General features: G+C 74.3%; 110 protein-coding genes, 1 pseudogene and 1 riboswitch (2 of these 112 running past the window's edge). Of the genes and pseudogenes, 55 read left to right on the top strand and 56 right to left on the bottom strand.

Going from position 1 to position 111,454, the window contains the following annotated elements:
• From ACQP26_RS17830 to ACQP26_RS17745, 18 genes are all read left to right on the top strand, one after another.
• Positions 1-368 carry the 3' portion of a TcmI family type II polyketide cyclase gene (locus ACQP26_RS17830; RefSeq protein ID WP_281577573.1) on the top strand. The gene continues 298 nt to the left of window position 1, outside the view, so only the last 368 of its 666 coding nucleotides appear in the window; its start codon lies beyond the left edge, outside the window; its stop codon occupies positions 366-368.
• Between the two features lie 85 nt (positions 369-453).
• Positions 454-837, top strand: coding sequence for a DUF1622 domain-containing protein (locus ACQP26_RS17825; RefSeq protein WP_128138377.1), 384 nt, complete (start codon positions 454-456; stop codon positions 835-837).
• A gap of 68 nt (positions 838-905) precedes the next feature.
• Positions 906-2,963, top strand: coding sequence for a heavy metal translocating P-type ATPase (locus ACQP26_RS17820; protein ID WP_433493442.1), 2,058 nt, complete (start codon positions 906-908; stop codon positions 2,961-2,963).
• Positions 2,964-3,057: 94 nt separating this feature from the next.
• Complete coding sequence (locus tag ACQP26_RS17815; protein ID WP_433493441.1) at positions 3,058-3,459, top strand: TOBE domain-containing protein; 402 nt, start codon at positions 3,058-3,060, stop codon at positions 3,457-3,459.
• A complete protein-coding gene (gene modA / locus ACQP26_RS17810) occupies positions 3,456-4,238 on the top strand; it encodes a molybdate ABC transporter substrate-binding protein (RefSeq protein ID WP_433493440.1) in 783 nt (260 codons plus the stop codon). Before ACQP26_RS17815 ends, modA begins: the two co-directional genes overlap by 4 nt.
• On the top strand, positions 4,235-5,032 hold the full coding sequence (locus tag ACQP26_RS17805) for an ABC transporter permease (protein ID WP_433493439.1): 798 nt from the start codon (positions 4,235-4,237) through the stop codon (positions 5,030-5,032). The genes modA and ACQP26_RS17805 overlap by 4 nt, the downstream gene beginning before the upstream one ends.
• Positions 5,014-6,084, top strand: a complete 1,071-nt coding sequence (locus ACQP26_RS17800; protein ID WP_433493438.1) for an ABC transporter ATP-binding protein — start codon at positions 5,014-5,016, stop codon at positions 6,082-6,084. The genes ACQP26_RS17805 and ACQP26_RS17800 overlap by 19 nt, the downstream gene beginning before the upstream one ends.
• A 95-nt stretch (positions 6,085-6,179) precedes the next feature.
• Positions 6,180-6,452 carry a hypothetical protein gene (locus ACQP26_RS17795; protein ID WP_269705595.1) on the top strand — a complete coding sequence of 91 codons (273 nt, stop codon included), beginning with the start codon at positions 6,180-6,182 and terminating at the stop codon, positions 6,450-6,452.
• 49 nt (positions 6,453-6,501) lie between these two features.
• Positions 6,502-7,521, top strand: a complete 1,020-nt coding sequence (locus ACQP26_RS17790; RefSeq protein ID WP_433493437.1) for a zinc-dependent alcohol dehydrogenase — start codon at positions 6,502-6,504, stop codon at positions 7,519-7,521.
• Positions 7,522-7,523: 2 nt separating this feature from the next.
• Positions 7,524-7,922, top strand: coding sequence for a 6-pyruvoyl trahydropterin synthase family protein (locus ACQP26_RS17785; RefSeq protein WP_433493436.1), 399 nt, complete (start codon positions 7,524-7,526; stop codon positions 7,920-7,922).
• A gap of 4 nt (positions 7,923-7,926) precedes the next feature.
• The gene (locus ACQP26_RS17780; protein WP_433493435.1) at positions 7,927-8,964 is read left to right on the top strand and encodes a glycosyltransferase family 4 protein; all 1,038 of its coding nucleotides are present in this window, start codon (positions 7,927-7,929) and stop codon (positions 8,962-8,964) included.
• The gene (locus tag ACQP26_RS17775) at positions 8,961-9,770 is read left to right on the top strand and encodes an SAM-dependent methyltransferase (RefSeq protein WP_433493434.1); all 810 of its coding nucleotides are present in this window, start codon (positions 8,961-8,963) and stop codon (positions 9,768-9,770) included. Before ACQP26_RS17780 ends, ACQP26_RS17775 begins: the two co-directional genes overlap by 4 nt.
• 51 nt (positions 9,771-9,821) lie before the next feature.
• Complete coding sequence (locus tag ACQP26_RS17770) at positions 9,822-10,808, top strand: lysylphosphatidylglycerol synthase transmembrane domain-containing protein (RefSeq protein WP_433493433.1); 987 nt, start codon at positions 9,822-9,824, stop codon at positions 10,806-10,808.
• Positions 10,809-10,877: 69 nt separating this feature from the next.
• Positions 10,878-11,507: a GTP cyclohydrolase II gene (locus tag ACQP26_RS17765; protein WP_433493432.1), complete on the top strand. Its 630-nt coding sequence runs from the start codon at positions 10,878-10,880 to the stop codon at positions 11,505-11,507.
• Positions 11,504-12,193, top strand: coding sequence for a RibD family protein (locus ACQP26_RS17760; RefSeq protein WP_433493431.1), 690 nt, complete (start codon positions 11,504-11,506; stop codon positions 12,191-12,193). The genes ACQP26_RS17765 and ACQP26_RS17760 overlap by 4 nt, the downstream gene beginning before the upstream one ends.
• Positions 12,194-12,297: 104 nt before the next feature.
• A complete protein-coding gene (locus ACQP26_RS17755) occupies positions 12,298-13,977 on the top strand; it encodes an extracellular solute-binding protein (protein ID WP_433493430.1) in 1,680 nt (559 codons plus the stop codon).
• Positions 13,974-14,999, top strand: a complete 1,026-nt coding sequence (locus ACQP26_RS17750; RefSeq protein WP_269705603.1) for an ABC transporter permease — start codon at positions 13,974-13,976, stop codon at positions 14,997-14,999. Before ACQP26_RS17755 ends, ACQP26_RS17750 begins: the two co-directional genes overlap by 4 nt.
• A complete protein-coding gene (locus ACQP26_RS17745) occupies positions 14,996-15,916 on the top strand; it encodes a carbohydrate ABC transporter permease (RefSeq protein WP_433493429.1) in 921 nt (306 codons plus the stop codon). The genes ACQP26_RS17750 and ACQP26_RS17745 overlap by 4 nt, the downstream gene beginning before the upstream one ends.
• A gap of 13 nt (positions 15,917-15,929) precedes the next feature.
• Here ACQP26_RS17745 and ACQP26_RS17740 read toward each other — a convergent pair whose 3' ends face one another.
• The 5 genes from ACQP26_RS17740 to ACQP26_RS17720 all read right to left on the bottom strand — a co-directional run bounded on the left by ACQP26_RS17740 (position 15,930) and on the right by ACQP26_RS17720 (position 20,259).
• Positions 15,930-16,670, bottom strand: coding sequence for an amino acid ABC transporter ATP-binding protein (locus ACQP26_RS17740; RefSeq protein ID WP_194799146.1), 741 nt, complete (start codon positions 16,668-16,670; stop codon positions 15,930-15,932).
• A complete protein-coding gene (locus ACQP26_RS17735) occupies positions 16,667-17,443 on the bottom strand; it encodes an amino acid ABC transporter permease (protein ID WP_433493428.1) in 777 nt (258 codons plus the stop codon). Before ACQP26_RS17735 ends, ACQP26_RS17740 begins: the two co-directional genes overlap by 4 nt.
• Positions 17,444-17,481: 38 nt before the next feature.
• A complete protein-coding gene (locus ACQP26_RS17730; RefSeq protein WP_433493427.1) occupies positions 17,482-18,336 on the bottom strand; it encodes an ABC transporter substrate-binding protein in 855 nt (284 codons plus the stop codon).
• 108 nt (positions 18,337-18,444) lie between these two features.
• The gene (locus ACQP26_RS17725; protein WP_262420631.1) at positions 18,445-18,570 is read right to left on the bottom strand and encodes a hypothetical protein; all 126 of its coding nucleotides are present in this window, start codon (positions 18,568-18,570) and stop codon (positions 18,445-18,447) included.
• A 33-nt stretch (positions 18,571-18,603) separates the two neighbouring features.
• A riboswitch (SAM riboswitch) is annotated at positions 18,604-18,714 on the bottom strand.
• A gap of 69 nt (positions 18,715-18,783) precedes the next feature.
• Positions 18,784-20,259, bottom strand: coding sequence for an NAD(P)/FAD-dependent oxidoreductase (locus tag ACQP26_RS17720; protein WP_433496159.1), 1,476 nt, complete (start codon positions 20,257-20,259; stop codon positions 18,784-18,786).
• Between the two features lie 352 nt (positions 20,260-20,611).
• Between ACQP26_RS17720 and ACQP26_RS17715 the strand changes: the two genes are divergently transcribed.
• The 3 genes from ACQP26_RS17715 to ACQP26_RS17705 all read left to right on the top strand — a co-directional run bounded on the left by ACQP26_RS17715 (position 20,612) and on the right by ACQP26_RS17705 (position 23,076).
• On the top strand, positions 20,612-21,982 hold the full coding sequence (locus ACQP26_RS17715; RefSeq protein ID WP_433493426.1) for a hypothetical protein: 1,371 nt from the start codon (positions 20,612-20,614) through the stop codon (positions 21,980-21,982).
• A 108-nt stretch (positions 21,983-22,090) separates the two neighbouring features.
• Entirely contained in the window at positions 22,091-22,543 is a 453-nt protein-coding gene (locus ACQP26_RS17710) for a hypothetical protein (RefSeq protein ID WP_433493425.1), read from the top strand.
• 80 nt (positions 22,544-22,623) lie between these two features.
• On the top strand, positions 22,624-23,076 hold the full coding sequence (locus ACQP26_RS17705; RefSeq protein WP_269705612.1) for a DUF4383 domain-containing protein: 453 nt from the start codon (positions 22,624-22,626) through the stop codon (positions 23,074-23,076).
• Between the two features lie 116 nt (positions 23,077-23,192).
• Here ACQP26_RS17705 and ACQP26_RS17700 read toward each other — a convergent pair whose 3' ends face one another.
• Together ACQP26_RS17700 and ACQP26_RS17695 are read right to left on the bottom strand one after the other, a co-directional pair.
• A complete protein-coding gene (locus tag ACQP26_RS17700; RefSeq protein ID WP_433493424.1) occupies positions 23,193-25,718 on the bottom strand; it encodes a hypothetical protein in 2,526 nt (841 codons plus the stop codon).
• Entirely contained in the window at positions 25,715-27,049 is a 1,335-nt protein-coding gene (locus ACQP26_RS17695) for an SWIM zinc finger family protein (RefSeq protein WP_433493423.1), read from the bottom strand. Before ACQP26_RS17695 ends, ACQP26_RS17700 begins: the two co-directional genes overlap by 4 nt.
• A gap of 59 nt (positions 27,050-27,108) precedes the next feature.
• Between ACQP26_RS17695 and ACQP26_RS17690 the strand changes: the two genes are divergently transcribed.
• Both ACQP26_RS17690 and ACQP26_RS17685 read left to right on the top strand, forming a co-directional pair.
• Positions 27,109-27,651 (top strand): GNAT family N-acetyltransferase, encoded by a 543-nt coding sequence (locus ACQP26_RS17690; RefSeq protein ID WP_269705615.1) that lies wholly within the window; start codon positions 27,109-27,111, stop codon positions 27,649-27,651.
• A gap of 38 nt (positions 27,652-27,689) precedes the next feature.
• On the top strand, positions 27,690-28,100 hold the full coding sequence (locus tag ACQP26_RS17685) for a type II toxin-antitoxin system Phd/YefM family antitoxin (protein ID WP_269705616.1): 411 nt from the start codon (positions 27,690-27,692) through the stop codon (positions 28,098-28,100).
• Positions 28,101-28,146: 46 nt separating this feature from the next.
• On the opposite strand, the gene pgi is transcribed toward ACQP26_RS17685, so the two are convergent.
• Positions 28,147-29,781 carry a glucose-6-phosphate isomerase gene (pgi, locus tag ACQP26_RS17680; protein WP_433493422.1) on the bottom strand — a complete coding sequence of 545 codons (1,635 nt, stop codon included), beginning with the start codon at positions 29,779-29,781 and terminating at the stop codon, positions 28,147-28,149.
• A 244-nt stretch (positions 29,782-30,025) separates the two neighbouring features.
• On the opposite strand from pgi, the gene ACQP26_RS17675 reads away from it, so the two are divergent.
• From ACQP26_RS17675 to ACQP26_RS17665, 3 genes are all read left to right on the top strand, one after another.
• Positions 30,026-31,993, top strand: coding sequence for an ABC transporter ATP-binding protein (locus ACQP26_RS17675; RefSeq protein ID WP_433493421.1), 1,968 nt, complete (start codon positions 30,026-30,028; stop codon positions 31,991-31,993).
• A 77-nt stretch (positions 31,994-32,070) separates the two neighbouring features.
• The gene (locus tag ACQP26_RS17670; RefSeq protein ID WP_433493420.1) at positions 32,071-33,120 is read left to right on the top strand and encodes an aldo/keto reductase; all 1,050 of its coding nucleotides are present in this window, start codon (positions 32,071-32,073) and stop codon (positions 33,118-33,120) included.
• Positions 33,121-33,347: 227 nt separating this feature from the next.
• Positions 33,348-33,890: an RNA 2'-phosphotransferase gene (locus tag ACQP26_RS17665; RefSeq protein ID WP_433493419.1), complete on the top strand. Its 543-nt coding sequence runs from the start codon at positions 33,348-33,350 to the stop codon at positions 33,888-33,890.
• A gap of 7 nt (positions 33,891-33,897) precedes the next feature.
• Here ACQP26_RS17665 and ACQP26_RS17660 read toward each other — a convergent pair whose 3' ends face one another.
• The 6 genes from ACQP26_RS17660 to ACQP26_RS17635 form a co-directional block, all read right to left on the bottom strand.
• Positions 33,898-35,181: a sulfite oxidase gene (locus ACQP26_RS17660; RefSeq protein WP_433493418.1), complete on the bottom strand. Its 1,284-nt coding sequence runs from the start codon at positions 35,179-35,181 to the stop codon at positions 33,898-33,900.
• An 84-nt stretch (positions 35,182-35,265) separates the two neighbouring features.
• On the bottom strand, positions 35,266-35,904 hold the full coding sequence (locus tag ACQP26_RS17655; RefSeq protein ID WP_433493417.1) for a hypothetical protein: 639 nt from the start codon (positions 35,902-35,904) through the stop codon (positions 35,266-35,268).
• Positions 35,901-37,307, bottom strand: coding sequence for a selenium-binding protein SBP56-related protein (locus ACQP26_RS17650; RefSeq protein ID WP_269705624.1), 1,407 nt, complete (start codon positions 37,305-37,307; stop codon positions 35,901-35,903). Before ACQP26_RS17650 ends, ACQP26_RS17655 begins: the two co-directional genes overlap by 4 nt.
• Positions 37,308-37,323: 16 nt before the next feature.
• Complete coding sequence (locus tag ACQP26_RS17645) at positions 37,324-38,049, bottom strand: ABC transporter ATP-binding protein (RefSeq protein WP_433493416.1); 726 nt, start codon at positions 38,047-38,049, stop codon at positions 37,324-37,326.
• Positions 38,022-38,858, bottom strand: coding sequence for an ABC transporter permease (locus ACQP26_RS17640; RefSeq protein WP_433493415.1), 837 nt, complete (start codon positions 38,856-38,858; stop codon positions 38,022-38,024). The genes ACQP26_RS17645 and ACQP26_RS17640 overlap by 28 nt, the downstream gene beginning before the upstream one ends.
• Positions 38,855-39,826, bottom strand: coding sequence for a sulfonate ABC transporter substrate-binding protein (locus ACQP26_RS17635; protein WP_433493414.1), 972 nt, complete (start codon positions 39,824-39,826; stop codon positions 38,855-38,857). Before ACQP26_RS17635 ends, ACQP26_RS17640 begins: the two co-directional genes overlap by 4 nt.
• Before the next feature lie 143 nt (positions 39,827-39,969).
• Between ACQP26_RS17635 and ACQP26_RS17630 the strand changes: the two genes are divergently transcribed.
• The gene (locus ACQP26_RS17630; RefSeq protein WP_433493413.1) at positions 39,970-41,136 is read left to right on the top strand and encodes an LLM class flavin-dependent oxidoreductase; all 1,167 of its coding nucleotides are present in this window, start codon (positions 39,970-39,972) and stop codon (positions 41,134-41,136) included.
• 126 nt (positions 41,137-41,262) lie between these two features.
• Here ACQP26_RS17630 and ACQP26_RS17625 read toward each other — a convergent pair whose 3' ends face one another.
• From ACQP26_RS17625 to ACQP26_RS17595, 7 genes are all read right to left on the bottom strand, one after another.
• Positions 41,263-41,772, bottom strand: coding sequence for an NUDIX domain-containing protein (locus ACQP26_RS17625; RefSeq protein WP_433493412.1), 510 nt, complete (start codon positions 41,770-41,772; stop codon positions 41,263-41,265).
• Between the two features lie 109 nt (positions 41,773-41,881).
• Positions 41,882-42,373: an NADAR family protein gene (locus ACQP26_RS17620; protein WP_433493411.1), complete on the bottom strand. Its 492-nt coding sequence runs from the start codon at positions 42,371-42,373 to the stop codon at positions 41,882-41,884.
• Positions 42,374-42,785: 412 nt separating this feature from the next.
• Positions 42,786-43,427, bottom strand: a complete 642-nt coding sequence (locus tag ACQP26_RS17615; RefSeq protein ID WP_433493410.1) for an SRPBCC family protein — start codon at positions 43,425-43,427, stop codon at positions 42,786-42,788.
• The gene (locus ACQP26_RS17610; RefSeq protein ID WP_433493409.1) at positions 43,424-43,789 is read right to left on the bottom strand and encodes an ArsR/SmtB family transcription factor; all 366 of its coding nucleotides are present in this window, start codon (positions 43,787-43,789) and stop codon (positions 43,424-43,426) included. The genes ACQP26_RS17615 and ACQP26_RS17610 overlap by 4 nt, the downstream gene beginning before the upstream one ends.
• Before the next feature lie 99 nt (positions 43,790-43,888).
• Positions 43,889-44,563 carry a peptidoglycan recognition protein family protein gene (locus ACQP26_RS17605; protein WP_269705633.1) on the bottom strand — a complete coding sequence of 225 codons (675 nt, stop codon included), beginning with the start codon at positions 44,561-44,563 and terminating at the stop codon, positions 43,889-43,891.
• 69 nt (positions 44,564-44,632) lie between these two features.
• On the bottom strand, positions 44,633-45,379 hold the full coding sequence (locus tag ACQP26_RS17600) for a lysozyme (RefSeq protein ID WP_269705634.1): 747 nt from the start codon (positions 45,377-45,379) through the stop codon (positions 44,633-44,635).
• Positions 45,380-45,505: 126 nt separating this feature from the next.
• Positions 45,506-46,963: a flavin monoamine oxidase family protein gene (locus tag ACQP26_RS17595; protein ID WP_433496158.1), complete on the bottom strand. Its 1,458-nt coding sequence runs from the start codon at positions 46,961-46,963 to the stop codon at positions 45,506-45,508.
• Here ACQP26_RS17595 and ACQP26_RS17590 point away from each other — a divergent pair.
• The 8 genes from ACQP26_RS17590 to ACQP26_RS17555 all read left to right on the top strand — a co-directional run bounded on the left by ACQP26_RS17590 (position 46,955) and on the right by ACQP26_RS17555 (position 54,271).
• Entirely contained in the window at positions 46,955-47,305 is a 351-nt protein-coding gene (locus ACQP26_RS17590) for a YciI family protein (protein ID WP_013286726.1), read from the top strand. The two genes, ACQP26_RS17595 and ACQP26_RS17590, sit on opposite strands and share 9 nt — an antisense overlap.
• Positions 47,302-48,507, top strand: a complete 1,206-nt coding sequence (locus tag ACQP26_RS17585; RefSeq protein ID WP_433493408.1) for an RNA polymerase sigma factor — start codon at positions 47,302-47,304, stop codon at positions 48,505-48,507. The genes ACQP26_RS17590 and ACQP26_RS17585 overlap by 4 nt, the downstream gene beginning before the upstream one ends.
• 142 nt (positions 48,508-48,649) lie before the next feature.
• Positions 48,650-49,477, top strand: coding sequence for an ABC transporter ATP-binding protein (locus ACQP26_RS17580; RefSeq protein ID WP_269705637.1), 828 nt, complete (start codon positions 48,650-48,652; stop codon positions 49,475-49,477).
• Positions 49,474-50,190, top strand: a complete 717-nt coding sequence (locus ACQP26_RS17575) for an ABC transporter ATP-binding protein (protein ID WP_269705638.1) — start codon at positions 49,474-49,476, stop codon at positions 50,188-50,190. The genes ACQP26_RS17580 and ACQP26_RS17575 overlap by 4 nt, the downstream gene beginning before the upstream one ends.
• A 14-nt stretch (positions 50,191-50,204) precedes the next feature.
• Positions 50,205-51,083, top strand: coding sequence for a branched-chain amino acid ABC transporter permease (locus ACQP26_RS17570; protein ID WP_269705639.1), 879 nt, complete (start codon positions 50,205-50,207; stop codon positions 51,081-51,083).
• Positions 51,080-52,225, top strand: a complete 1,146-nt coding sequence (locus ACQP26_RS17565) for a branched-chain amino acid ABC transporter permease (RefSeq protein ID WP_281577603.1) — start codon at positions 51,080-51,082, stop codon at positions 52,223-52,225. The genes ACQP26_RS17570 and ACQP26_RS17565 overlap by 4 nt, the downstream gene beginning before the upstream one ends.
• A gap of 52 nt (positions 52,226-52,277) precedes the next feature.
• Positions 52,278-53,549 (top strand): ABC transporter substrate-binding protein, encoded by a 1,272-nt coding sequence (locus tag ACQP26_RS17560; RefSeq protein ID WP_281577604.1) that lies wholly within the window; start codon positions 52,278-52,280, stop codon positions 53,547-53,549.
• A 95-nt stretch (positions 53,550-53,644) separates the two neighbouring features.
• Positions 53,645-54,271: a TetR/AcrR family transcriptional regulator gene (locus ACQP26_RS17555; protein WP_281577605.1), complete on the top strand. Its 627-nt coding sequence runs from the start codon at positions 53,645-53,647 to the stop codon at positions 54,269-54,271.
• Positions 54,272-54,309: 38 nt separating this feature from the next.
• On the opposite strand, the gene ACQP26_RS17550 is transcribed toward ACQP26_RS17555, so the two are convergent.
• The 4 genes from ACQP26_RS17550 to ACQP26_RS17535 all read right to left on the bottom strand — a co-directional run bounded on the left by ACQP26_RS17550 (position 54,310) and on the right by ACQP26_RS17535 (position 57,862).
• On the bottom strand, positions 54,310-54,897 hold the full coding sequence (locus tag ACQP26_RS17550) for a cysteine hydrolase family protein (protein WP_269705644.1): 588 nt from the start codon (positions 54,895-54,897) through the stop codon (positions 54,310-54,312).
• 10 nt (positions 54,898-54,907) lie between these two features.
• A complete protein-coding gene (locus ACQP26_RS17545) occupies positions 54,908-56,995 on the bottom strand; it encodes an amylo-alpha-1,6-glucosidase (RefSeq protein WP_433493407.1) in 2,088 nt (695 codons plus the stop codon).
• On the bottom strand, positions 56,988-57,356 hold the full coding sequence (locus tag ACQP26_RS17540) for an SCP2 sterol-binding domain-containing protein (RefSeq protein ID WP_269705645.1): 369 nt from the start codon (positions 57,354-57,356) through the stop codon (positions 56,988-56,990). The genes ACQP26_RS17545 and ACQP26_RS17540 overlap by 8 nt, the downstream gene beginning before the upstream one ends.
• Positions 57,357-57,445: 89 nt before the next feature.
• Positions 57,446-57,862, bottom strand: a complete 417-nt coding sequence (locus ACQP26_RS17535; protein WP_269705646.1) for a MarR family winged helix-turn-helix transcriptional regulator — start codon at positions 57,860-57,862, stop codon at positions 57,446-57,448.
• Between the two features lie 87 nt (positions 57,863-57,949).
• Here ACQP26_RS17535 and ACQP26_RS17530 point away from each other — a divergent pair, with 87 nt between their 5' ends.
• Positions 57,950-59,740 (top strand): ABC transporter ATP-binding protein, encoded by a 1,791-nt coding sequence (locus ACQP26_RS17530; protein WP_433493406.1) that lies wholly within the window; start codon positions 57,950-57,952, stop codon positions 59,738-59,740.
• Here the strand turns inward: ACQP26_RS17530 and ACQP26_RS17525 are convergent.
• A complete protein-coding gene (locus ACQP26_RS17525; RefSeq protein WP_433493405.1) occupies positions 59,719-62,592 on the bottom strand; it encodes an AAA domain-containing protein in 2,874 nt (957 codons plus the stop codon). The genes ACQP26_RS17530 and ACQP26_RS17525 overlap by 22 nt on opposite strands.
• A gap of 170 nt (positions 62,593-62,762) precedes the next feature.
• Here ACQP26_RS17525 and ACQP26_RS17520 point away from each other — a divergent pair, with 170 nt between their 5' ends.
• Positions 62,763-63,320, top strand: coding sequence for a M23 family metallopeptidase (locus ACQP26_RS17520; protein WP_433493404.1), 558 nt, complete (start codon positions 62,763-62,765; stop codon positions 63,318-63,320).
• 9 nt (positions 63,321-63,329) lie between these two features.
• Here ACQP26_RS17520 and ACQP26_RS17515 read toward each other — a convergent pair whose 3' ends face one another.
• The gene (locus tag ACQP26_RS17515; RefSeq protein WP_433493403.1) at positions 63,330-64,928 is read right to left on the bottom strand and encodes a hypothetical protein; all 1,599 of its coding nucleotides are present in this window, start codon (positions 64,926-64,928) and stop codon (positions 63,330-63,332) included.
• A gap of 332 nt (positions 64,929-65,260) precedes the next feature.
• On the opposite strand from ACQP26_RS17515, the gene ACQP26_RS17510 reads away from it, so the two are divergent.
• The 4 genes from ACQP26_RS17510 (at position 65,261) to ACQP26_RS17495 (ending at position 70,310) form a co-directional block, all read left to right on the top strand.
• Positions 65,261-65,806 carry a hypothetical protein gene (locus ACQP26_RS17510; protein ID WP_269705650.1) on the top strand — a complete coding sequence of 182 codons (546 nt, stop codon included), beginning with the start codon at positions 65,261-65,263 and terminating at the stop codon, positions 65,804-65,806.
• A 416-nt stretch (positions 65,807-66,222) separates the two neighbouring features.
• Positions 66,223-69,132 (top strand): M36 family metallopeptidase, encoded by a 2,910-nt coding sequence (locus ACQP26_RS17505; RefSeq protein ID WP_433493402.1) that lies wholly within the window; start codon positions 66,223-66,225, stop codon positions 69,130-69,132.
• Between the two features lie 188 nt (positions 69,133-69,320).
• On the top strand, positions 69,321-69,761 hold the full coding sequence (locus ACQP26_RS17500) for a ribonuclease domain-containing protein (RefSeq protein ID WP_433493401.1): 441 nt from the start codon (positions 69,321-69,323) through the stop codon (positions 69,759-69,761).
• 60 nt (positions 69,762-69,821) lie between these two features.
• Positions 69,822-70,310, top strand: coding sequence for a barstar family protein (locus tag ACQP26_RS17495; RefSeq protein ID WP_433493400.1), 489 nt, complete (start codon positions 69,822-69,824; stop codon positions 70,308-70,310).
• A gap of 259 nt (positions 70,311-70,569) precedes the next feature.
• Here ACQP26_RS17495 and ACQP26_RS17490 read toward each other — a convergent pair whose 3' ends face one another.
• The 8 genes from ACQP26_RS17490 to ACQP26_RS17455 all read right to left on the bottom strand — a co-directional run bounded on the left by ACQP26_RS17490 (position 70,570) and on the right by ACQP26_RS17455 (position 80,168).
• The gene (locus ACQP26_RS17490; protein WP_433493399.1) at positions 70,570-71,295 is read right to left on the bottom strand and encodes an HD domain-containing protein; all 726 of its coding nucleotides are present in this window, start codon (positions 71,293-71,295) and stop codon (positions 70,570-70,572) included.
• 7 nt (positions 71,296-71,302) lie between these two features.
• The gene (locus ACQP26_RS17485; protein ID WP_433493398.1) at positions 71,303-71,761 is read right to left on the bottom strand and encodes an ATP-binding protein; all 459 of its coding nucleotides are present in this window, start codon (positions 71,759-71,761) and stop codon (positions 71,303-71,305) included.
• Positions 71,762-72,042: 281 nt separating this feature from the next.
• Positions 72,043-73,386: a pectate lyase family protein gene (locus tag ACQP26_RS17480; protein ID WP_433493397.1), complete on the bottom strand. Its 1,344-nt coding sequence runs from the start codon at positions 73,384-73,386 to the stop codon at positions 72,043-72,045.
• A gap of 28 nt (positions 73,387-73,414) precedes the next feature.
• The gene (locus tag ACQP26_RS17475; protein ID WP_433493396.1) at positions 73,415-74,581 is read right to left on the bottom strand and encodes a Gfo/Idh/MocA family protein; all 1,167 of its coding nucleotides are present in this window, start codon (positions 74,579-74,581) and stop codon (positions 73,415-73,417) included.
• A 34-nt stretch (positions 74,582-74,615) separates the two neighbouring features.
• Entirely contained in the window at positions 74,616-76,100 is a 1,485-nt protein-coding gene (locus ACQP26_RS17470) for a mannitol dehydrogenase family protein (RefSeq protein ID WP_433493395.1), read from the bottom strand.
• Positions 76,091-77,392 carry an enolase C-terminal domain-like protein gene (locus ACQP26_RS17465; RefSeq protein ID WP_433493394.1) on the bottom strand — a complete coding sequence of 434 codons (1,302 nt, stop codon included), beginning with the start codon at positions 77,390-77,392 and terminating at the stop codon, positions 76,091-76,093. Before ACQP26_RS17465 ends, ACQP26_RS17470 begins: the two co-directional genes overlap by 10 nt.
• Entirely contained in the window at positions 77,389-78,822 is a 1,434-nt protein-coding gene (uxaC, locus tag ACQP26_RS17460) for a glucuronate isomerase (protein WP_433493393.1), read from the bottom strand. Before uxaC ends, ACQP26_RS17465 begins: the two co-directional genes overlap by 4 nt.
• A gap of 17 nt (positions 78,823-78,839) precedes the next feature.
• The gene (locus ACQP26_RS17455) at positions 78,840-80,168 is read right to left on the bottom strand and encodes a Gfo/Idh/MocA family protein (protein WP_433493392.1); all 1,329 of its coding nucleotides are present in this window, start codon (positions 80,166-80,168) and stop codon (positions 78,840-78,842) included.
• A gap of 241 nt (positions 80,169-80,409) precedes the next feature.
• On the opposite strand from ACQP26_RS17455, the gene ACQP26_RS17450 reads away from it, so the two are divergent.
• The 8 genes from ACQP26_RS17450 (at position 80,410) to ACQP26_RS17415 (ending at position 87,935) form a co-directional block, all read left to right on the top strand.
• Positions 80,410-81,456, top strand: a complete 1,047-nt coding sequence (locus ACQP26_RS17450) for a LacI family DNA-binding transcriptional regulator (protein WP_433493391.1) — start codon at positions 80,410-80,412, stop codon at positions 81,454-81,456.
• 97 nt (positions 81,457-81,553) lie between these two features.
• On the top strand, positions 81,554-82,897 hold the full coding sequence (locus tag ACQP26_RS17445; protein ID WP_433493390.1) for an ABC transporter substrate-binding protein: 1,344 nt from the start codon (positions 81,554-81,556) through the stop codon (positions 82,895-82,897).
• A 21-nt stretch (positions 82,898-82,918) separates the two neighbouring features.
• On the top strand, positions 82,919-83,899 hold the full coding sequence (locus ACQP26_RS17440; RefSeq protein WP_433493389.1) for a carbohydrate ABC transporter permease: 981 nt from the start codon (positions 82,919-82,921) through the stop codon (positions 83,897-83,899).
• Positions 83,896-84,765 (top strand): carbohydrate ABC transporter permease, encoded by an 870-nt coding sequence (locus ACQP26_RS17435; protein WP_433493388.1) that lies wholly within the window; start codon positions 83,896-83,898, stop codon positions 84,763-84,765. The genes ACQP26_RS17440 and ACQP26_RS17435 overlap by 4 nt, the downstream gene beginning before the upstream one ends.
• Complete coding sequence (locus tag ACQP26_RS17430; RefSeq protein WP_433493387.1) at positions 84,762-85,391, top strand: hypothetical protein; 630 nt, start codon at positions 84,762-84,764, stop codon at positions 85,389-85,391. The genes ACQP26_RS17435 and ACQP26_RS17430 overlap by 4 nt, the downstream gene beginning before the upstream one ends.
• Positions 85,388-86,302, top strand: a complete 915-nt coding sequence (locus ACQP26_RS17425; protein WP_433493386.1) for a PmoA family protein — start codon at positions 85,388-85,390, stop codon at positions 86,300-86,302. The genes ACQP26_RS17430 and ACQP26_RS17425 overlap by 4 nt, the downstream gene beginning before the upstream one ends.
• Positions 86,299-87,324 (top strand): sugar kinase, encoded by a 1,026-nt coding sequence (locus ACQP26_RS17420; protein ID WP_433493385.1) that lies wholly within the window; start codon positions 86,299-86,301, stop codon positions 87,322-87,324. Before ACQP26_RS17425 ends, ACQP26_RS17420 begins: the two co-directional genes overlap by 4 nt.
• Positions 87,321-87,935: a bifunctional 4-hydroxy-2-oxoglutarate aldolase/2-dehydro-3-deoxy-phosphogluconate aldolase gene (locus ACQP26_RS17415; protein ID WP_433493384.1), complete on the top strand. Its 615-nt coding sequence runs from the start codon at positions 87,321-87,323 to the stop codon at positions 87,933-87,935. Before ACQP26_RS17420 ends, ACQP26_RS17415 begins: the two co-directional genes overlap by 4 nt.
• On the opposite strand, the gene ACQP26_RS17410 is transcribed toward ACQP26_RS17415, so the two are convergent.
• From ACQP26_RS17410 to ACQP26_RS17365, 10 genes are all read right to left on the bottom strand, one after another.
• A complete protein-coding gene (locus ACQP26_RS17410; protein WP_433493383.1) occupies positions 87,928-88,692 on the bottom strand; it encodes a hypothetical protein in 765 nt (254 codons plus the stop codon). The two genes, ACQP26_RS17415 and ACQP26_RS17410, sit on opposite strands and share 8 nt — an antisense overlap.
• Before the next feature lie 18 nt (positions 88,693-88,710).
• Positions 88,711-89,187 (bottom strand): hypothetical protein, encoded by a 477-nt coding sequence (locus tag ACQP26_RS17405; RefSeq protein WP_433493382.1) that lies wholly within the window; start codon positions 89,185-89,187, stop codon positions 88,711-88,713.
• A complete protein-coding gene (locus tag ACQP26_RS17400; RefSeq protein WP_433493381.1) occupies positions 89,184-90,104 on the bottom strand; it encodes a hypothetical protein in 921 nt (306 codons plus the stop codon). The genes ACQP26_RS17405 and ACQP26_RS17400 overlap by 4 nt, the downstream gene beginning before the upstream one ends.
• On the bottom strand, positions 90,101-90,769 hold the full coding sequence (locus ACQP26_RS17395; RefSeq protein ID WP_433493380.1) for a phage tail protein: 669 nt from the start codon (positions 90,767-90,769) through the stop codon (positions 90,101-90,103). The genes ACQP26_RS17400 and ACQP26_RS17395 overlap by 4 nt, the downstream gene beginning before the upstream one ends.
• Positions 90,750-93,371 (bottom strand): putative baseplate assembly protein, encoded by a 2,622-nt coding sequence (locus ACQP26_RS17390; protein WP_433493379.1) that lies wholly within the window; start codon positions 93,369-93,371, stop codon positions 90,750-90,752. The genes ACQP26_RS17395 and ACQP26_RS17390 overlap by 20 nt, the downstream gene beginning before the upstream one ends.
• Positions 93,368-93,808: a GPW/gp25 family protein gene (locus ACQP26_RS17385; RefSeq protein WP_357480866.1), complete on the bottom strand. Its 441-nt coding sequence runs from the start codon at positions 93,806-93,808 to the stop codon at positions 93,368-93,370. Before ACQP26_RS17385 ends, ACQP26_RS17390 begins: the two co-directional genes overlap by 4 nt.
• Positions 93,805-94,143, bottom strand: a complete 339-nt coding sequence (locus ACQP26_RS17380; protein WP_433493378.1) for a hypothetical protein — start codon at positions 94,141-94,143, stop codon at positions 93,805-93,807. The genes ACQP26_RS17385 and ACQP26_RS17380 overlap by 4 nt, the downstream gene beginning before the upstream one ends.
• Positions 94,143-95,714: a phage baseplate assembly protein V gene (locus tag ACQP26_RS17375; RefSeq protein WP_433493377.1), complete on the bottom strand. Its 1,572-nt coding sequence runs from the start codon at positions 95,712-95,714 to the stop codon at positions 94,143-94,145. Before ACQP26_RS17375 ends, ACQP26_RS17380 begins: the two co-directional genes overlap by 1 nt.
• 109 nt (positions 95,715-95,823) lie before the next feature.
• Positions 95,824-96,582: a hypothetical protein gene (locus ACQP26_RS17370; protein WP_433493376.1), complete on the bottom strand. Its 759-nt coding sequence runs from the start codon at positions 96,580-96,582 to the stop codon at positions 95,824-95,826.
• Entirely contained in the window at positions 96,582-97,088 is a 507-nt protein-coding gene (locus ACQP26_RS17365) for a hypothetical protein (RefSeq protein ID WP_433493375.1), read from the bottom strand. The genes ACQP26_RS17370 and ACQP26_RS17365 overlap by 1 nt, the downstream gene beginning before the upstream one ends.
• A gap of 139 nt (positions 97,089-97,227) precedes the next feature.
• Here ACQP26_RS17365 and ACQP26_RS17360 point away from each other — a divergent pair, with 139 nt between their 5' ends.
• Positions 97,228-97,551: a hypothetical protein gene (locus ACQP26_RS17360; protein ID WP_433493374.1), complete on the top strand. Its 324-nt coding sequence runs from the start codon at positions 97,228-97,230 to the stop codon at positions 97,549-97,551.
• Between the two features lie 771 nt (positions 97,552-98,322).
• Here the strand turns inward: ACQP26_RS17360 and ACQP26_RS17355 are convergent.
• The 8 genes from ACQP26_RS17355 to ACQP26_RS17320 form a co-directional block, all read right to left on the bottom strand.
• Positions 98,323-98,805: a phage tail protein gene (locus ACQP26_RS17355; RefSeq protein WP_269705685.1), complete on the bottom strand. Its 483-nt coding sequence runs from the start codon at positions 98,803-98,805 to the stop codon at positions 98,323-98,325.
• Between the two features lies 1 nt (position 98,806).
• Positions 98,807-100,054, bottom strand: coding sequence for a phage tail sheath family protein (locus tag ACQP26_RS17350; protein WP_269705686.1), 1,248 nt, complete (start codon positions 100,052-100,054; stop codon positions 98,807-98,809).
• Between the two features lie 16 nt (positions 100,055-100,070).
• On the bottom strand, positions 100,071-100,508 hold the full coding sequence (locus ACQP26_RS17345; RefSeq protein ID WP_433493373.1) for a carboxypeptidase-like regulatory domain-containing protein: 438 nt from the start codon (positions 100,506-100,508) through the stop codon (positions 100,071-100,073).
• 238 nt (positions 100,509-100,746) lie between these two features.
• Positions 100,747-101,355: a glycine zipper family protein gene (locus tag ACQP26_RS17340; RefSeq protein WP_433493372.1), complete on the bottom strand. Its 609-nt coding sequence runs from the start codon at positions 101,353-101,355 to the stop codon at positions 100,747-100,749.
• Between the two features lie 13 nt (positions 101,356-101,368).
• Positions 101,369-101,713 (bottom strand): hypothetical protein, encoded by a 345-nt coding sequence (locus ACQP26_RS17335; RefSeq protein WP_194799225.1) that lies wholly within the window; start codon positions 101,711-101,713, stop codon positions 101,369-101,371.
• Between the two features lie 145 nt (positions 101,714-101,858).
• Positions 101,859-102,686 carry an LppM family (lipo)protein gene (locus ACQP26_RS17330; protein ID WP_269705689.1) on the bottom strand — a complete coding sequence of 276 codons (828 nt, stop codon included), beginning with the start codon at positions 102,684-102,686 and terminating at the stop codon, positions 101,859-101,861.
• Positions 102,687-102,865: 179 nt separating this feature from the next.
• Positions 102,866-103,339: a nitroreductase/quinone reductase family protein gene (locus ACQP26_RS17325; RefSeq protein WP_269705690.1), complete on the bottom strand. Its 474-nt coding sequence runs from the start codon at positions 103,337-103,339 to the stop codon at positions 102,866-102,868.
• Positions 103,340-103,415: 76 nt separating this feature from the next.
• Complete coding sequence (locus tag ACQP26_RS17320; RefSeq protein WP_433493371.1) at positions 103,416-104,405, bottom strand: LacI family DNA-binding transcriptional regulator; 990 nt, start codon at positions 104,403-104,405, stop codon at positions 103,416-103,418.
• Between the two features lie 118 nt (positions 104,406-104,523).
• Here ACQP26_RS17320 and ACQP26_RS17315 point away from each other — a divergent pair, with 118 nt between their 5' ends.
• Together ACQP26_RS17315 and ACQP26_RS17310 are read left to right on the top strand one after the other, a co-directional pair.
• On the top strand, positions 104,524-105,783 hold the full coding sequence (locus ACQP26_RS17315; protein ID WP_433493370.1) for an MFS transporter: 1,260 nt from the start codon (positions 104,524-104,526) through the stop codon (positions 105,781-105,783).
• 88 nt (positions 105,784-105,871) lie between these two features.
• Complete coding sequence (locus ACQP26_RS17310; RefSeq protein WP_030499339.1) at positions 105,872-106,204, top strand: hypothetical protein; 333 nt, start codon at positions 105,872-105,874, stop codon at positions 106,202-106,204.
• 33 nt (positions 106,205-106,237) lie between these two features.
• On the opposite strand, the gene ACQP26_RS17305 is transcribed toward ACQP26_RS17310, so the two are convergent.
• The gene (locus tag ACQP26_RS17305; RefSeq protein WP_433493369.1) at positions 106,238-106,600 is read right to left on the bottom strand and encodes a fluoride efflux transporter FluC; all 363 of its coding nucleotides are present in this window, start codon (positions 106,598-106,600) and stop codon (positions 106,238-106,240) included.
• 22 nt (positions 106,601-106,622) lie between these two features.
• On the bottom strand, positions 106,623-107,093 hold the full coding sequence (locus ACQP26_RS17300) for a FluC/FEX family fluoride channel (protein WP_433493368.1): 471 nt from the start codon (positions 107,091-107,093) through the stop codon (positions 106,623-106,625).
• A 241-nt stretch (positions 107,094-107,334) separates the two neighbouring features.
• Here ACQP26_RS17300 and paaK point away from each other — a divergent pair, with 241 nt between their 5' ends.
• Both paaK and paaI read left to right on the top strand, forming a co-directional pair.
• Positions 107,335-108,642, top strand: a complete 1,308-nt coding sequence (gene paaK / locus ACQP26_RS17295; protein WP_433493367.1) for a phenylacetate--CoA ligase PaaK — start codon at positions 107,335-107,337, stop codon at positions 108,640-108,642.
• Between the two features lies 1 nt (position 108,643).
• A complete protein-coding gene (gene paaI, locus ACQP26_RS17290; protein ID WP_091417677.1) occupies positions 108,644-109,051 on the top strand; it encodes a hydroxyphenylacetyl-CoA thioesterase PaaI in 408 nt (135 codons plus the stop codon).
• Positions 109,052-110,008: 957 nt separating this feature from the next.
• Here paaI and ACQP26_RS17285 read toward each other — a convergent pair.
• Positions 110,009-111,073, bottom strand: a pseudogene (locus ACQP26_RS17285) (adenylate/guanylate cyclase domain-containing protein); the annotation flags it as partial.
• A 189-nt stretch (positions 111,074-111,262) separates the two neighbouring features.
• On the opposite strand from ACQP26_RS17285, the gene ACQP26_RS17280 reads away from it, so the two are divergent.
• A protein-coding gene (locus ACQP26_RS17280) for a helix-turn-helix transcriptional regulator (RefSeq protein WP_433493366.1) crosses the window boundary here: on the top strand, positions 111,263-111,454 show its start. The gene runs 2,748 nt beyond the window's last position; 192 of the gene's 2,940 nt are visible here — the first part of the coding sequence; its start codon is at positions 111,263-111,265; its stop codon lies beyond the right edge, outside the window.

Here is a 111,454-nt window from a genome sequence, read left to right as displayed (position 1 = left end):
TCTACCACTGGGCGCCCGAGGGCGAGCCCCCCGCCGACACCACGCTCACCGTGATCGTCGGGCGGATCAAGCCGGGCGCCGAGCCGGACGTCGCACGGGTCTTCGGCGAGTCCGACGCCGGGTCGCTCCCGGCCGACCTCGGCGTCACGGGGCGCTGGCTCTACTCGATCGACGACGTCTACGTGCACCTGCTCGAACAGGAGTCGTCGGTGGCCGAGGCCACCCGCGACCGGCACGGCGACAAGCCGGCCTTCGGCAAGGTGATGCAGGACCTGGGCCCGTACATCGAGCCGTACCGGCCGGAGAGGTGGCAGGGCCCGCAGGACTCCGTCGCCACCGTCTTCTACCGCTGGCAGGCCCAGGACTGACCCGATCCGCGCTCCCGTGCACCGGGAGCGCGGAAACGCCGCCCCCCGCCACCGGCCGTACGCCAGGCTGGTGCGGGGGTGCCCGGTGTCGACGAAGGAGATCGTCCAGCACGTCGGGGCGCTGCTGGACCTGGCCGGGGTGCTCGTCATCGCGGTCGGCGTCGCAGTCGCCACGGCGGTGTTCGCGGTGCGCTGCGCTCGGACCCGGCAGGTGGTCGCGCACTACCGGGCGTACCGGCAGGGGGTCGGCCGGGCCATCCTGCTCGGCCTGGAGTTCCTGGTCGGTGGCGACATCATCCGTACGGTCGCGGTGTCGCCCACGTTCACCAGCGTCGGCGTGCTGGCGCTGATCGTGCTGGTCCGCACGTTCCTCAGCTTCTCCCTGGAGGTGGAACTGGACGGCCGGTGGCCCTGGCAGGGCCGGACCCCCGCCGACCGGCCGAGCGTGGGCGCCCGTCCGCAGCGCTGAACGCCGGCCGACATGGCCGGCCGGCGCGGGATGCACCGGACAGTACCCCCAGGGGGTATGGTGGCGGCATGGAGCACGGATCCGGTCACGACACCGCCCACCACGGCGACCACGGCGGCGGGCACGGTGCGCACGCGGGGCACGACCCGGAGCAGTTCCGCCGCCGGTTCTGGCTGAGCCTCGCGCTGACCGTGCCGATCGTCGCCACCAGCCACATGGTGATGGACTGGTTCGGCTACTCCCTCGAGTTCCCGGGCGTGCGCTGGGTCGGCCCGGTGCTCGGCACCGTGGTGTTCGCGTACGGCGGCTGGCCGTTCCTCACCGGCGGGCTGCGTGAGCTGCGCGAGCGTGCCCCCGGGATGATGCTGCTGATCTCGATGGCGATCGTGGTCGCGTACCTCGCCTCGGCCGCCACCAGCCTCGGCCTGTTCGACCTGGACTTCTGGTGGGAGCTCGCCGCGCTGGTCACCATCATGCTGCTCGGCCACTGGCAGGAGATGCGGGCGGTCGGGCAGGCGCGTGGTGCGCTCGGCGCCCTCGCGGCGCTGCTGCCCGACGACGCCGAGCGCCTGGACGACGCCGGGCAGCCGCATCCGGTGCCCGTCGGCGAGCTGCGGGTGGACGACCTGGTGCTGGTGCGCCCCGGCGGGCGGGTGCCGGCCGACGGGCGGATCGTCGAGGGCGCCGCCGAGCTGGACGAGTCGATGATCACCGGCGAGTCGCGGCCGGTGGCGCGTGCCGCCGGTGACCGGGTGGTCGCCGGCACCGTCGCCACCGACTCCACCCTCCGGGTACGCGTCGAGGCCGTCGGCGCGGACACCGCGCTGGCCGGTATCGGGCGGCTCGTCGCGCAGGCGCAGGCCTCCGGCGGGCGCGCGCAGGTGCTCGCCGACCGGTTCGCCGCGCTGCTGTTCTACCTGGCGGCGTTCGCCGGCCTGGCGACGTTCGCGGTGTGGGCGCTGCTCGGCGACAGCGACCAGGCGGTGGTGCGGACCGTGACCGTGCTGGTGATCGCCTGCCCGCACGCGCTCGGCCTGGCGATCCCGCTGGTGGTGGCGCTGTCCACCGCGCTGTCGGCCCGCGCCGGCATCCTGGTCAAGGACCGGCTCGCGCTGGAGCGGATGCGCACCGTCGACACCGTCCTGTTCGACAAGACCGGCACGCTCACCACCGGCCGGCACGCGGTCACCGGCGTGGCGGCGACCGGCGGGCTCGACGAGGCGGCCGCCCTGGCGCTGGCCGGCGCGGTCGAGGCGGACAGCGAGCACCCGCTGGCCCGGGCGCTCGTGACCGCCGCCGACGCCCGTGGCGCCCGCCCGGCCGCGCGCGGCTTTCGTGCGCTGACCGGCCGGGGCGTGCGCGCCACGGTGGACGGCGTCGACTGGGCGGTCGGCGGGCCGGCGCTGCTGCGCGAACTCGGCGCCCCGGTGCCGGACGACCTGGCCCGGGCCGCGCAGGAGTGGTCGGGTCGCGGTGCCGCGGTGCTGCACCTGGTCCGGCTGCCCGAGGGCGGAGCGCCGGAGGTGGTCGCCGCGTTCGGGCTGGAGGACCAGGTCCGCCCGGAGGCGCGGGCCGCCGTGGCCGAGCTGCGCGACCTCGGCGTACGCAAGATCGTGATGATCACCGGCGACGCGCGTCCGGTGGCCGAGGCGGTCGCCGCCGACCTCGGGTTCCGGCCCGGCGTCGACGAGGTCTTCGCCGAGGTGCTCCCGGCCGACAAGGACAAGGCGGTGGCCGAGCTGCGCGGCCGGGGACTGACCGTGGCGATGGTCGGCGACGGAGTGAACGACGCCCCGGCGCTCGCCCGCGCCGACGTCGGGCTGGCCATCGGCGCCGGCACCGACGTGGCGATCGAGTCCGCCGGGGTGGTGCTCGCCGGTTCCGACCCGCGCGGCGTCGGCGGCGTGATCCGGCTGTCCCGCGCCTCGTACCGGAAGATGCGGCAGAACCTCGCCTGGGCGGCCGGCTACAACGTGGTCGCGATCCCGCTCGCCGCCGGTGTGCTGGCCTGGGCCGGGATCGCGCTCAGTCCGGCCCTGGGCGCGGTGCTGATGTCCGCCTCCACCATCGTCGTGGCGCTCAACGCCCAACTGCTGCGCCGGGTCCGGATCGCGCCGGCCGACTGAGCCGCAGCTCCGGCTCCCGAACGGCAGGAAGGCTTGCGGCTGCGAGCGAACATGCCCCTTCCGGCCCGCACCTGCGGGCCGCTAGGGTGGGCGCGTGACGGTGTTCCGGATCGGCGAGGCGGCCGAGCTGCTCGGGGTCAGCGCGGACACGGTCCGCCGCTGGATCGACGCCGGCAAGCTTCCGGCCACCCGCGACGAGCACGGCCACCGGGTGCTCGACGGCGCCGACGTCGCCGCGTTCGTCCGCGCCCCCGGCCACCCCGAGCTGTCCTCGGCCCGTAACCGGCTGCGCGGCATCGTCACCGCCGTCGTCAAGGACACCGTGATGGCCCAGGTGGACATCCAGGCCGGGCCGTTCCGGGTGGTGTCGCTGATGAGCCGCGAGGCCGTCGACGACCTCGACCTCCAGGTCGGCTCCGTCGCCGTCGCGGTGATCAAGTCGACCACCGTCGTGGTCGAGCGGGCCACCACCCCCAGGGGAAGGACCAGTCCGTGACCGTACGGTGGATCCGCGCCGCGCTAGCCGCCGCGCTGGTGACGACGCTCGGCCTGACCGGCTGCGGCGGCACCGACGAGCCGGCCGGGTCCGACGGCGCCGGCCCGGTGACCGTGTTCGCCGCCGCCTCGCTCACCGAGTCGTTCACCAAACTCGGCAAGGACTACGAGGCCGCGCACCCGGGCCGCACCGTCACGTTCAACTTCGGCGGCAGCTCCGGGCTCGCCACCCAGATCACCCAGGGCGCGCCCGCCGACGTGTTCGCCGCCGCCTCCCCGGCCACCATGAAGACGGTCACCGACGCCGGTGACGCCGTCGGCGAACCGGCCGTGCTGGCGCGCAACCAGCTCGTCGTCGCCGTACCCCCCGGCAACCCGGCCCGGGTCGGCGGCCTGGCCGACCTCGCCCGCCCCGGCGTCAAGGTGGCGCTCTGCGCGGAGCAGGTGCCCTGCGGCGCCGCCGCGCGCACCGCGCTCGACGCCGCCGGTGTCCGGCTCACCCCCGCCACGCTCGAACGGGACGTCAAGGGCGCGCTGGCCAAGCTGCGCCTCGGTGAGGTCGACGCCGCGCTGGTCTACCGCACCGACGTCCGCGCCGTACCCGGGCTCGACGCGGTCGAGTTTCCCGAGTCGGCGCGCGCGGTGAACGACTACCCGATCGTGGTGCTGCGCGCCGCCGGCAACCCGGCCGGCGCCCGCGCCTTCGTCGACTTCGTCCGCTCCGACGCCGGGCTCGCCGTGCTCACCGCCGCCGGGTTCCAGGCGCCGCCCGGCGCATGAGCCGCGGCGTACGCCGGCAGCGGGTGCCGATCGCCCTGCTCGTGCCCGCCGGACTGGGCCTGGCCTTCCTCGTCCTGCCGCTCGCCGGTCTGCTGCTCCGGGCGCCCTGGACCACGCTGCCCCGGCGGCTGACCGAACCGGGCGTGCTCACCGCGCTGCGGCTGTCACTCGAGACCGCCACCGTCGCCACGCTGCTCTGCGTGGCGCTCGGCGTACCCCTGGCCTGGCTGCTGGCCCGCGTCGAGTTCCCCGGCCGGCGGCTGGTCCGGGCGCTGGTCACGGTGCCGCTGGTGCTGCCGCCGGTGGTCGGCGGCGTGGCGCTGCTGCTGGTCTTCGGCCGGCGCGGCCTGATCGGGTCGTGGCTGGACGAGACGTTCGGCGTGACGCTGCCGTTCACCACCGCCGGGGTGGTGCTGGCCGAGGCGTTCGTGGCGATGCCGTTCCTGGTCATCGCCGTCGAGGGCGCGTTACGGGGCGCCGACCCCCGGTACGAGGAGGCCGCCGCCACGCTCGGCGCCGGACGCTTCACCACCTTCACCCGGGTCACGCTGCCGCTGGTCGCCCCGGGCGTGGCAGCCGGTGCGGTGCTCTGCTGGGCCCGGGCCCTCGGCGAGTTCGGCGCCACCATCACGTTCGCCGGCAACTATCCCGGCCGCACCCAGACCATGCCGCTGGCGGTCTACCTGGCGCTGGAGACGGACCTGCAGGCCGCGATCGTGCTGAGCCTGATCCTGCTCACCGTCTCCGTGGTCATCCTCGCCGCGCTGCGCGACAAATGGGTCGGCAGCACATGACGGCGCTGCTGGACGCGCACCTCGTCGCCGAGCGGGACGACTTCACCCTCGACGTGCGGCTGCGTATCGCCGCCGGTGAGGTGGTGGCGCTGCTCGGCCCGAACGGCGCCGGCAAGACCACGGCGCTGCGGGTGCTCGCAGGGCTGCACCCGCTGGACGCCGGGCACCTCACGCTCGACGGCGCCGACCTGGACCGCCCGGAGAGCCGGGTGTGGACGCCACCGGAACGGCGGCCGGTCGGCGTGGTGTTCCAGGACTACCTGCTGTTCCCGCACCTGAGCGCGCTGGACAACGTGGCGTTCGGGCCACGCCGCCGGGGCGCCGACAAGCGTGCCGCGCGCGCCCGGGCCCAGGAGTGGCTGGACCGGGTCGGCCTCGGCGACCAGGCCCGCCGGCGGCCCCGGCAGCTCTCCGGCGGGCAGGCGCAGCGGGTCGCGCTGGCCCGCGCGCTCGCCGTCGACCCGGCGCTGCTGCTGCTCGACGAGCCGCTCGCCGCGCTGGACGCGCGGACCCGCCTGGACACCCGCGCCGAACTCCAGCGCCACCTCGGCGCGCATCCCGGTGCGACGCTGCTGGTCACCCACGACCCCCTCGACGCCCTGGTGCTCGCCGACCGACTGGTCATCGTGGAGCACGGCCGGGTCGTGCAGGAGGGCGACGCCACAGCCGTCACGGCCCGGCCGCGCACCGACTACGTGGCCCGGCTGGTCGGCCTCAACCTGCACCGCGGCCACGCCGACGGCCACGCCGTCACAGTCGGTGAGCTGACGCTCACCACCGCCGACGCGGTTGAGGGTGAGGCGTTCGTCGCGTACCCGCCGTCCGCTGTCGCGCTGCACCCGTCCCGGCCGGAGGGCAGCCCGCGCAACGTGTGGGCGGCCACCGTGAGCGGAGTGCAACGCCACGGCGACAACCTGCGCGTGCTACTGGCCGGGCCGGTCGAGGTCGCCGCCGACGTCACGCCCGCCGCCGCGGCCCATCTCGGACTGATCCCCGGCCGCCCGGTGTGGGCGGCGGTCAAGGCAGCCGAGACGCGCGCGTATCCGGCGTGACAAACACCGCTGGTCAGGGCATGTGCGCAGGTGAGAGGTTTGATCTGCGCTCAACCGGTCACTGGGACGGTAGCGACGACGCAAAGGGGGACACGGTGCCCGACACGATCCGCAACAGGTCCAGTCTGGACGCCGACCTGCCACGGGGAGTCACCGACCCGTTGCTCTGGCGGGCCGCGTACGACGTTGCCGTCGCCCACCGGCCCGACGAGTCCGGCCGGTGCGAGAGCCTGCTGTGTGACGGTCGGGTCGCGCCGTGTGACGCGCTGACCGCCGCCCACCGGGCCATGGAACTGGCCGGGGACCGGCACGCCGACCGGGCCGAGCCCGAGACCTGGCGTACGGAGCAGCGCCGGCGCGCCGCCTGAGCATCGGGTCGCGGGCGGTTCGAACCGTGGACGCCCCGCTTCCGTGTTTATGATCGACAACTCGGTCGGAATGCGGGGAAGAGGAGAGTTCGTGACGGTCGACGCCCACGCGTTCTGGCTCCGCGCCCCCGGCGAGGGCGAGATCCGGCCGGTCCGCCTCTCCCCACCCGGCCCGGGTGAGGTGCTGGTCCGCACCCGTTTCTCCGGCGTCAGCCGCGGCACCGAGACGCTGGTGTTCACCGGTCGCGTCCCGGCCGACCAGCACGACGCGATGCGCGCGCCGTTCCAGGAAGGCGACTTCCCGGCGCCGGTCAAGTACGGCTACCTCAGCGTCGGCACCGTCGAGGCCGGCGACGAGCGGCTGCTCGGTCGTACCGTCTTCTGCCTGTACCCGCACCAGAGCGCGTACGTGGTCCCGGCCGACGCCGTGACCGTCGTGCCGGACGCCGTGCCGGCGCAGCGCGCGGTGCTGGCCGGCACGGTGGAGACCGCGGTGAACGCGCTCTGGGACGCCGCGCCGCTGGTCGGCGACCGGGTCACGGTGATCGGCGGCGGGATGGTCGGCTGCGCGGTCACCGCGCTGCTGGCCCGCTTCCCCGGCGTACGCGTGGAACTGGTCGACGCCGACCCGGCCCGGGCCGAGGTGGCCGCCGCGCTCGGCGCCGACTTCGCCGTGCCCGCCGACGCGACCGGCGAGCGTGACCTGGTGGTGCACGCCAGCGCCACCTCCGACGGACTGCAACGCGGCCTGGAGCTGCTGCGCCCGGAGGGCACCGTGCTGGAGCTGAGCTGGTACGGCGACCGGCCGGTCACGCTGGCGCTGGGCGGCGCGTTCCACTCCCGACGGCTGGGCATCCGCAGCAGCCAGGTCGGCACCGTGTCGCCCCGGCGGGCCGACCGCAGTTACGCCGACCGGCTCGCGCTGGCCCTGGACCTGCTGGCCGACCCGGCGTTCGACGCGCTGCTCACCGGCCGGTCCCGCTTCGACCACCTGCCCGACGTGCTGGACCGGCTCGCCTCGGGCGAGCTGCCGGCGCTGTGTCATCTCATCACCTACGGCGAGGAGTGAACGTGTTCAGCGTGACCGTCCGGGACCACATGATGGTCGCCCACAGTTTCCGCGGCGAGGTGTTCGGCCCGGCGCAGCGGCTGCACGGGGCGACGTTCGTCGTCGACGCCACGTTCCGCCGCGCCGAGCTGGACGACGACGGCGTCGTGGTCGACATCGGGCTGGCCACCGAGCAGCTCAAGACCGTGCTCGCCGAGCTGAACTACCGCAACCTGGACGACGATCCGGCCTTCGCCGGGGTGAACACCACCACCGAGGTGCTGGCGCGGACGATCGCCGACCGGCTCGCCGACGCGGTGGCGGCGGGCCGGCTGGGGGAGGGCGCGCGGGGCCTGGCCGGGATCATCGTCACGCTGCACGAGTCGCACATCGCCTGGGCGAGCTACGAGCGGTCGCTCTGACCGGATGACAGTCGTCCACGTGGTGCTGCCGGGCGACATCGACGACCCGGCGAACCCCAGCGGCGGCAACGCCTACGACCGCCAGGTGTGCCGGGGCCTGGCCGCGCGTGGCTGGACGGTACGCGAGCACCAGGTGCCGGGCGGCTGGCCGCACCCGGGGGCAGGGGAACGCGCCGACCTGGCCGGACTGCTCGGGGGGCTGCCCGACGGCGTGCCGGTGCTGCTCGACGGCCTGGTCGCCTCGACCGTCCCGGACGTGCTCGCCCCGCACGCGGCGCGGCTGCGCCTGGTGATCCTGGTGCACCTGCCGATCGAGGGCGAGACGGAGGCGCGGGCGCTGGCGGCGGCCGCCGCCGTGGTCGCCACGAGCGAGTGGACCCGGGACCGGCTGCTCGACCGCTACCGGCTGCGCCCGCAACGGGTGACTGTCGCCCCGCCCGGCGTCACCCCGGCGCCCGTCGCCTCCGGCACGCCCGGCGGGGGACGGCTGCTCTGCGTCGCCGCCGTCACCGCGGTCAAGGGCCACGACGTGCTCGCCGCCGCGCTCGCCGAGGTGGCGGACCTGGACTGGACGTGCGACTGGGTGGGCCCGCCGGACCGGGACCGGGCGTTCGCCGACCGGCTGCGCGGGCGGCTCGCCGCGACCGGGCTGGCCGGCCGGGTCCGGCTGACCGGGCCACGCACCGGCGATGACCTGGCCGCCACGTACGCCGCCGCCGATCTGCTGGTTGCGCCCTCCCGGCGGGAGACGTACGGGATGGTGGTCACCGAGGCGCTGGCCCGGGGCGTACCGGTGCTGGCGAGCGACACCGGCGGCCTGCCGGACACGCTCGGGCACGCCCTCGGCGGCGACCGGCCCGGCCTGCTGGTGCCGCCGGGCGACCCGGGCGCGACCGCCGCGGCGCTGCGCCACTGGCTCACCGACCCGGGCCTGCGGGACCGGCTGCGCCGCGCCGCCCGGCAGCGGCGGCACACCCTCACCGACTGGCCGGTCACAGTGGACCGGCTGGCGACGGCGCTGAAGGAGGCGACAGCGGCATGACCACCTCACTCCCGCCCGGCTTCGCGGACTGGCTGCGACTGCGCGAACCCGCCGACGCGGCGGCCCGCAGCGCCGAGCTGGCCGACGCGGTCCGCGACCGGCTGCCCACCGACCGGCCGATCGTCGTGCACGACCTGGGCAGCGGCACCGGCTCGATGGCCCGCTGGCTGGCCCCCCGGCTGCCCGGCCCGCAGCACTGGGTGCTGCACGAACGCGACGCGGACCTGCTGGCGCTGGCCCGGGCCGGACGGCTCACCGCCGCCGACGGCGCCGAGGTCACGGTGACCACCCGCGGCTCCGACGTCACCCGGCTGACCCCTGCCGACCTGGCCGATGCCCACCTGGTCACCGCGTCCGCGCTGCTGGACATGCTCACCGCCGACGAGGTCGAGCGGATGGTGGCGGCCTGCGCCGGCCACCCGACGCTGTTCGCGCTCACCGTGACCGGGCGGACCGAGTTCACCCCGCCGGACCCGCTGGACGCCGAGCTGACCGCCGCGTTCAACGCCCACCAGCGCCGCACCGTCGACGGCCGGACGCTGCTCGGACCGGACGCGGTGGACGTCGCGGTGGCCGCGTTCCGCCGCCACGGCGTCGAGACGCTGGTGCGATCCACCCCCTGGCGGCTCGGGCCCGAGCAGGCCGAGCTGGCCGCCGAGTGGCTCACCGGCTGGGTCGACGCCGCCGTCGAGGAACGACCGCATCTGTCCGGGCCCGCCGGGACGTATCAGAAGTGGCGGCTCGCCGAGGCCGCCGCCGGCCGGCTCGGCGTGGTGCTGCACCACGCCGACCTGCTCGCCGGCTGAACCGTACCGGCTGCCGGCACGTGACAACCGGTGAGAGCCAGGGAGGACCGTTTGTCACACGTCGCCGTAGCCGGACCCGTACCCGCAGTCACGCCCGCGCCGCCGCGCCGCGCCTGGACGGGCCGTGCCTGGGTACGACCGCTGCTCGGGCTCGCGGTGCTCGCCGTGCTCGTCGCCTCGGTGGGCACCGGCCCGTTCCTGGCCGGGCTGCGGCTGATCGACGCGCCGGCGCTGGCCGCCGCGCTCGGCATCGGCGTCATCACCACCGTCTGCTGCGCCTGGCGCTGGTCGCTCGTCGCCGGCGGTCTGGGCGTACGGCTGCCGATGCGCGCCGCGGTGGCGCACTGCTACCGGGCGGTCTTCCTCAATTCGACGCTCCCCGGCGGCGTGCTCGGCGACGTGCACCGGGCGGTACGGCACGGCCGCGACGCCGGGGACGTCGCCCGCGGCGTCCGGGCGGTGGTGTGGGAGCGCACCGCCGGGCAGGTGGTGCAGGTGGTCATCGCGGTGGCGCTGCTGGCCGCGTTCCCGTCGCCGGTGCGCCGGTACCTGCCGGCGCTGGCGGCCGGACTAGCCATGATCGCGCTGGTGCTGGTGCTGGCCGCCCGCGCGGTGCCCCGCTCCGGGGCGTCCCGTTTCGCCCGGGCGGCCCGCACCGCGCTGACCGACGTGCGCTCCGGGGTGCTGGGCCGCCGGACCTGGGCCGGAGTCGTGATCGCCTCGACAGTGGTGTTCGCCGGTCACCTGGCCACGTTCGTGGTGGCCGCCCGCACGGCCGGCGCGGACGCCCCGTTGTCGCACCTGCTGCCGCTGACGCTGCTCGCGCTGCTGGCCATGGCGGTGCCGCTGAACGTGGGCGGGTTCGGTCCGCGCGAGGGGGTGGCCGCCTGGGCGTTCGCCTCGGCCGGGCTGACCGCCGCGCAGGGTGTGGCGACCGGCACTGTGTACGGCGCGCTGGTGCTGGTGGCCAGCCTGCCCGGCGCCGCGGTGCTGCTCGCACGGCGGCTGCCCCGGCGCGAGCCCGGCAACTGTCGGTGATCCCGCCTACGGTGGGGGAGCGAGGTGTGCGTCGCCGGGCCCGCCCGGCGACCGGACGACAGGAGAACCATGGACGAAACCCTGCCCACCGCGACGGTCCGGACCCGCGTCACGGTTCCGCTGCGGTTCCCCGACGGGTACGTGACCACGGCCCGCGTGCACACCTTCCACGGTCTCGTCGACGGTCGCGAGCACCTGGCGTTCGGGCTCGGTGAGCACGCCGACGCCGACCCGCCGCTGGTCCGTCCGCACAGCGAGTGCCTCACCGGGGACGTGTTCGGCAGTCAGCGCTGCGACTGCGGGCCGCAGTTGCGCGAGGCGGTCGAGCGGATCGCCGAGTCGGGTGGCTACCTGCTCTACCTGCGGCAGGAGGGGCGTGGCATCGGCCTGTACGCCAAGCTCGACGCGTACGCCCTGCAGGACGGCGGCCTGGACACGTACGAGGCGAACCTGGCGCTCGGGCGCGGCGCGGACGAGCGCGACTACACGGTGGCCGCGCAGATGCTCGGCGCGCTGGGCGTGGACCGGGTGGCCCTGCTCAGCAACAACCCGGACAAGGCGGCCCAGCTCGAGCGGCTGGGCGTGACGGTGGCCGACCGGGTGTCCACCGGCGTGCACCTGTCGCCGGCGAACGCCGGTTACCTGGCGGCCAAGGTGACCCGCGCCGACCACGCCCTCGACCTGCCGTTCGTGCCGTGACCACCCGTCCGTACGTGCTGCTCAGCTGCGCGATGTCGATCGACGGCTACATCGACGACGCGACCACCGAGCGGCTGCTGTTGTCGAACGACGACGACCTGGACCGGGTGGACGCGATCCGGGCCGGGTGTGACGCGATCATGGTGGGCGCGGCCACAGTGCGCCGCGACGACCCCCGCCTGCTGGTGCGCAGCGAGCGCCGCCGCGCCGAGCGGGTGGCGCGCGGCCTGCCCCCGTCGCCGCTGAAGGTGACCGTCACCGGCAGCGGCGACCTCGATCCGGAGGCCCGGTTCTTCACCATGGGTGACGGGCTCAAGCTGGTGTACTGCCCGAGCGGGGTGGTGGACAAGGCCCGTGAGCAGGTCGGCGCCGTGTCGACTGTGGTCGACGCGGGGGATCCGGCCACCCCGGAGGCGGTGGTGGCCGACCTGGCCGGGCGCGGGGTGACGCGCCTGATGGTGGAGGGCGGCGGCTCGATGCACCGCCAGTTCCTCACGGCCGGCCTGGCCGACGAGTTGCACCTGGTGGTCGCGCCGTTCTTCGTGGGGGACGGGCGGGCGCCGCGCTTCGTCGGGGACGGCCGCTTCCCGTGGCACCCGGGCCGTCGGGCCCGGGTGGTCGAGGTACGCCAGATCGGCGACGTGGTCCTCACCCGCTACGCGCTGTCCGACCGCTGCCCGGCCTGACCCGTCCCGCCCGGTCCGCTCTTGTGCAAGCTCACGGTCGTGATTAGTTTGTTGACCATCCATACGAACTAATCCACTGCGCTTCCCTTCCCGAAGGGGGACCGATGACCGCGCACCACCCCGACCCGGGCTCCTCGCGCCGCCGCTTCCTCGGCCTGGTCGGCCTCGGCGTGGCCGCCACCACCACCGGCCCGCTGCTCGCCGGCTGTTCGGAGAAACCGGCCGGCTCCGGCGCCGCCCAGAACCTCGACGCCGTCTCCGGCCTGCTGCCCACCCGCAAGGACCTGCCCGGCGGCATCACGCCCGACATCACCGGTACGCGCCCGGTGCCCGACGGCTACACCCGCTACCCGGCGAATCTGATCGACGCCGTCACCGACAAGCCCGGCACCAGCGGCAAGCAGGTCACCGCCATGACCCCCGCCTGGGGCCCGGCACCGCCCGGCGTCGCGCAGAGCGCCTACCTCCAGGCCGTGAACGCCGAGCTGGGCACGCCGGTCAACTTCACCATCCAGGACGGCAACACGTACGCCGACAAGCTCAACGCGATGCTCGGCGCGCGCGACGTGCCGGACCTGCTGTGCGTACCGGGGTGGGAGGTGGAGAAGATCCCGCGCTTCGCCGAGGCGATCAAGGTGCTCTTCGAGGACCTGACCGATCACCTGAAGGGCGACGCCGCCGCCGCGTACCCGATGCTGGCGAGCTTCCCCACCGGGGCCTGGCGGCGGGCGGTGTGGAACGAGCGGATCATGTCCGTGCCCAACCCCACGGACGGGCCGTTCCCGTGGGCGCTGTTCACCCGCAAGGACGTGCTCGACGCCCGCGGCCTGGGCGTGCCGGCGAACCTGGACGACCTGCTCGCCGCGGCCAAGCAGGTCACCGACCCGGCGCGCAAGGTGTGGGCGTTCAACGACGTGTTCGCCATGATCCAGATGTTCCACAAGGTGCCGGGCCACAAGGGCGGATGGCGGGTCACGTCCGACGGCACGCCCGAGTTCAAGTACGAGACCCCGGAGTTCCGCCGCGCGCTTGAGGTCATGGCCAAGATCTACGCGGACGGCCTGGTCCACCCGGACATCGTGGCCAGCAAGGGCGCGGACGCCAAGCAGCTGTTCGCCAAGAACGGCGCGATCGTGTTCCTCCAGGACGGCGTCGGTTTCTGGCAGGGCGCCCAGGCCGAGCACCAGAAGACCAACCCCAAGCTGAACATCCAGCCGGTGCCGGTCTTCTCCGCCACCGGCGGCGACCCGCTGGTCTGGGGCGACGACGAGCCGATCTCCTACACGTTCGTCAAGAAGGGCCTCGGCAAGGACCGGGTCCAGGAGCTGCTGCGGATCATCAACTGGTGCTCCGCGCCGCTGGGCAGCCAGGAGGCGCAGCTGCGGGACTTCGGCGTCGCGGGCAAGCACCACACCCCGTCGCCGAACGGGCCGGTCAAGACCGACCTGGCGTTCAAGGAGATCGCCAACCAGTACTTCTTCATCAGCGGCCGCAACCCCACCATCGGGCCGTTCCCCGACACCCCGCGCTTCGTGCCGGACGTGCTCGCGTACTCCAACGAGATGGTCAAGCACATGGAGCCCAACCCGTGGGCCGGGGTGAAGCTGGAGATGCCCGCCGCCTACAAGGCCAACCAGGTGCCCACCGAGGACAAGTTCACCGACGTGCTGCGCGGCCGCCGACCGCTGAGCGACGTGGACGCCATCGTCAAGGAGTGGAAGGCCGCCGGCGGCGAGGAGGCCCGGAAGCTGCTCGCCGACGCGCTGCCCAAGGCGGGCCGATGAGCGAGCCGGCCGTCCTGGCCGGGCCCGAACAGGCCCGGCCGGACGCGCCGGCCCCACCGGGCCGCCCGCCCCGCCGTCGCCCGTCCCGCCGCCGGGTGCCGCTGCGCACCCGGCTGTGCCGGGACTGGCAACTGCTCGCCATGGTGGCGCCCGGCTTCGGAATCCTGCTGATCTTCAGCTACCTGCCGATCGCCGGCAACGTGATCGCGTTCCAGGACTACAACCCCTACCTCGGCGACAACCCCTGGCAGGCGTTCCTGCACAGCGACTGGATCGGCTTCGGGCAGTTCCAGCTGCTGTTCTCCGACCCGGCGTTCTGGGACGCGTTCCGCAACACGCTGGCGATCACCGCGTTCCAGCTCGTGTTCTTCTTCCCGCTGCCGATCCTGCTGGCCATCGCGCTGCACAACCTGCTGTCCAGCCGGCTGCGCGGACTGATCCAGACGATCGTCTACCTGCCGCACTTCTTCAGCTGGGTGCTGGTGGTGACGTTCTTCGTCGCGATGCTCGGCGGCGCCGGGCTGCTCGCCCAGAGCATGCGCGAGGCCGGGATGCAGCCGTGGAACGTGATGACCAACCCGGACACGTTCATCGTCCTGGTCACCGTCGAGGCGGTGTGGAAGGACGTCGGCTGGGGCACCATCGTCTTCCTGGCCGCGCTGTCCACCATCGACCAGAACCTCTACGAGGCCGCCGCCGCCGACGGCGCCGGCCGATGGCGGCGACTGTGGCACATCACGCTGCCCGGCCTGCGCCCGGTGATCGTGCTGCTGCTCATCCTGCGGCTGGGCGACGCGCTCTCGGTCGGCTTCGAGCAGTTCCTGCTGCAACGCGACGCCGTCGGCCGGCAGGCCGCCGAGGTGCTCGACACCTTCGTCTACCACTTCTCCATCGCCACCGGGAACTACGGCTACGGCGCGGCGGCCGGACTGTTCAAGGCCGTCATCGGGCTGGTTCTCATCCTGGCCGCCAACCGGGTGGCGCACATGCTCGGCGAACGAGGGATCTACTCGAAGTCATGACCACGCTCATCCGCCGGGCCGCCGGCGACCGATCCCGCCGGCCGGTGTGGCAGGAACCGCCCACCCCGCTCGGGCAGGGGCTCAAGGCCGTGATGCTCACCGTGCTGGTCGCGGGCGTGCTGTTCCCGCTCTGGGTGATCCTGGTGACCAGCCTCTCCTCCCGGGAGACCATCGCCCGGGCCGGCGGGCTGGTGGTCGTGCCCCGGGGCATCGACACGTCCGCCTACGAGACGATCTTCGCCGGTGGCGCTGTCACCCGGGCGCTGTGGATCAGCACGCTGGTCACCGTCTTCGGCACCGCCATCGCGCTGACGGTCACCGTGCTCGCCGCGTACGGGCTGTCCCGCCCCGGCTCGCTGGGACACCGCTGGCTGCTGGCGTACTTCCTGATCCCGTTCCTGGTCTACCCGCCGCTCGTGCCGCGCTACCTGGTGGTCACCGGGCTGGGGCTGAAGGACACCATCTGGGCGCTGGTCCTGCCGCCGGCGATCAGCGTGTTCAACCTGGTCGTGGTGCGCGGGTTCTTCCAGGGCATCCCGTCGGAGCTGCTGGACAGCGCCCGCATCGACGGCGCGAGCGACTTCCGTACGCTCGCGCGCATCGTGCTGCCGCTGTCCCGCGCGGTGATCGCGGTGGTCGGCCTGTTCTACGCGGTCAGCTACTGGAACGTCTGGTTCGACGCGCTGCTGTTCATCGACCGCAACGACATGTACCCGATCCAGCGGGTGCTGCAGAGCTACCTGCTGGCCGGGCAGGCCCCGCACACCTCCGGCGGCAGCAGCGGGGTGACCATGCCGCCGACCGAGGCGGTCAAGATGGCGGTGGTGGTGCTGACCGTCGCGCCGATCGTCGCTGTCTATCCGTTCATCCAGCGGCACTTCGTCAAGGGCGTGCTGATCGGCGCGGTGAAGGGCTGAGACCGCGGGTCTGTCAGAGCACCTGGGACAGGAAGCGCCGCAGCCGAGGATGCTCGGGTGCCTCGAACACCGCCTCCGGTGGCCCGGACTCCAGCACCACGCCCGCGTCCATGAACGCCACCGTGTCGGCGACGCTGCGCGCGAACCCCATCTCGTGGGTCACCACGACCATCGTCATCCCGGCGGCGGCCAGGTCCGCCATCACCGCCAGCACCCCCTTGACCAGCTCCGGGTCCAGCGCGCTGGTCGCCTCGTCGAACAGCATCACCTGCGGGCGCAGCGCGAGCGCCCGCGCGATGGCGACGCGCTGCTGCTGGCCGCCGGAGAGCTGCGCCGGCCGCGCGTCCGCCTTGCCGGCCAGGCCCACCAGGTCGAGCTGGGCGCGGGCCAGCGCCACCGCCTCGTCCTCGCTCAGCTTCTTGAGCTTGCGCAGCGCCAGCGTGATGTTGCGCAGCACGCTCAGGTGCGGGAACAGGTTGAACTGCTGGAACACCATGCCGATGCGCTGACGCAGGGCGTCCGGGTCGTCGCGCAGCACGCTGCGCCCGTCCAGCAGCACGTCGCCCCGGTCCGGCTCGATCAGCCGGTTGATGGTGCGCAGCAGCGTCGACTTGCCGGAGCCGGACGGGCCGATGACGCAGGCCGCCCGGCCCCGGGCCACGTCCAGGTCCGCGCCGCGCAGCACCCGGTGCGCGCCGAAGGCCAGGTGCACGTCGCGGACGGCCAGGCTGACCGAGGTCGTGGTGGTGGTCATCGCGGGTCCTTTCCGGACGGCGTGAGGTCGATCGGCTCGGCATCCGGCTCCGGCTCGGGCGGCGCGGCCGGGCGGCCCTGCCGCAGGCGCCGGTCCAGCCAGTTCACCGCGTGGGTCAGCGGCACGGTCAGCACCAGGTAGAACAACCCGGCCAGCAGCAGCGCGGACTGGTTACCGGTGTTGGCCGCGTAGTCCTGCCCGATCCGGAACAGCTCCCGCTGGCTGGCCAGCAGGCCGAGGAAGTAGACCAGGCTGGAGTCCTTGATCAGCGCGATGAGCTGGTTGACCCAGGCGGGCAGCACCCGGCGAACGCCCTGCGGGATGATCACCAGGCGCATCGCCTCGCCCCAGGAGAAGCCGAGCGCCCGCGCACCCTCCAGCTGGGCGGCCTCCACGCTCAGGATGCCGGCCCGGAAGATCTCACCGAGGTAGGCGGCGGCGATCAGCGACAGCGCCAGCACGCCCAGCGGGTACGGGTTCGGGCCCCACACCTGCATGCCGAGCGGTGCCAGGCCCACGCCGATCAGGAGGATGGTCGCCGCGGCCGGCAGGCCGCGGAACACGTCGGTGTAGACCCGCGCCGGCCACCGCAACCATCGGGTACGCGAGATGCCGGCGACGGCCAGCAGCATGCCCAGCACCGAGCCGAGCAGGGCGGCGGAGACCGCCAGGGTGAGCGTGTTGGGCAGCCCGACGGTGAGCATCTCGGGCAGCGCCTCGCGCATCGAGTCCCAGTCGCAGAATGTCTCCCACAGCGTGCTCAGTGGATCCATGTCCGCTCCGTCCGCCCCGCTCGTGCTCGGTTACCGGTTCAGGAAGCCGCCGACGGCGACGGCACGGCCACCGAGCCGCTGCCCGGCTTGAAGTCGGCCGGGATCGGCCGCCCCGGGTAGTACTCGGCCTGCAGACGGCTCCAGGTGCCGTCGGCGATCACCTCGTCGAGGCCCTTGTTCAGCGCCTCGCGCAGCTTGTCGTCGCCCTTCGCCACCGCGTACGCGGTCGGGGTGGGGCTGAGCTGCTTCGCCGCGACCTTGATCTTGCCGTTGCTGTCGGCGGCGGACTTGTCGCCGATCTCGGCCGGGGCGATCCAGGCGTCGGCGGTGCCGGCCTTGAGCTGGTTGATCGCGCTGTTGTAGTCCGGCACCCGCACCGGGTCGAGGTTCTGCTTGGTGGCGTAGTCGTCCTGCACGGTGCCCTGGACGACCACCACCCGCTTGCCGGCGAGCTGGTCGAAACCGGTGAGCGTGGAGCCGGCGGGCACGTCCAGGCCGAAGTAGCCGAAGTCGTAGCCGTTGCCGAAGTCGACAGTCTTCTTCCGCGCCTCGGTGATCGTGATCGAGGAGCTGCCCACGTCGAACTTGCCGCTGTTGACCTGGGCGAGCAGGCCGGAGAAGTCGGTGCCGACGAACTCCACCTTCAGGCCGATCTTGCCGGCCACCGCGCGCAGCAGCTCGTTGTCGAAGCCGGTGAACTTGCCGTCCTTGAGGAACACGTTCGGCGGGGCGTCGGTGAGCGTGCCGGCGCGGATCACGCCGGGCTGGAGCAGGCCGTACGGATTGTCGGCCGCGTCGGTCTCGTCGCTGCCGCAGGCGGTGAGCGCGGTGACGGCGAGCAGGGCGGCCGCGCCGACGGCGGCGGCACGGGTCAGGACGGTACGGAAACGCACGATGTCTCTCCAGAGTGGATGGACGCGCGGAGGTGCGCGTCGGCGCCGGCCCGCCGGGCAGACGGCCGGGCCGGAGAAGGTGGATCGGAAAAAGGAGGGGGCGTTCGCTCAGCGCACGAGGCGACAGGCGTCGCTGCACACCCGCATCAGGTCGACGTGGCGGCGCTTGACCAGCGCGAAGCGGGCCGGGTACGCGGCGACGTCGCCGGAGGGGGTGGAGGGTGGTGCGGACATCGGTCTCCCTGGTCTGTTGCTGACCTGGGTGCCAGGCCACGCTTGCACCGGCGGCTGCCGGTGCCTGGTCTTCACCCGGGGCACCCCACCGCGGAGGAGGGTTGCCGGCCAGCGAGCCGGGGCTTCGCGCTGGCGCTCATGACCTGCCCAGAAGGCTAGCAGCACCGCCGTGGCGGTCGTCCAGCGGTTATGACCACCCTCACGCGCGGCGCCTTACCGACGGGCCGGGACGACCGGCGCGTCGCGGCCGGTGCCGTGCCGTGACGGGCTGTGCTGCTCGTGGTAGTCCTGTTCGACGTTGACGGTCCAGACGTCGTGCTCCGCGCCGTGCGCGATGTTCTCCGCGGTCAGCATCGCGGTGAGCATCGAGTGGTCGGCGTTGTTGTACCGGTGCATGCCGTTGCGCCCGACCGGGTGCACGTTCGGCACGTTCGCGGCCAGCCAGTCCCGGATCACGTCGACGTTGTGCTGGTACCGCTCGTCGTAGACCGGGTACGCCTTCGGCATCCGGACCACGTAGCCCGCCTCCACGCACCCGGGCTTGACCAGGCCCAGCCGCTCCAGCTCGGCGGTGGCGAACGCGATCAGCTCGGCGTCCGGCGTCCGCCACATCTCGTCGCCCTCGAACACGAAGTACTCCAGCCCCAGGCAGGTCCGCCCGTCCTTCACCAGGTACGGCGACCACGAGCCGAAGTTCTGGATCCGGCCCACCCGGGCTGCCGGGTCGTGCACGTAGATCCAGTTGTCCGGGAACGAGAACTCCTCCGGCACCACGAGCGCCACGGTCAGGAAGTCCCGGTACCGCAGGTCGTCGGCGGCGGCCCGCACCTCCGGCGGCGCCTCCGGGCGCATGGCCCGCACCAGCGCGGAGATCGGCATCGAGGAGATCACGTGCGCGGCCCGCTCGGTCCACTCCCCGCCCGCGTCGGCCACCGTCACGGCGGTGGCCCGCCGCGCGGCCGGATCCCGGTGCACCTCGGTCACCCACGTGCCGGTGCGTACCGTGCCGCCCCGCTTGGCGACCTCCTCGGCGCAGCGCTCCCACATCATCCCCGGGCCGTGCTTCGGGTACTGGAACTCCTCGATCAGGCTGGTCACGTCCGTACGGTTGCGCCGGGGCAGCAACGCATTCCGCATCGCCGTCGCCAGCGACAGGTTCTTGATCCGCTGGGCGGCCCAGCCGGCCTGCAACCGGTCCGCTGGCATGCCCCAGACCTTCTCCGTGTACGTCTTGAAGAAGATCGAGTAGAGCCGCCAGCCGAACCGCGCCGACACCCACCCCTCGAAGTGCGACTGGTCCTTCGGCGGGCGCAACCGGGCCCGGCCGTACGAGCCCAGACAGCGCACCGCCTCCAGCACCCCGAGGTTGCGCAGCGCGTTGCCGGCGCTCAGCGGGTAGTCGAACAGCGCGCCCCGGTAGTAGATCCGGCTCATCCGCGGCCGGAGCAGGAAGTCCTCGTCCGGCAGGATCTCGTGCCAGAAGTCCTCGACCCGGGCCACCTTCGTGAAGAAGCGGTGCCCCCCGATGTCGAAGCGCCAGCCGTCGCGCTCCACCGTCCGGCTGATCCCGCCCACCACGTCGTCGGCCTCGTACACCCGGACCGGCTCGCCGTGCCGCAGCAGCTCGTACGCGGCGGTCAGCCCGGCCGGCCCCGCCCCGATGATCACGGTCCCGTCGCCGTCACCCATGCCGTCCGCGCCCCCCGCCATCAGCCTCACGATGCGGCGCCGCGCTTACCCGCCCAGCCGACAACCTCACCTGCCCGCCCACACCGATCCACCACCCGGCCCGCCCTGGGCTCGCCCTCGCCCGCCCACCCCGCCCTCGCCCGCCCACCCCGCCCTCGCCCGGCCCGGCTCGCCCCGTCGATCATGAAGTTGACGGCGTTCGGTGTCCGATTCGTCACCGCCAAGTTCATGATCGACAGGGCGGGGCCGGGGCCGGGGCGGAGCCAGACGGGTGTGGGCGGGGCCGGACGGGGAATGCGGGCCGGGTTTTCCGGCCGGGCACGTCGGCCAGGGGCCGACCGGTGGGAGCGCGATGGTGGAGGAGCGGCGGGTCGAACCCGGCGGCGCGGCCGAACCCAACCGCGCGGCCGAACCCAACCGCGCGGCCGAACCCAACCGCGCGGCCGAACCCAACCGCGTGGTCGAGCCCGACCTCGCGGCGGAACGCGACCGCGCGGCCGGACCTTCCGGCGGGGCGCGGTCCGGGCGTACCCGATGGTGGTCGCGCAGGGCTCCGGTCGTCCGGCGACTGCCCGAGCCGTGGGGATTCGTGCTCGCCGTCTTCGCCGGCTCGAAGCTCGTGCTCAGCCTGCTCGGCGTACTGGTGCTCGCCGCGTGGGACGGCGTGCCGGGGGCGCCGCCGCCCGACGAGACCGGGATGCGGGCCCAGCAGGACGCGATCTCGTCGCACCGCTGGTTCTCGCTCTGGTTCGCCTGGGACTCGTTCCTCTATGAGCACCTGGCCCGGCTGCCGCTGGACCGGCCGTGGCCGGACTTCGGCTTCCCGCTGCTCTACCCGTTCCTGGCCCGGCCGCTCGCGCCGCTGCTCGGCGGGCACACCGCATGGGCGCTGCTGCTCGTGAGCAACGTGGCGCTGGTGTTGCAGCTCTACTACGCGTACCGGCTGGGGGGCCGGCTGTTCGGCGGCGCGGGACCGGACGACGGCCGGCGGGCGGTCCGGTACCTGCTGCTCCTGCCGACGGCGTTCCTCTTCCAGGCGGCGCTCACCGAGTCGCTGTTCGTCTGCCTCGCGCTCGCCGCCTTCTGGTACGCCGAGCGCGGCCGCTGGCTGCTCGTCGGAGTGGTCGGCTACTTCCTGGCGATGAGTCGCTCAGTCGGCTTCCTCGTGGTGGTGCCGCTGGCGCTGGTGCTGCTGCGCGAGCACGGCTGGCGGGCGGGACCCCGCCGGTGGCCGCGCCTGCTGCGGAAGGGCTGGCCGTTGGTGCTGGTCCCGGCGGGCTGGCTGACGTTCATGGCGTTCTGCCGCTGGCAGAGCGGGGACTGGTTCGCCTACCAGCACACGCAGGAGACCGGCTGGGGGATCCGGCTGCAGAACCCGCTCGCGACGGTCGCGTCTGCGCTGTTCGGCGGCAACTCGGTCAACGCCCTGCGGGTCTGGATCGCGGTGGCGATGCTGGCGGTGGCGGTCGTCGGGCTGCGCCGGCGGGCCGACTGGCCGTACCTGGTCTACACGATCGTCGTGGTGCTGGTGCCGCTGTCGATGGGGCCGCCGGTGTACAAGAGCCTCCTGCGCTACCTGCTCGCCGCCTTCCCGGTGGCGTTCGTGCTGGCCCGGTGGGCGCGGCGGCCCGGCCTCGACGGCTGGCTCACCGCCGCGCTGGCGCTGCTGCAGGGCGCGTTGTTCGCGGTGTGGCTCACCTACTGGACCCACCTGATCATCTGACCGCTGCCGCTGCCGCTGCCGCTGCCGCTGCCGCTGCCGCTGCCGCTGCGGCCGTCGTGCCGTTGCGGCCGTCCGGCGGGACGGCCGGGCGGGCCGCAGAATGGGCGGATGACCGACCGGCGGGTGACAGTCGACGACCTCGGTGCGTGGTTGATCAAGGGGAACGCGGACGCGGTGGACCTGACGGCCCGCTTCTCCGCCGACCCGCGCGTCACCGGCTGGTGCGTCCGCCCGGGTTACCGGGTGCGGCTGATGCGCGCCGGCCAGCCGGTCGTGTTCTGGGCCAGCGGCAGCCGGGGCCGGGCGCCGTACGGCGTCTGGGGCGTCGGCCGGATCGCCGCTGCTCCCGAGCCCGGGGCACCGGGGGAGGCGTGGACCGCGCCGCTGGACCTGACGATCCTGGACGAGCCGCTGCGGGTACGCCGCGAGGTGCTGCGCGCCGACCCGCGGCTGGCCGGCGCGGAGGTGCTCCGGCAGCCGCAGGCGGCGAATCCGTCCTACCTGACCGTGGCGCAGTTCGAGGCGCTGCGCGGATACCTGCCCGCCCGGCTGAACCGCTGATCTCGATCCGGGGATCCGGACGGATTCCGCTCGCCGGCCGCCGTCGACGCGGAAGACTTTCGCCAACGGAGGTGTCAGTCATGGCCGGTTCATCCCGGGTCTCCCGCACGGCGCACGCGTCCCCGGTACGCCGGGCCGCCCTGGTGGTCGGCATCGTCTTCCTGGTGGTGGGTGTGCTGGGGTTCATCCCCGGCATCACCACGAACTACGACACGATGATGTTCGCCGGGCACGAGTCCCGGGCGAAGCTGCTGGGCCTTTTCCAGGTGTCGGTCCTGCACAACATCGTGCACCTGCTCTTCGGCGTGGCCGGGCTGGCGCTGTCCCGGACGGTCTCCGGCGCCCGCGCGTACCTGATCGGCGGCGGTGCCATCTACCTGGTGCTCTGGCTCTACGGCCTGGTGATCGACCACGACAGCGGCGCCAACTTCGTACCGCTCAACGGCGCCGACAACTGGCTGCACCTGTTCCTGGGCGTCGGCATGATCGCCCTCGGGGTGGCGCTCACCCGCCGCCCGGCGCGCCGCGCCTGACTGGTCCGTCCGGCGGACCGCGCCTGACGGCCGGGCTGGGGTGCCGCGCCTGACGGCCGGGCCGGCGCGCGTCCGCGTGCCGGCCCGTTGCCTGCCCGGGGTTACGAGGCGCCGGTTCAGGCGGCCAGGGCACCGGCGAGCCGCCGGGCCTCGGCGACGAGTCGGCTGCCCCCGCCCCGCGCCACCACGTCGGCCAGTCCGGGTACCTCGATCCGGACGCCCGTCGCGGTCGCCGCCTCGGCCGCCACCGCCAGCAGGTCCGGCGTGCCCCGGGGCGGCGTCGGCGCGGTCAGCAACGGCGGCAACGCCGCGGCGAGCAGCCGCCACACGCTCAGCCGGGCACCCGCCGCCAGCGCGTCGCGCAGCGGCGTGACGGCTCGGGTGAGGATCACCTGTCCCTGCGCCCCCATTTCGCCCAGATGCCCGCCGACCGCCGGCGCGTCCAGGTCACCGGCAGCGGCCAGGAGCAGCAGCGCGTCGAGCGCGGCGACCCGGTCCGCCTCGTGCCGGGCGCACAGCCCGTACGCCACGGCCAGGTCCAGCGCGGGCCCGCCCGCACCTGTGCACTCGGCGAGCGCCAGCAGGACCGGCCCTCGTCCGCCGAGATCCTCCTGGGCGGCCATCGCCAGCTCGGGGAGGACATGGGCGGCGACCACGCCCCGGTGCCCGGGCAGGACGGCCGGCCACAGGTCGTCGGTGCCGAAGGTGCGGGTGCCGATCGCCGGGGGCGTCAGGGTGATCAGGCCGAACCGGTCGTCCACGTCGGCCGACGGGGTGAGCGCGACCAGCCGGCGTCGTTCCGGCAGCGAGTCGTAGCTCCAGTCGTGCGTGCGGGAGCGTTCCCGCCGGCCCACCGTCACCACCTCCTGCGCCGGCACCGGCAGGATCTCGCCGCGCAGCCAGGCCGCCAGTTCGATCCCGGCGGTCGTGCCGAGCGCTTCCGCGCGTGCCGCCAGCGGCTCGTCGACGACGGCGGGCAGGCGCAGGAACGCCTGCCCGCAGTCCCACAGCCAGTACGGCCGGTCGCCGAGCGCGGCCAGCCGCTCGTAGAGCACCACCGGTTCGATCGCTCCGGTGGCCGAGGTGGGCGCGGACAACAGCCCGGGATCGTCGTGACCGTCCAGCCGTTGCCCGGCCTCGGCCAGGCGCAACCGGTAGAGCCATCTCGGCGCGGGACGCCCCGACGCCGCCTGGGCGGACCGGGACGTCGCCAGCACCGAGGCCCAGTGGTCCCGGCGGCGGGTGGCGTCACCGATCCCGGCGGCGGCCAGCAGCAGCCCGTTCATCTGCGCCGCCGGGAGGAACCGGGTCCAGGTTTCGTGGTACTCGGTCACCTGGCCCCGGCGCAGCACCGGGCCCAGCGCTGCCGCGACCCGGTCGCGCTCGCGGGTGCCCAGCCGCACCAGGCCGTCCATGACCCGTTCGAGAACGGCTGCCGGCCACTGCCCGCGCAGGGCCGCGGCGACCTCCTCCACCAGTTCGTCCACGTCGTCGATCGGCGGCGGCGCGGCCGCGGCCGGCAGTAGCGGTGGCAGGTCGTCGCGGGCCTCGACCACCGTGGCCACGGCCGCCGGCCGGTGACCGTGCCGCGCGGCAAGCATCAGCGCGCGCTCGCGCAGGCCGGCGTCCGGGTGGTCGGCCGCCACGGCGAGCACGGCGCCGATCTCCGGGGCCAGGTCCGGGTGCTGCCGGGCCAGCAGGTCGAGCCAGGACACCTGCGCCCGGACCAGCGCCTTCTCCGGCCGGGCCAGGACCGTCCGGGCGGCCTCGCACAGCGCTTCCGGCTCGGCGGCGTCGCCTGCCTCCCGCAGCGCCCGCTGGGCGGTGCGGGCCACCGGCCCGGGACCGTCGGTGAGCAGCCGCAGATAGGCGTTCGACCGCACCGCCACCTCGTCCGGGGTCGGCGCGAGCAGATCGTGCAGGGCCAGGAACGGCCGCAGTGCGCCCGGCCGGTCGCCGCGAAGCAGCCGGCCGAGCACGCCGTTGAGCAGGGCCGCGCGGTCGAGCCGGCCCTCCGCCGCCAACGCCACCAGCGCCCGGGGCACCGCATTCGAGTCCGTGCCCGCGCCGTCGCCGCGGGCCAGTTCGGTGCCCACACCGTCCACCTCGAACAGGCGCGGCAGCAGCGCGTCGAGGAACGGGTCCGCGCGGAGCCGGTCCACGGTCGGCAGGCGCGTCCCGCGCGGGACCGGCCAGCCCTGCGCGGCGGCCCAGCCCCGCACGAAGTCGTCAGCGGTCGGCGGCGGCGCCTTCTCGGCCAGCAGGAGACCGGCGACGAACCGCCAGCCCGCGACCATCCGGTCCCGGGGGAGCCGGTCGGCCAGCTTGTACGCCACGTCCGCCAGCCAGGTCACGCCGCGTTCCCGGGCGACGTCGACCACCGGCGCGGCGTCGACACCGCTCAGCCAGACCGAGCGGCGGCCGAGCAGCGCGGCCACCTTCGTCGGCGTGCTCAGCGTCCCGGCCGCGGCCACCGCCAGCGTCGCCGCCTCGCCCTGCCACCACCAGGCGTCCCGCCGGCGGCGCACCTCGGCGACCAACTCGTCGCCGAGCACCCGCCGGGCCGGCTCGTCCAGCCCGGCCAGAGCCGACCGGACCTCCGACATCCTGCCGCTCACCACCGCCTCGACGAAGCCGCTCACGACAGCGCCTCCACCGGCGCCGCGACCATAGACACGGCCAGCGCGTGCCGGCACGGCCCCCGCTGCCCGCGGTGCCGGGCCCACCAGCGGCACGTGCAGGAGTACGCGCCGTCCGGGTGGCGGCGTACCCGATAGACCTCGGCGTCGGTGCGTACCGTCGCGTCCTCGCCGTCCCGCTCGACCGCGCCGCGCTCGACCAGCGCTCGCGCGCCGACCAGCCGCGGGTTGTCCCGCTCCGCGCGGCCCGCGTCGTAGGGCATCACCCGGTGGAAGTACGCCCCGTCCGCCACGTCGTACCCGACCCGCCCGGCGGTCCCCAACTGGGCGAGCGCGGCACGGACCCGCTCGTCGGGCAGCGCCGCGGCGTCGGCCAGCGCGGCCACGTCGATCGTCGGATCCCAGTTGAGCAGCGCGCCGACCAGCTCCGCGTCGTCGACCACGTCGTCGCCCGCGAGCGCCGCCAGGGCCGCGCCCTCGCCCGAGAACCCCCGGTACGGCTCGGGGGAGAGCGTCAGCGACACCCGCAGCGCCCCGGTGTCCAGCTCCCACGTGCTCGGCACGGCGGGCGAACCGGCGCGCACCGCTGGGCCGTACACCCGCAGTGTGCGGGCGTGGCGCAGCACGCCGCGCAGCGCCGCCAGCCGGCCCGCGCCGGCCAGGCAGACCGCGCCCGGCACCGGGCGGGACGTCAGCCGCAGCGTACGCCCGGCGGGCACCGCCCACAGCACGCTCCGGTCGTTCGCGGCGGGCAGCCGGCGCAGGAACGCCGCCGCCTCGACCGCCGTGATCTCGGCGCGCGGCTCGAAGCCGGCGGTGAGCACGTGCACCTCGGCGAAGCCGCGCAGCCAGCGGCCGGGCAGCGGCACCTTTCGCTCGACCACCGAGCCGTCCATGGTGGAGACCGTCAGGTCGTCCGGGCCGACCGCCACGTGCAGCGGCTCGATGCCGCCCACCCGGGCCAGCGCCTCCCGCAGCGGCGGGTTCACGTCCACGTTCGTGGTGCCGTGGCCGCTGATCTCCCCGTCCAGCCCGGCGGGCAGGACGTCCATCCGCGCGTACACCCCGCAGCAGCCGGAGAACGACTCGAACCGCAGGCGGCCGCGGCTGCCGGTCACCACCGGGTCCAGGCTGGCCGGGTTGACCGGCTGGTGGTACCGGGTGCGGGCCACCTCGGCGACGGCGAGCAGCCCGGCCGCCGCGGCGGCCGGGGCGGTGAGGAAACCGGCGAAGAAGCGCGGGTTGGCCGCCGGGCCGCCGCAGGTCTGCAGATCGAGACCGGCGGCGCGCAGCGCGGACGGCTGAAGGTATCGGTACGTCTGGACGGCGTTCACGGCGCAGACCGTAGAGCGACCGACCGACAAAACCGCGACGGTCCTGCTAGCGTCCTCGGATGTTCGCCCACGCCCTCACCGACGACGCGGAGCTGCGTCCACTGTCGCCCTGGCACGCCGACGAGTTCCTGGCCAACCTCGACCGCTGCCGCGACCACATCGCACCCTGGGTCGGCGCGTCCTTCGTCGCCACCGACGCCGCGTCGGCACGCAAGGTCCTCCAGGCGTACGCCGACAGGTGGGCCCGCGACGACGGCGGCATCTGGGGCATCTGGCAGCGCGGCACGCTCGTCGGCGGCGTGCTGTTCGTGTCGCTGAGCACCGATCGCGGCGTGTGCGAGGCCGGTTGCTGGCTGGAACCGGGCGCCGAGGGGCAGGGGCTGGTCACCCGCGCGGCCCGTTACGTCATCGACTGGGCGGTGCGGGAGCGCGGCATCCACCGCGTCGAGTGGATCACGAAGGCGGGTAACGAGCGCAGTGTCGCCGTCGCACGGCGGCTCGGCATGCGCCGCGACGGCGTCATGCGCGGGGCAGCGCCGACGCCCGACGGCCGCGCCGACCTGGAGGTCTGGTCCGTTCTGGCGCCGGAGTGGACGGCCTGACCGCCGAAACTGTCGTACCCGGACGTGAACATGTGTCCATGGCTGTCCCCGCACTGGCCGACCGGTCCCCCCAGCCGCGCGCCCTGCCGCTGCGCGAGGTCCGCACTCGGCTCACCCAGCTCGTCTCCCTGGCCGAGCTGACCGACACCGTCACGCTCGTCACCCGCGACGGCGATCCGCGGCCGGTCGCCGCGATCGTGCCCGCGTCCGCCGCCCGCACCGGCGCCCAGGCGCGCGCCGACGCCGAACGCGTCGCCGCGATCAGCGCCGGATGGGCCCGCCGCCTGGAGGAGTTGCACCGGCAGTCCAGCCGGCGGCACGCCGCCGAGCTGCGGGCGCTGGCCGACGCGCTCGCCGAGGCGTGGGCCGAGCTGGACCGCCGTGCCCCGGCCGGCGACGCCTCGCTGACCCGGCTGCGCGCGGCGCACGCCGACCTGCTGCGCCGCTGACCCGTGGCGTCCCGCCCGGTCTGCGCGGGACGCCACGGGCAGGCGGTCAGCCGCGGCCGCGCTCAGCCCGGTAGCGGCGGATCAGCTCGGCTGTCGACGTGTCCACATCGGCCAGGTCCGGGTCCGGCCCGGTGAGTTTCGGCGCGAGCTGATTGGCCATGACCTTGCCCAGCTCCACACCCCACTGGTCGAAGGCGTTGATGTCCCAGATCGCCGCCTCGGTGAACGTGATGTGCTCGTAGAGCGCGATCAGCTGGCCCAGCGTCGCCGGGGTGAGCTTCGGCGCCAGGATCGACGTGGTCGGGTGGTTGCCCGCCATCACCCGGTGCGGCACCACCTCGGGCGCGGTGCCCTCGGCCTCCACCTGCTCCCGGGTCCGCCCGAACGCCAGCGCGGCGGTCTGGGCGAAGAAGTTCGACATGAACAGGTCGTGCATGTCGCCCAGGTCGTGGTTGGGCCGGCTGAACGCGATGAAGTCCGCCGGGATCAGCCGGGTGCCCTGGTGGATGAGCTGGTAGAAGGCGTGCTGGCCGTTGGTGCCCGGCTCACCCCAGAAGATCTCCCCGGTCGGGTACGTCACGGGCGAGCCGTCGACGCGTACCGACTTGCCGTTGCTCTCCATGGTGAGCTGCTGCAGGTAGGCGGGGAACCGGTGCAGGTACTGCGAGTAGGGCAGCACCGCGTGGGTCTCCGCGCCGAGGAAGTCGGTGTACCAGACGTTGAGCAGGCCGAGCAGCGCCGGAATGTTGCGCTCCACCGGGGCGGACCGGAAGTGCTCGTCGACCGCGTGGTAGCCGGCCAGCATCTCGCGGAACCGGTCCGGGCCGATCGCCAGCATCACCGACAGGCCGACCGCCGACGGCAGTGAGTAGCGTCCGCCCACCCAGTCCCAGAAGCCGAACATGTTCTCCGGGTCGATGCCGAAGTCCCGGACCCGCTGCTCGTTGGTGCTGACCGCGACGAAGTGCCGCGCCACCGCGTCGTCGTCGGCGTCCAGCCCGGCGAGCAGCCAGCGCCGCGCCTGGTCGGCGTTGGCGAGCGTCTCCTGCGTGGAGAACGTCTTGGACACCACGACGAACAGGGTGCTCGCCGGATCCAGGTCGGCGGTCTTGTCGTGGATGTCGGTCGGGTCGATGTTCGACACGAACCGGCAGCTGATGCCCGCGTCCCGGTACGCCTTCAGCGCCTCGTACGCCATCACCGGCCCGAGGTCGGAGCCGCCGATGCCGATGTTCACCACTGTGGTGATCCGCTCGCCGGTGTGGCCGCGCCACGAGCCGGAGCGCACCCGCTGCGCGAACGCCGACATGCGGTCCAGCACGGCGTGCACGTCGGCGACCACGTCCTGGCCGTCCACGGTGAGCGACGCGTCCGCCGGCAGGCGCAGCGCGGTGTGCAGCACGGCCCGGTCCTCGGTGACGTTGATGTGCCGGCCGGCGAACATGGCCGCGATCCGGTCGGTCAGCCCGACCCGCTCGGCCAGCGCGCCGAGCAGCGCGATCGTCTCGTCGGTGACCAGGTGCTTGCTGTAGTCCACGTGCAGGTCGGCGACCTCACCGGTGAGCCGCTCACCCCGCTGCCCGTCGGCGGCGAACAGGTCGCGCAGGTGCGTGCCGCGCATCGCCTCGGCGTGCTTGCGCAGCGCCTGCCATTCGTCGGTGGTGGTGACGTCCACAGCCATCGGGTCGATCTTCTCCTTCACGACGGGCGGTCGGCCGGCCTGCGCCGGCGAACCCCACAAGCCTGCCACCCGGACCGGTCGCGCGCGACGCGACCCGGCGGTGAGCACCGTGCGGGCCGGACTTTCCGGCCGCCGCGGCGGGACACGCCCTTGGGACATCTGTACGACACGCCGGTCACTGAGTGACATGTATCGATTGCGGAACGTAAGCTCCGGAATCGTCGGCTTACCGGAGGAGGCACGGATGGCAGCGGTTTTCGGTCCTCGGCGCCCCTCGGACGAGCACCCGCCGGACGAGTCCGCCACGGCCGGGAGCGCGGCGGGCGACGAGTCACCGCTGCCGGAGTTGGCGGACGGGCACTGGATGAACCGTGCCACCGAGTTCGCCCACACCAGCTTCTGGTCGGTGGCGCGCCGGCTGCCCGCCCTCGTGCGCGAGGCCATCGGCCTGGCCTGGGCGACCAGCCGCCGGGACACGCTCGCCTCGATCGGGCTCAACGTGGTCGCCGGCCTGCTCACCACCTTCGGACTGCTCGCCACCACCGGCGTGCTCCAGCAGCTCTTCGCCGCCGGGCCGACACCGGACCGGATCCGGGCGGCCCTGCCCGCGTTGCTGCTCGCGGCCGCCGCCGTGACGGCCCGGGGAGCGCTGACCGTCGCCGCCGGCTGGGCGCAGGCGCGGCTCATCCCGCAAATCAACTACCAGGTGGAACTCCGGCTGTTCGAGGCGACCACCGCTGTGGAACTCGCCGCGTTCGACGACGCCGGTTTCGCCGAGGAGATGGATCGTGCCCGGGACCGGGGCATGGCCGAGGCCGCGTCGATCGTGGACCACACCGTGAACCTGGTGACCGGTGTCGTGGGTGTGCTGGCCACCGCCGCCGCGGTCACGGTCATCCAGCCCGTTCTGCTGCCGTGCCTGCTGCTCGCCGCGGTGCCCGAGGCTGTCACCGCGGTCAAGCTGGCGCGGCGGCAGTACCTGGCGCTGCTGGCCTGGATCACCCGTCGCCGCCGGATGTTCATGCTGGCCCGGTTGATGGCCGACCGGCACACGGCCGCCGAGATCCGTGCCTACCAGATGCGGGACTTCCTGCTCGCCGAGTACCACCGGATGATGACCGTGGAGACACAGGCCCAGCTCCGGCTGGCCCGTTCGCAGACCGTCACCCGAGGACTCGGCCTGTCGGTGACCGGGGTGGCCGCGTTCGCGGTCTACGCCGTACTGGGCGGGCTGCTGATGGGCGGCGTGGTGGCGCTGGCGGCGGCGGCCACCGCGCTGCTCGCGCTCCAGTCCGCGCGGACGAGCCTGCGCACGGCGGTCTTCGCCACCAACTCGCTCTACGAGGACGCCCTCTACTACCAGGACTACCGCGACTTCCTCGACCGGGCGGCGCGGCGGATCCCGGCCGGCGGGCACCTGCGCGTCGACGGGTTCGAGCGCATCGACGTCGAGCGGGTCAGCCTGCGCTACCCGGACACCGAGAGCGCGGCGGTCGACGAGGTCAGCCTGACGGTACGGCGGGGTGAGGTGATCGCGCTGGTGGGGGAGAACGGCTCCGGCAAGACCACGCTCGCCAAGCTGATCGCCGGCCTCTACCGGCCCACCGGCGGCACGATCCGCTGGGACGGCGTGGACGCCGCCGACCTGGACCCACGGCAGACCGCCGCCCAGGTCGCGGTGATGAGCCAGGACTGGTGGAAGTTCCCGTTCACCGCCCGGCAGAACATCCGCGTCGGCCGCCACGACCGCGCCGGCGGGGCCGGCCCCAGCGTGGAGACCGCCGCCCGGGACGCCGCCGCGCACGACATGATCAGCGAGTTGCCGTTCGGGTACGACACGCTGCTGGACCGGCAGTTCAAGAACGGGCAGGACCTGTCCGGCGGGCAGTGGCAGCGGCTGGTGGCCGCCCGTGGTCTCTACCGCGACGCCCGGCTGCTGATCTGCGACGAGCCGTCCGCCGCCCTGGACGCGCGTGCCGAGCACGCCCTCTTCCAGCACCTGCGGCGGCACCCCGACCGGGCCGTCGTGCTGATCACCCATCGGCTCGCGAACGTCCGGCACGCCGACCGGATCTTCGTCATGGACCACGGCCGGCTCGTGCAGTCGGGCGACCACGACACGTTGATGGCCCAGGGCGGACTCTACCGAGAACTGTTCGAGTTGCAGGCCGCCGGCTACCTCGCGGGCAGCGCGGAGCCTGCCGACGGTTGACCTCCAGCGCACTCGAACTCCTACCGTGACCGGACCGCGCGCCACCCGGCCGGCGCGGTGCACACCAGGGAGTTCACATGCGCTATCGCGTCCTCGGCGGCACCGGCATCGAGGTCAGCGTCCACTGCCTCGGCACCATGATGTTCGGCGCGGTCGGCAACCCCGACCACGACGACTGCGCCCGGATCCTCCACGCCGCCCTCGACCGTGGAGTCAACTTTGTGGACACCGCCGACATGTACTCGGCCGGCGAGTCGGAGGAGATCGTCGGCAAGGCCCTGCGCGGCCGGCGCGACGACGTGGTGCTCGCCACGAAGGTCCACTTCCCGATGGGGGAGGGGCCCAACCGGGGCGGCAACTCGCGACGCTGGATCGTCCGGGCGGTCGAGGACAGCCTGCGCCGGCTGGGCACCGACTGGATCGATCTCTACCAGGTGCACCGTCCCGACCACACCACCGACGTCGAGGAGACGCTCGGCGCGCTCACCGACCTGGTCCGGGCCGGGAAGATCCGCGCGTTCGGCTGCTCGACCTTCCCGGCCGAGGAGATCGTGGAGGCGCACCACGTCGCCGAGCGGCGTGCGCTGGGCCGCTTCCGCACCGAGCAGCCGCCGTACTCGATCCTGGCGCGCGGCATCGAGGCGTCGGTGCTGCCGGTGTGCCGCCGCTACCGGATGGGTGTGCTGGTGTGGAGCCCGCTGGCCTCCGGGTTCCTGTCCGGCCGGTACCGGCAGGGCCGGCCCGTCGACCTCGGCGCCGGCCGCCCGGCGCTGACCCCGGCCCGGTTTGACCCGGCGCTGCCGGGCAACACCGCGAAGTACGCCGCCGTCGAGGAACTGGTCGCGCTCGCCGACGAGGTGGGCTGCACGCTGCCGCAGCTCGCCGTGGCGTTCACCGCCGTGCACCCGGCGGTCACGTCGACCATCATCGGACCGCGCACGATGGACCAGTTGGACGCGTTGCTCGCCGGGGCGGAGCTGACACTCGACGACGCGGTGCTGGACCGTATCGACGAGATCGTCCCGCCCGGTACGAACCTCTACCAGCCCGACGGCGCCTGGTCCCCGCCCACCCTGACCGACCCGTCCCACCGCCGCCGTCCCCGCCCAGCCCGAGCCGCCGCCTGACCCGTCCCGCCCACCCGCCCCCGTCGCGCCCCCTCCCCGCCCTCCGCTCCCCACCCGCACCCCTCGCCGTCGATCATGGAGTTCCGGCCCCGGCAAACAGCGCGATCCGGACACGCGAGGGGCAGAAACCGCAAGATCGACGGGGCGCGGGGCAGGGCCGGGGCAGGCGGGGAGGGGCGGGTGGGAACTGCGTCGACACAAGAAGTGTGCGGCTCCACACTGGGCGGGTGGAACATCGGGATCTTGTCCGGGTGAGCAAGCGGCTGTCGCTGGCGTTGCGGCACCGGCCCGACGCGTTCGGGTTGCGGCTCGACCGGGCGGGCTGGGTGCCCGTGGCCGATGTGCTCGCCGGGCTGGGGATCAGCCGCGCCCAGCTGGACGCCGTGGTCGCCAGCAACGACAAGCAGCGCTTCGCGGTCGAGGCCGGCCCGGACGGGGCCGACCGGATCCGCGCCAACCAGGGGCACTCCGTCCCGGTCGACCTGGGCCTCACCCCGGCCGCGCCGCCGCCCCGGCTGTTCCACGGCACCGGCGAGGCCGTGCTGGACGCTATCCGGGCGCAGGGGCTGCGCCGGGGCGGGCGGCACCACGTACACCTGTCGCCGGATGTGGCGACGGCCCGGCGCGTCGGCGCACGCCGGGGCGGCGCGGTGGTGGTGCTGACGGTGGACGCGGCGGCGATGGCCGAGGCCGGGTACCTGTTCTACCGCTCGGCGAACGGGGTGTGGCTCACCGACACGGTGCCGCCGCCCTACCTCGGCACCACCTGAGCGGCGGTCAGCAGGCGGTCACCGGGTGGGCGACCACGGCGTCGAACAGGTACGCGAGGTCGTTCGGCGCGGCCCGGTCGGGCTGAACGGCGCCGGTGCTGTCGGTGGCGCGGGCGCGCAGGACGTGCCGCCCGGCGGTCGCCGGGCACCAGCGGACGGTCCAGCGCTGCCAGGGCCCGCCGCGGTCGGCGGCGACCAGGTCGGCGGGGCGCCACCCGTCGCCGGTGTCCACCTCGACGTGCGCGATCGGGCCGTTGCCGGACCAGGAACGGCCGGTCAGCAGCACGTCCTCGCCGGCCGGCAGCCGGGCGTCCCAGGGCAGCTCGAACGCGCTGCGCACCGGCTGGGCGGTGAGCACGGTGCCGTCGGCCGGGTGGCCGGGGCCGAACATCCGGTAGAACTGGGTGTTCCACGGCGAGAACAGCGGCGTGGTGGAGACCTCGATCGCGCCCACCCACTTGATCGAGGAGATGCCGACCCAGCCGGGCACCACGACCCGCACCGGGAAGCCGTGGTCGGCGGGCAGCGGCTCGCCGTTCATCTCGTACGCCAGCAGCACGTCGTCGAGCGCCTTGGCGACCGGCATCGGACGGCGTACCCGGCCGAGGTTGACCCCGCCGGAGACGTAGTCCGGGTCGAGGCCCTCGGGCATCACGTCGACCGCCTCGTCGCGCAGCCCGGCCAGGCGCAGCACCGTGCCGAGCCGCACGCCCCGCCACCGGGCGACGCCGACGCTGCCGAGTCCCCACGCCACGCCCGGGGCGGGCTCGTCCTGCTGCTCGGCGAAGTAGCGGCGCCCGTTGCCGGCGCACTCCAGCAGCGCCGCGTGCTCCTCGGCGGGCAGCCGGCGCAGCTCGTCGAGGTCGAACTCGACCGGCTTGTCGCGGGTCGGCGCGCCGCGCAGGCCGTCGCCGAACAGGCGCAGCCGCCAGGTGGCCGCGTCCAGGTGCGGGGTGACAGTGTGGTTGCGGACGAAGAAGCGGTCGGTCGGGACCACGTACCCCTGGCCGGCCATCGACGGCCAGCGCATCTCGGCGTTGGTGTCCAGCGGGCGCAGCAGCTCCGGCGGCAGCGGCTTGACGATCGGCGCGCCGGGGTCGACGCCGACCGGCGCGGGTGCCACCGCGACCGGCTCGCGCTCCGCGGCGGCGGCGGTCACCGCGGCCATCGCCGCGCCCACCTCCAGCAGCCGCTCGCGGTCGACGCCCGGCCCGTGCGCCTGCCCGGCGAGCCACTGCCGGCTCCGGTCGGCGTCGTGGACGGCTTCGGCGGGGGACGGGGACTGAGTCACGGCTGACCTCCGGGGTGGGCGACGCTGCCTTTCCTATTCAACCAGTAGGACTTCTCATCGATCCATCCCAGGTGGGCGGCAACGTCACGCCGCACCGATCAGCGTCACCACACCGGCTGCCACGAGCACCCCGGCCCAGAGCCGGTCGACGTTGAACCAGGCGCGGCGCAGCACACCGACGCCGAGCACCTCGTGCACCAGCAGGGCCACGGCCAGCGCGACGCCGAGCATGGCGGCGGTGTGCACGGCCGCGGCGAGCAGGCCGGTCAGCGCCCCGGCCGGCGCGGCGGCGAGGTGCCCGGCGTGCGGGCCTCCGCCGGCCGCCGGTGCGGCGAGCAGCACCGGCAGCAGCATCAGGCCCGCGCCGTGCGCCGCCGACATCAGGAACGACCAGGCCGTGAGCTGCGCCGCCGACAGCCGCATCCCGGCCCACCGGAAGTGCCGCTCGGACAGCAGCCGCCACAGGCCGAACCCGACCAGCAGCACCCCGCCGGCCGCCGCGACCAGGGTGCTCGCGGTGACCGACCGGGTGGCGCTCACCAGCGCGGCGACCACCGCCACCGACGCCAGGTGACCGGCGGCGATCGGCGGCAGGGCCGCCAGGAGCGCCGCGCGGCGGCGCTCCTGCAGGCCCCGGGCCACCGCGAACAGCCAGCCCATCGCCGGGTTTAGGCCGTGGAACGCGCCGAGGCCGGCCAGCGCCGCCCAGGTCGCGCCGGTCACGGGAAGCAGTACGAGTCGGACGAGGCGTCGCCGCCCTGCAACCGGGTCTGGTGCACGCGCAGGCCGCGGAACTCCTCGCCGCGCGGGAAGAACCGCGGGTCCGGTACGAGGCCGCCGCTGTCCGGGTCGACGTCCAGCTTCGCCACCCAGGCGCCCACGCCGTCGGGGTAGAACTGGTCGTCCCAGGCGCCGTAGAGGGAGTTGCTGACGTAGACACGCCGGCCGTCGCGGCTGATCTCGACCATCTGCGGGCCGCCGGCCAGCGGCTCGTCCGGGTACGCCGGGTGCGGGGTGCGGTTGACGATGCCGCCCAGGCGCACCGAGCCGACGCGTACCGGGTGGAACGGGTCGCTGACGTCGTAGCGGATCAGTTCGCCGGTACCCCAGCAGGAGACGTGCAGGAACCTGTCGTCCACGGACAGGTCGATGTCGGTGACCAGCGGTGGTACCGCCCCGAACGGTTTGAGCAGATCCGGCAGGTCGGCCGGGTCGGCCGGTTCAGCCGGGATGTCGATCACCTTGGTGACAGCCCAGGTGCCGCCGTCGCGGTGCCACAGCCAGATCGAGGCGGACAGGTCCTCGACGCTGATCACCACGCCGACGAAGCCGTACGACTTCGTCGGGTCGTGCGCGGGGCGCAGCTCCAGCGGCATCTGGTACTGGTCGCCGAGGTCGACGCGCTGCACGTGCCGGCGCCTCGCCAGGTCCCAGAAGTGGATCGCGTGCCCGTACCGGCGCCCCAGCAGCAGCTCACCGACGATGCCGTCCTCGATCATCGACGGCGTGCCCCACTCGCTGGTGACCAGCACGTCCTGCGTGTAGTGCCACCAGAAGTCGTACGCCAGGAACTGCGGCCCCCGGTCGGCCTCCCACGCGCCGCGTACCTCGAACGTGGTGTGGTCGAGCACGGCGATGCCGCCGGGCCCCTCCTGCCCGTCCGCGCCGCCGAGCGCGGAGACGTAGATACCGTCCGGCCCGCAGTGCACGGTGTGCGGGCGGGAGTACCCGGCGCGCTTGCCGAGTTCCTCCGGGCCGATCACCTTCACCAGTTCGGGGCGGCGCGGGTCGGGCTTGGTGTCCAGCACGTGGATCCGGGACGAGCGCAGGCCCGGCACGATCAGGTAGCGGCGTTCCACGTGCGGGTGCGGCGCGGTCGGGCAGAGCGCGCTGCTGCACGCGTTCCACCCGAAGTGGTGCAGTTCGTCGCCGGTGTTCGGCAGCTCGGTCCAGCCCACCACCCGGCCGTACGAGTCGGAGTCCGGGTCGGTGTCGAGCACCGCGATGGCGTCGGGGCGCTGCCCGGCGCGGTCGAACGCGGCGACGTACGCGAGCTTCTCGGCCGGCGCGGCGGCGGCGAGCGCGGGGGAGGGGTAGAAGGTCGGGTCGGGGGTCCAGCGGGTCATCTGTTCTCCCTCGCGGTCAGCCGGCGGGTACGCCGAGGCGGTCGAGCAGGTGGCGGCGCAACGCGCCGAGGGCCGGGTCGTCGGGGCTCGGGGACGGGCCGAGGCGTACCGGCACCTCCTCGGCGATCACGCCGTCGTCGAGGAGCAGGACGCGGTCGGCGAGCAGCAGCGCCTCCTCCACGTCGTGGGTGACGAGCAGCGCGGCGAAGCCGTGCTGGGCGCGCAGCCGCCGCAGCAGCCCCTGCATGCGCAACCGGGTCAGCGCGTCGAGCGCGCCGAACGGCTCGTCCAGCAGCAGCAGGTCCGGTTCGCGGACCAGCGCGCGGGCCACCGCGACGCGCTGCGCCTGCCCGCCGGACAGCTCGGCCGGCCAGGCCCGGCCCCGGTCGGCGAGCCCGACCTCGGCCAGCGCGCGGCCGACCCGGCCGGTCACGTCCGGCCCGGCCAGGCCGAGCGCCACGTTGTCCGCCACCCGCTTCCACGGCAGCAGCCGGTGCTCCTGGAAGACCACGGCCGCCGTGCCGTGCACCGCGTACTCGCCACCGGCGTCGCCGTCGAGCCCGGCGAGCACCCGTAGCAGCGTGCTCTTGCCGGAGCCGCTGCCGCCGAGCAGCGCCACCGTCTCCCCGGCGGCGATGGTCAGGTCTACCCCGGCGAGCACCACCGCCGGGCCGAAGGAGCGGGTCACCGCGCGTGCGGTGAGCACCGGCCCGGTCAGGTCGCGCGCAGTCCGCGTCGCCACGCCAGCGTCCTCCTCTCCGCGTACCGGATGAGCAGGTCGGAGGCCAGCCCCAGCAACGCGTAGATGAGCAGGCCGAGCACCACCACGTCGGTCTGGCTGAACTCGCGCGCCTCCATCATCAGGAAGCCGACGCCGGTCTGCGCGTTCACCTGCTCGCCGACGACCAGGCTGAGCCAGGCCGCGCCGATGGCCAGCCGCAGCCCGAGGAACAGCGCGGGCAGCGCGCCGGGCAGCACCACGTGCCGCAGCCGGGCCGCCGCGCCGAGACCACAGGTGCGCGCCGCCTCCACCAGGCGTTCGTCGATGTCGCGGATGCCGGCGTACGTGTTGAAGTAGATCGGGAAGAACGCGCCGAGCGCGACGAGCGTGACCTTCAGCGACTCGCCGATGCCGACCCAGATGATCAGCAGCGGAACCAAGCCCAGGTGCGGCAGCATCCGGGCCATCTGCACCGGCGGGTCGACCAGGTCGTCGCCGAGGCGCAGCAGCCCGGCCGCCGCGCCGAGCACCAGCGCCAGGCCGCCGCCGATGAGCAGGCCGAGCGCGGCGCGGGTGAGGGAGTCGAGCAGGTGCACGCCGAGCGTGCCGTCGCGCGCCAGCCGCCACCCGGTCGCCAGCACCGCGCTGGGCGCGGGGAGCTTCTCCGGGGCGAGCAGCCCGGTCCGCGCGGCGACCTCCCACCCGAGCACCAGCACGACCGGGCTCACCGCGCGCCGCCACCGCCGCGAGGCGCGGGCCCGCGACCGCCGCGGCGTCGCCCGATCGGGTACGACCGCGGGGGCGGCCTCGGCCAGCGCCGGACCGCTCACTGGAACGCCTCGTTGAACCGGCCGTCCACCCGCCCGGCGATGTCGACGGGTCCGGGTACGAGCTTCAGCTCCACGAAACTGTCCGCGATGGCCTGCAGCTCGGCGCCGATCTCCGGGGTGACCGGGGCGAGCGGCTTGGCGCTGCGGTTCAGCGCGCGGGTGGTCACGTCGAGCGGGATCTTCAGCTCTGGTGCGAGGACGGCGGCCCGCTCGGCCGGGTTGGCGATGCCCCAGTCGGTGGTCTGTCGGTATGTGTTCAGGAACGCCCGTACGTCGTCGGTGCGGTTCTTGACCGCGTCCGGGGCGGCCAGCACGTACTCACGGTTGCCGGCCAGGCCGGTGGCGTCGGCCAGTACCCGTACGCCCGGCTGTTCGGCCAGCGCGAAGTAGGGATCCCAGATGATCCACGCGTCGACCTGCCCGTTGTCGAACGCGGGCCGCCCCTCGGCGGGCTTGAGGTACTTCACGTTGATGTCGGCGAGCGTCATCCTGTTGGCCTCCAGCAGCTTCACCAGCAGCCAGTGCACGTTGGAGCCCTTGTTCAGCGCGACCGTCTTCCCGCGCAGGTCGGCGAATCCACGGTACGGGCTGTCCGCCTTGACCAGAACCGCCTCGCCCTGCGGAATCGGCGCCGACGTGCCGATCACGGAGAACGGGATCTTCCCGGCGGCGGCGAACACCGGCGGCGCCTCGCCGACCTGGCCGATGTCGATCGAGCCGGCCTTGAGCGCCTCGGTCAGGGCCGGGCCGCTCTCGAACAGCGACCAGGTGACGTTCTTCGCGTCGCCGCGTGCCTTGACCAGGCTGAGCCCGCCGAAGCGCTGGTAGCCGATCCGCAGCGGACCGTCGCCGCCGCCGCTGGCGTCGGCCGCCTCGCCGCCGCAGGCCGTCAGCGCCGTCGCGGCGAGCAGCGCGAGGGTGGTGAGCAGCGCGGCCACCGGCCGGCGGCGCGATCTGGGGGTACGCATGACGACTCCTCGGGGAGGGGATGGGCCCGGCATCGACGGGCGACAGCAACCTACCAACCCGATAGGTTTTATGGGTAGTGTGTCGGCGTGGTCGTCCCACCACTCAGGAGGCGACCCGGCCGATCCCGCACCGGAGGTACACGATGTCGCTCACCTTCCACTGGTTCCTGCCGACCTACGGCGACAGCCGGGACATCGTGGGCGGCGGCCACGGCGTGCCGGTCGGCACCGCCGGTGGCGCCCGGCCCGCGAGCGTCGCGTACCTGGGACAGATCGCCCGCACCGCCGAGCAGCTCGGCTTCGCCGGTGCGCTCACCCCCACCGGCGCCTGGTGCGAGGACGCCTGGCTGACCACCGCCATGCTCACCGAGGTGACCGAGCGGCTGAAGTTCCTCGTCGCGTTCCGGCCCGGCCTGCTCTCACCCACCCTCGCCGCGCAGATGGCGTCCACGTTCCAGCGCCTGTCCGGCGGCCGGCTGCTGCTCAACGTGGTCACCGGCGGCGAGTCCGCCGAGCAGCGGGCGTACGGCGACTTCCTGGACAAGGACGCCCGCTACGCGCGTACCGACGAGTTCCTGCACGTGGTGCGGGCGCTGTGGCGCGGAGAGACGGTCGACCACGACGGCGCCCACGTGCGGGTCGAGGGCGCCCGGCTCAGCCGGGTGCCCGACCCGGTGCCGCCCGTCTACTTCGGCGGGTCGTCCGGCGCGGCCGGTCCGGTGGCGGTCCGGCACAGCGACGTGTACCTGACCTGGGGCGAGCCGCCCGCGCAGGTGGCCGGCAAGCTGGACTGGATCCGCCGGCTCGCCGCCGAGGCCGGTCGCGAACTGCGCCACGGCATCCGGCTGCACGTGATCAGCCGCGACACCGCCGAGGAGGCGTGGGCCCAGGCCCGCAAGCTGCTCGACGGCATCCCCGAGGCCGACGTACGCGCGGTGCAGGACGGGCTGCGGCGCAGCGAGTCCGAGGGGCAGCGGCGGATGCTCGACCTGCACGGCGGCTCCCGCGACGGGCTGGAGGTCTCACCGAACCTGTGGGCCGGATTCGGGCTGGTACGCGGCGGCGCGGGCACCGCGCTCGTCGGCAGCCACACCGAGGTCGCCGACCGGATCGCCGAGTACCACGCGCTCGGCCTGGACGAGTTCATCCTCTCCGGCCACCCGCACCTGGAGGAGGCGTACTGGTTCGGCGAGGGCGTCCTGCCGATCCTGCGGCGGCGCGGGCTGTGGCGGCACCCGGCGAGTGAGCCGGCCGTCGAGGCGCCGGCCGCCGTGCCGTTCTCACCCCAGCCCGTCCCGGCTCGCGGCTGACCGCGCCGCGCCCTTTACCGGGCCGGGCGTGCCGGGCCGTCCGGCGCTGCCGGATCGGTCGCGGTCAGGGCCGGTCGCTGCCCGGGTCGGCTCGGTCAGGGTCGAGCGCTGCCCGGGTCGCCTCCGTCAGAGCGGGCGTTGCCCGGCGAGGAAGTCGGCGAGCACCCGGGTGTGGGTGGAGAAGGCCAGCTCGACCGGATCGGTGAGCACCAGCCACTCGGTGGCCTCCTCGGTCGGCGCCGACGGCGGCAGGTCACCGACCGGCCGCTCGGGCAGCACGCCGAAGACCATCATGGTGCCGCCCGCCGGGGCGCCGTGCACCGCGAACAGCCGCGCCTCCCCGGCCTCCGCCAGCAGCCCGGTCTCCTCGCGCAGCTCCCGCACGAGCGCCTCGGACCACTCCTCGCCGTACTCGATGAAGCCGCCCGGCAACGCGAGCTGCCCCCGAGCCGGTTCGATGTCGCGGCGCACGACCACCACGCCGACACCCTGGGGCGTACGGACCGGCAGCACCGCCACCGCCACCGGCAACGGATTGCGCCACACCGTCTCGCCGCAGGAGGAGCAGACGCGCGGCCACCCGGCACCCGCCGGGTAGGCCACGCCGCAGAACGAGCAGTGCGAGTACGCGGTCACGCCGCAGCACGTTACCCGCATCGCCGGCCCGATCCAGGCGTCACCCCCTCGGGCCGGCGAGCCGGGCGCGGGCCTCCATCAGGGCGAACCCGAGCAGGTTGCCGCCCCGCTAGGTCGCCGGGTCGGCGGCACGCGGGTCCTCGGCGGTCAGGCCGATGCCCCAGACCCGGTCGGTCGGGCTGGCCTCCACCAGCACCCGGTCGCCGGTGCCGAGCAGGAATCGCCGCAACGCCTCGTCCTGCGAGAACTTGGCGACGCTGCCGGCCACCACGATCTCGTAGCGGCGGGCCACCCAGGTCGCCTCGTCGAAGTCGCGGACCTGCCGGCCGAGCGCCTTGGCCCGGTGCGGATGCCCGGCGCCCAGCACCCGCTCGGCGATCGCGTGGTCGCCGAAGAGGGTGGCCTTGTGCCACATCATCCAGTGCTCGGCGGTGGCGAACTCCCGGCCGTCCACTGTGAACGCGGACGGCCACCACTGGCTCAGGCAACTCGCGCCGACACTACCGTCACGCCGCGGCCGGTGCCCCCAGAAGTGCAGGTACGTGAACGTCTGACCGGCCTGGAGGGCGGCAGTCAGGTCGGCGACGGTACGGATCGACATGCCCCGCAGTCTGCCCCACCCCACCGACATCCCACCGCCACTTTTCGCCCCGGACAAGGCACCGCTCCTCGGCCGCGACACCGCGCCGCTCTGCCGCCTCTCGTCACCGATGTTGCCCGAAGCCCGTCTCCTGCCCGCCGCGCAGGCGCGGATCCCACGTTGAGGGAAGCGCGTTCCGCATCCCAGGACCGGGAGAGATCTTGGTAGCAACAGGCCCCTATGAGGGCCCTTTGCTACCAAGATCTCAAAGAGCCCGGCGAGGAGCCGCCAGGGCGGCCGGTCAAGCGTGTCATGGGACACCCCGCCCCTTGTTGATCTTGCACTTTGGTGCCCCGCAATCCGGGTGAAAACGGCCATCGCAGGGGCCCGAACTGCAAGATCGGCGAGGAGGGGCGGGGGCGGCAGGGCGGGGTCAGGGCGTGGGGGAGCCGGTGTAGAAAGCCTGTACGCGGGCGCCTGCGGCGTGGGCCTCCTCGGCGGGAGTGCCGGCGGCGATGCTCGCCTCGGTCCAGCTCCCGCTGGACTCGGTGACGAAACGACGGCCCTCGTCCGAAGCCATCCAGTCGGCTGCGGCGGCCGGGTCGACGCCCTCGCCGTCGGCGGCGAAGTGGGAGGTCAGCCCGACCAGAGCCAGGTCCCAGCCGATGCCGACAGCGCCCGGGCCGTACTCGAGCCACCGCTGGTCGTCGACGTGCGCGACGTGTTCCAGCTCGAAGCGGGTACGCCCCGGGCCGGCCTCGCGCAGCCGCACCTCGATCCAGCTCACCTCGTCGCCGAACTCCCAGGTGGCGGCGAAGCCGTGCGGCGGGTCGCAGCGTTCGACGGTGCCGCCGGCGTTGCCCTCCAGTTGGTACCGGCCGCCGAGCCTCAGGTCACCGGAGACCGGCAGGAACCAGCGGGGTATCCGTTCCGGGTTGGTGCAGGCGTCGAAGACGTCGGCGACGGGCGCGTCGTACGTCTGGGCGATGGTGAGCACCCGCGCCTGCCCGGCGGGCAGCGTACGGTCGCCGATGCGGCGCTCGACGGCGCTGATCTGTCCGGTCACGTCGATCACGGTTCGGTCCTCTCGTCGTCTGTGGTGTTCTCGCGCAGCCGTCGTTCGCGGCGGCCCCGGGCCAGTTCGGTGGCGAGCGCCGCCAGGGGCGGGGTCCAGAAGCGGCGGAACCCGTCCAGCCACGCGTCGATGTCGCGCAGCGGGGCGGGGTCCACGGCGTAGAGGCGGCGGGTGCCCTCGGCGCGCACGGTGGTGAAGCCGTGCTCGCGCAGCACCTTGAGGTGCTGGGAGACGGCCGGCTGGCTGATGCCGAACTCGCGGCGCACTGTGTCGCCGAGCACGCCGGCCGGTTGCTCGCCGTCGGCGAGCAGTTCCAGGATCCGGCGGCGGACCGGGTCGCCGAGGACGTCGAAGGCGTGCACCACACCTTTGTATCAGACTCGGCTTATATAAGCGAGGATTAACGCTCGGCACGACGCGGGGCGCCCGTCGCACCCGGGCGCCCCGCGTACCCCCGTTTGTCAGCCGCCCAGGCGGGCGGCGACGGTACGGCGCAGCTCGGGCAGGCGGTCGTGCAGCAGCCCCGGGCACTGCGTGTTGTTGAAGTCCTTGTGCCCGTAGATCTCGGTGGGCGCGATGCCGTACTGCTGGCAGGTGAACGCGCAGAACGTCACCAGGCTGTTCCAGAGCGCCTGCGGCGGCTGCACGTCCACGTAGATGCCGTCGTTCTCGATGCCGATCGCCTGGCTGTTCTGCCCGACGCAGTGCGCGCCCTGCACCATGGTCTGGCCGTGCAGCAGCGCGTAGAGGCTGCCGTGCCGGCCCTCGGTCAGGTAGCCGCCCCGGCTGTTGGTGAAGTGCTGCCCGGAGTCGAGCCAGCCGTTGCCGTCCATGTGCAGGTTCTGGATGTCGCGGGAGTTGCGGTACGCCTGGGCGAGGCTGTAGTCGGTCGTGTTCGGGAACGCCGTGTGGTGCACGATGATCTTGTTGGGACGGCTGGCCACCACGCTCACCGGCGACGAGGGCGGGCGGGCGCCCCAGGTCGCGCAGTTGGCGATGGTCGGCTGATCGACCCGGGTGGCGGCGGCCCGCGCGTCGGGGCCGGAGCCGATCTGGGTCAGCGCGCCGACGCCGGCGGCTGCGCCGAGCAGGACCGCGCCGCGCAGCACGGCCCGCCGGGGGACAGGAACAGACATCGCAGCTCCTCGGGAGAGAGGCGGCCGGGCGTGGCGGGACCGGCACCGCCCGCCACGCCCGGGCCGGGGTCAGCAGGGTCCGTTGCAGGCCAGGACGCGCAGCCGGTCGAGCGAGCCGTTCCACACGTTCTGGTCACCGGGGAAGACGCCGGAGGAGGACCACTGCCAGAACGAGTACGTGCCCCAGCCCGCAGGCAGCGTGCCGACGCTGCTCGAATAGCGGGCGATCCACAGCGGGTTGTTCGCGGCGAACTGTGCGGTGTTGCCGGTGCAGGTGCTCCACCAGTCGGTGGTGGTGTAGATGGTGGCCCACCGGCCGGTGCGTGCGTAGTACTGGTTGACGAACGAGGCGATCCAACTGCGCATCGACGCCTGGCTCAGTCCGTAGCAGGTCGCGCCGTACGGGTTGTACTCGATGTCCAGCGCGCCGGGCAGCGTCCGCCCGTCCTTGGACCAGCCGCCGCCGTGGTCGACGAAGTAGTTGGCCTGGACGGCGCCGCTCGTGGTGTCCGGGCGGGCGAAGTGGTACGAGCCGCGGATCATTCCGACGTTGTACGAGCCGTTGTACTGCTGGGCGAAGTACGGGTTGGTGTAGTACGTGCCCTCGGTCGCCTTGACGTAGGCGAACCGGGCGCCGTTGGCCCACGCGCCGGACCAGTTCACGTTGCCCTGGTAGCTGGAGACGTCCATGCCGGGCAGTCCGGCCGGGGCGGCGGAGGCGGGAGCCGTCCCGGACAGGGTCGCCGCGGCGACGGTGACGGTGGCGAGCAGCGCGGCTCCGGCCGCGCGCAGCGCCGATCGGATCGACCTGTGCATCTGTCCTCCCTGGGGGTTGCCGCGCTCCGGCGGCGGGAGTATGACGAAAGGAACTGTCGTCATTAGGGCACAGGGCGGAGAAACTTTTCAATACATCGCATCGAAGAATCTCACTGGATCAGGTGCTCAGCCGAGCTGGGCGAGCACCTCGGCGGCGGCGCGCTCGCCGGCGGTCACCGCGCCCTCCAGGTAGCCGCTCCACCGGGTCGCGGTCTCGGTGCCGGCCCAGTGCAGCCGGCCCACCGGCGTCCGCAGTTCCGGGCCGTACGCGCACCACGCGCCGGGCGGCAGGACGCCGCAGAAGCAGCCGCGCGTCCACTCGTCGGCCGACCAGTCGTACTCGACGAGGTCGTCGGGGTGCGCGGCGGCCGGGCCGAAGATCGCGGCGAGCGCCTCGCGCAGCGCGTCCCGGCGTGCGTCCGCCGGCAGCCGGCGCAACGCCCGGGCCTGCGCGCCGTAGCTGAACGCGGTGAGCATCCCGCCCGCCACGCCCGGCAGCGAGTTGTCCACCGTCTCGGTGAGCGGCCCGGTGTCGGTGCTGGACACCCCGGAGCGGCCGTCGGCGCGCCAGAACGGTTCCGGGTAGAGCGCGTGGACCTTGAGCGCCACGCCCATCGGCGTCCGCTGGGTCAGCCCGTCGCGCAGCGGGGGCAGCGGCGGGTCGTACCGGATGCGCCCGGCCAGCGCCGGTGCCAGCGCGACCACCACCGCGTCGCCGCGGTACGTCTCGCCGCCGACCCGTACCCGCACGCCGTCGCCGTCCTGCGCGACGCCGTCCACCGGGGCGCGCAGGCACAGGCTCCCCGCCGGCAGCGCGGCGGCCATCCGCTCGGCCAGCGCGGCCGGACCACCGGCGATCCGGTCCTGCTGGGCGCCTCCGGCCATGCGCAGCAGCGACCGGGTGCCGCCGCCGCTGCGCAGGTAGAACAGCATGTGCAGCAGCGACACCTCGTCCGCCGAGGCGGCCAGCAGCCCACCGGCGAGCATGCGTGCGGCGTAGCGGGCGGTCACCGGATCGGCCGCGCTCGCGTCGAGCCAGCCGCCGAACGTGGTCCGGTCCCACCGCGCCGCCTCCTGCGCCCGCCACGGTGCGGCCGGGTCGAGCCCGGCCGCCATCTCGTCGAGCGTGCCCAGCAACGCGGACAGCCCCGGCGGCTCGCCGGTGGCCGGGCGCCCGCCGAGCAGCAGCGTCGGCGCGCCGTGCGCGGGGGAGGGAAACGTGGTCAGGCCGTACGCGGCGACGAGCGCGTACATCCGGTCCTGGGTCGGGCCGATCCACTGCGCGCCCAGATCGAGCCAGCCGCCGCCGGGTAGCGGGCGGCTGCGCGTCCGGCCGCCCACCCGGTCCCGGGCCTCCAGCACCCGCACCTCGGCGCCGACGGCGTCCAGCGCGAGCGCGCAGGCCAGACCGGAGAACCCGGCGCCCACGACGACGACCCGGTGGCGGCGCACGCGACGGCGTACCCCGCTCCCGGCCGGATTCACCCGGCCCGGCGTGTCGAAACGGGCGTCAGTCGTTCGTGTGGAGGGTGAAGGGACGGCGCGGGGCCGTCCGGCGGTGACGAGGAGAAGCCGATGAAGCAGTACCTGATCAGCATGTACCAGCCGGCCGGCGAGGGCCGCCCGGACCCGGAGTTCCTGGCCGGGGTGATGCGCGAGGTCGAGGCCATCGGCCGGGACCTGCGGGAAGCCGGGTGCTGGGTGTTCGGCAACGGGCTGCACGACCCGCAGACCGCCACCGTGCTGCGCCCGGCCGGCGACGAGGTGCTGGTCACCGACGGGCCGTTCGCCGAGGGCAAGGAGTACCTGGGCGGCGTCACGATCATCCGGGCGCCCGACCTGGACGCGGCGCTGGACTGGGGCCGCCGCTACGCGCTCGCGACCACGCTGCCGATCGAGGTCCGCCCGTTCCAGGGCGAGGGATGACCGCTGTCGAACGGGTCTTCCGGGCCGAGTACGGCCGCGCGGTAGCCGTCCTGGTCCGTCTCCTCGGCGACATCGACCTCGCCGAGGAGGCGGTCCAGGAGGCGTTCACGATCGCGGTGACGCGCTGGGCCGCCGACGGGCCGCCGCCCAGCCCGGCCGGCTGGATCATCACCACCGCCCGGAACCGGGCGATCGACAGGTTGCGCCGCGAGGCCACCCGGGCCGCCCGGCACGCCGAGGCCGCCCTGCTGCACGCCGCCGACCCGCCCGCCGAGGAGGGGCCCGTGCCCGACGACCGCCTGCGCCTGATCTTCACCTGCTGCCACCCGGCGCTCGCCGCGCCCGCCCGGGTGGCGTTGACGCTGCGCCTGCTCGGCGGCCTGAGCACCGCCGAGATCGCGCGGGCCTTCCTGGTGCCGGAGCCGACCATGGCGCAGCGCCTGGTCCGGGCCAAGGCGAAGATCCGTGACGCCGGCATCCCGTACCGGGTGCCACGCGACGCCGACCTGCCGGACCGGCTGCGCGGGGTCCTCGCCGTGGTGTACCTGATCTTCAACGAGGGGCACACCGCGAGCGCGGGGGAGCGACTGGGCCGCGCCGAGCTGGGTGCCGAGGCGATCCGGCTGGGCCGGCTGCTGGTGAGCCTGATGCCGGACGAGCCGGAGGCGCTCGGCCTGCTCGCGCTGATGCTGCTCACCGAGGCCCGCCGCGCCGCCCGTACCGGCCCGGACGGGGTGCCGGTGTCGCTGTCCGAGCAGGACCGCGGCAGGTGGGACCGGGAGCTGATCGCCGAGGGGCAGAACCTGGTACGCCGGTGCCTGCGGCGGGGCCGGCCCGGCCCGTACCAGATCCAGGCCGCGATCGGCGCGGTGCACGCGGACGCGCCCACCGCCGCGGCCACCGACTGGGCCCAGATCCTCGCGCTCTACGACCAGCTGGCCGCCGTCGCGCCCGGGCCGGTGGTGGCGCTGAACCGGGCGGTCGCGCTGGCCGAGGTACGCGGACCGGAGGCGGGACTGGTCGAAGTGGACCGCCTGGACCTGGGCGGCTACCACGTGTGGCACGCGATCCGGGCCGACCTGCTGCGCCGCCTCGATCGTCCGGCGCAGGCCCGGGCCGCGTACGACGCGGCTATCGCCGGCACCGGCAACGCGGCGGAGCAGACGTTCCTGCGTCACGCCCGCGACCGCATGCCGGGATGATCACACAGACAGTGCACGTTGGAGGCCGGTAACCCCGGTAAGCGAACCGTGATCGTCGGGGCCATTGACGCGGCGGCAGAGAAAAGTACACTCCCGGTGTAATTAGTTTTCCCGTGCTCCCCACGACCGGCACGAGGTGACGATGAGCCCACCGGCCGCCCCCGCCGACGAACCGGGCCTGGCGCTGCACCACGTCGGCGTACGCTTCGGCGGCCTGGTCGCCCTCGACGACGTCTCGCTGCGTGTACCGCCCGGCCGGGTGGTCGGCGTGATCGGGCCCAACGGCGCCGGCAAGACCACGCTGTTCAACGTGGTCTGCGGCTTCGTCCGGCCCACCGAGGGCTCCCTCACCCTGGACGGTCGGCCGTTCCGGCCCCGCCCGCACCAGCTCACCGGGCTCGGCATCGCCCGTACGCTCCAGGGCGTCGGGCTGTTCGGCGGGCTCACCGTGCGGGAGAACGTGGTCGCCGGGGCCACCCACACGGCCCGCGCCGGTTTCGCCGCCGCGCTGTTCGGCCTGCCCCGCAGCGACCGGGACGAGCGGCGGCTGCACGCCCGCGCCATGGACCTGCTCGCCGAGCTGGGCATCGAGAAGTACGCCGACGCCGCCCCGGCCACCCTGCCCTATCCGGTCCGCAAGCGGGTCGCGCTGGCCCGCGCGCTGATCGCCCGCCCCCGGCTGCTGCTGCTCGACGAGCCGGCCGGCGGCCTCGGGGCCGACGACGTGGCCGAGCTGGCCGACCTGGTCCGCGGGCTGCCCGACCGGGAGGACGGCTGCGCCGTGCTGCTCGTCGAGCACCACATGGACCTGGTGATGTCCGTCTGCCACGACCTCGTGGTGCTCGACTTCGGCAAGGTGATCGCCGCCGGGTCCCCGGAGAGCATCCGCGACGACCCCCGGGTCACCGAGGCGTACCTGGGCGCCGACGTGCCCGCCGAGCCGACCGAGCCCGCCGGGAGCGCATCGTGACCGCCGTGCTCGAGGTCGAGGAGCTCAGCTGCGGCTACGGCCCGGTGCCGGTGCTGCGCGACGTCGCGTTCACCGTCCCGGCCGGGACCGTCACCGCCGTGCTCGGCGCCAACGGCGCGGGGAAGACCACGCTGCTGCGTACCCTCTCGGGTCTGCTGCGGCCCACCGGCGGCCGGGTCCGGTACGCGGGGGAGGACCTGCGCGGCGTCCGGGTCGAACACCTGGTCCGGCGCGGCCTGGCGCACGTGCCGGAGGGCCGCGGCGTGGTGACCGAGCTGACCGTGGCGGAGAACCTGCGCCTGGGCGGGCTGTGGCGACGCGACCGGGCCGACGCCCGGCGCGCGCAGGACGAGGTGTACGAGCTGTTCCCCGCGCTGGCCCGCCGCCGCGACCACGCCGGACACCAGCTCTCCGGCGGGGAACGGCAGATGCTCGCGATCGGCCGCGCGCTGATCGCCCGGCCCCGCCTGCTGCTGCTCGACGAGCCGTCGCTGGGCCTGGCGCCCAAGGTCGCTGCGCAGATCATGGCGCTGCTGCGGCGGCTGCGCGACGAGCGGGGGCTCACCGTGCTGCTCGTCGAGCAGAACGTGCGCTCCGCGCTGTCCGTCGCCGACCAGGGCATCGTCATGTCGCTCGGCCGGGTGGTGACGGCCGCGCCGGCCGCCCGGCTGCGCGACGACGACCAGCTCCGGCACGCGTACCTCGGATTCTAGGAAGGGGGTCGCGGATGGAGCGGTTCTGGTTCCTCACCTTCGACGGGTTCGCCTCCGGGGCGGTGTACGCGGCGTTCGCGCTCGCGCTGGTGCTCATCTGGCGGGCCGCCCGGGTGGTCAACTTCGCCCAGGGCGCGATGGCGGTGGCCACCGCCTACGTCGGGTACGCGGTCGTGTCCGCCACCGGCTCGTACTGGCTCGGCCTGGCCGCCGCGATCCTGTCCGGACTGGCCCTGGGCGCGCTCGTGGAGCGGGTGCTGATGCGCTTCGCCGGTCCCGGCGGCCCGCTCAACCAGGTGATCGTCGCGCTCGGGCTGGTGCTCGTCATCCAGGCCGTGCTCGGCATGGTCTTCGGCAACGACTACCGGCCCGCCCCGGCACCGTTCGACACCGACGCGCTCACCATCGCCGGGGTGGCCGCGCTGTCCCCGTACGACCTGTGGGTGCTCGGCGCGGCGCTGACTGTGGTGGCGCTGCTCGCGGTGCTGTTCACCCGTACCCCAGTGGGGTTGCGGATGCGGGCCGCCGCGTTCGCACCCGAGGTGTCCCGGCTGCTCGGCGTCAGCGTCGGCCGGATGCTCACGCTGGGTTGGGCGCTGGCGGCGGGCGTCGGCGCGCTCGCCGGGATGCTGGTCGTCCCCACCGGACTCGGCCTGCACTCGCACGCCATGGACCTGGTCTTCGTGGTCGCGTTCACCGCCGCCGTGGTCGGTGGCCTGGACAGCCCGGTGGGCGCGGTGGTCGGCGGCCTGCTGGTCGGGCTGATCCTGTCCTACGTCACCGGCTACCTGGGACCGGACACCACACCGCTGGCCGTCCTGGTGCTGCTGCTGGCCGTCCTGCTGGTCCGCCCCGGCGGGCTCTTCTCCGCGGCGAGAGCGAGGCACGTGTGACGAGCACCCCCACCAAGATCGCGGCTGCGGCGCCGTCCCCGCTGCGCCGGCTGCTCCCCGGCGCGCCGGCCGGACGCGAGGCACGCGGCTCAACGCTGCTGCGCCACCTCGCCGTGGCGGTGTTCGCCGGCACGCTCGTCGTGCTGGTGACCAACCAGCTCGCGCCGTACCAGAATCTCCAGGTGGCGCGCGTCTGCGCGTTCCTCTGCGTCACCGCCGGGCACACCGTGCTGGTCGGGCTCAACGGCCAGCTCTCGCTCGGGCACGGCGCGCTGATGGCCACCGGCGCGTACACGATGGCCCTGACCCAGCAGGCCCTGGACGAGCGGGCGGTACGCGGCTGGTGGACGCTGCCCGCGTCGCTGCTGGTCGCCGTCGCGGTGACAGCGCTCGGCGGGCTCGTCGTCGGGCTGGCGGCAGCCCGGCTGCGCGGCCCCTACCTGGCCGGCGTGACGCTCGCCGTGGCGACGCTCGTCCCGGCGGTCACCACGATCTTCACCGGCGTGTTCAACGGCGAACAGGGCCTGTCGTTCCCGGCGCAGACGCCACCGGCCGCGCTCGGCGCCTACTTCCAGCCGGAACGCTGGCTGGCCTGGATCGCGCTGGCCGCCGCGCTGCTCACCATGCTGCTGCTGGCCAACCTGGTGCGCAGCCGCTTCGGCCGGTCCCTGCGGGCGGTCCGCGACGACGAGGTCGCGGCCCGGCTCGCCGGCATCCCGGTGGCCCGCACGCAGGTGCTCGCGTTCGTGGTGAGCGCCGCCTGCGCCGGGCTGGGCGGTGCCGTGTACGCCCTGCTCACCGCCACCGTCGCGCCCGGCAAGTTCCCGCTGGACCTGTCGCTGTTCCTGCTGATGGCGATCGTGATCGGCGGGCTGGGCAGCCTGGCCGGCGCGATCTGGGGAGCGGTGCTGCTGGTCGCGCTCCAGGACCTGCCCGGCCTGCTCACCGAGCATCTCAGCCTGTCCGCCGGGCTGGCCCAGCGGCTCGAGGGCAACCTCGCGCTCGCAGTGTTCGGCCTGATCCTCATCGTCGTCATGCTCGCCGCACCGGGCGGCCTCCAGGGCGGGGTGCGTGCCGTCGGCACCCGGCTGCGCGCGGTGCTCCGCCGCCGCCGTACCCCCCGCCGGTCGCCGGACCGCTGACCTCACCGGTTCCACCCACACCGTTCGCACCGTCGCACCGGAATGGAGAACCATGCGCCCCACCACCCGCCGCGTTCTCGCGGCCGCCGCCGGCCTGGCCCTGCTGGCCGCGTTGCCTGCCTGCGCCGACGACGAGAAGCAGGCCGCCGAGAACGTCCCCGGCGTCAGCGACTCCGAGGTCGTCATCGGCACCCACCAACCGCTCACCGGACCGGCCGCCCCCGGCTACTCGAAGATCTCCGCCGCCACCAAGGCGTACTTCGAGCACGTCAACGCCAAGGGCGGCGTGCACGGCCGGAAGATCGTCTACAAGGTCATGGACGACGGCTACAACCCGGCCAACACCGAGAACGTGGTCCGCAAGCTGGTGCTCGACGACAAGGTCTTCGCGCTGCTCGGCGGCCTGGGCACGCCGACGCACACGAACGTGCTGGAGTTCGTCAAGACGCAGAAGGTGCCGGACCTGTTCGTCGCCTCCGGCAGCCGCAACTGGAACCAGCCGGACAAGTACCCGACGACGTTCGGCTGGCAGCCCGACTACACGGTCGAGGGCAAGATCCTGGCCACCTACGTCAAGAAGGAGTTCCCCGGCGCGAAGGTCTGCCACTTCGGGCAGAACGACGACTTCGGGCGGGACTCGCTGGCCGGCGTCGAGCAGGTCCTCGGCCCGGTCGCGGCGAAGCAGACGTACACCACCACCAACCAGCAGGTCGGCCCGGCGATCGGCGCGCTGCGCGCGGCCGGCTGCCAGGTGGTCATCTCGGCGACCATCCCCGGCTTCACCGCGCTCGCCATGGGCCAGGCCGCCGGGCAGGGCTTCAAGGCGCAGTGGGTGGTGTCCAACGTGGGCGCCGACTACACCACGCTGTCCGCGCAGCTCGGCGACAAGAAGGTGATCCTCGAGGGCATGGTCGCCGACAACTACCTGCCCATGGTGGGCGACACCGCGAACCCGTGGATCCAGGAGTTCACCAAGATCCACCAGAAGTACAACGCGGGCAACCCGGTCGACGGCAACGCGATCTACGGCTACTCGATGGCGTACACGTTCGTGCAGGCCATGCTCGCCGCCGGGCCCGACCCCACCCGGGAGAAGCTGGTCGAGGCCGTGCGCAAGGGCGGCTTCCGCGGGCCCGGCCTGGTCCCCTTCCGGTACGCCGACGGCGTGCACGCCGGCTACGGCGGCGTCCGGCTCACCAAGGTGAGCAACGGCGCGCAGGCGTACTTCGGCCCCGCGTACACCACCGACGACGGTGACGGCGCCGTCACCGAGTTCACCGAGCCGCCGACGAACCCGCCGGCGGACGCCGTTCCGACGTCCTGACCACGGTGCTGTCGCCGGGTGGCCGGGTGCCGGCCGCCCGGCGACACGCACGTAGAGTGGCCGCCGGCAGACGAGCAACAGGAGATCCCGTACCCATGATCGAGCTGGAGACCGACCCGCCGGAGCGGGTGGACGGCCGGGCGGCGCGGGCCGAGCGGACCCGGGCCGCGATCGTGGAGGCGCACCTGGCCCTGATCGACTCCGGTGACCTGCGGCCCACCGGGGAACGGATCGCCGAGCGGGCCGGGGTGTCGCTGCGCACGCTCTGGACCAACTTCAAGGACATGGAGACGCTGTTCGCCGCGACCGGGCGGCGGGTCGGCGAACGGCAGGCCGCGCTCTGGCAGCCGGTGCCGCCGGAGCTGCCGCTGACCGCCCGGATCGCCGCGTTCTGCGACCAGCGCGCCCGGCTGCTGGAGGTGCTGGCGCCCTCGGCTCGCGCGTCGGCGCTGCGGGAGCCGTTCTCCCCGCAGTTGCGGCGCAACCGGGAGGCGGCGGTCACCCGGGTCCGGCAGGAGATCGAGGCGGTGTTCGCCCCGGAGCTGGCGCAGGCCGGGCCGGGGCGGGCGCAGTTGCTGGACGCGTTGACGGTGGCCGGCACCTGGTCTTCGTGGTCGATGATGCGCGACTCGATGGGGCTTGACGTGGAGGCCGCCCGCGCCGTGATGGCGCGCATGCTGGGCGCGCTGCTGGTCGACGCGATCGCCGCCGGCCTGCGCTGAGCGCCCCGCCGGCCTGCGCTGAGCGTTCCGGCGGCCGGTCAGGCGACCTCGCCGGTGGTGGCCACCTCGCCCAGCTGGCCCAGCGTGCTCAGGTAGGCGTCGTGCAGCTCGTCGGTGGCCGCCGTGCACGCGTCGGAGACGGTGACGATGCGGTACCCGTGGTCGACCGCCTGGTAGGCGGTGGAGGCGACGGCCAGGTTCGTCGCGACACCGGTGAACACCACGGTCCGCACGCCCCGGCCGCGCAGGATCACGTCCAGGTCGGTGCCGGAGAATCCGCCGAGCCGGGTGGAGGTGACGACGACGTCGCCGGGCTGTCGCCCGACCTCGTCGACGATCCGGGTCTTCGGGTCGCCCTCCAGGAACGCCCCGCGCTCGGCGATCATGTCGAAGCTCGGGGTGTTGGCGATCAGGTCGGGATAGCCGGGCCGGTAGGCGACGCGGGTGAAGACCACGAGGCCGCCCGCTGCCCGCGCGGCGGCGGCGACCCGGGCCGCGTTCGCCGCCACGCCGTGCCGGGTCACCTGGCCGGCGAAGAACGGGCCGAAGACGCCGTCCGGGCTGACCACCTCGTGTTGCCAGTGGACGCCCACCACAGCGGTGTGTGCCCAGTCGATGCGCTGCATGTCGGTCCCGTCACGGTGCGGAGAGCTGCTGCGGCGCCAGCTCGTAGCGGCTCAGGCCGCCGGCGGAGGTGCTCCTGCCGAAGGCGTCCCGGCGTCCCCAGCGGCCGGGGACATCGAGCAGCGCCACGTAGTCGAGGCTAGCAGGCAGGGCGGGCCGGGCCACGAGATCGTCGCCGACCGGCCGGAGGCCGAGCATCGTCCGCAGGAGCAGCAGCGGGGCCCCGGCCGACCAGGCCTGCGGGCTGCACGCGGTCGGGTACCGGATCGGGTAGCGGGTCTCGGACCGGGCGTGTCCGGCGAACGCCTCCGGCAGCCGGCCGTCGTAGAAGGCCGCCGCATCCAGGATGCCGGCCGCGATGCGGGCCGCCTCCTCGGCATACCCGTAGCGCCGCAGGCCCCAGGCGATGAACGAGTTGTCGAACGGCCAGATGGTCCCGACGTGGTAGCCCACCGGGTTGTAGCGGGCCTCGCCCTCGGCCAGCGTGCGGACACCCCAGCCGCTGAACATCGCCGGTGACATCAGGTGCCGCACCAGGGCCTCGGCCTTCGGCTCCTCGACGATGCCGCTCCACAGCAGGTGGCCGATGTTCGACGACAGAGCATCCACCTTGCTGCCGTCGCCGTCGAGCGCCAGCGCCATGTACTCGCCGTCATCGATCCAGAAGTCGTGGTTGAAGCGGCGCTTGAGGTCGGCGGCGTCCCGCTCCAGCCGGTCCGCGTACGCCGGGTCGTGCCAGATCTCGCGGGCCAGCCGGGCGGTGCGCACCTTCGCGTCGTACGCGTACCCCTGGAGTTCGCAGGTGGCACGCGGGAAGCCCGGCAGGCGGCCGTCGCGGTGGGAGATGCTGTCCCACGAGTCCTTCCAGCACTGGTTCTCCAGACCGTTCACCGGGTTGCGCCGCTCGTAGGAGACGTAGCCGTTGCCGGCCCGGTCGGCGTAGTGGTCGATCCAGTCGACGGCCGCCCGCGCCTCCTGCTCCACCGCGCGTACGAGGGCGGCGTCGCCGGTCCACCGCTCGTACTCGTCGAGCAGCACGAGGAACAGGGGAGTGGCGTCCGCGCTGCCGAAGTAGGGGCTGTGCGGTGTCTCGTCGAAGACGGTCAGCTCGCCGTAGCGCATCTCGTGCAGGATCCGACCCGGCTCCTCCTCCCGGAAGTCGTCGATCCGGCTGCCCTGTCGGAAGGCGAGCACGGTGAGCGTGGTGGCGGCGAGTTCGGGTGCGAACGGCAGCGCCTGGAGGCTGGTGAGGATGCTGTCGCGGCCGAACAGGCACATGAACCAGGGCAGCCCGGCGGCCAGCACACACCCGGTCCCGGCGAGGAACGGGCTGAACCGCAGCGCGGCCAGGTCGATCAGGCTCTGCCGGTAGGTGTTCTGCAACGGTCCCCAGCTGGTCTCCAGTCGCGGCGCCCGGTCCAGCCACTCCCGTAGTTCGCCTGCCTTGTTCCGCTCGGCGTCGGCGGCCCGTCCCGGCAGGCGCAGCCGCTCCAGACCGCGGGGCAGGGGGAGGTCCGGCTCGGCGGTCAGCCGGGTCTGCCACCGGCCGTGCGGTTCGATGTGCACGCGCAGCGTCAGGCCGTTCTCGTCCACCTCCGCCGGTGCCGTCGCGGACACGATCGTCTCGCGGCGGTAGCGTTCGCGCTGGTAACCCAGGACGAGTCGCGGGCCGTCGACCCGTCGGTAGTGCCGCCCCTCGCGGTTCGTCGTGCCCTCCTTGACCGCGAAGAGGTCCGCGAAGTCCGCGTCCACCTCGATCCGTACGGTCAGGTCGACGGGCAGCCGGTCGTTGTTGACCAGGAGCAGGTCCTCCTGGAGCCCGGTGTCGAGCCTGTGGGTCCGGCGCACCTCCAGCGTGCTGTTGACGTAGACGTCCTGACTGCCCGGAACCAGGTAGAACCGGTTCTCGAAGTACTGGATGTCGTCGATGGACAGCGTGCTGAGCGGCTCGCCGTCGATGGTGAGCTGCCACCGGGACAGCAGGCGGGTGTCGTGGGCGAACAGGCCGTGGGTGGCGTCGGCGGCCGGGACGATGTCACCCGCCCGGTCAGAGACCAGGAAGATCGTCCCGTCGAAGATGCCGACGTGGTCGTCACCCATCGTCGTCTCCCCGGTGTCGTTCCGGGCGCGAGCCGGGCGGGGAGGGGAACAGCCGGCGCACGGTCGCGAACAGCCGCGGGCTGCCCTCCACCTCGGCCTCGCCGCGCAGGACCGTGGTCAGGAAGTACGACTCGCCCCGCGCGATCCGGTCGAAGACGGCCCGGTCCGCCCGGACGACCGCGTCCCCACCGGTGGCCTGCCGCGCCGCGGTGACCTCGCCCCGGGCGATGGAGACCAGCCAGTGGTCGACCGACCCGTCATCGGCGAGGTCGAACCGGACGGTGCCCTCGTGGAGCGCTGTCAGCCCGCGCTGCCGGCGCTGCCCCAGGCCCCGGAAGAACTCTTCGGTGGCGTCGACCATCGGCCCTCCTTCCGATGGCGCTATTCCCCGCAGCGGGGCCTGTCGTCTCACCCGGAACGGGTGAAACCGGGGAGGCCGGGGATCTGGTCCTAGTCCTCGCGCAGGCGGCGCAGGATCCGGGCCAGCTCGGCCCGGTCGTCGGGCGTGAGCACGCCGAAGAACCGTTCCGCCTCGGTGGCCCGCGCCTGCCGGATCGCCGTGCCCACCCGCTCGCCCTCGGCGGTCGGGGCGACCAGCGTGGCCCGCCGGTCGGCCGGGTCGGGCCGGCGCTCGACCAGGCCGCGCTCCTGCAACCCGTCGACCACCTCGGTGGCCGAGCGCGGGGCGATGCGCAGGTGCTCGGCGAGCGCGCCGGGCCGCAGCGCGCCGTGACGCATCAGCACGCCGAGCGCCCGCGCCTGCCCGGGGCTGATCTCCCACGGTTCGAGCGCGCCCTTGGTCTGGTGCCGCAGCCGGCGGGTCACCGCCCAGAACGTCTCGGCCAGGCTCTCGTCGCTGCCGCTCACGGGGAATACGGTAGCAGGCTTTCGTGTTGTTCCCTCATGTTGAGGTAACCTCAGCATCGTCCCCCGCCCCCCGCATGAGGAGCACCCTTGGATCGCATCCCCGACGGCCGCCGTGACGGCCGGACCGTTTCCCCCGCCGAGAAGGCCCAGGCCCGCTCGGTGTCCCTTCGCCGCATCGGCGGCCTGTTCACCGCCCACCGCGGCCCGCTCGCCACCGTGGTGGCGATCATCGTGGCGTCCTCGATCATCGCGATGGCGACGCCGTTCCTGCTGCGTACCGTGATCGACAGGGCCCTGCCCGAGCGTGACCTGACGCTGCTGGCCTGGCTGGTCGCAGGCATGGTCGCGGTCGCCGCGGTCACCGCCGTGCTCGGCGTCGCGCAGACCTGGATCTCCACCCGCGTCGGCCAGCAGGTCATGCACCGGCTGCGCACCGACGTCTTCGCCCACCTCCAGCGGCAGTCGATCGGCTTCTTCGTGCGCACCCGCACCGGCGAGGTCCAGTCGCGCATCACCAACGACATCGGCGGCATGCAGGCGGTGGTCACCTCCACCGCCACCTCGATCGCCGCCAACCTCACCACTGTGGTCGCCACCACGATCGCCATGCTGGCGCTGAGCTGGCGGCTCACGCTCGTCTCGGCGGTCGTGCTGCCGCCCGCGCTCTGGCTCACCCGCCGGGTCGCCCGGCTGCGCCGGGAGATCACCGCCCAGCGTCAGCGCGAACTCGCCGACCTCACCGTGACGATCGAGGAAGGGCTGTCTGTGAGCGGCGTCCGGCTGGCCAAGACGCTCGGCACCGGCCCGGCCCTGGTCGACCGGTTCACCGCCTCCTCGGCCCGCCTGGTCGACCTGGAACTGCGCTCCGAGCTGGCCGGACGCTGGCGGATGGCTGCCATGAGCATCGTCTTCGCCGCCATCCCCGCGGTGATCTACCTCGGCGCCGGGCTGCCCGGCACCGCCGGGACGCTCACCATCGGCACGCTCGTCGCGTTCACCGCGCTGCAGGGCAACCTGTTCCGGCCGCTGATGGGCCTGCTCAACGTGGGCGTCACGCTCACCGCGTCCCTCGCCCTGTTCGCCCGCATCTTCGAATACCTCGACCTGCCCGTCGAGGTCGCCGAGCCGGCCCGCCCGGTCCCGCTCGACCCGGCCACCGCCCGCGGCCACCTGCGGATCGAGGACGTCACGTTCAGCTACCCGGGCAGCGACACCGCCGCCCTGGCCGGCGTCAGCCTGGACGTCCCGGCCGGCACCAGCCTCGCCCTGGTGGGGGAAACCGGTTCCGGCAAGAGCACGCTCGCCGCGCTGATCAGCCGCCTGCACGACCCGGACGCCGGCCGCGTCACCATCGACGGGATCGACCTGCGCGACCTGCGCCCGGCCGATTTGGCCGCCGTCGTGGGCGTGGTCAGCCAGGAGACGTACCTGCTGCACGGCACCGTGCGGGACAACCTCCGGTACGCGCGCCCGGACGCCACCGACGCCGACATCGAGGCCGCCGCCCGCGCCGCCCGCATCCACGACCTCGTCAGCGCGCTGCCCGACGGGTACGACACCATGGTCGGCTCACGCGGCCACCGGTTCTCCGGCGGCGAGCAGCAGCGCCTCGCGATCGCCCGGACCCTCCTGCGCGACCCGCGGATCCTGGTGCTGGACGAGGCGACGAGCGCGCTGGACACCGAGACCGAACGCGCGGTCCAGCGGGCGCTGGACGAGCTGGCCCGGGGCCGGACCGTGGTGACCATCGCGCACCGGCTCTCCACGGTCCGCGACGCCGACCGCATCGCCGTGCTCGACCACGGCCGGATCGTCGAGTCCGGCACCCACGACGCGCTGCTGGACCGGCGCGGCCGCTACGCCGCTCTGGTTGGCTGACCGTAGGCCCGCGCGGCGCCGCCTCTGCCGCCGGACCCGCCGTCGGTGTCGGACGCGCTGCCGCTGCCGGGCCCGCCGTTGCCCGGTCCGTCCGCGCCGATGCGGGACGCCAGGTCCAGGGCGGCTCGGATCGGGTCGCCCGACCAGCGGCTGGCGAACGCCTCGTGCAGCCGCCACCCGGCCCGGATCAACGTGCGCTGCCGCTCCAGATGCGCCGCAACCCCGTCCGGGTGCACCGCGCAGACCACCCCGACCGCGTCGGAGTCCGTGCCCACGCAGAGGTCGACGCGCCACCGGCCCACCGGATAGCCGGGCCGCACCGGCAGCCCGAGCCGGCGCAGCTCCTCCGCCAGCTCGGCGGTCCAGCCCGTCGCCGGCTCCGCCTCCGGTGCGGCAGGCGGCCGGCCCGCGTAGGCCAGGAAGTCACCCACCAGGCCCTCCGGTGAACGCAGCGAGGTGACCACCGCCAGCCGTCTCCGAGCCCGGGTGACCAGCACGTTGAACAGGTTCGGCCCGGCGGCGAACCGGTGTCGCGACGGCGGATCGTCGTCCACCAGCCCGAGCGACGCGATCACCACGTCCGCCTCGCTGCCCTGCAACCCGTGCACGGTGCCCGACCGCAGCCCGAGACGCTCGATCTCGTCGACGTCGTACGCGGCCAGCAACGCCGTCTCGATTGCGTCCGCCTGCGCGCGGAACGGGCTCACCACGGCGATCCCGCCCGCCGGGGGAGCGTCGGCGAACCGCCGTACGAGGTCGAGGACGGCGGTGACCTCGGCCTGGTTGACCCCGTCGACCACGCTCGCCCCGTCCACTGTCACCACGTCGATGACGTCGGCGCGCTCGTTGCGCGGATGCCGGGTGACCAGTTCCAGCCGATCGCCGTAGAACCGGCGCGCGGAGAACCCGATCAGGTGCGGCACGGACCGGTGGTGCTCTCCCAGCCAGGTGACCGGGGCGGCGCCGGCGGCCACGTCGAAGGCGCTGGAGCGGCGGACGTCGAGCCGGTCGCCGAACCGGTCCAGACCGTGCCGGCGCAGGGTGGCGACCACGTCCACGTCGGCCACGAACGACACGAACCGCAACTGGCGGGGGTCGCCGGCCACCAGCGCACGCCGCGCCCGGGCCAGCGCCGGCGCCGCCCGCAACTGGTCGATGTGCGCCGCCTCGTCCAGCACCACCAGGTCGAACATCCCGGGCACGGGGGGCAGCAGGTCCTCGACGTCGGTGACAGTGCCCACCCAGAGCGGCAGCGCCCGTACCAGCGCCTGTGCGTCCAGCCCGGCCAGCAGTTCGCGGCGGCGGTTCCGCCCGGCCCGCAGCGCGGCGGCCAGTCCACCGGTGGCGCGCCGCGCCGCGTCGCTCCACCGATGCGCGCTCGTCGCCCGGTGGCGCATCGCCGTTCCGACGGCCTCCGCGAGCGCGGCTTCCGCCGTCGTCAGGGCACGCCACGCAGCGGCCAGATCGGTCCCGCCGGTGGCGGCCAGCCGCGCCGCCGCCCGTACCGCGCCCGCCGCGTCCAACGCGGTGCGCAGCCGCTCCACGGGTACGTTGTCGCCGCTGAGCCGGCGTAGCCGCCTACCGGCGGGGGCCCGCTGCCAGCGCCGCCACCAGCCGTCACCGGACGCCGTGGCCGCCGACAGCGCGGACCGGACCGCGTCCAGGTCGACCTCCGGGTCGAACAGGCGGGGCACGTCCCGGCTCAGCGCGGGCAGCAACGGCTGCCAGTCGGGCAGCGCGGCGGCGCGGCGCTCCTCGTCGAGGGCGACGCCGATCCCCTCGGACAGGGCGGCCACCCGGTCGCGGGCGGCCGCCACGGCGGCGTCGGCGTCGCGCAGTGTGGCGTCGTCAGTTCCGGCGGCCGCACCGCCGGCCAGGTCGGCGGCGATCGTCTCGCGGCGCTCGGCGTCGCCGAACAGCACCGGCGCCGGGCCGCTGTGCCGGCGCAGCAGGTCACCGAGCACGTCGGCGGCGTGCACCGACTGGGTGGCCACGAGCACCGACCCGCCCCGGTCCACGGCGTCCAGCGCGGCGGCGACCAGGGCGTGGCTCTTGCCGTTGCCCGGCGCGCCCGAGACGACCACGACCGGCTCGGTACGGGTCCGCCGCACCAGTTCACGCTGGGCCGCGTTCAACGGCAGCGGCGACAGCACCTCGGCATCGGTGTCGTCGCCCTGGGCGTCGGTGCCGCTGGGCGTGGAGTCGCCCCGGCCGGTGTAGAGCCGGCTCAGCGCCGTGTCGGCCAGTCCGGGCCGGGCCGCCCAGGCGAGCAGTGTGTCGCGTAGCCGGCCGGCCAGCACGTCGCGGGTGGTGAACAGCGCCGCGGCGGCGACGCCGACCAGTTGGTCGTCGTCGATGCGGCGGGGTGGCCGCGCCTGCACCGTCACCGGTTTCAGACCGGCGGCTTCGGCGGCGGCGGTGATCCACGCCTTGGTGCCGGGCGCGCCGAGCCAGCCCGGCCCGGCCAGCCCTGGGGCGGCCTCCAGCCGGCCGGCGAGATCCCGGTCCTCGACGAGCGAGGTCAGTTCCAGGTCTCCGGCGGGCACGATCCGGTAGCTGCGGCTGGTGCGCTCCAGGCGTACCGGCTGGGCCAGCAACGGCACGCGGACCCGGCGGCGGCCACCGTCGAGGTCGGCCGCGCCGATGACGAAGGCCAGGCCCCGGCGCAGGATCCGCTGGTCGCGGTGCAGCGCGTCCAGCGCCGCCAGGCGGTCCAGCGTGGCGTCGCGCGGCGCGCGGTCGGGCTCGGCCAGCCAGATCAGCGGACGACCGGCGCCGGAGACGTCGAAGATCCGCTCGGCGCCGGCCGGTGCCAGGTCGGCGAGCGCGGTGAGGATCGTGGCCGCCTCCATGGCCCGCGATTCTGCCGTACGCGCGCCCGGCCCGGCCACCGCCGACCCCGCGCCCGCGGATGACGGGATGTAGAAAACTTTTGCTCTGACATTCATGCGTGTAGCTATTTACCCGACCCCGGGGTCGCCCTAGCATCGATCTACATCGTTGTCGATGAAGAGGAGAGGCGATGTCCCTGACGTTCACCGCTGCCCGGATGCGCGTGCCCGCGATACTCACTGTCGCCGTCGTCGCGGGCGCGATGCTCGGCGTGCAGCCCGCGCAGGCCGCCCGGCCGGGCTTCCGGATGCCGTTCCTGTGCGGCCAGACCTGGCAGGGCAACAACTGGAACGGGCACAGCCCGGCCCACGCCATCGACTGGAACCACTACGACGCCAACGGCAGCCCGGACGACCTCAACCGCCGGACGGTCGCCAGCGCCGCCGGCACCGTGCTCGAGTCGTACTACTCCACCACCTCCGGCTACGGGAACACCATCGTCATCGGGCACGGCGACGGCTGGCGCACCCGGTACGCCCACCTCAACTCACGCGCGGTGGCCGCCGGTGACACCGTGAAGCGCGGCGACGTCATCGGCCGGGTCGGCGCGACGTCGGCGAAGTACGACCTCAGCCCGCACCTGCACTACGAGCAGATCCACAACGGCAGCGTCGTGGTGCCCGTCGTGCAGGGCGTGACCTGGTCAGACGGGCTGAAGCGCAACCAGAAGAGCACCAACGGCTGCTGAGCCGGGGCGTCAGTCGCCGGGCCGAAAACCCGATCTGCAACACGTGATTCGCGGAGCGTCAATGGGTAGAGTGGCGCGGTGCGCGGTGGGGTGCAGGCTCAGGTGCCGGTGCTGTACGTCGACGACGTCGACGCGGCCGGCCGGTTCTACGCGCTGTTCGGCTACACCGGGCGGCCCGCAGAGGCCGGCCGGACGCCCCTGCGCTGCGGCGACCTGACGCTGCTGCTCGTCGAGGGCACCCCGGTCCCGGCCGCGCTGTATCTCCACGTCGACGACGTCGCCGCCACCGCCGAACGCCTGGCAGCAGCCGGTCACCCCGTCGACCACGTGCCGGGCGGCGAGTGCCGCACCGTCGACCCCGACGGCAACACGATCCTGTTCACCAGGCCGTGCGTCGTGCCCGCCCCGCCCGCCGACCCGGACGGGCGGCCCGCGCCGGTTCGCCGGGCCGCCCAGTTCGCGGCCCGGCGTGACGGCGCCCCCGGGCACTGCCAGATCGGCGGGCCGCGGGGCGAGCCCTGTGTCGAGCCGGCCGAGGTCAAGCTCGCCGACTCGTGGGGCGACACGGCGTGGGGCTGCCTGACCCACGCCGACGAGACCCTGGTCAACGCGCGCGGCGCGTTCCTGGCCACCGAGGACGCCACCGGCCTCGCCGCGTACCTGGCCGCCCGCCGGACCCGCCCCGACGAGGCCGCCGTCGCGGGCTGACCGTCCGGGCTCAGACCCGGGGCGGCTCCGGGCCGTCCGGCCGGGGTGGCCGCTGTCCCGGGGCCGGGCGCGGCGCGGGTGGGGGAGCAGCGGCTCCAGCGGGGTGAACGACTCCACCGGCCCGTCCGGCCGCGATCCACGCCGCGCCCGTCCCGCCGGCTCACTCCCGTCGGCCGGCGCGGTCGTGGCCGCCGGCCCGCTCGGGCCGGCCCCCCGTGTCGCGGGCGGCCCTTCCGTCGTCCGCTCGGGCGGGCGGTCGCGCCGCTCACGTTCCTCGGCGTACTCGGCGCGGCGGCGGTCCAGGTCACGCTCGCACTCCAGCGCGATGCGCTGCTCCCAGTACGGCTGAAGCAGCTTGCGCACCCGTTCGTCCAGGTGCACCGTGACGTCCGGCTCGCAGGCGAACGTCACCTCGCCGCGCGCGTACGTCCAGGGTGGTGGGTCGTCCTCGGCGAGCGCGGCGGTCAACGCGGCGTGCAGGTCGCGCGGACGGTGCGGTGGCACCTCTGCCGCGCACCGCACCGCCAGCCGGTGCAGCCGCTGCGCGGCCTGCTGCTGGAAGTAGTCCACGTACCAGCCGAACAGCTCCGGCCGGGCCGAGTCCGACGACCAGGTGTAGGTGGCGCGGACCAGGAACACGTACACCTGACCCTGCGCCGGCACCGTGAGCGGCTCCGGGGCGCGCCTGTCGACGGTGGTCACCGGCGTCGGTGGTTCCTCGGTCCACCACAGTTGCCGCAGCGTCGGCTGCGCGCCGTCCCAGAACCGCCGGGTCCGCACCCGCGCCGCCTCGCCGAGCGCCCGCGCCCGTCCGGCCCAGCGCCGCCGCCGGCTGTCCACCGGCGCGCCGGGCTTCGGCCGGCCGTCGCCCGCCCCGGGCTCCTCCGGCACCGCGGTCATCGCACCCCCTCCATGCCGGACGGCAGCACCGCGTCCCGCGGAGTCACCGGGACGCGCGGGCCGTCGGGCGAGGGGTGGCCGGATCGCCGTGGCGGTCCGCGAACCACGCTAACAACCCCGGCCGGTGTACGCGCGCAGCCGCGCGCACGGCGCCTCCGCCCGGCCTGCTGACCGATCGGACGAGCCGCCTCGTAGTCCTATCCGTGGGACTCGACCGGCGTCGGTCCCGTTCACGGGACCGACCATCCAGAGTCGATCGGCACACCTTGATCCGTGTTCGAAGCGCTTCGTAGCGTGAAACTCCGCGATCCTTCGGGGGAGGGCCAGACCGCATGGGCGTAGACGCTCGCCACACCGCCGGCCGCACCGTGCACTACCTGCGGTCCCTCGCCGAGCGGCAGTACGACCGGGTCTGGACCCCGGACTTCCTGCACCTCACCCCGGACGTGCAGGGCTTCGCCGTGTTCCACCGCGGCGGCCTGGTGCTGGTCTACGGCGCGGTGTCGCCGAACGACCCGGCCCGCTGGGTCTTCCGGATGGCGTGCGTGGCCGGCGCCGACGTGCCGGACATCTCCGGGGCGATGGCCTGGGCGAACATCAGAAACCGGCTGGCCGAGGCCGGGCGCTACTACTGCGTCGTGAAGGCCGACCAGAGCGCCTGCCACGTGGTGTTCGCGCTCGACCTGCGCAGTCCACTGCTCGACGACGTCACGGCCCCGGACGCGCAGGCGGCGCGGGAACTGCTGCACTTCTCGCTCGCGGTGTGCGTGCACAACGCCGTGGCAGACTTCCGCGACCTGGCGTCGTATCTGCCGGCGCGGCCCCTCGCCCCGACCGAGATCGACGCCTGGACCCTGTTCGCCGGCACCCAGGACTGACCCGGCCACAAGAGCGGTAGCGGCTCGATTTGAGCGCCCCAACACCGAGTTCCTGGAGTGGCACCTGGACACCGTCTTCAAGGCGGCCTGACCTTACGCAGTCCGGCTGCGAGATCTTGGTAGGAAATGGCCCTCATAGGGGCCATTTCCTACCAAGATCTTCTCGCTTCCCGTGTGGTGGGAAGCGAGTCCCGGAGATCGGTTCGTCTGTCCTCGCTCCGGCGGGATCGTGGCAAGGCGTGGCTCGGGGCTGACGACAACCCGTAGGCCGGCCGTCAACGTCGGCAAGAAATCGACGCAGCAACATTTATGGATGTTCGGATGGTGTCGGCGCGTCGATCGTCCTGGTCGGATGGCGGAACGGACATCGCTGTTCGACAATGACAGGAGGGACCGTGCGCACACCATCCCGTGCGTTGACGGGGACCACCGCGCTGCTGCTGGCAGCCGGTCTGGTCCTGACCGCCGCCGGCGGCGGCCAGGCGGCACCCCGGGAACAGACCCGAACCCAGGCGCCACCCGACCACCTGCCGGGCGACCGGCACGACACCAAGGCCCAGGACAACCGCAAGGGCCGCGTCGCCGCCACCGAGCGGCAGCGGGACCGGGCCGCCGCGCTCGGTGCGCGCGTGCGCTGGACCGACTTCGGTACGCCCGCCACGCTCACCTCGACCGGCAAGCCGCTCGCCACCGGTCTGCCCGCCGACCCGGCCGCCGCCGCGCGCGCGTACGTGGCCGCCAACCGGGACGTGCTGGGGCTGACCGCCGAGGGCGCCGCCGCGCTGGAGCTGCTGACGGTGGCGCCGATGGGGCAGGGCGCGACGGTACTGTTCCGGCAGCGCTTCGGCGACCTGCCGGCCGCCGTCGACGGCATGCTCTCGGTCGGCGTACGCGACGGAGCGGTGTGGCACGTCAGCTCCTCGCTCGCCCGTGACGCCGGTACGCCGGCCCCGGCGACGATCAGCGCCGAGCAGGCCCGCAAGGCTGCCATCGCCGACGCCGGCCGCGCCGACGCGCAGGTCGTGCGTACCTCATTGGTCGCGGTGCCCACCGCGGACCGTGGGCCGCGCGCGGCGTGGGAGGTGGTCCTCGGCGCGGACACCACCGGAGCGGACCCGGCCGCCTACTCCACCTACGTGGACGCCCGCGACGGCGCCGTGTTGGTACGCGAGGACCTGATCGACCACGCCGCGGACCACCCGTCCTGGGAGGTCTTCCCGAACTCGCCCCGGGTCGACAGGTCCTCGGTCGACACCCGCAAGCGGTGGTGCGCCGTCCCGGCGCGCGGCTGCGCCGAGGTGGTGGGCGTGCCCGGGCACCCGGCCTGGGACGTGGACCCGGCGACCGGTGAGTCCACAAATACGACCAAGGGCAACAACGCGATAGCCGTGCAGAACTGGTTCAGCAACGACCCGTTCAGCGTCGGCACCGAGACCGCCACGCCCCGGGCGGACCGCAGGTACGACTACCCGTGGACGAACCAGTGGCAGGAGCAGCGCTGCAACCCGGAGGTGTTCACCTCGCCGCGCGCCAACGACATCGACGCGGCCCGGGCGAACCTGTTCGCGATGCACAACCGGATGCACGACTGGACGTACCACCTCGGGTTCACCGAGGAGACCTGGAACATGCAGCAGGACAACCTCGGCCGCGGCGGGCTCGGTAACGACCCCGAGCAGGGCAACGCCCAGGCCGGTGGCGTCAGCGGCGGCCCGCCGACGTTCCCGGCCCGCAACAACGCCAACCAGATCACCCCGCCGGACGGCGTCGCGCCGACCACCAACATGTACCTGTGGCAGCCCACCGCCGGCTCGTTCTACGCACCCTGCGTCGACGGCGACTTCGACATGTCGGTGATCGCCCACGAGTACGGCCACGCGGTCACCAACCGCATGATCGCCGGCCCGAGCGCCGGGGTCAGCACGCCGCAGGGCATGAGCGAGAGCTGGTCGGACCAGCTCGCGGTGGAGTACCTGTTCGAGCACGGGTACGCCGCGCCCGGCCGGCGCGGCTTCACCATCGGCGAGTACACCACGCAGGACCCGAACGCCGGCATCCGCAACTACAACATGAGCGACAGTCCGCTGAACTACAGCTCGCTCGACTACGACTTCGTCGGCCTCCAGGTGCACGCCTCCGGCGAGGTGTGGAGCGCCACCAACGCCGACATCCGCGCGGCCATGCTGCGCCGCTGGGGCAGCGGCACCCCGGCGATCCAGAAGGCGTGCGCGACCGGTGCCCGCGACGTGACCGCCTGCCCCGGCAACCGGCGTTGGATCCAGTTGGTGTTCGACTCGTTCCTGCTGATGTCGGTCAGCCAGGTCAGCATGGTCGACGCCCGGGACGCGATGCTCGCCGCCGACCGGATCCGCTTCGGCGGGGCCAACCAGGACCTGCTCTGGAACGCGTTCGCCAAGCGCGGCCTGGGGGAGGGCGCGGCCAGCGTCGGCCACACCGACCCCGACCCCACCCCGGGCTTCACCTCCCCGTACGCCCGGGAGGGCTCGCTGCGGCTCCTGCCGATCGGTGAGCGCGGGCCGGTGGCCGGTGCGCAGCTGTTCGTCGGGCGCTACCAGGCGCGGGCCGTGCCGGTCGCGGACACCGACGCGGCGACCCCGCTGACCGACCGGGTCGACCTGGTGCCCGGCACGTACGAGTTCGTGGTGCGGGCCCCCGGCTACGGGCACACCCGGATCGGCCCGGTGACGGTCAAGGCGGGCCAGAACCGGACGCTGCCGGTGACGCTGCGACCCAACCTGGCCTCGGCGACCACCGGCGCGACGGTCGCCGGTGACGGGATCAACCTGCCGCAGATCGCCGACGACGACGAGGCCACCAACTGGGCCTCACTCGGCGCGCCGGTGGCCGGCCGGCAGGTCACCGTCGACCTGGCCGGCGGCGTGCAGCAGGTACGCCGGGTGCAGGTCAGCGCGATGCTGCGCCCGGCCGTCACCGGTGACGCGGACGCCGGCACCCAGAGCCGGTACTCCGCGCTGCGGCAGTTCCGGGTCCTGGCCTGCACCGCGCAGGGGCCGGTGACGTGCGCCGACGCGGCGGACTTCCGGCCGGTCTACACCAGCAAGCCGGACGCCTTCCCGTCGGTGGCGCCGCGTCCCCGGGCACCCGAGCTGATCATGCGGTCGTTCGACATCCCGCGCACCACCGCCACGCACCTGCGTGTCGAGGTGCTGACCAACCAGTGCACCGGCGCGCCGGACTACGCCGGTGAGCAGGACGACGACCCGCGGGCGGCGACGGACTGCGCCACCGCCAGCCCGCAGGCGCAGAACGTGCGGATCGCCGAGTTCCAGGCGTACACGCGCTAGCTCCCACGCGGCGGGTGCGGACGGGCGGCTCGGGTCGTCCGTCCGCACCCGCCGTCGTGTGTTCACGCGGGATTCGGGATGCCGTCGCCGGATCGGGGCTGTACCGCGGGCAGGATCCTCGACAGACTGAGCATCGATCGACCATCAATGCCGATCGATGCGCTGTCGTCCCGTTCAAGGAGGATCCCTTGACCCCGTTCCGCGCCGCCGTCACCCGCGTACGCCGCGCCCTCGCCGCGTCCGCCCTGGTCACCGCCGTGGCCGCCGCCGCGCTCGTCGCCCCGTCCACCGTGTCCACCCGGCTCGCCGAACCCGCGGCGGCAGCCGTGTACGGCTCCTGCACGCAGTCCCGCTGCGCGGACGCGCGCACCGCGCGGTCCGGCTGGTCGGCCAAGAGCTTCCCGACCAGCCGCGGCTGGTACTCGTGGAGCGGCGGCACCTGCAACTTCGCCGGCGGCCGGTTCTACAACTACGAGGGGCAACTCCCCGCCGGCGCGACCTACTACGAGTACGACGTCTACCCGCGCGCCTGCAACGCCTCCCGGGACGCGTACCGGATCGTGGTCAACAAGAGCACCGGGGCGACCTGGTTCTCACCCGACCACTACGCCAACTTCTACCGGCTCTGAGCAGCCTCGACGCCGGCCGGGGTCACCCCGGCCGGCGCGCCGTCGGGAAAGGACGGAAACATGGGCGCGGCGTCCCCGCATGCACCGGCCTGGCTCGTGTACGACGGCGCGTCGCCCGAGCCGGACGGCGGCGCGGCCGTACCCGGCTCGGGCGGTGACCCGCAGTCGGGTGGCGGGGCGCTGCCGGGCGGCGTGCTGATGTCCGGCGAGCAGGCCCGCACCCGCGCCGGGTTGCACGAGGCGCTGGCCGGGGCGCTGGCGCTGCCCGGCTGGTACGGCCGCAACTGGGACGCCCTCGCCGACGCGCTCGCCGACCGCCTCGACGCCGGTCCGCTGACGGTGGTCGTGTCCGACGCGGCGGACCTGCTCGCCGACGAACCGCCCGCCCATCTCGGCACGCTGCTCGACGTGCTCGGCGCGGTCGCCGCCGGTGGTCACGAGACGCTCCGGGTGGTGCTGCGCGACGACACGGAACGGCTGTCCGCCCTGCGCGCCCGCGTCGCCGCGGTGCTGGGCGGACGGGTAGGCGGCCCACCCGCCACCGGCTGACCCGGCGACCCCCGCGCCGACCTCGAACGTGCCGCCGAGCAGGCCGCCCAGACGCCTGAAATCAGCGAGCGATCAAGGAGTTTGCGTCCGGATCCGGCCCCCACAGTGACCCAAACTCCTTGATCAACGCCGAGCGGGCCGGGCGGTGATCATGAAGTTGGCCGGGGTGGGGAGCGGTCTCCGGGCGGTCAACTTCATGATCAGCGGGGTGGGGCCGGGCGGGGCGGGGCGGGGCGAGGGCGGGGAGGGTGCGGGGGCGTCAGCCCGGGGGGTCGAGGATGGCGCTGAAGCGCTCCTCGGCCAGGTCGAGCTGGGCGAGGATGTGTTGCTTGACCGGTGCCGACAACGGCGTGTCCGGCCGGGCGACCAGGTCGCGGAAGACCGGCACCAGCGGGCGGTACTTCGTGGCGGCGCGGGCCACCTTCGGCCCGACCGTGTGGATCACGCCCACGCCGTTGTCGGTGAAGTCGGACACCTTGATCACCCGGGCCCAGGGCTCCCGTTCGAGACTGGCCGCCACGTGTTCCCGGTACTGCTCGTCGCGGTCGCGGTCCGGGTCGTACGCCGGGTTGGTGACCGCCGCGACCAGCCGGGCGACCCGCGCCCCGAACCGGTCGGACAGCACGGCGAGCGCGGCCGGGGTCGCGTCCGCGCCGGCATCCGGGTCGAGGCCGGCGAGTTCGGCGGGGTGGTCCTCGACCGCGTCGTGCAGCAACCCGGCGACGATCACGTCCACGTCCCGTACCTGGTAGTGGTGCATCAGCCGGATCGACACCCGCAGCAGGTGGTTGAGGTACGGCTCGCGTACCCGCCGGTCGTCGCGGTGCAGGTCGGCGGCCAGGTCGAGGGCCTCGGTCAACCGCTCGCGGTCGGTCTCGTCGAACGCCTCGATCTCCAGCCGGAACCGGGCCAGCAGGCCGGGCTCACCGTGGATCTCGGTGATCGCGTGCATCGGCATGGTGGCGAGGTACGCGGGGAACTCCATGCGTCCCTTATAGCTGATCTTCGCTAGGTTGGGGGACCGCCGGGCCGCTCACGTCGCGGGTGAGGTGCTTGACCAGGCGTACGCAGGTGCCCTCCGGCGTGCCGACGATGGTGGCCTCGTCCATCACCCGCGCCATGATCAGCCGCCCGCGGCCCCGGTCGCCGGTGTCGTCGCCGTCGGCCGGGCGCCAGCCGCCGTGGTCGCGTACCTCGATCTCCAGCCGGTCGCCGCGCAGCTCGGCCCGCAGCGAGGTGATCCCCTCCGGGGCGAAGCGGTAGCCGTGCTCGATGGCGTTGGCGCACGCCTCGCCGGTGGCGATGATGACGGTGTCGACGTCCCAGTCGCCGACGCCCTGGGCGTGCAACCAGGCGCGCAGCCGGTCCCGGGTGCCGGCGAGCCGGGCCGGGTCGGCCGGCAGATCGATGGTGAGGACCGGGCCGACGTCGCCGGATGTCTCACCCGTCACGTCCGGCCCTCCGTCCCGTGCCCGTCCCCGGACCTGGGCGCCCACTCGCGCTGTCACCGCCTGATTCTCACCCTGTTGTCCCCGGTGGCCGCCGATTCATTCCCCCGGCGGCGATGTCCGTCAAAGGTGATCATTGCGCATCGGCGGCGGTGTGTCAGCCGGCGGCCCGGCGCGGCGGCATCGGTCCCGGGCCGGCGAACCCTTCGGGGACGCCGGCCCGGGACGAGCGGGCGGTCACCCCGACGGCGTCGGGGCGGTACGCGTGCGGGCCCGGGTGCAGGTCAGAGCGGCAGCCGCCCGGCACCGGCGAAGGCGTCGACGGCGAGGGGGACCAGTGGGGCCGGCAGCGGCCGGGCGGCGCGCAGCGTGGGCGTCCATCCGGCGTCGCCGCCGAGGTCCGGGTCGTGGGCGGCGTTGTACGCGGCGAGCAGGCTCACCGGCCGGGGCAGGCGGTCGCCCTGCCGGACCCAGCTGCCGCGCTCGGTGAGGGCGGTGCCGCCCCAGTCGTAGAGCAGGTCGGCCGGGGCGGTGTCGCCGGTGAGCGTGAAGAAGTTGTTCTCCGCGTACAGGGCGGACTGCACGCCGACGCCGAGGGCGTACGCGAAGCCGGGCCCGCCGAGCCGGTAGTGGTTCTCGTGCACGTCGACCCGGCCGAACCGCACCCGGGGCAGGCGTTGCAGAGTGCCGTCGAACAGGTTGTGCCGCACCGTGACGTCGAGCCGGCCCACGTCCGGGCCGACGGTGTTCGACGAGCCGATGAGCATCACCTTGTCCCGGCCGGTGAACCGGTTCCAGGACACGGTGACGAGGCTGGCCGTGTGCGTGACGTCCACCGAGCCGTCGTGCACCTGCCAGGGCCGCCCGAAGTAGACGGGCTGGGCGCTGTCCGGGTTGTCGCCGTCGGTGAACGTGTTGTGGTCGATCCAGACGTGTTCGCTGCGCCGCACCGAGATCTGGTCGTACTGGGAGTTCCAGTTGCCTTCGTCGCCGTCGGTGGGGGACCAGGCGGGGAAGCAGTCGCGGGCGTCGGTGAACTCGATGTTGCGCACGATGACGTTGTCGACCCGGTCGATCATCAGCGTCAGGCCGGTGAGCCGGGCGCCGCGCAGGCCGACGATCGTGGTGTTGGAGCCGACGTTGATCTGGGTCTGCCGGGTCTGCGCGGCCACCGACCGCACGCGGGCGGCCTCCAGCGGCCCGCTCGGGTTCACCCGCCCCCAGGTCGCCGGGTCGTACGCGGCGAGGTAGGCGGGCAGCGAGTACTCCGGGTCGGCCAGGTCGGCGCAGTTCAGCGGGGTGCCGTCGGGGCCTTCGAAGCCGTCGATTGTTCCGGCCACGTACACGATCTTGGGGGTGGCGTCGGCGGCGTTCGTGGCGTTGTCGCCGCCGAGCGCGTCGACCAGCTCGGCCCGGGTACGCACGACGTGCACCCGGTCCGGCGCGGCGGCCGACCCGCCGGTGGTGCCGGTGCCGGCGGCGGCCCAGCCGTCGTTCGCGGCGAGGGCCTGGCGGCCGATCAGCTGGGCGGCCCGGGACGGCTTGCCGAGCGCGGCCGGTGCGGGCGCGGCGGTGGTGAGGACGAGCGCGGCGGTCAGCGCCGCGACGACTGAGGTTCGGGTACGCATGACTCGTTCCGTTCTCCTGGAGGGACATTCACTGCGCGGCCAGGTCCACCACGTACGGCGTGACCGCCCACGGCACGCCCGCCTCGGACGGCAGCGCGCCGCTCTCCGCGGCGGCCCGCAGCACCGCGCCGACGCCCCGCACCATCCGCACCCGCTGCGGGCCGTCGCCCGCCACGCGCACCAGGTCCCCGCCGAGCAGCGTGGGTCGGGGGGCGTCCCGCAGCGCGTCCAGCACCGCGGTGAACGGTTCGGTACGCGCCGGCGGCGCGATCAGCGGTGTGCCGTCGGCGCGGTGGTCGAGCAGGTTCGCCAGCAGCCCGCGGCGGCCGGGCACCGGGCGCGGGACGTCGTCGCCTGGTAGCCGCAGCCGGTCGGTCGGGTACTCCAGCACCGCCCGTCCCCGTTCCCCGGTGACGAGCACCTCCCCGGGGACGTGTTCCTCGGCGGCGAGGGTGAGCGCGGCCAGCACCGGCGGCCCGGCGTGCGGGGTCAGCCGCAGCACGGCGGTGTCGTCCACCTCGATCGGGCGGACCCGGTAGCGCTCCACAGCGATCCGGGCCGGGCGGACGGGTGCGCCGGTGACCGATTCGGCGACGGCCAGGCACTGCATGAGCGCGTGTGCGAGCGGGTTGGCGAGCGCGCCGTCCAGCGCCGGGCGGCCGTCGACGGTGCGCCGCCCGGCCCAGGGGGAGCGGGCGTAGTAGGCGTCCGGGCGTTGCCAGGCGGCGAGCGTGGAGATGCCGGTGACCGGGCCGAGCCGGCCGAGCGCGCCGGTCAGCTCGGTCAGCGCGGCGGAGCCGAGCGCCTGGAAGTTGACCTGCACGGCGCGGCCGGCGGCGTGCGCGGCGGCGGTGAGCCTCCGGTGTTCGGCGAGGTCGAGCACCGGCGGCTTCTCCAGCAGCAGGTCCGCCCCGGCGGCGAGGGAGTCGAGCGCGATCGGCAGGTGGGTGTGCGGCGGCGTGCATATCACCACCACGTCCGGCCGGGACTCGGCGAGCATGGCCCGGTGGTCGGTGAACACGCCGGCCCCCGGTGGGACCGGTGCCTCCGGTTCGTCCTCCAGCGGGCGCACGTCGACCAGCGCGACCAGGCGCGCCCGCCCGGCCGCGTGCAGCCCGGCGATGGTCCGGCGGTGCCAGCGGCCGTGGCCGTTCGCCCCGATCAGCGCCACCCGCGGCGGGTCGTTGCCGCTCACCGGCTACTCCCGGCCGGTCGCGGCGCGCCGCCGGTCACCGGGCGTCCGCCAGGGTCGCCCGGACGCCGTGGCGTTCCAGCGCGGTGAGCCAGCCGGACACGTCGGCGCGGAACTCGTCGTCGCCGGCCAGATCGGCCGGGAACACCTCGCGGAGTGCGAAGACCGCGTCCACCACCCCGGCCGGGGTGTGCGCGCCGGCGGTCAGCGCGGCGCGCAGCCGGTCGGCGAGCGGGTCGTCCAGCGGCAGCGGCCGGCCGTCGTCGGCGTACCCGAGCAGGAACCGCAGCCAGGCGGCCACCACGAGCGCGCTCCACCGCGCCGACCGGCCGGCCGCCCGTAGGTCGGCGACGGTGTGCAGGACCCGCTGCGGCAGCTTCTGCGAGCCGTCCATGGCGACCTGTGTCGTCCGGTACCGGATCGCGGGGTTGGCGAAGCGGGCGAGCACCTGCTCGCCGTAGGCGGTCACGTCGACGCCGGGCGGCGGGGTGAAGCTCGGCGTGATCTCCTCGGCGACCAGCCGGCGCAGCACCGCCTCCAGGTGCGGCAGCGCCAGCGCCTCGGCCACCGTCTCCGCGCCGGCCAGCGCACCCAGGTACGCGGTGGCCGAGTGCACGCCGTTGAGCGCCCGCAGTTTCAGCCGCTCCCACGGGCCGGCGTCACCGGTGAGGATCGCGCCGGAGTGCTCCCAGGCCGGGCGCCCGCCGGGGAAGTCGTCCTCGATCACCCACTGCGACCACGGTTCGGCGGCGACCGCCGCCAGGTCGGCCACGCCCAGCGCCCGCCGCGCGGTGTCCCGGGTCTCGTCGGTGCTGGCCGGGACGATCCGGTCGACCATGGTGCCGGGGCAGGTGACAGCCGCCAGCACCCGTTCGGTTGTGGCGCCGGGGACCCGGGCCAGCGCGAGGCACTGCTCCACCAGGCCGCGCAGCCGGCGCCCGTTGGCGGGCAGGTTGTCGCAGCTCACCAGCGCGATCGGCCCGGCGTCGGCGGCGGCGCGGGCGAGTAGCCCGCGCACCAGCAGACCGGGCACGGTACGCGGGGGACGGCCGGTGGTGAGGTCGGCGGTCAGGTCCGCGTCCACAGTCAGCGCGGCGGTCACCGGGTCCAGCCGGTACGCCTTCTCGGTCACCGTCAGCGTGACCACCCGGATCGCCGGGTCGGCGAGCAGGCCGACCACCGCGCCCGGGTCACTCGCGGCGTGCCGTACCCCGGCGAGCGCGCCGACCACCCGGGTGGCCGCGTCGTCGGCGGCGAGCGTGGTGACGCTGAACAGGCAGTCCTGCGCGGCCAGGGCGTCGACCACGCCGGTGCTGCGCGGCGCGACGCCGATGATGCCCCAGTCGCCGCCGGCCGCGCCGACCGCCGCCTCGGTGTGCACCGCCTGGTGGGCGCGGTGGAACGCGCCGACGCCGAGGTGGACGATGCCGGCCGGCACGGTGCCGGGGCGCAGCAGCGGCCGGGACTCCGGCGGCAGGTGGCGTAGCGTGGCCAGGCCGAGCCGGTCGGTGGTCAGCGCCATGCCGGGCCGTCCGGGAAGCGGAACCGCGCGATCGACTCCGGGCGCATGGTGGCGCTGTAGCCGGGCGCGGTGGGCAGCAGGTAGCGCCCGCCACGGGTGCGGACCGGGTCGGTGAAGTGCTCGTGCAGGTGGTCGACGTACTCGACCATGCGGCCGTCCAGGCTCGTGCCGACCCGCAGGTGGTCGAAGATCGCGAGGTGCTGCACGTACTCGCACAGGCCCACGCCGCCCGCGTGCGGGCAGACCGGCACGCCGAACTTCGCCGCCAGCAGCAGCTCGGCGAGCACCTCGTCCACGCCGCCGACGCGGCAGGCGTCGACCTGCATCACGCCGATCGCCTCGGCCTGGAGCAGCTGCTTGAAGATGACCTTGTTGGCGGCGACCTCGCCGGTGGCGACCCGGCAGCGGCCGCCGGTCAGCTCGGTGACCGCGCGGGCGATCCGGGCGTGCCCGAGCACGTCGTCGGCGTGCGTGGGCTCCTCGATCCAGTACGGGTCGACAGCGGCGAGCACGCCCATCGCGGCGATCGCCTCGTCCACGTCCCACACCTGGTTGGCGTCCATCATCAGCAGCGCGTCCGGGCCGATCTCGGCGCGGATGATCCGGGCCCGCCGCAGGTCGTCCTCGATCCGTCCGCCGACCTTCATCTTCATCGCGCGCCACCCCTGCGCGTACGCGTCGCGGGTCAGCGCGCGCACCTGGTCGTCCGGGTAGCCGAGCCAGCCCACCGAGGTGGTGTACGAGGGGAACCCGTCGCGTTCCAGCCCGGCGAGCCGGTCGGCCAGGCCGTCGCGTCCCTTGTCGAGGATGGCCGCCGCCTCGTCGGGGGTGAGCGCGTCGGTGATGTGGTGGAAGTCGACTGTCGCGACCAGCTCGTCGGTGGGCATCTCGGCGAGGAGGCGCCACATCGGCTTGCCGGCGAGCTTGGCGCGCAGGTCCCAGACCGCGTTGACGAGCGCGCCGGTGGCCATGTGGATGACGCCCTTCTCCGGGCCCAGCCAGCGCAGTTGCACGTCGGCGGCCAGGGAGCGCCAGAACGCGACGGGTTCGGCGGCGATCTCGGCGACGGTGCGTCCGCGGACGTGGTGGGCGAGCGCGCGGACCGCCGCGCAGGTGATCTCGTTGCCCCGCCCGTTGGTGAACGTGAACCCGGTGCCGGTCGGCCCGCCGTCGGTGGTCAGCTCCACGTAGGTGGCCGAGTAGTCGCCCCTGTTTATGGCGTCCGAGCCGTCGCCGCTTGCGGCGGTGGGGAAGCGCACGTCGTGCACCTCGACGTCGACGATCCTGGTCATGAAGGCCCACCTCCGAACTTGAAGACCTGCTTCGGCAGCCGGTACGCCAGATCGACGATGGTCTCGGCGGCGTCGTCCGCGGTCATCCGGTGCTCGGCGACGAGGCGGGCGAGGAAACCGGCGTCGACCCGGCGGGCCACGTCGTGGCGTACCGGGATGGAACAGAACGCGCGGGTGTCGTCGACGAACCCGGCGGTGTTGTAGAAGCCGGCCGTCTCGGTGACCGCCTCGCGGAACCGGCGCAGCACCTCGGGGGAGTCCAGGAACCACCAGGGCGCGCCGAGGCGCAGCGCCGCGTAGCCGCCGGCGAGCGGGGCGAGTTCCCTGGTGAACGTGTCCTCGTCGAGCGTGTAGAGCACCACTGTGAGCCGCGGGTCGTTGCCGTGCGCGTCGAGCAGCGGGGCGAGGCCGTGCACGTACTCGGTGGCCTGCGGCACGTCGCCGCCCACGTCGCGGCCGTGCCGGGCGTGCAGCCAGCGGTTGTGGTTGCGCACCGCGCCCGGGTGCAGCTGCATGACCAGGCCGTCGTCGAGCGACATCCGGGCGAACTCCAGCAGCATGTGCGCCCGGAACGCCTCGGCGTCGCCCCTGTCGGCAAGGCCGCGCCGCCCCTTGTCGTACAGCGCCGCGGCCTGCGCCGGACCGAGATCGAGGGTACGGGCGGTCGGGTGCCCGTGGTCGGTGGAGGTGGCGCCGGCGGCGGCGAACGCCTCCCGCCGGGCCCGCAGCGCGGCCAGGTAGCCGGCGTACGTGCCGGTGTCCTCGCCGGAGACCTCGGCGAGCCGGTCCACGTTCGCCGACCAGTTGCCGAACTCCATGTCGACCACGTCGTCGGGGCGGAACGTGGTGACCACCCGGCCCCCCGGCCCGCCCCAGCCGTCGGCGGCGAGCTTGGCGTGCCGGCCCAGGTCGTCCAGCGGCGACTCGGTGGTGGCGAGCACCTCGATGCCGAAGCGTTCGAACAGCGCCCGGGGCCGGAACCCCGGTTCGGCCAGGCGCGCGGCGAGCGCGTCGTAGACGGTGTCGGCGGTGTCCGGGCTCAGCGGCGTGTCGACGCCGAACACGTTCCGGAACGTCTGCTCCAGCCACAGCCGGGACGGGGTGCCGCGGAACAGGTGCCAGTGCGCGGCGAAGCGCCGCCAGATGGTCCGCCCGTCGGTCTCCACCGGGCTGCCGTCGACGCTCGGCACACCCAGGTCGGCCGGGGGTACGCCCTGGCTGAGCAGCATCCGGGTCAGGTAGTGGTCGGGTACGACGAGCAGCCGGGCCGGGTCGGGGAACGGCTGGTCCTCGGCCAGCAGCCCGGGGTCGACGTGCCCGTGCGGGGAGATGATCGGCTGCTGCGCGGCGAGCGCGTACAGCTCGCGCGCGACGGCGCGCAGGCCGGGCTCGGCGGGCAGCAGCAGATCGCTGGGGGAGATGATCGGCACGGGTGCGGGCTCCTCGGTCAGGGCAGGGTGAGCAGGTCGGCGACCCGGACGGGCGCGCCGGTCTCCAGCGAGCGGTTGGCGGCCAGGCCGGTGAGCAGGGCGAGCGCGCCGTCGCGGGCGGTGGCGGCCCGGCCGAGCGGGTCGGGTTCGCCGCCGAGCAGCACCCGGGTCATCCGGGTGTCCGCGCCGCCGTGCCCGCGCCGGGTCCAGCCCTCGACCGGGATCTCCTGCGGCGGCGCCCAGAACGGCCGCAGCGTGAGCCGGGCCGCGCCCTGCTCCACCGCCGCCTCGTCGCCGTGCAGCGCCGCGCCCTTCAGTGCTCCGGCGACGGACGGACTGACGTGGTCGCTCTCGGTCACCTCCAGTTCGAGGCGGCCCCGGCTGCCGTTGACCATGACCCGGTAGCCCTCCCAGGGGGCGTACGCGGTCAGGTGGTAGGTCATCGTCGCGCCGGTGTCGTAGCGGGCCAGCACCGCGAGGTCGTCCTCGATGGTCACGCCGGGGGCGAAGACGTTGCGGTCGCGGTGGTAGCCGTCCTCGGCCTCGGCGTCGAGGTACAGCTCGCGCAGGCGCGGGTGGTCGGCCAGGCGCAGCGCGAACGGGTCGCCGTCGGCTGCGGGGGAGCCGTGCGCGCGGTCGTAGTCGCGGGCGTAGCCGTGTCGGCGCCCGTCCGCACCGTAGAAGAACAACCTGCCGTACGCGTGCACGTCGACCGGACGGGCGTCGAGCCACCAGTTGACTAGGTCGAAGTGGTGGCCGGACTTGTGCACCAGCAGGCCGCCGGAGACGGACTTGTCGCGGTGCCAGCGGCGGAAGTAGTCGGCGCCGTGGCGCACGTCGAGCAGCCACTCGAAGTGCACCGACCCGATCTCGCCCACCGCGCCGTCGGCGAGCAGCCGCCGGACCTGCTCGTGCAGCGGGTTGTAGCGGTAGTTGAACGCGACGGTGACGCGCCGGCCGGTCTCGGCGACCGCGTCCAGGATGCGGCGGCACCGCTGCGCGTCGACTGTCATGGGCTTCTCCACCACCACGTCGCAGCCGGCGCGCAGCGCCGCCGTCACGTACTCGTCGTGGGTGGCGTCCACGCTGGTCACCAGCACCACGTCGACGCGCTCCTTCGCGAGCATGGCGGCGAAGTCACCGGCGGCGTACGTGGGCACCGGCGGCCGGCCCAGCTCGGCCAACCAGCGGTTGTGGGCGTCCATCCGGGTGTGGTTGACGTCGGCGAGCGCGACCAGCTCGGCGGTGTCGGCGTGGTCGAGCGCGAGGGCGCGGACGAACATCTCGGCGCGCGCCCCGGCACCCACCAGGGCGTGGCGGACCCGTTCCCGGGCCGGTGGTGACATGACGTCGGCCTCCCCGGCAGTCGGCTGCAAAGGTTTGCAGCCGAAGAAACCACGACGATGGATACGTCGTCAACGGATGGCGGCCAAGCCGTCCTATCCATCCGTATTGATGAGGTTTCGCGCGCCCACCATGACCGTCGCCGCAATCGAGCCGCAACAATGGACCGTTGACACGGGCGCAACCGTTTGCATTAATGGGCGGCACCCGTGACCCCCACCACATCGGACGAGGGAGCCCGCCGTGCCAGCCACCATCCGGGACGTCGCCCGCGCCTCCGGTGTGCACATCTCCACCGTGTCCCGGACGTTCTCGGCCCCCCACCTGGTCAACCCGGAGACCCGGGTCCGGGTGCTGGCCTGCGCGGAGGACCTCGGCTACCGGCCCAACCGGGCCGCCCGGGCCCTCATCACCGGCCGTACGCACAACATCGGCCTGATCGTGGCCGACATCGCCAACCCGTTCTTCCCGCCGCTGATCAAGGCGGCGGAGGGGCAGGCCCGAAACCGCGACTACCACGTGTTCGTGGCCGACACCAACGAGGACCCGGTCGCCGAGGAGGACCTGGTCCACGCCCTCGCCAAGCAGGTCGACGGCGTGCTGCTGTGCAGCCCCCGGATGAGCAACAGCCTGATCGAGCAGGTCAGCCGCGAGGTCCCGGTGGTGGTGATAAACCGCCAGGTCGCCGGCCTGCCCTGCGTGATGATGGACGTCGGGCAGGGCGCCCGGGCCGCGATCGAGCACCTGCTCGGGCTCGGCCACCGCCGGATCGCGCTGCTCGGCGGCCCGCGCGGCTCCTGGACCGCCCGGGAGATGCGCCGCGCCGCGACCGCCGCCGCCCGGGGCGGGGGAGCGGACCTGACCATTCTCGGACCCAACCAGCCCACCGAGACCGGCGGCGGCGCCCTGGCCGAACAGGTACGCCGCAGCGGCGTCACCGCCGTGCTCGCCTACAACGACCTGATGGCGATCGGCCTGATCGAAGGGCTGGACGCGCTCGGGGCGCGGGTGCCGCACGACGTGAGCGTCGTCGGCGTCGACGACATCGCGCTGAGCCGGCTCACCCGCCCCAAGTTGACGACGGTGGCCACGCCGACCGCGGCCGCCGGCCGGACGGCCGTCGACATGCTGCTGCAACTCGACTCCGACGCGCCACGCGGCGCGCGGGGCCGGGGCGCGGCGGCCGGCGACCGTCGCACCACCGCACAGGTAATGCTCCAGACCGAACTGGTCGTCCGCGACTCGACCGGGCCCGTCCCCGCGCCCGGCCGGGACGGCACCGGGGCCTGACCAGGTGGCCCGGGCCCGCACAGCACTGCGGACCCGGGCGGCCCGTGGACGGCCGCCGGTGACGTCGTCGCCTCCCACAGCCGAGGAGTGAGCGCAGATGCACCCCGCAACGTCCCCCACCGCCGGCGTACCCGCCGGGCGGGATCACCGTACCCCCCTGACCCGACGCCGACTCGTGCGCGGCCTGGCCGCCGTCGCGCTCGCCGTGCCCCTCGCCCTGGGCGCGGCCGGCTGCGGCGACGACGACGCCGGCGGCGACGGCGGCCCGGCCAAACTCTCCGTCTTCTGGTGGGGCGGTGAGGCCCGGGCGAAGCTCACCGAGGACGCCCTGGCCCTCTACACCAAGAAGAACCCGGACGTGACGTTCGAGAAGACGTGGCAGGCCAACCAGGGCTACTTCGACAAGCTCGCCACGCTGACCGCCGGCGGCAACCCGCCCGACCTGTTCCAGATCGACGACAACTACCTGGCCGAGTACGCCGGCCGCAGCACCACGCTCGACCTGGGCAGCTACCGCGACTCCGGCAAGCTCGACGTGTCGAAGTTCCCCAAGAGCCTGCTGGAGTACGGCGTGGTCGACGGCAAGCTCGCCGGTGTGGCCGCCGGGGAGAACACCCAGGGCCTGGTCTACAACAAGACGCTGCTGACCAAGAACGGGCTGCCCGAGCCGACCACCGGGATGAGCTGGGAGGAGCACATCGCCTGGGCCGAGCAGGTGGCGAAGAAGACGAAGGTCCCCGGTACGCAGGACCCGAGCGCCGACTACAAGGCGCTCTGGGTGTGGCTGCGCCAGCAGGGCAAGGACCTCTACAACGGCAAGGAACTCGGGTTCACCGCCGAGGACGTGACGAAGTGGTTCGAGCTGTGGAAGGGCGCGCGTGACCGGGGCGCCACCCCGACGCCCGACGTGATCCACGAGGGCAACTCCAGCGACATCACCAAGCAGCTCGTGGTCACCGGCAAGTCGGCCACCTCCTGGGTGTGGGTCAACCAGATGCCGGACCTGAAGAAGAACACCAAGGACGAGCTGGGCGTGGTCGCGTACCCGGGTGACCCGAGCGCCCAGTGGGCGCGCGCCTCGATGTACTGGTCGGTGTTCAAGGGCAGCAAGCACAAGGACGTCGCCGTCGACGTGATCAACTTCCTGAACAACGACCCGGAGGCGGTGGCGCTGCTCGGCACCGACCGTGGTCTGCCGTCCAACATGGACCTGCGCGCCAAGGTCAGCGAGACCGCCACCGACCCGGCCATGAAGCAGTCCATCCAGGTCGAGTCCGAGCTGGCGCAGAAGTTCGGCGCCTCGCCCCAGGTGCCGATCAAGGGCCACAGCAAGGTCAAGTCCGAGCTGGTAAAGGCCGCCGAGAACGCCCAGTACGGCCGCGCCACCCCGGCTCAGGCGGCGGAGCAGTTCGTCACCGCCTGCAAAGCCGCGATCGCCTGACCCCACGAAAGGACCGGTCCCGTGGCTCTCACCACGGCGCCCGGCCGGACCCCGCGTACCGGACCGGCCGGCCCCCGCCCCACGCGGCGTCGGGCCGGCCGGGCCCGGCTCGGCGAGGGCCTGGCGGGGTACGTCTTCCTCTCGCCCTGGCTCATCGGACTGATGGGCGTCACGGCGATCCCGATGCTGCTGTCGCTCTGGCTGAGCTTCACCGACTACGACATCCTCACGCCGCTGTCCGAGGTGCGGTGGGTGGGGCTGGCCAACTACGAGCGGATGTTCACCGCCGACCCGTCGTACTGGCACGCGGTGCGGGTCACGCTGACGTTCGCGCTGGTCGCCGTACCGCTGAAGCTGGCCGCCGCGCTCGGCGTGGCGCTGCTGCTCAACCGAGCCTGGCGCGGTGTCGGGCTGTTCCGCAGCCTGTTCTACCTGCCGTCGCTGCTCGGCGGCAGCGTCGCGCTGGCGATCGTCTGGGTCAACATGTTCAACCGGGACGGCGCGTTCAACTCGTTCCTCGCCCTGTTCGGCGTCGAGGGGCTGCCCTGGGTCAGCGACCCGGACTGGGCGCTGGAGACACTGATGGTGCTGGCGATCTGGCAGTTCGGCGCGCCAATGGTGATCTTCCTGGCCGGGCTCAAGCAGGTGCCCACCGAGCTGTACGAGGCGGCGGCGGTGGACGGCGCCGGGGCGTGGCGGCGGTTCCGCGCTGTCACCCTGCCCATGCTCTCCCCGGTGATCTTCTTCAACCTGGTGCTGGAGACCATCAACGGCTTCCAGGGCTTCACCGCCGCGTTCGTGCTCAGCAACGGCACCGGCGGCCCGGTCGACTCCACGCTCATGTACACGCTGAAGCTCTACATCTCCGGCTTCACCGACCTGGAGATGGGCTACGCGTCGGCGATGGCGTGGGTGTTCCTGGTGGCGATCGGCCTGATCACCGCCGTGTTCTTCAGCACCGGCCGGTTCTGGGTGCACTACTCGGACGGAGAGGACTCATGACAGCGCTTCCTGTCGCCCGCCGCCGGCCGGGCAGTGGCCGGAACGTGCTGCGGCTCGTCGTGCTCGTGGCGATCGTCGCGGTGGTGCTCTACCCGCTGTTCTGGATGCTCGGCACCTCGGTCAAGTCGCAGGCCGAGATCGTCAACAACGTCGGCCTGCTGCCGGAGGAGTTCACCCCCGGCAACTACCTCGACGGCTGGACCAACTTCGACATCAGCTTCGGCCGGTTCTTCCTCAACAGCGCGCTGGTCAGCGGGCTCACCGTCGTCGGCAACGCGCTGTCCTGCCTGCTCGCCGCGTACGCCCTGGGCCGGCTGCGGTTCCGGCTGCGCAAGCTGTGGTTCACCGTCATGATCGGCACGCTGCTGCTACCCGGGCACGTGCTGATCGTGCCGCAGTACATCCTGTTCCGCAGCCTCGGCCTGGTCGGCGGCGACTGGCCGTACCTGCCGCTGCTGGTGCCGCAGTTCCTGGCCACCGAGGCGTTCTTCGTCTTCCTCATGGTGCAGTTCATGCGCGGCATCCCACGTGAGCTGGACGAGGCGGCCACCATCGACGGCGCGTCCCCGTACGGCGTGTTCCGGCACGTCATCCTGCCGCTGAGCCGTCCGGCGCTGGTCACCACGGCGATCTTCTCGTTCATCTGGACCTGGAACGACTTCTTCCGGCAGTTGGTGTTCCTGTCCAGCCTGGAGGACTACACGGTCCCGGTGGCGCTGACCCTGTTCATCGACTCGACCAGCCAGAGCGCCGTCGGCCCGATGTTCGCCATGTCGGTGCTGTCGCTGCTGCCGGTGTTCCTGTTCTTCCTGGCCTTCCAGCGGATGCTCGTCGAGGGCATCAACACCAGCGGGCTGAAGGGATGACCGCCGTGCCGGCCCACCCCGATGCCGTGCCGGCCCGTGGCGACTGGCGGGACACGCTGCGCGAGGCGACCGACCTGGCGCTGCTCGGCTTCGTCGTGGCGCTCGCCGCGCTGCCGGTGCTCACGCTCGCCCCGGCGCTCGCCACCGCCGGCGCCGCGCTGCACGACAGGTCGGTCACCGGCGCCTGGCCCGACGCGCGTACCAGCCTGGCCCGGTTCGGCCGCGCGCTACCAGCCGGGCTGGCGGTCAGCGCCGTCGCGCTCGCCGCCGCCGCGCTGCTCGCCGCCGACCTGGTCGCGCTCGCCACCGGCCGGGTACCCGGCGGCGGGCCCGCGCTCGCGCTCACCGCCGTCGTGGTGGCGGCAGTGCTCGGGTACGCGGGCCTGGTCACCGTCGCGGTCGGGCGCACCGGCGGCCGGGGCTGGCGGGCCGCCGCCCGCCGGGTGGCGCGGTCCTGCCCGGAGCGCCCCGGCGTGTGGGCCGCCGCCTCCGGCATCTGTGCCCTCGCGGTGCTGCTGGGTGTGCTTGTCACGCCGGTCGCGGTGCCGATCCTCGGCGGGTACGCCCTTGCGGCGTTGCACGCGCTCGACGCACGCCGTCCGGTCCCCGCCCCGGACCCGTCGTGACAGCCGAACCTCGTTCCGCCGCTGCCGAGCCGCGCCGCGCCGGGCCCGAGCCGCGCCCTGCCGCGGCCGACGCCGAGCCCCGGCTGGTCGTGGACGGCGTCGAGGTGGCCCGGTACCTGGTCCGGCCCGACCTGGACCCGCGCCACGGGCCCCGGCCCTACCTGCATCCGGTGCGGACCCGGGCCGGCACCCCGGTCACCGACGCGCTCCCGGCCGACCACGTCTGGCACCTCGGCGCGTCACTCGCCGTGCAGGACGTGGACGGCGCCAACCTGTGGGGCGGCCGGACGTACGTGCGCGGCACCGGCTACACCTGGCGCGACGACCACGGCGTCATCGCGCACACCGGCTGGCGGGAGCGGACCGCCGACCGCCTCGATCACGACCTGGAGTGGCGGGATCGGAACGGCCGGGTGCTGCTGCGCGAGCACCGGCGGATCACCGTCACCCCGGTCGGAGAGGACGCGTGGTGGCTTGACCTGTCCGCCACGCTCACCTCAGCCACCGGCGCCGACGTGCACCTGGGCAGCCCGGCCACGAACGGCCGCCCGGGCGGCGCCGGGTACGGCGGCTTCTTCTGGCGGGCCGTGGCCGACGGGGAACCGCTTGTGCGCACCGCCGAGGCGGAAGGTGAGGAGGCGGTGAACGGCTCGGCCGCGCCCTGGCTGGCGTTGTCCGCCACCGCGCCCGGCGGTGACGCGTACACCCTGGTGTTCACCGGTCTGGGGCCGGGCGACAGGTGGTTCGTGCGCACCGCCATGTACCCGGGCGTCTGCGTCGCGTACGCGTTCGACAGCCCGGCGGTGGTCGCGGCCGGGCAGCCCCGGCACAACCGGCACCGCGTGCTCGTCGCCGACGGCCACCTCGACCCGGTCGACGTGTCGGCCCGAGTCGAGGCGGTCCTTCGGTGAGCGGGCCGATTGGTGTCGCGGTCGCGGACGGAGGCGGCGCCGGCAGCGGGCCGGAGGTGGTCTGCGTGGGCGAGACGATGGTGGTGCTCGCCCCCGACGACGGCGGGTCGCTGGAGCACGCCGCGCGGCTGACCGTCGGGGTCGGCGGCGCGGAGTCGAACGTGGCGGCCGGGCTGGCCCGGCTCGGGCACCGCGCGGCGTGGGTCAGCCGGGTTGGCGACGACCCGTTCGGGCGGCGGGTGGTGGCCGAGGTCGCCGCCGCGGGCGTGGATGTCAGCCTGGTCACTGTGGATCCGGACGCGCCGACCGGGCTCTACCTTAAGGATCCGGGGCCGGACGGCACCCGCGTGCACTACCACCGCGCCGGGTCGGCAGCGAGCCGCCTCGGCGCCGCCGACCTCGCGCGTCCCGGGCTGGCCGGGGCACGCCTGCTGCACCTGTCCGGCATCACCGCAGCGCTCTCCGGCACCTGCCGTGACCTGCTCGTATCCGCGCTGGACGGGCGCGCGCTGCCGGGCGCGCGGGTCAGCTTCGACGTGAACCACCGCCCCGCGCTCTGGCCCGCCGACCGGGCCGGACCGGTCCTGCGTGACCTGGCCGACCGCGCCGGCGTGGTGCTGGTCGGGCTGGACGAGGCGGCCACGCTCTGGGCGGCGGACGATCCGGCCGCGGTTCGCACGCTGCTGCCCGGCCCGGAGCTGGTGGTGGTCAAGGACGGGCCGGTCGGCGCGACGGCGCTGCCGCGTACCGGGCCGGCGGTGTTCGTGCCGGCGCTGCCCGTGGACGTGGTGGAGCCGGTCGGCGCGGGTGACGCGTTCGCCGCCGGGTTCCTCTCCGGGCTGCTACGCGGCCTCGACCTGCGAGCCTGCCTGCGGCTGGGGCACCTGACCGCGGCGCCGGTGCTGGCCGTGCCGGGCGACACCGCCCCGCCGCCGGACCCGGAGACGATCGCGCGGGCGCTGGCGCTGCCGGACGAGGCGTGGACCGAGCAGGCGCATGCCACGGGAGGGAGTGGGAGATGAGCGGGCACGACTTCGAGGCCCTGTTCGGCGACGCGCGGGTGATGGTGATCCTGCGTGACCTGCCGCCCGGCGAGACGGTACGGCTGGCGGAACTGGCCTGGGATCTCGGCATCGCCGTGGTGGAGGTGCCGATCCGTACCCCGGAAGCGGTGCCGGCGCTGCGCGCCGCCGTGACGGCCGGGCGGCGGCGGGACCGGATCGTCGGCGCGGGCACTGTGCGTACCCCGGCGCAGGTCCACGACGCGGTGGCCGCCGGGGCGGCGTTCACAGTGGCGCCGGGCCTGGATCTGGCGGTGGCCGACGCGGCGGCCGGTCTCGGCGTGCCGCACCTGCCCGGCGTGGCCACGCCGACCGAGGCGCAGCGGGCGCTCGACCACGGCCTGGTGTGGCTCAAGGCGTTCCCGGCGGTCAGTCTCGGCCCGGCGTGGTTCCGGGCGGTGGCCGGGCCGCTGCCGGAGGCCCGGTTCGTGGCCACCGGCGGTGTCGACGCCGGCAACGCGGGTGACTTCCTCGCCGCCGGGGCGCGGGTGGTGGCGGTCGGTTCGGCGCTCACCGACCCGGCGCAACTGCCGCGCCTGGCCACGCTCGCAACCGGCGGCGCGGTCACCTGACAGTACGGCCGGACGTGGTGGCTGTGGTCCGGATCGCCTTGACGATCGCCGGGATCGACCCGATCAGCAGCACCAGCGCCCAGATCAGCGCCACCACGGCGAACACCACGGCGCCCAGGTCGTCCAGGATGCTGACCAGGATCACCGGCACCAGCGCGTGCAGGAACTGCAGCGCCACAGTGCACAGCAGCGTGGTCAGCGCCAGCGCGACGAGGCCCTTGTTGCGCAGGAACCGGGGCTGGGCGGCGAGCAACAGCCCGACCCAGACCAGTTTGAGCAGCAACGCCAGCCCGAGCAGCAACGCCGCGTCGTCGACCGGGAAGAACCCCCACACCGCGAGGTACGCCAGCGTGCCGAACGGCGGCGCGAGGAACAGCGACACCATCACCGTCAGCTCGACGAACGCGACGATCAGCAGGACCAGCGACACCAGCAGCAGCACGATCGAGAAGACGAGCGTGGCCACGCCCTGCACCCGGCCCTGCATCCGGTCCGGCAGCACCAGGCTCAGGCAGAACAGCCCGGTCGTCCAGAGCGCCACCACGTCGATCAGCGCCAGGTAGCCGATGCCTCGACCGGACGGCTCGGACACCGCGCCGACGCCGCCCAGCGCGACGCCGAGCTGACCGGCGCGCTCCCGCAGCGCGCCGCTCGCGTCGCCGCCACCGGTCAGCGCTGCCGCACCCAGCTCCACACCGACGATCAGCGCCACCGCGAGCAGGGCGAGCAGCAGGAACGGCTTGCGCAACTCACCCATGCCGCGTCTCCGTCCCGGTCAGGACCGGGCCAGCGTGACCGAACATCCGCCACCTCCCGGACAGCGCAGGAGCACCTCGGTCTCCCGGTCCACCGCCACCTTCGCGACCGCCGGTCCGTCCGCGTCCGGCGCGACCTCGTCGGTGACCGTGACGTCCGCGTCGCCGGGCGCGGAGGCTGTCACCTCGAACGGCGTCGTGCCGCGCAGCACGAGCGTGCGCAGCGCGCCCGGGTCGGCCACCCGCAGCCGGCACACCGTGCCGAAGGCGAGCGTCACCCCGTCGGCGGTGGTGGCCGGTTCGGCGGCCGGCGGCAGGCATGTCACCGCCACCGTCGCCGGGTCGACCGTCCCGGTCCCGCGCCCGAGCCGGGCCAGTGCTCCGGGACCGGCCGTCGGGTCGCCCGGGTCGTCGCGGCGCCCGGCCACCGCCACCACGTACAGCGCCACCAGCAGCACCGCCACCGCCACCAGCATCACCTTCTGCCTGGTTGTCATGGCCGGGCGACGGGCGTGAAGCGGATCTCGTCCACCCCGGCGAAGTACCTGTCGGTGCCCTGGGTCTTGCTCACCGCCACGAGCGTCAGCGTGTGCGGGCCTCGGGTCAGCTCCACGGTGCCCACGTCCACCTCGTCGGTGCGGACCACCGTCGGGCTGAACCCGAAGAACGTGTCGCCGACCTGCCGGCCGTCGACCAGCCAGATCGTGTTCGCGTAGTCGAACGACGTGGTCCGCACTGTGGAGAACCGCCAGGTGCCGTCGGACGGCACGTCCACCCGTACCGTCACCCGGTCGCCCACGCCCCGGCCCAGGAAGAACAGTTGCGCGTCGCCGGACCACACCACGTCGCAGCAGTTCTCCTGCGCCACCACCTCCGCCTTCGTGCCGGTGGGGGACTGGACCGTGGCGCCGGCGACGAGCGTCTCCGCCTCCACCGTCACCGCATTCGCCTGCGGCGGGGCCGGGGTGTCCGGGCCGCGGGTCACCAGCCAGGCCACCACCCCGGCCACGACCAGCACCAGCGCCGCGGCGGCGGCGATCCACGGCCACGGCGCGCGCTTCGGGGGTACGACGGCCCGCACGTCGTACGTGACCCGGCCGCTGGAGCGGGAACTCTCCTCCGGCGCGGTGTTCGCCGAGTACGCGAACCCGGTCATGTCGTAGCGCCGGGGCGGCGTGCCGGGCGGTACGGCCAGGCGTACCAGGAACGACACCGAGCCCTGCCCGGGCACCACCCGCTGCGGCTCGGCCACCGTGAACCAGGCCCGCTGGCTGCCCTCGCCGGGCGCGACGTCGAAGACGACGGTGTCCGGCGCGGTGCCCGGGTTCGACACGGTGAACGTCAGCTCACCGGCGTTGCGGGCGTCCAGGGTGAACTGTTCGGCGGCGGCGACGACTGTCCATTCGGTGGTCATGACGGCTCCTCGGGCGGATCGTGGGGCAGGGGTGCGGGTACGTGCGCCCGGCCGACCGCGCGCACCGTCGCCACCCCGGCGGCGGGCTCGGCGTCGTCCGGCTCGGGCGTGGGCGGCGGGCCCGGGTCCGGCGGCGGCGGGTCGGAGGGCGGGTCGGCCGGGTCCCCGGCGACGACCTCGACGGTGACCGCCGCCGGTTTCTCCGCCTCGACGATGCGGGTGACCAGTGCCAGCCGGTCGGCGGCGGCCGGTGGCACCCGCACCACCAGGTGGAACGGCCGCTCGGGCGGCTCGTCCAGCACGAACCCGGTCACGCCGGTGGCCAGTTCCAGCGCGGTCCGCATGCCGTACGGGGTGCCGCGCCACCGGGCCAGCAGCGCGCCGTGCGCGACGAGGTCCCGCAGCCGGCCGGCCGGCAACGGCAGCGGCGCGTCGGCGCGGGGCGCGGCGACCACGTGGTCCATCGCCACCCAGCGGGTCAGGTACGCCACGAACCCGTCCGGCGTCCGGTACGGCCCGAACAGCGCGTCGACGTCGGCGAGCACCGCCTCGTCCGGGGCGTGCAGCGCCTCCATCACGTCCAGCAGCGCGCCCAGCACGCTGCCCGGGCCGGCGGCCCGCTGGTACGCGGCCGGCAGCAGCCGCTCAATCGCCGCTCGGCGCATCCTGCCGCACCACCTCGATGTCGTGCTCGCCGGAGCAGAGCAGCCAGGTGCCGGGGACGGTGACCACGTCGGCGGTGGCCTGGTTGGCGCTGGGCGTCCAGTCCTCGCCGTCGCCGCTGCGGAACACGCCGCGCTCACCCCCGGCGAGCACCAGCCGCCCGGCGCCGGACGTGCCGGTGGGCGCGGTGGCGGCGATGGCGTCGACCGGGACGAACCGGGTCCGGTCCCGCAGCGGCAGGCCGCAGTTGACCATTACCGGCGACCACTGCGGCTGCCCGGCGAGCGTGTCGAGGCGGACCACGCCGCCGCTCTGCGTCGCGGCGAGCGCGAGCGGGCCGCTGAACGTCAGGTCCCGGCAGGTGCCGCCGATCCAGCCGGACGCCATCGACTGCCACTTCACGTCCGACTCGAACAGCCGGGTTCGGTGGCAGCCCTGGCCGGGCTTCTTCGGGTCCGGCTCGCCCGCGCCGCACCACAGCAGCGTGGCCGGGCCGTCGTACTGCACGGCGAGGACCCGGTTGTCCACGTTGGCGAGACCGACGTGGGCGAACGTGCCGGGCCGTCCGGCGGCGGTCGACAGGTAGACCCCGAATCCGGCCTGCGCGGCCACCGCCACCCCGGGTGCGCCGCGCTCGGAGACGAACGCGCGGACCGCGTAGAAGCCCCGGTCGGCGTCGGCCGGGTCGACAAGGATCTGCAGCGGCACCGCGCCGGGTAGCAGCGGCACCTCGTACAGACCGGTGTCGGTGGCCAGCAGCAGCGCACCGGTGCCGTCCCGGTCGATCCAGGCCAGGTCGCGGACGCCGGAGTCGAGGTCGGTCAGCAGCGTCCACGTCTCACCCAGGTCGGTGCTCAGCCGGACCCGGGAGCCACCGGCGTCGCGGGTGGTCACCACCGCCACCGAACCGGCCCGGGGGACCACGCCGGGGCGTACCGGGGCGGGCGCGGGCACCACCCGCACCACCGTCTCGTCGTCGAACCGGCCGGCCGGTTCCCAGCCCGCCCCCGCGTTGGCGGAGCGGAACAGCACCGGGCCGCCGCCGGCGTACCAGGTGTCGGCCTGGTACTGGTCCACCGCCACGGTGCGCACCTGCGCGTCGGGCGCCTCGTCGACCACGAACCGCACCGACTCGACGTAGCGCACGCCCGGCTCGGCGTGCTCCAGCATCCGGTACACGTTGGAGGCGCGTAGCGGCTCGCCGAACGCCCAGCCGGCCGGGTTCAGCGGCGTGGGCAGCGGGCTGAGCGTCTGGTGCAGCCGGTCGTGGATGCGGCGGCGCACCGCGTCCACGTCCTCCTCGCGGCGCACCACCACCCGCGCCTGGATGGACACCGCCTTGTACCGGGCCCAGCCCGCGCGCACCGCCGTACCCAGGGCGCGGCGCCGCTCCAGGTCGGCCTCGACCCGGCGGCGGGCCTCCTCCACCTCGTGCTCACGCAGCACCGCCACCGGCAGCCGCCCGCCGGGGCGGGCCGCCTCCGGCACGTACGGCACCAGCACCACCTCGACCTCGCCGGGCCGGGCGAAGCTGTAGACGGAGGCCCTGGTGAACGCCCGCGCCCGCGCCACCGCGCCGGAGCCGGTGGCGAGGATCTCGAAGTCCCGGGCGGTCACCGCGCGCTGCTGGGCGAAGAACTCGTACGGCCCGCGCGCCAGCACCGACTCCAGCGACTCCAGGTCCCGGCCGCCGGTGGCCGGCTCCGGGTTGTCCACCTTCACCCCCGGCAGCGGATCACGCAGGCTGGTCAGCACGCCCGCCGCCACGTTGCCGGCCGGTCCGCCGCCGCAGCGGTACCAGAGCCGCACCTGCCGCCCGGCCGGCGGCATCGCCGCCACAGTGGTCGCCCCGGCCGCCCCCTCGACGGCCGGGGCGCTCACGTCCGGGCGCAGGTCCAGCGCCGGGGCGAACGTGACCACCCCGGAGGCCCGGTCCACCAGGTAGACCTTCGCCTGCGCCCCGACACCGGCGAAGCTGTCCACCGGCCGCCAGATCTCGTACGTGCGCCCCTCGTGCTCGCGGGCGGCGGCGCCCAGCTCCACCGAGCCCGCCGGCACCTCCACTCCGAGCAGCAGGTCCAGCGCCTCGGTGGTACGGGTCAACGGCGCGCGGGCGGCCCGCAACACCTGACCGGGCTGCCCGGTGCCGGTGCCCAGCAGCTCCGCCTCGACCGGCTCGCAGTGGTGCACACGTACCGTCGTCGTGGTCTCCCCGGCGGGCAGCACCGCCGGTTCGGTGGTCACGAAGACGACCGGCCGGGGGTCCGCCCCGCGGGCCGCGGCGACGCGGGTGCCGGCCGGCACCCGCACCGGGCCGCGGTCCGGGCCGGTACGGGTCAGGCGCACGTCCGCCCAGGCCGCCGCCGGTGGGTGCCGGGTGACGCCGAGCAGGTTCAGGAACGCGACGTACGCCTTCTCCGGCAACTGGTTCAGCCGGTAGATCATCACCTCGGTCAGGTAGGCGAACGCCTCCACCAGCGCCATGCCGGGGTCGTGCGCGGACAGGTCGGTCCAGTCCGGGCAGGACCGGGCGATGCGTTCCCGCGCCTCGGTGACCAGGTCGAGGAAGGCGCGGTCGTCCAGGTGCGGCACCGGAAGCGTCATGGCGTGCCCTCCTCGTCTCCGGTTTCCTCGTCGGCGGGCAGCAGGTCGACGGAGAACACCAGGTGGCCGGGGGAGAGGCTGGCCCGCACCCGGTAGTCGAGCCGGATCACCAGGCGCCACGGGTCGTCCGGGTCCGGGCCGGCGTCCACGTCGAGCACCTCGACCCGGGGCTCCCAGCGCCGGATCGCCTGCCGCACGTAGTGGATCGCCAGCCCGGCGGTGGTGTCGTCGTTCGGGGCGAAGACGAGCCGGTGCAGCCGCGACCCGTACCCGGGACGCATCAGCCGTTCCCCGGGCGTGGTGGACAGCAGCAGGTACAACGCCTGGCGTACCGTCTCGTCGCCGTCGGTCATGGCGAGCCCGCCGGCGGCGGTGAGCGCGAGACCACCGGCGCGGCCGGCGTCGAAGCCGGCGCCGACGAAGCGGAAGGCCCTCATGCGTCCGCCCCCAGGAAACCCTGCCGCACGTCGCGGACCTGGTGGTGCACGGTGCCCGGTGGGGTGCCGTCGGTGAGCCCGTCGAGGTGCGACAGCACCACCGGCTGCCGGTCCACCCGCACCCACGTGCTGTAACCCACAGTGACGGTCAGCGTGTGCAGGCACGGTTTGATCGTCGGGCCGTAGTTCGGGCAGGCGGTGATGTCGCGTCCCTCCGGGTCGGGGCGGACCAGCACCGGCACGGCCTGGACCGTCACCCACTGCTGGGACGGGCGGTTGCTCACCCGCCCGTCGTGTCCGCAGGTGATCAGCGAGTCGCGGTGGATCCAGCGCATCAGCCACCTCCGGCGGAACGGGCGAGGGTGCGGGCCTGGGCGGCGGCGGTCTCGGCGTCCTCGGCCGCCGGGGCGTGCAGGAAGTCGACGGTGCGGCCGCGCACCACGACGGCCCGGCCGGGCGCGGAGAGCACCAGGTCACCGGCGGCGTGCACGGTGGTCAGCTCGGGACGCAGCTCGACGAAGCTGCCCGCGTCGGTGGCCAGGCGCAGCGTCCGCCCGTCGTCGTCGATCACGATGGACTGCCCGGTGCCGGTCCGCATCGACCAGCGCCGCGAGCGCCCGGACACGATCCCCGCGTCGTACGGCTCGACCGCGCCGAACAGCGAACCGAGCACCACGCCCGACGCCGGTTCGCCGCCGGGCAGCGCCACCAGCACGGTGTCGTCCGGGTCGGGCAGCGCGACGATCCCCTTGCCCCGGCCCGCGCCCGGGCAGAGCACGGCGAGCCAGCCGGCGTCCAGATCGCCGTACGCCGGGAGCGTCACCCGGGCCCGGCCCAGCCCGTCCGGGTCGTCGACGTCGGTGACGGTGCCGAGCGTGACAGTGGCCGCCGAGGGCGTGGCCGTCGGCGGCGGGCCGGGCGGTGCGGTGGAGAACCGGCTCAGGTGCCCGTCCGCGTCCACCGTGTGCACCACTTCGGTGAGCACGTACACCCCGGCCAGCGGTTCCGGGACGCCGGCCAGGGCGATACGCCGGCCGGGGCGCAGCGCCGGGTCGCCCTCCGCGGTGCCCTCGACGGTGACCAGCGCCGCCACCCGGGTGTCCAGCCCGGCCTGGGCCAGCGCGGCCAGCTCGTCGTCGCTGCGGCCCGGCTGGTCGACAGCCGTGCGGACACCGTCCGCGCCGACGTCGCCCGGATCCGGGCGAAGCGGGATACGCCGCCCGCTGCGCGCCTCGTCCGCCCGCTGGCTCAGCGGCTCGGCGCGCTGCGGATGCCAGCCGAGCACAGCGCACTCCGCGCCCGCCCGGTCCAGGTTCTCGGTGACCCGCAGCGCGTGCACCGTCTCGCCGAGCGTCAACGGCAGCGGCTCCCCGTACCCGTCCAGCGTGAACAGCCGCAACCGGTCCCCGTCGACGCCCAGGTGCAGCCCGGCCCGGCCGGCCACCTCGCACAGCAGGTCCAGGTCGGTGTGCCGGTGCTGGAGCAGCCGGTCCAGGCGCGGCCCGTCGTCCTCGGCCGCCACGTTCAACCCCAGCCCGGCGCACAGGTCGGCGGCCAGCTCGGCGGCCGTCACCGACTCGAACACGCGCAGCTCCTGCCGCTTGCGCAGCCGGTGCAGCGGGTCGTACGCCCGGATCCGGGCCAGCGCGGCGCCGTCACCCGCGTACTCCCGCTCGACGGCTGTCACCTCGCCGGTGAACAGCGCCTCCGCCTGCCCGTCGAGGCGTACGTCGACTGTGGCGCCGGGGCGTACCGGCGGGTCGAGCGGGCCCGCACCGGGGGCGGCGGTGAGCGTCAGCTCGCACTGCGCGGGCCGGTCCAGCCGGGTGGCGACGCGGATTCCGCGCAGCCGGGCCGGGTCGGCCAGCGGCCGGCCGTCGACTGTGACCAGGGCGGCCCGGCTCACGGCGCACCCCCGGCGGTCGCAGGCCGCGCGGCGCTTCTTGTCGCGTCGCCGCTCAGGGGAGTCGTGCTCGCGGGGGCGGGGCGGCGCGAGGCGCCGGTCGCGTGGCGGGTCACGAGGTGCCTCCCGTGGTGACGGCGTCCGGCGCGACGGTGGCGGCGCCGACCGGCGGGACGGCGAGCGCGGTGCCGGCGGGCACGGTGAGCGGGTCGGTGATCCGGTTGTGCTCGGCGAGCAGCCGCCACCGCAGCGGCGAACCCAGCGCGTCGTGGGCGAGCAGGTCGAAGCGCACCCCGGACCAGCCCGGCTCGGCCGCGCCGTCGGCGGCGGCGACCACCGCAGACCCGGGTGCGACAGCGGGTGTGCTCGCGGCGGCCAGTTCCTCCTCGAACCCGGCGCGCGCCGCCTCCGTGCCCTCCGCGACGCGGACCAGCCTCAACCGCAGCCAGGACCGCCGGGGCGTACCGGTGAGGGTGAACGCGTCGAAACGTTCCGCGATCGCGGTGATCACGCCCGGTACGTTCCACGTCTTGCCCCAGACCAGGCGGACCAGCGGCGGGCGCAGCCAGCCGTGCTCGACCGCCGAGTTCTCGGCGAGCATCCACAGCGGCCGGGTCAGCGCGCGCACGTCCTCGGGGCGGGCCGGGGACTCCACGAAGTCGACGTCGAAGAGCAGATCGAGGACCAGTTCGGTACGTCCGCCGCCGGTGAAGACCAGCGGGTCGTCGGCCAGCCCGGCGCCGGTGAGCGGCCCGTCCGGTCCGCCGCGCGGCCGTACCCCGGCCAGCCGCGTCACCTGCACGGTCTCCGGGTTGAGCAGGCAGTCGACGCGGGTGCCGGACTCGTCCACGAGGAAGGCGACGCGCTCCATCAGCCACCCGCCTGTTCCCGGTCCAGCCGGGCCGTGTCGCTCCACGGTGTGGTCCGCTCGGGAACCCACGCCGGTTCGGCCGGGAGCACCGGCCACGCGTCCGGGTGCGCGGCGCCGGTTACGCGGCCGGTCGACGCCGGGTTCGTCGCGCGGGCCGCGCCGGCGTCGTCCGGGAGGGAGGGCCAGGGCCCTTCGGCTGCGGGCCGTTGCCACCGTCGCGTCCGGAACTCGCCGCCCGGCGCCGGGCCGAGCCCTCGAGGGTACGGCGAACCGGCGACCCGCCCCGGGTAGTGGTCGACGGATCCGCTCCCGTCGCGCCGGTTCGCCGATCCGGTTCGGCTGCCCCCGGTGCGCGCGGCCGGTCCGCGCGGCGACGACGGGGGCGCGGCCGCGAAGGCGAGCGGGAACACGTCCTCGCGCTCGGGCGACAGGTCCGCTCCGGCGGCGTCATCCCGATGCCGTACCCGGCTCCGTTCGACCGGCGGGAGGTGCCGGAGCTCCTCCATCCGATCCGCGCCGAGGCCGGGTCGTTGCTCGGGCGGTGACGGCCGGGCCGGGTCGCCGGAGGGGACGGGGCTCTGCGATCCGCGCGCGTCATGGCCGCCGTCCGGGCCGGTGCGCCGGTGAGCGCCGGCGGGCGTGCCGGTGCCGGTGGACGTGCCGCGGCGATCCTTGCTGCCGGTGCTGCCGGTGCTGCCGGTGCTCGCGCTGCGGTTCCCTGTCGCTGTCGACCGTCTGGTGCCGGCCACTCCTGCGGAGGTTGTGTCCGTGTTGCCGGTGCCGGTGCCGGTGCTGGTCTGGGTGCCTCTGCCGGTGGCGGGTGTGCTGCGGGTGCCCGGCCCGCCGACGAGGTCTCGCGATCCGGACCTGTCGGCGATGCACGCTGAGCTCCCCCCGCCCGCCGAGCCGGCCGGACCGCCTGACGTCACGCAACCGCCTGACGTGACGCAACCGCCTGACGTGACGTAACCGCCTGACGTGACGTAACCGCCTGACGTGACGTAACCGCCTGACGTGACGTAACCGCCCGACGTCACGCACCGGCAGGCGGGAGAACCCGCGAGCGACCCGGCGCCGCCCGGCCGCCCTGCGTCGCCCGAGTGGCATCGGTCCTCCACCGTCGACGGTGAGGTCCCCGGCCCCGCCATGCCCTCCCCACCATCTGCCCGCGTGGACGCCGTCCCCGATCCGGGCCGTGCCGCACCCCGCGCGTTCCACCCCGAGTGCGCCGATCTCCCACGCCCTGAGATCCCCGTCTCACCTCCCGGGAGCCGCGGAAGATCTTGGTAGGAAGTGGCCCCTATGGGGGCCCTTTCGTACCAAGATCTCGACGGGTCGTTGCGGGAGGCGGCGAGTCGGTTGATCAACTGGGCCGTCCACGTCCGCCATAGGCCCTTCTGACGCCGCTCGGCGGGGGGCGGGGGAGGGATGGCGGGTGGGGGAAGGTCGCGGAGCAGGCCGGGGGCGTGCGCCGCCACCAGGCGCCGCCAGTGCTCGGGCGGCTGCCCGGCCGTGCGCGGCACGACGTCCGGGGAACCCGCGGAGCCCGGGCGGTCCGGGAAGTCCGCAGAGCCCGTGGAGCCCGTGGAGCCCGCGAAGCCCGAGGAGCCCGCGGGTTCCGGTGAGCCCGCGGAGAACGGGAGGTCCGCAGAGCCCGGAAAGTCCGGGAAGGATGGTGAGAGCGGTGTGCCCGGTCCGGAGAGGCGATCGGCGGTGGCCCGCAGGGCGCGGGCCAGCCGGTCACGTGGTCGCCGGGGCGGCGGCACCGCCGGCCTCCAGTTCCAGGCCCTCGTACGCCAAGGTAAGCGCCTCGATGGCGATCTCCTGCGACAGGGTGTTCAGATGCGCGCCCCGCCACCGGGTCGGCCACGCGTTGATCATGTTCCAGCGCAGCACCTCGGCGGTGCCGGCCGGGTCCAGCAGCACCACCGACACGTTGCGCCGGTTCACGGTGCCCTTCGCCGCCGCGTTCACCCAGTCCCACAGCTCGCGGGAGCTGGTCAGGCCGAAGTGGAGGGTGACCGGGGCGTATTCGACCTGGCCGGGCACGGCCCGGATGCGCTCGTTGCCCGCCTCCCGGTACGACAGCGCCGGTATCGCCACCTCGAAGCCGCTGACCTCGGTGAAGTGCCCGTTGGTGATGCCGTTGATGAGCAGCTTGAAGTGGTACGCCCGGTACGGGTCGACCGGTGCGCCCGGCTGCGGCGTGGCAGTGGTGGGCATGTCAGCCTCCGATCGTCTCGGTCTCGGTGCCGCCGGCCCACTGGCTCAGCTTGAACACCACGAACTCCGCGGGCTTGACCACCGCGATGCCGATGTGGGCCACCACCATTCCGGCGTCGCGGACGTCGGCCGGGTTGGTCTCCTCGTCGCACTTGACGAAGAACGCCTCCTCGGGCGTACGGCCGAGCAGCGCGCCGTCGCGCCACACCCGGGTGAGGAACGCACCGATGTCCCGGCGGATCGAGCGCCACAGCGTGAAGTCGTTCGGCTCGAACACCATCCACCGGGTGCCGTTGGCGATGGCCTGCTCGATGGAGATGGACAGCCGCCGCACGTTCAGGTAGCGCCACTCGCTGGCCTCGGCGGCGAGCGTCCGGGCCCCCCACAGCCGGATGCCCTCACCGGCGAAGAACCGGATCACGTTGACGCCCTTGGGGTTGAGCACGTCGTGCTCCGGCCGGGTCACCCGGTACGCGAGGTCGACGGCGCCGCGTACCGGCTCGTTGGCGGGCGCCTTGTGCACGCCCCGCAGCGCGTCGGTGCGGGCCCAGATGCCGGCGACGTGCCCGCTCGGCGGGGTGAGCACGAGGTCGCCACTGAGCGGGTCGCGGACCCGGATCCAGGGGAAGTAGAAGGCGGCGAAGTCCGACTGCCGGGGCCGGTCACCGCCGGTGCCGGGCGGTTCGTCGTCGGCGTCGCCCGGCGTACCCTCGGCGGGTTTGTCGGGCGACCCGGACGACGCGGGCTTGGGCGGCTTGCCCGGCGTGGCGACGCGGGTGAGCCGCGAGACGTCGGTGACCTCCGGCGGCGGGTCGCAGATCGCGACCATGGTGCGCAGCCGCTCGGCCATGCTGATCAGGGCCTCGTGCGAGACCGGGTCGTGGTAGCCGGGCGCGGCCAGGATGGAGATCTCGTCGATCGCCTCCAGCAGTTCCAGGCCGCCGCGCCGCCCGCCGGTGCCGGTGAGCCGGCCGCCCTCGCCGACGTTGACGACCCAGCAGCGGGTGCCGCCGTTGTCCAGGAAACCGAACACGGCCCGGGCCAGCGGCGTGCTCTCCAGGTGCTCGCCGTCGGCGTACAGCCGCAGGAACTCGGTCCAGCTGTTCACCGCCAGCGCCTCGCCGACGTGGGCGCCGCGGTCGGGCGCGATCCCGACGAACGCGGCGGTGCTCATGCCGACCGGCCCGATCGGGCGGGCCCCGCTGGGCACCTCCTCGACGTAGATGCCGGGGGAGAAGTAGGTGGGCATCGGTCCTCCTCGGACGTCAGTCGGGCGCGCGGACGACGATCAGGTGGTCGCCGTCCGGATCGAGTTCGGCGGTGTGGACGCGTCCCGCGCCGACCAGCCGGATCCGCACCGGGGCGTCCGGCGCGTCGGGGTCGTGCGGCACGCCGGCCAGCCGGAACCGGCCGGCGGCGTCGGTCTCGGTGGCCTGGGCGGTGCCCACCAGCTCCACCCGGACGGCGGCGAGCGGCTGGTCCTGCGGGCCGACCACCCGGCCGTCGAGCGTGCGCATGCCGAGCTGCCGCAGTCGCAGCGGCCGGCGTACCGGTGGAGCGACCGGGACCGGCCGTTCCACCCGGGCCGGCGCGTCGAGCAGCAGCGCGGGCCGGGGCGCCACGCCCAGCGCCCGCCACAGCGCCGGGTCGCCGGCGGCCAGCACCAGCTCCGGCCGGCCCGCCGCGGTGGCGGCGGCGAGCACCCGGTCCAGCGCGGGCAGCGCCGCCGCCCGCCGCCCGCGACCAGCAGGCGAACCACGAACCGGTACGGCTCGCGCGTCGCGCCGCCGGTGGCGGTCTGCCGGGCCGGTCGCAGCTCCAGCGGCCAGAGGGTGAGACCGCCGTCGGGATCGTCGCGCGGCGGACCGACCGGTACGGGCTCACCCGCGGCCCCGGCCAGCCAGCTCGCGACGTCCGCGACGGCCGCCTCGATCGCGCCGGTCATCGCGGTGGCGTCCCCTGGATGCGGTACGCGATGGCCTCGTTCCACACGTGCGGGTAGACGCCGATCTCGAAGTAGCGGGTGAACCGGTTGATCGGCGCGTTGGTGTGGTCGTGCCAGAGCAGCCACACCGGAGCGATGGTGAACAGCACGTAGTTGAGCGCCACCAGCGGCAGGTAGAACGGGCCGAGCAGCCGGGCCTGGAACACGTGCACGTCCTCGTGCCGCTGGATGCCCGGGCTGGACCCGGCGCAGACGGTGCCGATGGTGGTGGCGTACCGGGGGGAGACGCCCTCGATCACGTTGACCCGGCCGCTGCCGGCCGAGACGATCCGGTCGAGCTGGTGGCCGAAGACCAGGTGCAGGGCCAGGAAGAGCGCCCCGGCGAACGTGTTGAGCAGGCTCCAGGTGTGGTCGACGACGAAGAGGAAGATCCCCTTCGGGTCGGCGCCGTACGTCCCGGCGGAGGCGGACGCCCAGCCGAAGGGCGCGCCGAGGAGCAGTCCGACGACCGCGCCGACCAGCAGCCCGACGGTGCCGGCGGCGAGTTGCCCGAGTACGGCGCCGAAGACGACCTGGACGGCGGCGCCGAGGATGCCGAAGATCATGGGGTCACCTCTCTCAGACCCAGGAGCGGACGTAGCGGGGCTCGCGGCCCTGGGCGAGCTGGCTCGGCGACGCCTGCGTCGGCTGCCGGTTGCCAGGGGGGAGCTGGTTGATGCCGAGCGCGGCGGAGAAGATCACCAGACCGTTGAAGAACGCGATGATCCACTTCTCCGGGCCGGCGTCGGTGGCGAACGCGGCGGTGAGGTAGGACAGCAGGAGCGCGAAGCCCAGCGCGATCCACTTGCGCGCCTTGTCGCCGCTCGGGCCGATCAGCCCGCCGATGACGTTCGTGGCGAGCAGGGTGGCGGCGCTGGCGCCGGTGAGGCTGCCCAGGGCGGCCCAGGTGAAGAGATCGTTCACGGCGATCCCCCTCTTGTCACGGTGCGGTGGTGCGGTCGGGGTGGGATGGTGCGGCGGCGTCCGGATCACTGACTCCAGGTTCCGCCCGGTGTGCTCGTGGGCCGCCGGCGCGGGCGCCGTCGGTGGTCGGTGGGTCCGGCCCGGCTCAGGCCGGTGGACCGGCGGGTGGTGCGGGTGCGGGCGGGGCGCCGGTGCCGGCCGGGGCCGGGCCGGTGGCCGCCGTCGCGGTGGGGGCGGCCGCCGGATCGGGGACGCCACGGGAGCGCCGTCGCCGCAGCAGCAGGACGAGCACCACGCCGGCGACCAGCAGCAGGACGACCACGGCGGCGGCGACCGGCAGCCAGGGGAAGGAACCGTTCCCGGTCACCACGGCGGCCGGGCTGGTGGCGGGCGGCGGGGGCGCCTGGGCGACGGCGCGCAACTCGGCCGGCTTGGGCTGGTTGGCGATCACCTTCCAGCTGACCGAGCGTCCGGTGACCGTGCCGTTGGTGTCGAGCACCCGGCCGGGGAACGTCACCGAGATCTCGAACGCCATCAAGGTCATGAACGCCTGTTGCTGGCGCGGATCCTGCTGCCCGAACTTGCCGCCGTATTTCTGCGGGTCCAGCGGGAGCGAGAAGCGAATGAGATCCTCGTCCCGGACAAGATTCACACTTTCGCTCGTGAATTGTGCCAGTGGCGTTTTCCGGTACGTGATCTGAATGCCGTACGAGGTGGCGTCCTCGTACCGGGTCTCCGCTCCGGGCGGAAGTGAGGGAATGTTCGGCCGCAGTTCGGCGAACGCCACCGCCGGATCCGGGTTCCGCTGCTTGAGCACGGACTTCGGTGCGGTGAGCAGGAGCTGGCCGGAGACCGTGTCGTCGTCGTTCACGGTCAGCCCGAGGTTGAGCTGCATGCAGCCGCTCATGATCGCCACGAGGGCGAGACACACCGCGAGGCCGAATGCGCGGCTGCGGCGGAGTCTCGTATTCATGCGCTCAGTGTGAGCCGGTGCCGGTCGTCGGGCAGTCCGTGATCGGTCGCCGTTCTGTCGCCGATCTTACCGGCTCCCTCTCCCGTTCGGACGACCTCGAAAACGCGAGCGATCGATATTCTGAAGGATTGTCGCGACGCAGATGTCGACGGCCTTCCTCGCCGGAGCGTGAGCCGGCGTCACCGCTCCGGGGAATCCGCCGCGACGATCCGGAAGACCGGGATGCCGGCGGCGACCCGGGCGAACTCGGCCAGCGGGGCGTGCCGGTCCACCGGTACGTGCGGGCGCGCACCCGGGGCGAGCGCGAGGTGCCGGCGCAGGATCGGCGGCCGCTGCGCCACCGGCACCTCGACCAGCCGGACCGGCTCCCGGCGGCGACGGCGCAGCACCACCCGGCCGCCCGCGGCGCGCACGTTCGCCACCCAGTTGGCCCGCTCGCCCAGCATGGACACGACGTACCGCTCGCCGTCGTGATCGGCCACCACGATCGGCACCGAGACGGTCCGCCCGGTACGGCGGCCGGGCACCTCCATGGTCATCCAGTGCGCCGGGGCGAGACCGGCGCCGTACTGCCACGCCGCCAGCGCGTTCATCATCCGGGCCAGCCGGTTCGGCCGGCCGCCCCGGTACATCCACGTCATGGCTCCGCCCATCGGGATCCCTCCTTCTCCCGTATCCATTGACGGGCGGGCGCGCCACGGCGGCCAGGGCCGACCGGCCCGTACCGGCTCAGGCGCTGTCGCGGGTGACGAGCGTCGACGGGAACGGGGTGCTCGGGGCGACCGGCTCACGCGTCAGCACGGCAGTGGCCGCGGCGGCGGCGATCCGGTCGACCGGGTGGGTCGCCGTGGTCAGCGGCGGGCTGCTGATCGCCGCGTACGGCAGGTCGTCGAACCCGGCCACCGCCACGTCGTGCGGTACGCGGATGCCGCGCCCGCGCAGCGCCGCGATCACGCCGAAGGCGGTGGCGTCGCTGGCCGCGTAGACCGCGTCGGCGTCCCGCCACCGGCGCAGTGCCTCCAGCGCCGCCCGGCCGCCCCGCGCCGCGGTGAAGTCGCCGGTGACCAGCCGCTCCGGCGCCCCCGCCTCCCGCATCAGCTCCCGGTACGTGGTCACCGAGCGCTCGGCGCAGCTCAGCCAGCGCGGCCCGGTGACCATGACGATGCGGCGGCGGCCGGTGGCGTACAGGTGACGCAGCACCGCGCCGGCACCGCCGGCGTTGTCGACGTCGAACGACGGCACCGCCGGCGAGCCCTGACCGATCGAGACGATCCGGCCGCGCAGCCTCGGCGGCACCGCGTCCAGCGCGGCCTGGGTCGTGTTGACCAGGATCACCCCGCACACGCCCCGGTCCGCGCCGAGCCGGGCCAGCCCGGACGGGTCGGCCAGTGGCAGCCACTCCAGCGCCACGCCGATGCCGTGCGGCGCGCACACCCGCGACGCCGCGCTCACCACCCGGTGCACGTACGGGTCGTCCAGGACCGTGTCGTCGCGGCCCACCACGGCCACCACCAGGCGTACGCCTGCTCCGCGCACCAGCGAGCGGGCCGCGAGGTCCGGCACGTAGCCGAGGCGGTCGGCGGCGGCGTGCACCCGCGCGCGGGCCTGCGCCGAGGTGAAGCCGTAGCTGCCGAGGACCCGGGAGGCGGTGGCCCGGGAGACCCCGGCGTAGCGGGCCACGTCGTCGAGGGTGGCGGGGCGTGCGGTCGGCGTACCCATGTCCGCATCATGCCTGCTCCCGCCCGGATGGGCGATGCCATAACAGCGCTTGTGGTGGAAGCGCTCTCAGGTGTGCGATTGTCGTCGGGAACCAGACGGGGGAAGGGACCACAGCACCGTGAGCAGCACCATCGACGCACCGGCCGGGAAGCGGCCACCGGCGCCCCGGGCGGTGCGCAGCGCCCGCAACGGCGTCGCCGTCGTCTTCGCCCTCAACGGGCTCGCGGTGGCGAGCTGGTTCTCCCGGGTCCCGGCGGCCCAGGACGCGCTCGACCTCAACCCGGGTGGGCTCGGCCTGCTGCTGCTCTGCGCGTCGGCGGGCTCGCTGCTGGCCATGCCGACCGCCGGCCTGGTCACCCAGCGGCTCGGGCCGGCGCGCACGGTGGCCGTGTCGGTGGTGCTGGTCTCGCTCGGCCTGACCGTGGCGGGTCTGTCCGCCAGCCTGGCCGGCTCGGTCGCCGGGGTGGGGCTCGGCCTCGCCGCGTTCGGCTTCGGCTCCGGCCTGTGCGACGTGGCGATGAACGTCGAGGGCGCGGCCGTGGAGAAGCGCCTCGGCTACACCATCCTGCCCCGGTTCCACGCCGCCTGGAGTCTCGGCTCGGTGGCCGGGGCCGGGCTCGGCGCCGGCGCCGCGCACTTCGGCGTACCCGTCGGCGTACACCTGCCGGTCCTGTCCGTGCTGATCCTGGCCGGCACGCTGGTCGGCGCCCGGGCGTTCCTCGCGGCCACCGCCGAGGCGGCCGGGGCCGGGGAGCCGGCGGCCCGGCGGCAGGCGCTGCTGGCCGCCTGGCGCGAGCCCCGCACGCTGCTGATCGGGCTGCTCGTGCTGGTCATGGCGTTCACCGAGGGCAGCGCCAACGACTGGCTCGCGGTGGCGTTCGTCGACGGGTACGGGGTCGACGAGGCCGTCGGCGCCGCCGTGTTCGGCGTGTTCGTGGTGGGCATGACGATCGGCCGCACCGTCGGCACCGTCGCCATCGACAGGTGGGGCCGGGTGCCGGTGCTGTTCACCACCATCGCGATGGCGTCTGCCGGCGCCGCGCTCGCCGTGCTGGCCGGGAACGGCCCCCTCGCGGTGGTCGGCGTCGCGCTGTGGGGACTCGGCGCCTCGCTCGGCTTCCCGGTCGGGATGAGCGCCGTCGCCGACGACGAGGACAAGGCCCCGGCCCGGGTGAGCGTGGTCGCCGTGATCGGCTACACCGCCTTCCTGGCCGGCCCGCCGCTGCTCGGCTTCCTCGGCGACCACTTCGGCGTGCTGTCCGCGCTCGTCGTGGTGCCGCTGCTCCTGCTGCCCACGCTCGCGCTGGTGCCGGTGCTGCGCGAACGCCCCGCAGCCCCGGACGCGCAGGCCGGCGCCCCGACGGCGAAGGTCGGCTGAGCCGCTCCAGCCGACTCCCACCGCGCTCCCAGCCGCCTGCCAGGCGGGCGTGCTGCACTGGAGCGAACGCCGAGGAGAGGAGGCGGGCATGGGCTGGTTCAGCCGCCGGGCCGCCGACCCGACGACGCCCACGAAGCTCGACCGCGAGGCGACCAAGGAGGACCTGGCGCAGCTGGAGGCGTTCGTCACCAGCCGGCGCGGGGTCGAGTTCTACCTGGAACCGGAGACCACCGCCACCGACACGACGGTGGTCGCCATCGCGCACGACGGCGAGTGGATCCGCCGCCGTACCGGTTCGCCCCGTGCCGCCGGCAAGATCGCCCAGAAGCACGCGGTGCCGCTGTACGAGGCGGCCCGCACCGGCTACCCGGAGCGGATGCGGGCGTGGAACCGGGCACACCCGGAGCGCCGGGCCCGCTGACGGTCCGCCACGCCGACCGGCTGACCGGAGCGGTCAGCCGGTCAGCGCGGCGACCAGCGCGTAGCCGAGGAACGCCGCGCCGAGGCCCGCGGTCACACTGAGTGCCACATTCCCGTACGCGAGGCGGCGCCCGCCCGTGCGGGCCAGGCGCAGCGTCTCGTAGCTGAGCGTGGACCAGGTGGTCAGCGCGCCGCAGAAGCCGGTGCCGGCCAGCGCGGTCACGCCCGGGTCGACGGGTGCCGCGAGCAGTCCGCCGAGCAGCAGCGACCCGGCCACGTTGACGGTCAGCGTGCCCCACGGGAACGGCGAGCGGTGCCGGGCCTGCACCGCCCGGTCGGTCAGGTAGCGCAGCGGGGCGCCGATCGCGGCGCCGATCGCGACGAGCAGGACGGTCATCGGGCCGCCACCGTCCCGGCGGTCACGAGGTCCGCCCGTGCCGGGCGGCCAGCAGCCGTGCGGTCACCGTGTCCCCGGCGGCGACCGCCGCCAGCGCGCCGAGCACCGTGGCGGCCAGGTAGGCGCCCGCCGTACCGGGCGCGCCGTCGGTCAGCAGCCGCTGCGCGTCGACCGCGTACGCGGAGAAGGTGGTGAACCCGCCGAGCACGCCGACCCCGAGGAACGGCCGGGTCAGCGGGTGGACCGGCCGGGCGGCGAGCACCGCCATCAGCACGCCGATGAGCAGGCATCCGGTGACGTTGACGGCGAACGTGGCCCAGGGGAAGTCGCCGGGCTGGTGCGGCAGGGCGGCCTGGGCGCCCGCCCGCGCGAGCGCGCCGAGCACGCCTCCGGCAGCGATCACGCCGAGCACCGCCGCCGGGTGCGCGGACAGTTCCGTCCGGTCCGCCGGTACGCGCAGGTCGACGTCAGGATCGACTCGGGGATCCGACACGACACCTCCCACCAGCACCCGCGAGCATAACCCCGCCTTCCCGCTCCCGCCCCCGCCCCGTTCCCGGCGATCTTGCGGTTTCGGCTCCGGCGAAGGGCGCGAACCGGACACCCGAGGGGCGGCAAGTGCAAGATCGCGGGGGAGGGGGTGGGGCCGGCCGGGGAGGGTGGGGGCGGGCGTACGGTGGGCGGGATCGCCCCGGGGCGGCGGCGTCCGGGGTCCCTCGTACCAGGAGGTCACCGTGGAGGAGCGCACGCCCCGTCCGGAGGAGCTGGATCCCGTCGAGCGGATCGGCGTCGACGAGCTGCGCGCGCTGCAACGGGACCGGCTGCGGCACTCGCTGCGGCACGCGTACGACAACGTGCCCCACTACCGGCGCGCGTTCGACGCCCTCGGCGCGCACCCCGACGACCTGCGTGACCTGGCCGACCTGGCCCGCTTCCCGTTCACCACGAAGGCGGAGCTGCGGGAGAACTACCCGTTCGGCATGTTCGCGGTGCCGCGCGAGCGGATCGCCCGGCTGCACGCCTCCTCCGGCACCACCGGGCGTCCCACGGTGGTCGGCTACACCCGCGCCGACCTGGACACCTGGGCGACGCTCATGGCCCGCTCGATCCGGGCCGCCGGGGGCCGCCGCGGCGACCGGGTGCACGTCGCGTACGGCTACGGGCTGTTCACCGGCGGCCTCGGCGCGCACTACGGCGCCGAGGAGCTGGGCTGCACCGTCGTGCCGGTCTCCGGCGGCATGACCGAGCGTCAGGTCACGCTGATCCGCGACCTCGAGCCGGAGGTCGTCATGGTGACCCCGAGCTACATGCTCGCCATCGTCGACGAGATGGAACGCCAGGGGATCGACCCGCGCGCCACCTCGCTGCGGGTGGGGATCTTCGGTGCCGAGCCGTGGACCGAGGACATGCGCCGTGAGCTGGAGCAGCGCCTGGACATGCACGCGCTCGACATCTACGGCCTGTCCGAGGTGATGGGCCCGGGTGTGGCGGTCGAGTGCGTGGAGACCAAGGACGGCCTGCACCTGTGGGAGGACCACTTCTACCCGGAGATCATCGACCCGGTCACCGGAGAGGTGCTGCCCGACGGACAGCGGGGTGAGCTGGTGCTGACCTCGCTGACCAAGGAGGCCATGCCGGTCGTCCGCTACCGCACCCGCGACCTGACCCGGCTGCTGCCCGGCACCGCCCGCCCGATGCGGCGCATCGAGAAGATCACCGGGCGGACCGACGACATGATGATCGTCCGCGGGGTGAACGTCTTCCCGACCCAGATCGAGGAGCTGATCCTGCGTACCCCGGCGTTGTCGCCGCACTTCCAGTGCGTGCTCGACCGGCGGGGCCGGCTCGACACGCTCACCGTGCACGTGGAGCGGCGCGCGGGCGCCGCCGCCGACGAGGCCGAGCGGGCCGGCGCCGCCCTCGTCGAGCAGGTGAAGAACACGATCGGGGTGTCGGTGGCGGTACGGGTGATCGAACCGGACGGGGTGGAACGTTCGATGGGCAAGATGCGCCGCATCGTCGACCAGCGGCGGGAGTCCTGAGATGGCCGGTGACGGCGGCCGTACCGCGGCGCACGACATGTTCGACGCCGACGTCGCGTCCAAGGGTCTCGGCATCGAGCTCGTCTCGGCCGGCGACGGCGCGGCGGTGGCCCGGATGCGGGTCACCCCGGCGATGCTCAACGGGCACGCGATCGGGCACGGCGGCTTCGTGTTCCTGCTCGCCGACACCGCCTTCGCGCTGGCCTGCAACAGCCACGGCCCGGCGACGGTGGCGGCCGGCGGCGAGATCAGCTTCCTGCGCCCGGTGCGCGAGGGCGACCTGCTGGAGGCGTACGCCACCGAGCGGGTCCGGCACGGCCGCAGCGGCATCTACGACGTGACGGTGCGGCGCGGCGACGAGGTGGTGGCCGAGTTCCGGGGACGCAGCCGCACCATCGCCCGCGACTGATCCGACCGGCCCGGCCGCCGGGTGACGTCCCGGCCGGAGTGGCCCCGTGCCCGCTCCGACCCGGACGTCACGCTCATGCGGCCAGCCCGAGCGTGTGCCCGCCGGGCTCGGTTCTTCGCCGGCCCACCCGCCCGGGCCGTCCGGGCCACCGCGTGACGCCCGGTCCGGCCCGCACCGGCTGCCCCGGCCGTCCGGGCACCACCCGCAGCGGGTCGGAGCGATCGAACCGGTCCGGCGGGACGGGCGCCGGTCGGGCCCTCCACCCGACCGGCGCGACCGTCCCGCCCCGAGCGGGCACACGTCCCGCTCGTCGGCGTCCCGGACCGGGACGCCGGTTCCCGCTCCCGGCACGCGGCCGGCAGCGGTGTCCTTCGCGGTACGCAGGCGGCGGGCGAAGTCGGCGCGTACCGCACGCGACAACCGCAGCGCGGCCACCCGGGCCACCAGCGCGTCGACAGTCCAGGCGCCGGCGGCGAGCGGGTGTACCAGCCCCGCCGCGGCCAGCGCCCGCAGCACCGGCTCGGCCCGGCCGGCGGGCCAGCCGAGCATCGCCTCCACCGCGGCGGCCACGACCGGGCCGCCCCGGGCGGCCCCGGCCAGCAGCGCCGCCCGGTGCGTACCGTCGAGCCGGTCCAGCCGGACGTCCACCAGGCGGCGCGCGAACGCCGGCACACCACCGGGCTCGCCGGCCGGATCGGCCGACGCGTACGCGGTCGCGACGGCCGGATTGCCGCCGACCAGCGCGACCAGCCGGCCGGCGAGCGCGGCGGGCCGCCCGGCCCGGTGGAGCAGGTGCCGCAGCAGCCGCCCGCTGTCCGACGCATCCAGCGGCTCCAGCGGGATCCGCCGCGCCGGGGCGGGCAGCGGGTCGGCCGAGCCGGCGCCGCACGTGGTGACCACCGCCAGCGGCAGTCCCCGCTCGTCCGCCGCCACGTGGAGCTGGTGCAGGAAGCGGCGCAACGCCGGGGCGGCCCGGTCCAGGTCGTCCACCGCGACCACCAGCGGCGCGTCGGCGGCCAGGCCGAGCAGCGCCTCCCGGCAGGCGACCACGGCGCGGGCCGCCACCGTGTCGTCGTCCGGCGCGGCGAGGAACGCGGCGAGCGCACCGCCGCCCGGACCGTCCGCGGCCGGACCGCCCGGCCGGGGCCGGACCAGGCCGGCCAGCGGCGCCAGTTCCCCGCACGGGTACGGCGGGCAGGCAGTCACCCGCACGCGCACCGGCACACCGTCCACGCTCGACACGGCGCGGGTCACCTCGTGCAGCAGCCGGCTGCGGCCGCTGCCCGGCGGACCGACCAGGGAGATCCACCGGGGACGCCGCTCCCGCAGGGCCCGGCTCACCTCGTCGGCGGCGCTCGCCACCTCGCGGCGACGGCCGACGAGCGGCGTGCGATGCCGGGCCGGCCCGCTCCCGGCCGCCCCCGTGACCCGCCACACGTCCAGCGGAAGCGCCTTGCCGGCGAGCGTCAGCGTGGCGAGTGGACGCTGCTCGACCAGGCCGGCCACCGCGTCCCGGGTGACCGGGCAGACGACGACTCCGCCCGGCGGCGCGTGCTCCTGGAGGCGGGCCGCCGTGGTGATGACCGCGCCGCTGGCCGCGCCGTGGCCGCCGTCCCGGACCCCGGCCAGGTCCAGCAGCACCTCGCCGGTCGCCACGCCCACCCGCACGCGCAGCCGGACACCGGCCGGCCGTCGCCGCGCCAGCGCGGCCTGGATGTCCAGCCCGGCCCGCACCGCCCGGTACGCGTCCAGACCGTCCGAACCGGACGCGCCGAACAGTGCCATCACGGCGTCGCCGACGTACTTCTCCACCACGCCCCGCCAGCGGCGCAGCACGGAGGCGACGGTGCCGAAGTAGGCGCGTTGCAGCGCCCGTACGTCTTCCGGGTCGAGCCGCTCCACCAGACGGGTCGAGCCGACGATGTCGACGAAGAGGACGGTCACGACACGTCGTTCCTCGGGCACCGGCCGGCACGCCGCGATGACGGCTTTCCGACTCCCCACGGGCGTGGTGATCAACATCGCACCCACCCTTTCCCTGTTGTGGTGCCCGACGACCTCAGCAGACTTCCACCACCGGGTTCTCGGGGGATCTGTAGGACGACGTATGTCGGGCACCCGCAACCATTAGTCGTGTAGTCGACGCGAGGAGTACGAGTCCGGCCCGAAGGCCGTAGAACGGTGCGGGGACCTGTGACTAGGCTGCGTCCCATGGCCAGCGACGTGGACACCGCACCGCTCGTCGGCCGGTCCGGCACCATGGCGACGCTGCGGTCGGCGCTCTACGACGACCTGCGGCCCGGGCAGACCGGCGCGGTGTTCCTCACCGGAGAGAGCGGAGTGGGCAAGACCCGCCTGCTGACCGAGGCCGGCGAGCAGTTGCGACGCAGCGGCGCGCTGGTG

Source organism: Micromonospora sp. CA-248089, assembly GCF_050948515.1.
Lineage (GTDB): Bacteria > Actinomycetota > Actinomycetes > Mycobacteriales > Micromonosporaceae > Micromonospora.
This window is presented reverse-complemented; position numbering and strand designations above follow the sequence as displayed.

What these genes read in the sequence shown, in the direction of transcription:
- ACQP26_RS17790 (WP_433493437.1), top strand. Translation starts at nt 6,502, where the DNA reads ATGATCGACAACTCGGTCGGAATGCGGGGAAGAGGAGAGTTCGTGACG.
- ACQP26_RS17520 (WP_433493404.1), top strand. Translation starts at nt 62,763, where the DNA reads ATGTCCCTGACGTTCACCGCTGCCCGGATGCGCGTGCCCGCGATACTC.
- ACQP26_RS17330 (WP_269705689.1), bottom strand. Translation starts at nt 102,686, where the DNA reads ATGAATACGAGACTCCGCCGCAGCCGCGCATTCGGCCTCGCGGTGTGT.
- ACQP26_RS17735 (WP_433493428.1), bottom strand. Translation starts at nt 17,443, where the DNA reads ATGGATCCACTGAGCACGCTGTGGGAGACATTCTGCGACTGGGACTCG.
- ACQP26_RS17465 (WP_433493394.1), bottom strand. Translation starts at nt 77,392, where the DNA reads ATGACCAGGATCGTCGACGTCGAGGTGCACGACGTGCGCTTCCCCACC.
- pgi (WP_433493422.1), bottom strand. Translation starts at nt 29,781, where the DNA reads ATGGCTGTGGACGTCACCACCACCGACGAATGGCAGGCGCTGCGCAAG.
- ACQP26_RS17340 (WP_433493372.1), bottom strand. Translation starts at nt 101,355, where the DNA reads ATGATCTTCGGCATCCTCGGCGCCGCCGTCCAGGTCGTCTTCGGCGCC.
- ACQP26_RS17310 (WP_030499339.1), top strand. Translation starts at nt 105,872, where the DNA reads ATGGGCTGGTTCAGCCGCCGGGCCGCCGACCCGACGACGCCCACGAAG.
- ACQP26_RS17410 (WP_433493383.1), bottom strand. Translation starts at nt 88,692, where the DNA reads ATGGGTGAGTTGCGCAAGCCGTTCCTGCTGCTCGCCCTGCTCGCGGTG.
- ACQP26_RS17590 (WP_013286726.1), top strand. Translation starts at nt 46,955, where the DNA reads ATGAAGCAGTACCTGATCAGCATGTACCAGCCGGCCGGCGAGGGCCGC.
- ACQP26_RS17560 (WP_281577604.1), top strand. Translation starts at nt 52,278, where the DNA reads ATGCGCCCCACCACCCGCCGCGTTCTCGCGGCCGCCGCCGGCCTGGCC.
- ACQP26_RS17385 (WP_357480866.1), bottom strand. Translation starts at nt 93,808, where the DNA reads ATGAGGGCCTTCCGCTTCGTCGGCGCCGGCTTCGACGCCGGCCGCGCC.
- ACQP26_RS17510 (WP_269705650.1), top strand. Translation starts at nt 65,261, where the DNA reads ATGGGCGTAGACGCTCGCCACACCGCCGGCCGCACCGTGCACTACCTG.
- ACQP26_RS17750 (WP_269705603.1), top strand. Translation starts at nt 13,974, where the DNA reads ATGAGCGAGCCGGCCGTCCTGGCCGGGCCCGAACAGGCCCGGCCGGAC.
- ACQP26_RS17820 (WP_433493442.1), top strand. Translation starts at nt 906, where the DNA reads ATGGAGCACGGATCCGGTCACGACACCGCCCACCACGGCGACCACGGC.
- ACQP26_RS17355 (WP_269705685.1), bottom strand. Translation starts at nt 98,805, where the DNA reads ATGCCCACCACTGCCACGCCGCAGCCGGGCGCACCGGTCGACCCGTAC.
- ACQP26_RS17620 (WP_433493411.1), bottom strand. Translation starts at nt 42,373, where the DNA reads ATGTCGATCCGTACCGTCGCCGACCTGACTGCCGCCCTCCAGGCCGGT.
- ACQP26_RS17390 (WP_433493379.1), bottom strand. Translation starts at nt 93,371, where the DNA reads ATGACGCTTCCGGTGCCGCACCTGGACGACCGCGCCTTCCTCGACCTG.
- paaI (WP_091417677.1), top strand. Translation starts at nt 108,644, where the DNA reads ATGGCCGGTGACGGCGGCCGTACCGCGGCGCACGACATGTTCGACGCC.
- ACQP26_RS17400 (WP_433493381.1), bottom strand. Translation starts at nt 90,104, where the DNA reads ATGACCACCGAATGGACAGTCGTCGCCGCCGCCGAACAGTTCACCCTG.
- ACQP26_RS17380 (WP_433493378.1), bottom strand. Translation starts at nt 94,143, where the DNA reads ATGCGCTGGATCCACCGCGACTCGCTGATCACCTGCGGACACGACGGG.
- ACQP26_RS17455 (WP_433493392.1), bottom strand. Translation starts at nt 80,168, where the DNA reads ATGTCACCACCGGCCCGGGAACGGGTCCGCCACGCCCTGGTGGGTGCC.
- ACQP26_RS17705 (WP_269705612.1), top strand. Translation starts at nt 22,624, where the DNA reads ATGGCCGGTTCATCCCGGGTCTCCCGCACGGCGCACGCGTCCCCGGTA.
- ACQP26_RS17470 (WP_433493395.1), bottom strand. Translation starts at nt 76,100, where the DNA reads ATGGCGCTGACCACCGACCGGCTCGGCCTGGCCACGCTACGCCACCTG.
- ACQP26_RS17650 (WP_269705624.1), bottom strand. Translation starts at nt 37,307, where the DNA reads ATGACCCGCTGGACCCCCGACCCGACCTTCTACCCCTCCCCCGCGCTC.
- ACQP26_RS17325 (WP_269705690.1), bottom strand. Translation starts at nt 103,339, where the DNA reads ATGGGCGGAGCCATGACGTGGATGTACCGGGGCGGCCGGCCGAACCGG.
- ACQP26_RS17370 (WP_433493376.1), bottom strand. Translation starts at nt 96,582, where the DNA reads ATGGAGCGCGTCGCCTTCCTCGTGGACGAGTCCGGCACCCGCGTCGAC.
- ACQP26_RS17710 (WP_433493425.1), top strand. Translation starts at nt 22,091, where the DNA reads ATGACCGACCGGCGGGTGACAGTCGACGACCTCGGTGCGTGGTTGATC.
- ACQP26_RS17805 (WP_433493439.1), top strand. Translation starts at nt 4,235, where the DNA reads ATGAGCCGCGGCGTACGCCGGCAGCGGGTGCCGATCGCCCTGCTCGTG.
- ACQP26_RS17415 (WP_433493384.1), top strand. Translation starts at nt 87,321, where the DNA reads ATGAGCGGGCACGACTTCGAGGCCCTGTTCGGCGACGCGCGGGTGATG.
- ACQP26_RS17435 (WP_433493388.1), top strand. Translation starts at nt 83,896, where the DNA reads ATGACAGCGCTTCCTGTCGCCCGCCGCCGGCCGGGCAGTGGCCGGAAC.
- ACQP26_RS17430 (WP_433493387.1), top strand. Translation starts at nt 84,762, where the DNA reads ATGACCGCCGTGCCGGCCCACCCCGATGCCGTGCCGGCCCGTGGCGAC.
- ACQP26_RS17725 (WP_262420631.1), bottom strand. Translation starts at nt 18,570, where the DNA reads ATGTCCGCACCACCCTCCACCCCCTCCGGCGACGTCGCCGCGTACCCG.
- ACQP26_RS17600 (WP_269705634.1), bottom strand. Translation starts at nt 45,379, where the DNA reads ATGCACAGGTCGATCCGATCGGCGCTGCGCGCGGCCGGAGCCGCGCTG.
- ACQP26_RS17405 (WP_433493382.1), bottom strand. Translation starts at nt 89,187, where the DNA reads ATGACAACCAGGCAGAAGGTGATGCTGGTGGCGGTGGCGGTGCTGCTG.
- ACQP26_RS17630 (WP_433493413.1), top strand. Translation starts at nt 39,970, where the DNA reads ATGTCGCTCACCTTCCACTGGTTCCTGCCGACCTACGGCGACAGCCGG.
- ACQP26_RS17745 (WP_433493429.1), top strand. Translation starts at nt 14,996, where the DNA reads ATGACCACGCTCATCCGCCGGGCCGCCGGCGACCGATCCCGCCGGCCG.
- ACQP26_RS17495 (WP_433493400.1), top strand. Translation starts at nt 69,822, where the DNA reads ATGGGCGCGGCGTCCCCGCATGCACCGGCCTGGCTCGTGTACGACGGC.
- ACQP26_RS17525 (WP_433493405.1), bottom strand. Translation starts at nt 62,592, where the DNA reads ATGGAGGCGGCCACGATCCTCACCGCGCTCGCCGACCTGGCACCGGCC.
- ACQP26_RS17740 (WP_194799146.1), bottom strand. Translation starts at nt 16,670, where the DNA reads ATGACCACCACCACGACCTCGGTCAGCCTGGCCGTCCGCGACGTGCAC.
- ACQP26_RS17690 (WP_269705615.1), top strand. Translation starts at nt 27,109, where the DNA reads ATGTTCGCCCACGCCCTCACCGACGACGCGGAGCTGCGTCCACTGTCG.
- ACQP26_RS17585 (WP_433493408.1), top strand. Translation starts at nt 47,302, where the DNA reads ATGACCGCTGTCGAACGGGTCTTCCGGGCCGAGTACGGCCGCGCGGTA.
- ACQP26_RS17800 (WP_433493438.1), top strand. Translation starts at nt 5,014, where the DNA reads ATGGGTCGGCAGCACATGACGGCGCTGCTGGACGCGCACCTCGTCGCC.
- ACQP26_RS17305 (WP_433493369.1), bottom strand. Translation starts at nt 106,600, where the DNA reads ATGACCGTCCTGCTCGTCGCGATCGGCGCCGCGATCGGCGCCCCGCTG.
- ACQP26_RS17715 (WP_433493426.1), top strand. Translation starts at nt 20,612, where the DNA reads ATGGTGGAGGAGCGGCGGGTCGAACCCGGCGGCGCGGCCGAACCCAAC.
- ACQP26_RS17570 (WP_269705639.1), top strand. Translation starts at nt 50,205, where the DNA reads ATGGAGCGGTTCTGGTTCCTCACCTTCGACGGGTTCGCCTCCGGGGCG.
- ACQP26_RS17635 (WP_433493414.1), bottom strand. Translation starts at nt 39,826, where the DNA reads ATGCGTACCCCCAGATCGCGCCGCCGGCCGGTGGCCGCGCTGCTCACC.
- ACQP26_RS17490 (WP_433493399.1), bottom strand. Translation starts at nt 71,295, where the DNA reads ATGGAGTTCCCCGCGTACCTCGCCACCATGCCGATGCACGCGATCACC.
- ACQP26_RS17480 (WP_433493397.1), bottom strand. Translation starts at nt 73,386, where the DNA reads ATGCGTACCCGAACCTCAGTCGTCGCGGCGCTGACCGCCGCGCTCGTC.
- ACQP26_RS17675 (WP_433493421.1), top strand. Translation starts at nt 30,026, where the DNA reads ATGGCAGCGGTTTTCGGTCCTCGGCGCCCCTCGGACGAGCACCCGCCG.
- ACQP26_RS17550 (WP_269705644.1), bottom strand. Translation starts at nt 54,897, where the DNA reads ATGCAGCGCATCGACTGGGCACACACCGCTGTGGTGGGCGTCCACTGG.
- ACQP26_RS17580 (WP_269705637.1), top strand. Translation starts at nt 48,650, where the DNA reads ATGAGCCCACCGGCCGCCCCCGCCGACGAACCGGGCCTGGCGCTGCAC.
- ACQP26_RS17350 (WP_269705686.1), bottom strand. Translation starts at nt 100,054, where the DNA reads ATGCCCACCTACTTCTCCCCCGGCATCTACGTCGAGGAGGTGCCCAGC.
- ACQP26_RS17780 (WP_433493435.1), top strand. Translation starts at nt 7,927, where the DNA reads ATGACAGTCGTCCACGTGGTGCTGCCGGGCGACATCGACGACCCGGCG.
- ACQP26_RS17670 (WP_433493420.1), top strand. Translation starts at nt 32,071, where the DNA reads ATGCGCTATCGCGTCCTCGGCGGCACCGGCATCGAGGTCAGCGTCCAC.
- ACQP26_RS17720 (WP_433496159.1), bottom strand. Translation starts at nt 20,259, where the DNA reads ATGGGTGACGGCGACGGGACCGTGATCATCGGGGCGGGGCCGGCCGGG.
- ACQP26_RS17605 (WP_269705633.1), bottom strand. Translation starts at nt 44,563, where the DNA reads ATGTCTGTTCCTGTCCCCCGGCGGGCCGTGCTGCGCGGCGCGGTCCTG.
- ACQP26_RS17445 (WP_433493390.1), top strand. Translation starts at nt 81,554, where the DNA reads ATGCACCCCGCAACGTCCCCCACCGCCGGCGTACCCGCCGGGCGGGAT.
- ACQP26_RS17320 (WP_433493371.1), bottom strand. Translation starts at nt 104,405, where the DNA reads ATGGGTACGCCGACCGCACGCCCCGCCACCCTCGACGACGTGGCCCGC.
- ACQP26_RS17545 (WP_433493407.1), bottom strand. Translation starts at nt 56,995, where the DNA reads ATGGGTGACGACCACGTCGGCATCTTCGACGGGACGATCTTCCTGGTC.
- ACQP26_RS17775 (WP_433493434.1), top strand. Translation starts at nt 8,961, where the DNA reads ATGACCACCTCACTCCCGCCCGGCTTCGCGGACTGGCTGCGACTGCGC.
- ACQP26_RS17555 (WP_281577605.1), top strand. Translation starts at nt 53,645, where the DNA reads ATGATCGAGCTGGAGACCGACCCGCCGGAGCGGGTGGACGGCCGGGCG.
- ACQP26_RS17515 (WP_433493403.1), bottom strand. Translation starts at nt 64,928, where the DNA reads ATGACCGCGGTGCCGGAGGAGCCCGGGGCGGGCGACGGCCGGCCGAAG.
- ACQP26_RS17365 (WP_433493375.1), bottom strand. Translation starts at nt 97,088, where the DNA reads ATGGAGGAGCTCCGGCACCTCCCGCCGGTCGAACGGAGCCGGGTACGG.
- ACQP26_RS17540 (WP_269705645.1), bottom strand. Translation starts at nt 57,356, where the DNA reads ATGGTCGACGCCACCGAAGAGTTCTTCCGGGGCCTGGGGCAGCGCCGG.
- ACQP26_RS17755 (WP_433493430.1), top strand. Translation starts at nt 12,298, where the DNA reads ATGACCGCGCACCACCCCGACCCGGGCTCCTCGCGCCGCCGCTTCCTC.
- ACQP26_RS17395 (WP_433493380.1), bottom strand. Translation starts at nt 90,769, where the DNA reads ATGCGCCGAGCGGCGATTGAGCGGCTGCTGCCGGCCGCGTACCAGCGG.
- ACQP26_RS17765 (WP_433493432.1), top strand. Translation starts at nt 10,878, where the DNA reads ATGGACGAAACCCTGCCCACCGCGACGGTCCGGACCCGCGTCACGGTT.
- ACQP26_RS17685 (WP_269705616.1), top strand. Translation starts at nt 27,690, where the DNA reads ATGGCTGTCCCCGCACTGGCCGACCGGTCCCCCCAGCCGCGCGCCCTG.